The sequence below is a fragment of the Salimicrobium humidisoli genome (assembly GCF_002295105.1).
GTDB classification, from domain to species: Bacteria; Bacillota; Bacilli; order Bacillales; family Halobacillaceae; genus Salimicrobium; species Salimicrobium humidisoli.
The window spans coordinates 1-91,922 of the sequence record NZ_NSGH01000012.1; the positions used below are offsets into that span (position 1 = coordinate 1).

Here is a 91,922-nt window from a genome sequence, read left to right on the forward strand (position 1 = left end):
TTTTGTCCTATACTTGTAGACATAGGTAGGGGATCCCCTTTCATGAGTTGATTTGGTCGTTAACTATGAGGATACCCTACCTCTTTTTTTGTCTTCAAGAGCTTTACACAAACTATTGTACGTCATCCGATGATCATTAAATTATTAAATATTCAGCAATCTTTTTATCATTATTAAGGTTCATAACTTTGAAGTTTTGATACCGATACTTAACAATATTACCCCTTCAACACGCTCCAATCCTTAGTTGTAAAGTTGAAGCTTATTTATTAACTTTCTGTGTTTTCACGCTGAAAGTGTTTATCTCAAAACTTGTCACGCTGGCCCGTTTGTTGCAGACTCATAGTTCAAGGTTTAAGTTGCATATTCTGAACGCGTCTAAGGTCTTTGTTTAATTGTGTTTTCAAATCAAGCAATTAAACTATCGATATAATTAATGATTTCTGCTTTTTTGTTCGACCAAGGCATTCCAATAGTAAATTTATGACTGGTGCCATCCTTAAGATGTATAACTACACCATTAGGAGATATACCTAGTATTCTTCCTTTATTAACTGTTTTGATTTCGTTTATAGCAATCACTAGTTTCCTTTTTTGGATATTCAAAAAGTGGGGATAAAAGTACAGTTTTTCATTTGTAATCTTCAAACGCCCACCAACATATTCCAAACCTCTTTTTAAATTAGCACCTAAATCAATTGAATTTTCTCCCTCTTCAATTGGTGGCATTACGTAGACCTCCTTTAAATTGGATATCGTCTTCTTTTCCTATACATTTCAAATTTTATATAAATAAATTTCTACAAGTCTTTATAATTTGATAATAAAGTAAGTACAAGCAAGACTTCATACTTTAGTGAAATAAGCCTAAACTGAATATAACACTTAAAAGCATGATGGAACTTAGACTGATTCAAACAAACTTATTGAAGATATCATTCATTCTATTCGATTAAATATTCCGGTTGATTCGACGTAAGCTAACAGTGTTTAAATTGGACGAGAAACATACCATAGTTCTGCTGAGTCCTCCCCTTTTATTAAAAAAACTCGTCGGTTGTCGCAATTCTTCTCATACATGTTTGTTCAGTTCACCCTATCCCCCTGAATACACTAACATAAAAAGGATGCCTTCATGCTGTTCTTCTCCAGCATAAGGGCATCCATAAATGAGCTAAATAAGGGCATCCATAAATGAGCTAAATTTCAAATTCTCGCATTTTTTTATTAATCCTCTTCGAAATAATTCTTATAAAAACCGCCCATTCTTCCTGAGTCGTCGATAATGAAGTAAAATTCCTCACTCTCGTTTTTTACGTCATAGATTTTCCCCGGAGTGAGCACATTATCCACTACAAATTTCTCTGCATTGTTGTGTACGCATTTGATACGTTTAACTGTCTCATTGTTTTCCCACGTTTTATGGATCATCCGAATCTCTCCTCTTTTTCTTATATGGTACGTGATCCGTACTATTTCTGTCTATTATGTAGAAGAAAAAGCTCTGCTTTTTCTTCAGGGAATGAATACCCGTTATCTGAATAAATAAAGATAATCTCCGTATCCCTTTTCCTGCATTTCGTTTTTAGGAATGAACGTAAGTGCCGCGGAGTTGATGCAGTACCTTAGACCGCCCTGGTCCTTAGGACCGTCCTCGAATACGTGACCGAGATGGGAGTCCGCCTGAGAACTGCGCACTTCCGTACGGATCATACCGTGGGTCTGATCGACTTCTTCTTCGACCTGCTGTTTTTCCATAGGTTTGGTAAAACTGGGCCATCCGCATCCGGCATCGTATTTATCTGTGGAAGAAAACAACGGTTCTCCGGATACGACATCCACATATATTCCGTCTTCTTCGTGATCGTGATATTCATTCTGGAACGGCCGTTCCGTTGCATTTTCCTGGGTCACTTTGTACTGGATATCCGTCAGGCTGTTTTTCAGATCCTCTTTATTCTTGTCAAGTTTCCAATGATCTTTGATAAATTTCGCCCTCCCTGAACCTTTTTTGTACATTTTATAGTGGAACCTGTTTTTCTTGTAGTAGTCCTGGTGTTCCTTTTCCGCTTCGTAAAACTTACTGGCCGGCAGTACGGGAGTTACGATAGGATTGCGGAATTTCCCGGAAGCTTCGAGCTCTCTCTTACTTTCTTCAGCGAGCTGCTTCTGTTCTTCATCATGATAGTAGATGGCTGTCGTATAGGAAAATCCGCGATCGGCGAATTGACCTTTATCGTCAGTAGGATCGATCTGTGTCCAGAAAATATCAAGCAGTCGGCGATAAGGGAAAACCTCAGGGTCATAAACGATTTCTACGGCTTCCCTATGTCCTGTGTCCGTCGCCACTACCTGCATGTAGGTCGGGTTTTCCACGTCCCCTCCCGTGTAGCCTGAGGTGATGGAATGGATACCGGGCCTTTCGTCAAAAGGCTCTACCATACACCAGAAGCACCCGCCTGCGAATGTTGCTGTCTTCAGTTGCTGTGCCAAATGAACCCCTCCATACTAATTCGTTCCAATTACATTGTTTCTGAATTAACGAAAAATATCAATTTTCGTGCTTACTGCAAAGACGGCCGGCTACTTCAGGGAAGTTCCCAGTTCACGGGGGAACGGCCTTTTTCCTCGAGGAACGCATTGGCCCGGCTGAACGGTCTGCTTCCGAAGAAACCTTTGTGCGCGGCGAAGGGACTCGGATGAGAACTTTCGATGACGAAATGCTTATCCCTGTCGACTCCGTCCGCTTTCTGACGGGCGGCTCTCCCCCACAGGAAAAACACGACCGGTGTCTCTCGTTCATTCAACACCTCAATCACTTTATCCGTGAACTGCTCCCACCCTTTCCCCTGGTGGGAATGAGCTTCCCCGCGGCGGACGGTGAGAACGTTGTTCATCAGTAACACACCCTCTTCCGCCCACGGCAGAAGAGAGCCTCCGGAAGGTGCCGGTACCCCCACGTCTTCCTCGAGCTCCTTGAATATGTTCCGGAGGGACGGCGGAATGGTGACACCGGGCCTCACCGAGAAACTGTAGCCATGTGCCTGCCCCGGGCCGTGGTAGGGGTCCTGACCGAGGATGACCACTTTTGTATCTTCATACCCGGTAGTCTGAAGTGCATTGAAAATGTCATGCATCGGAGGATATATTTCCTTCGTTCCGTATTCTTCTTTCAGGAAAGACCGCAACTGCCGGTAGTACGTCTTGTCCTGTTCCGGCTGCAGGAGCGGGTTCCAGTCGTTGTTCAGATCGATCACTTTTACTTCCCCCTGTCCACTTATTAAAAATCAGGCAGATCCTTCTGTTCAGTTGACCGAATACAGGGAGACCAGCCGGTAATGACAGATTGTCCTGCCGTCTTTCAGCGTCAGCTGCTCGATGTTGGCCGTTCCGATCTGGTCTGATTTCAGATGACGTCTCACTTCCAGATGTTCATGCATCGGGAACAGCTGGTATCCGTCGAACGTCACTTCAAACAGATTATCATCCGGATCCAGTCTTTTTTCTTTTCCTTCGGTAATAAGTACCCATCCCATTGAAAAGGGAGTAGCCATATGAATTCCTCCTCAGCTGTATTTGATCGTGACACTTGACCCGCTGCCTGAAGCACTCACCTGCATCTGTACGGGTATTTCCTCTTTGAGCTGCGGGACGTGTGAAATGATTCCTAACAGACGATTCCCGTCCTGCAGTGATTTTAGACATTCGATCGCCTGCTGCAGGGAAATATCATCGAGAGTCCCGAAACCTTCGTCGATGAACAGCGTATTTAACTGGATACCTCCGGCATGGGACTGGACGACGTCCGCCATACCGAGAGCAAGACTTAAAGCGGCCTTGAACCCTTCACCTCCGGACAGTGTACGCACCGATCTTTCAAGCCCTGTGTACTGATCCATCACTTCGAGGTCCAGCCCGCTTTGAGCTCCCCGTTTCGCGATTTCTTCACTCCGCTTCAACTGATAGCGGTAGTCGGTCATCACCTGGAGCCGCTGATTCGCCTGAAGAAGGATTTCATCCAGATAGGATGCGAGTACGTATCTCTCAAGAGAAAGCCGGAGCGGGTTATCACCGTTCGTCATACGGGCGAGATCTCCGACTTCATAAAACAGCTCCTCCTTACCCCCCTGCTCTTTCAGGACGGCCTGCAGTTCCCGCAGCGATTTCTCATTATGAGTTTTCTCATATTCCTTCTGAGTGAGTCTTTCCTGAATATTGTTCATTTCTTCCGTAATTTCCTGTCTTCTGAGTGTCAGAGAATCGGTCGGGATATACGAGGCATCTTCACCGATTTTTTCCTCGAGTTCTTTCAAACGGCTTTCGATGATATTTTTACTGTTTTCATAGTCCTGAATCTCTTTCTTAACAGCTTCCACTTCACCGGATGTTATTTTACTCTCTTCGTAGTCTTCCACACTTGAAAAAGAAGTCTCTTCAAACATCTGTTTGAATTGTTCCCGAGTGTCCCGCACTGTTTTTTCCGCTTTCTCATACGTCTCTTTCTGCTGTTTCATCGTCCCCTCAAGACCGCTCAATTTTTCGGCGAGACGGGACAGCTCTTCATCGATCCGCTGCTTATCTTGCGTCATTTTCTCGTACCGGGCCCTGATATCTTCATACATACGCTCCAGCATATCAGAAGTCAGTTCCTCGACGCTGCCGAACTGCGACAGGGAACGATAGAATTCCTTCAGTTCTGCTTCCTTCTCGTAAATCTCTCTTTCTGTGGCATCATACTGCTCTTTCAGATTCTCGTATTGCTCCCTCTTCTCTTCCAGCGATTTTTGGACTTCTCTGTACGTCCGTTCCGTTTCCTCTCTTTCTTTTGTTTTCGCCTTTAGACTCTCTGTTTCTTTCTTCAGGGTGTGAAGCGTGCGCGTCACCTCTTTGATCTCTTCGTCCAGCTTTGCGGCGACTTCTTCCGCCGGGGTTTTTTCCACTTCATATCCGTTCGCTTCCAGTTCCTGTTTCTTCGCTTCTTCCTCCGCTTTCACCCGGTACACGTTCTTCTGCAGCTGATCTTCCTGTTCTTTCAACTGCTTCACCGCTTTCTCCGCCGCTTCTATCATCTCTTCATCCACCGCTTCTTCCGGACGGGCAGGCGACGGATGGTGGTCGGAGCCGCATACCGGACAAGGCTCGCCGGGGACGAGTTCAAGCATCAAAAGATAAGCCTGGTGTTCTTTCTGGGAGGAAGTCAAAGTCGTCCATTCTTTTTCTTTATGGATCCTTTCCTCTCTTTTCTCCCGGAGAAAGGCTTCCTGCTTTTCCCGTTCTTTCTGCTTCTCCGCCCATTTCGCCGCGGAGCTATATAAACGGTTCAATGTTTTTTTCTCACCCTCCTGCCGGTCGACCTTTCCATTACACTCAAAGTACTTCTGATCTATTCCCTGAAATTGTACAAGTCTGTCGGAGAGGTCTTTCTCTTTCTGTCTGCAGCGTCTCCCGCTTTCCTTTTGCTGGTGAAGTTCTTTTTTCAGCTCTTCTTTCCTCTGCTTTTTCACAGCTGCATATTTCTCTTTCTCCCTTATTTCAGGAAACCGTTCCCTGTCTTCTTCAAGGCGGTCCATTTTCCGTTTCAGCTGCAGGCGCTCTTCTTCTTTCTCATCACATTTTTTCTGTTCTTTTTGTTTTCTATCCTTTTGTTGTTCGACTTCGGCAAACGCCTTCTTCGTCGCATCTCTTTGCTGTTCCAATTCCGTAAGGGAGTTTTCGGCCTCTCTCACCTGTTTGTCGTAAACTTCGAGTTTGGCTGCTTCCTCCCCTTTGGCGACTCTGCTCTTTTTCTTTTCGATCTCCTGTTTCCGAGCCTCGATTTCAGTCCGACTCTTCGCGTAATCCTCGCGCTCCTTCACCAGTTCATTATGCTGTTCGATTTTCTTTAGCTTTTCTTCAATTTCGTTTTTCGCTTTCTCCTGTGCATTTTTCTGTTCGCCGATCCGCGTAATCAGCTCATTTTTTCCGTCGATATCCTGCTGTATACGGCTGACGGCATCGGCCGGATGTTCGGGCAGCTCTTCTTCATCTAAATAAAGGCGGGCCAGGATGTCCTTCGCCCTATCCCTCGACTTCGTGATTTCCCCCTCGAGGCCCGCTCTCTTCTGTTTGAGCCTTTCCGTGACGTCCATATACAGGCTCGTGTCGAAAATTTTACGCAGCACCTCTTCCCGTTCCCGGCTGTTTTCGGAGATGAGCTTACGGAACTCTCCCTGAGGTATCATCATCATCTTGCGGAACTGCTCGTAATTTAACCCGAGCATATCCTCGACAAGCTGATCGACCTCCCTCACTTTCGAAGCCAGAAGCTGACGCCCCCCTTCCGGATCGAAATACAGTTCGGCTCTGGCCGGCTCTTCCTTCGTCCCTTCCCCTCTCTGTTTCGCCACTATCTGTTTCGGGGCTCTTTCAAGCGCATAAGTCTTATTATTGATGCGGAATGTAAAAGAGACAAAGGTCTTCTCTTCGGGCCTGGACAGCTGACTCCGCAGGGTTTCCTGATCGCGGTCGCTGCCGCTCGCCTTGCCGTACAGAGCGAAACAGATGGCATCGAACACCGTCGTCTTTCCTGCACCTGTCGGACCTGTGATAAGAAATATAGGGTACTGTTTCAGTTTCTCAAAAGAAATGGTCTGCCTGTGTTTATAGGGACCAAAGGCCTGTATAGTCAACTCCGTGATTTCCATTCTTATTCCTTCCTTTCCGACTGTCTGATATCTTCGATTATCTGCTGCAGAATCTCTTTTTTGTCTTCGGAGAGGGCTTCGTCTCTCACCAGTTCGTAGTACTCCGCCATAACGTCAATCGGAGCTTTATCACGCTTTTCCCTCACCTTTTCGAGATCCTCTTCGCGAAAAGAACCGGTGATCCCTTTCCGCTCCAGATGAAGGACATTCGGGTAGACCGTTTTAAGCTGTCCGACGGGGTCAAGTATTTCTCCGTCATCAAGCAGTCGTATATTTAGGTAATTACGAGGGTTCGAAGCAGCCTCCCCTTTCATCAGATCGCTGAAATAGCCTTCCACTGTTTCGAGATCCCTCTCGGGTGTGAGAGGGGTCTGCCGGGTGCTCGTCTCCCCCCGGTGGAGGTCTGCTACAGTGAGCGATTTATAGTGCGTCACTTCTGAGAAGGAGTATTTGAACGGAGAACCGCTGTAACGGATGTAGGGAGAACCTACGCGCTGGGGCTGGTGGAGGTGACCGAGAGCTACGTAGGAGAAGTCGTGAAACAGTTCCGCCTCCACATACGGCGTCCCGCCCATCATCGTCAGTCTCTCTTCGGAATCGCTCTCCATTCCGCCCTGTATGAAAGCGTGGCCTATGAGCACATGACGCTCACTCATGTCGAACCTCCCCCGGATGTCTTCGACGATCGCCTCATAAGCCTCCTGGTGAGTCGTAATCTCTTTCTCCCTGAACACTGCCTGCGCTTCTGCAGGTTCTATGTACGGAATAAGATGGAAATATACCGGGCCCTCTTCATCGTGAAGTACGACCGGTTCCCGGTTTTCTTTCAGTTCCGTATGTAAGTGGACGCCTCCAAGTTCAAAGAGGGACGTCCCGAACGCAAGCCGTTCACTGCTGTCATGGTTACCGGAGATCATAAGAACCGGCACATCCAGCTTCCGCAGGTGAAGCAGCGTATCGTTCAGCACTTTCACCGCTTCTTTAGGCGGGATGGCCCGGTCGTACAGATCTCCTGCAATAATGACGGCATCCGGCTGTTCTTCCTCACATATTTTCAGAAACTGCTGAATAACTTCGTTCTGGTCTTCGGTCAGATGCTGTTTGTAAATGATTTTTCCTAAATGCCAGTCGGCCGTATGAATGATTTTCATTTGTTCTCCTACCTTTCTTCTTCCAGATAAGAATCGTACAAATGGTCGAAAGCAGCGAGCGCCCCCGGGAATGGACTGTGATACTCGAGATATGCACTAAGTTCATCGTAAGCAGCAGACTGTTTCGGAAAGCTGTGCTCATGAAACATCCAGTCAGCCAGCTTCTTTTCGGGTCCCTCTTTCAAATCACCCCGGAACCTCATCATATAATGGTAAAATGAACGTTTCATATACAATTCCTCCCTACACTATCGTATTACTGTTTTATCATGCTTTTCTCTCCGTTACAAAAAAGAACGCCGACCGGGGGTCAGCGTCTAATCTTCATCCAGGTACTCCCGCTGTCGCTTCATCCGCTTCCGGAAAACGATCCGGGAAAGGATGATACTGATTTCATACAGCAGAATCAGCGGTACGGCTACCACCAGCTGCAGGATAAAGTCAGGCGGAGACAGAATCGTGCCCATGATCACAAGTATGAGATAAGCATACTTCCTGATTTTTATGAGAAACTGGGGGTTCACTATACCGAGACTCGTCAGAAACATCAGAATGAGAGGAATCTCAAAAAATACGGCGAACGGTACAGTGACCCGGAAAAGAAACTTGAAGTACCTTTCCACTGTATAAATTTCCGTGAACATACCGTCGTTCAAATCGAGAAGAAACGGCATAATGAATTTAATGAAAATAAAATACCCGAATACCAGCCCGGCGATAAACAGAATAAAGATAAAGGGTATGTACATGAGCGATACACGTTTCTCCACTTTTGTAAGTGCCGGTCTGATGAACAGCCACAGCTGGAATGAAAACATCGGAAGCGTAGCTGCTATCGCAATGATGGACGCAATCGTGAATACGATCCATATGATTTCACCCGGGCTCGTCATATGAAGCTCGAATGATACGTCATTTAAAAAATAAGCCTGTATAGGTCGATGATAAAGAAAGCCCACGACGAAAAATGCTATAAACGTCACCAGCGTCAGGATAATTCTTTTTCGTAACTCGCCTAAATGTTCTACATAATTCATCTCCTGATCGGCCAATGTTCACCCTCCCTGTCGAAATGAAACAAAAAAGTAGATGTAAGGATATCCCTTACATCTACGCATCTCCTTACTTGTTCTCTTTATCCGAGGATTTCTTCGAATCGTCGGACATAATATCACCGGTGGCGTTCTTGAACTCTTTCAGCGTCGTTCCGAAAGCTTTACCGATCTCCGGAAGTTTCGAAGGTCCGAAAATAACCAACGCTATAACCAAAATTAAAATTAAACCTGGTACCCCTATAGATGCCACGTGGATTCACCTCTTTAATATACATATTGGTTCCAGCCGCAGGATTTTAAAACCTGACCGGAAGCCCTGATGAACATAAGTTCGTTTCGTTCATCATATCACGGAAATCGCTTTATGTCTCTACCGATTTATCATTTCCTGTCATAAATACAGAAAAAGTAGTCGTACGGATTCTTCTCATCCCGCGCTCCTTTTTCTTTGTCCGTAAGTTCCCACTGCGACCAGTCGATTTCCGGAAAATAAGTGTCGCCTTCGAAAGTGTGATCGATATGCGTGACATACATCCGGTCCACATCTCCAAGCATTGATTCGAACAGTACCGTCCCGCCGATCACAAACCATTCTTTCTCGGGATCTCCGGAAGTGATAGCCCGTATTTCGTCCACGGAATGGACTACGGTACAGTCGCCCGCTTCGTAGTTTTCATCTTTTGTGATGATGATGTGCTCCCGTTTCGGAAGAGGACCGCCGAGAGATTCGAACGTCTTCCTGCCCATGATAACGGTGGAGTGCATCGTTTTCGTCTTGAAAAACTTGAAGTCATTCGGAATATGCCAGGGAAGATCATTGTCTTTCCCTATCAATCTGTTGTTATCCATTGCAAAAATAAACGAAATCATATTCTCCCTCCTATACTGCTACAGGTGCTTTTATGCCCGGATGCGGATGGTAACCTTCAATCCCCACGTCTTCGATGGACAAATCGAATATAGATTTGTCGGGGGAGTATATATGCAGCTCAGGGAGCGGTTCAGGGTCCCTGGACAGCTGCTTCTCTATCTGCTCGAAGTGATTGTGGTAAATGTGCGCATCCCCGAGAGTATGCACGAATTCCCCTGGTTCCAATCCGCATTCATTCGCAATCAGATGCGTCAGAAGAGCGTAACTTGCAATGTTGAAAGGGACGCCGAGGAACGTGTCCCCGCTCCTCTGATACAACTGACAGGATAACTCCCCATTCTGCACGTAAAACTGGAACATCGTGTGACAGGGAGGCAGAGCCATGTTCCCCGGCACATCTTCGGGGTCCCAGGCTGTTACGATATGTCTCCTGGAATCAGGATTCGTTTTAATGGAATGGATCACTTCTTTCAGCTGGTCGATCACATTGCCGTCCGAAGTCCTCCAGGCCCTCCACTGTTTTCCATACACATTACCAAGGTTCCCGAATTCTTTAGCGAAATCATCATCTTCAAGAATCCTCCGCTTGAATCTGTCCATCTCTTTTTCGTAGTCTGCGGCAAAGCTTTCGTCTGTGAGTCTTCTTCGGCCGAAGTCGCTCATATCCGGCCCATCGTATTTACTGCTTGTGATCCAGCTTTCAAACGCCCATTCGTTCCAGATGTTATTATTATTCTCAAGAAGGAACCTTATGTTGGTGTCCCCCTTTATAAACCACAGCAGCTCGCTCCATACCAGCCGGAATGGTACTCTTTTTGTAGTCAGGAGAGGAAAGCCTTCTTTCAGATCGAACCTCATCTGATATCCGAACACCGACCTCGTCCCCGTTCCTGTTCTGTCCCCTTTGTCCTTACCATTATGTAAAATATGTCTGCAGAGATCCAGGTATGCCTGTTCATTCATCCTTCATCGCCTCCTTCATAAGTAGAGCAGTACTTTGGAATCATCATTCTCCGCCCCCGCCTCCTATAAGGATACAGCCTTTTCACTATTTGCGAAAGGTTTTAAAATCATTCTGCCAGAAGACGTCCGCCCGGGAGCGGGCTCCCCCGCCGATACTCAGAACAGACCGAGCTGACGAGGGTTCAGCCCTTCGTATGATACTCCCAAATGCTCCATCATTTCTTTAGCGTTGGCAGCGGCATCGTGCCCTGAGTTGTTATTGAAGAGCATAGTGACGGAGTTCGATTCCTTCAAAAGTTTCTCTATGGAAGGAACCCAGCTTTTCAGTTCTTCCTCATTATAGTTATACAGAAAGCGGACGGCTCTCCAATCTTTGTGTCCGTTTTTTTCCCATCCGTGCACGTTGCGCCCGTGCAGCCTTATTAAAGTCTTATCCTTATTCGTCGCCCGAACGACAGCCGGAACCGACCCTTCGCCCGCCTGAGGCTCGTCGCACACCGTATGGATAAATCCTTCTTCTTCCAGAAACGAAAGCGTCCTCTCCCGGTATGCCTCCCTGTACCAGCTCTGATTCCGGAATTCGATGGCTACGGGATAATCCCTGAGCCATTCTCTGATCTGCCTCAGTTTCTGAATGTTCTCCTTCTTCACATCGAACCAGGGTGGGAACTGGAATAATAAAACATTCAGCTTCCCTGCTTTAACGACCGGTTCAATCGATTCCTTATAAGCCTCCATCAGCTCGTGAAGTTCCTGCTTCGACCTTTTCTCCCGGTCGTGTCCGGTCAGTCCCCTGAAAGCTTTGATTACAAAAGAGAAATTCCGCGGAGTATCCTTCACCCATTTTTCGTAGTAGGTCTGTTTTTGAATAGCATAAAAAGCCGTGTCCACTTCCACCACCGGAAAATGAGACGCATACGCCTGCAGTTTTTCATGGGACCTTACAGACTCTTCATACAAAGATGGATGATCGCTCCACCCTGTGAGTCCAATATTGATGTTCATCGTTGTCACCTCCCGGAATATATTCTATTATAATATTTCTTAATAAGAATTTGAAATTTTTTCGAACACTTCCTTGACTAATACTAATAATTACGATATATTATTAAGTAAGCAAATAAGATGTTTGGAATCATAAAACAAAGGTAACTCCTAATGAGAAGTGCTTATGCTTTTGTATTCCGCACTTTTGTTAGGACATTTTGTTATGTTCCGCATCATATTTGTAATATCACGTGTTACGTGCAAGATCTAGGAGGATTTAATAATGCAAAACGGTACAGTAAAATGGTTTAACGCAGAAAAAGGTTATGGCTTCATTCAGGTAGAGGAAGGTAACGACGTATTCGTACACTTCTCCGCTATCCAAGAAGAAGGTTTCAAGTCTCTTGAAGAAGGTCAAGAAGTTACTTTCGAAATCGTAGAAGGCGACCGTGGCCCACAAGCGGCTAACGTTGTTAAACAATAAATCAAATGTCCCAAAAGCAACAGCATTGAGCTGTTGCTTTTTTATTTGGATTTATATTGTCCTTTTGAGTCTGGTAAGTCTTCCCGGTCTGGCTTCGTTTATACAAACCAGTCCGGGACGGCTTTTTATTTGATTTCAGAATGCTCCCATTTTATTCATACGTTGCAACCTTACTTTCTTCTGCGTATAATGTTACTTTGTCAGGATTTCGCGGTTCGCAAACTCCCGCGTTACCAAAACTAAGGAGGAAAAGTATTATGACGAATGAATTATTATGGATTATTTTCGCCCTGGTCAATTTCAGTATGCTTCTCGTGATTTACCGGATTTTCGGTAAATACGGCCTGTTCGTATGGATCGGTATGGCTACTGTTGTCGCAAATATTCAGGTAGTGAAGACAGTTGAATTATTCGGACTGACTGCCACCCTCGGTAATATTATTTATGGGACAGCTTTTCTCGCGACAGACATTCTGAACGAAAAATACGGAAAAGATTCTGCAAAAAAAGCAGTGTGGCTCGGATTCTCCGCACTGATCACCATGACTATCATGATGCAGTTCTCGATCAGATTCATACCGGCTGAAAGTGACATCGCCCAGTCGGGACTGGAAGCACTGTTCGGCATCGTTCCGCAGATTGCCATCGGGAGTCTTCTCGCTTATATCGTGAGCCAGTACTTCGATGTGTGGCTGTATGCCCTGTTAAAAAGAATGTTCCCGAAAGATAGCCAGCTGTGGATCCGGAACAACGGCTCGACGATGATCAGCCAGCTGCTCGACACTGCCGTATTCTGCGGTATAGCCTTTTACGGTCTGTATCCTTTTGACGTCTGGCTTGAGATTTTCTGGACCACCTATTTCATCAAGTTCCTCGTGTCACTGCTGGATACGCCTTTTCTATATGCAGCAAAATCCTTTTCATTCAAGGAGTGACGATTGTGATAGAAGTTTACACAGACGCTGCCACAAAAGGAAACCCCGGAGTCAGTTACTCCGGGGTTTATATAAAAAACAACCACGAGAAAGTGTACCGTACTTCATACCTCGGCACACTTTCTAATCATGAAGCGGAATTTGCAAGTGCCTGTTTCGCGCTCAAAATCTGCAGGGACCTTTATCCGGGAGAAATCATTTCTTTGAGAACGGATTCTAAAATAGTTGTTGAAACATTCGAGACCGGCCGATGCAAAAACAAAGATTTTCTACCCTACCATGAGCAATTGCTAAAGCTGGCCGAACAGTTCTCTTTCGTATTTATGAAGTGGATTCCGGAAAAAGAAAATAAAACGGCAGACCGACTGGCTAAAGAAGCGCTTCAAACTCATTTATATGAGTGATAACGCAGATTTAACAGATCGGTTTTTTGTTTTTATTTCGGAGTTGCTACTAAGTATTAATAAGAATCGTTAAAGGAGAAGTTTAAAAAACCCGCTTTCTGTGCATTCAGAAAGCGGGTTTTACAATTATTTTTTTCCGAAGAACTGGTAGTAATTCGTTTCTATAAAGCCGTTGAACAATTTTCTCTTCTTCGTAGCTTCCGTACCGTATACCTTTTCGAACTGAGGATGGGCGGTAAGTATATAAACACTCCACGTCGGGAAATCTTTCATCGTCCCTCCGAGCTGGCGGTACGTTTTCTCCACCTCTTTCCTGTCTCCTATCCTTTCGCCATACGGCGGGTTGGAAACGAGATAGCCGCCTTTCTCCACGGGTTTGAAGTCCCTCGCCTGCATCTGTTTAAAAGGGATCAAATCTCCGAGTCCCGCTTCCATAGCGTTGGCTTTCGATATTTCTATCATCTTCGGATCGATATCCATCCCCTGTATATTGAGAGGGTGATCATACTGCGCTTTGTCTTCAGCCTCTTCAAAAGCTGCATCCCAGTACCTGTCACTGACGAATGACCAGTTTTCCGAAGCGAATTCCCGGTTGAACCCGGGAGCAATGTTCTGCCCGATAAGCGCCGCTTCTATCGGTATCGTACCGGAGCCGCAGAAGAGATCGACGAAAGGGGCATCCCCTCTCCAGTTCGTCACCTGTATGAGCGCGGCGGCCAGCGTTTCTTTTAAAGGAGCCTCCCCCTGGCCTACTCGATACCCCCGCTTATGGAGACCGGAACCCGAGGTGTCCAGTGTGAGCCACACCTCGTCTTTATTGATATCCACTTCCACACGATAAAATGCCCCCGTCTCCTCCAGCCTGTCCGCGATACCGTACTTCTGCTTCATACGTTCTACAATCGCCTTTTTCACGATAGCCTGGCAGTCGGGGACGCTGTATAGTTTCGATTTTTTGGATTTTCCGATGACCGGAAACTCTCCGTCCTCCGAGATGAACTGTTCCCATGGAAGAGCTTTCGTATTTTCGAACAGTTCGTCGAAACTGTAGGCGTTGAACTTACCGACGAGAAGCTTCACCCGGTCGGCGAAACGGAGCCATAAGTTCACTCTCGGTATATCGGAAGGGCGGGCTTCAAAGACAGCACGGCTGTTCTCCACCCTCACGTTTTCATACCCGAGGTCCCTCAGTTCCTGCCCGACGATCCCTTCAAGTCCCATCGCGGCTGTAGCTATAAGCGTAATTTTATCCATCGATATCACATCCTTATATTCAAAATAGATAGTTCCCCATTCGACCTTCCTCCTGCGGCTGAATTGCAGTCTTAAAGAAAAAACCTCCATTACGGTAATCCTACCATAAAGGAGGTGACATATCTTATGTATGACCGGGAGATGCCTGGTAAGCCATGTTCTGTACCTTTGTACTGCCGGCGGTGGTCAAACCTCGTACTCCGGTGGTAATCATCTATCTGCCGGCGATGCCGGCCTCTTTCTCCGTTTCATTCCTTCGAAAGAGTGCCCCTACCTAAGTTTGGGTTGCTCGCTCGAGGGGTTTACCTCGTTCCACCCGAAGTATTTCTACTTCGGCTCCGTCACTGTGGCACTTTCAAGATAGTCAGACCATATCCCATCCGGGACACAGGTCTTTTCTCTGCCGTTAGTGCTTGGCACTACCCAGACTTATGATTTCGTCTGGCACGAACACTACAAGCAATCTCAGCTTGTGCGAGCATGGACTTTCCTCTGCCATCGGCAGCGATTACCTCAGCATCTCCCATGTTGCGAAAGTTCATTTTATCAGATTCCCGGACAATTGTCATGGAACAATTTATTCCTGATCATCCTGATATTCACGGGAACCGAATACTTCCTTCTCCAGGTTGGACAGACGTTTCAAAATATCGTAGTTCACCTGGTTGCCGGACTTCATCGATCTCGTTTCCCTTTTTTCGGGCTGGACCGGATCCTTCGAAATGGATCGATTCTTCTTGAGCCGGTCATTCTCTTCTTTTAAATCCTTGATCATTTGCTCATACTGTTCATAATCCTGGATAACCAGGTCGAGGTATTCATCGACTTCTTCCTGATTATAACCTCTCATCGACGTTTTGAAATCTTTTTCCAGTATTTCTTTTCCCGTCAAATGAAACCGATCTTCCGTCATTCCATTCACCTCTTATCCTGCGAGTACTTATATTCTTTCAAAACTGGGTGCGTCTGTCAATCGGGATTTCCTCCTTCAAACAGTTCAGGGCTCGTCCACTCCAGTTCTTCTACAGTATCCTGAAGATCCTCCGGGGTGATCCGCTCTATTTCATAACCTTCGGCAAAACGGGCCATTTCCAGAAAGAATTTGGGAGTTCCGGGAGTCTCTTCATCGTAAAGAACAAGCGCTCTGTCAGAATGCTCGATCAAAAAACGGTCTTTCGCTTTGAACTGAAAAGCACCCTGATAGCCGCCTTTGTAGACCGTCTTATAAAAATCCGCATCTTCTTTTATTTCCTGAAAAGCCATCTGGATATCTTCGGGCCAGCGCTCTTCCGCACCTTCAAAAGGAGGAAGAACCGCCAGAGACACGTCGTAATCTTCTTTCAACGCCAGCACGACCTGGGCTGTCCAGAATTCTACACCCGGCTGGCAGGAGACGAGGACCCATTCTCCTCCGTCCTCGAGAAAAGCGACGAGTCTTCTCCGGATGGCCTCTTTTATAAACAGCACCCGCCTGTCCTCCTCCTGGAAGATTCCCATTTCGTGAGACTTATACCCTGTTACGACCAGGCGTCTGTCCAATTCGGCTCCACCTCCCTCTTCCTTCCTTATTCAACACCTGTCAATCTGTCCGCGGTTGTTTTTCAATGAAAACCCACTAAAACTATTATAGCTTTAGTGGGCCGGAGTGAGAACTGTTCATTTGTTAAGGTCTTCCGGAGTGAAAGAAAAAGGCAGAAGTTCTTCCATCGTCATCGATTTGATCTGACCCTTCGCATTAGTCGTGTGTATCACTGTGTCGGAATCGAAGAACTCACTCATCACCTGTCTGCAGGAGCCGCACGGAGGAACCGGGCGATCTGTGTCTGCAGTGACTGCCAGCGTCTCGAAATCATAGTGGCCGTCTGCCACAGCTTTGAAAATAGCCACCCGTTCGGCACAGCAGCTCGTCGGATAAGCGGCATTTTCGATATTCACTCCTTCGTACACCTCACCGCTTTTCGTGAGCACTGCGGCTCCCACCGGAAATTCGGAATAGGGTACGTACGCTCTCTTCCGTATATCTATCGCTTTCTGGATCAACTCATCTCTCGTTACCATCGTATCCCCTCCTCTGTTAGGGATACTCATTATATAAAACAAGCGTTCTTTTGTAAAGCGTTTGCATTCGACCTTCAGAGATTATCCAGCACCATGTCCAATACGTAGTGGGAGGACTGATGAAGATCTTTGTACCTGTTCTTATCCACGTCAAGATAATAGGAATGAAGAATAAGCATTTCTATGTTTTCATGCGTCGATTTAATCTGATTCGGATGTACGGTTACGTCTCTTTCCTTTACAAACGGTTCCACTTCTTCGTACCATTTCTGGACCAGCTCGAAATAAGGTGCTGTTTCATTTTTCACTTTTTCAAAAAACTCGTGATCCGTCCGGTCCACCGGTCCGGTGTGTGAAGTGTACCGCTCGTGCAGCTCATCCAGAGACTCTTTAAGCGTACGTGTTCTTTTTTTCAGACTCATCCATACCCTCCTTTTCCCCATTAAGAGTAGCATGATTTGTGAAGCTGGTAAATCCTTCTCCCGGACAGGACCTCCTCTCTGTTCACAAAGATGTAACTTTCTCACCATCCGGCCCTTTCTTCATGTTTCCTGATGATTTGGAGAGGTTCTTTCGCACCGGTCCTCCTCTCCCTCTCCTTTTTTCGGGCTTACAGAGGTAAATGGGTATTCCTTTGAAAGAAATACTGCTGTATCCGTATTCATGGAAGAATTTATATTTGTCGTTTGGGGATGAACCACGTATAATAAAGTGAGAATTCCAGGAGGAGGATATGATGATGCGATATCCGAACGGAAGTAAAAAGAGGGTATCCCGTGCCAACACCGCTCCTGCTTCCTCAGCTGATAAATACAGCAACAGGGGCATGACGCTTGAAGAGGACTTGAACAGAGCGAATTTATACTACCTTTCCAGGAATATAGCAAGCATCCATAAAAAACCTACACCCGTGCAGATCGTTAACGTCGATTACCCGAAGAGAAGCGCCGCCGTAATCAAAGAAGCTTATTTCAAACAGGCATCGACTACGGATTACAACGGAGTGTATAAAGGATATCATGTGGATTTCGAAGCGAAAGAAACGAGAAATAAGACATCTTTCCCCTTGAGTAACATCCACGCCCATCAGATTGCTCACATGGAACAGGTGATTCACCAGCGCGGTCTGTCCTTTATCATTATCCGGTTTGCCCCACTGGAGGAGACCTACCTGATGGAAAGTGAATATATTATCGAATACTGGAATAACCAGGAACGCGGAGGGCGTAAATCGATCCCTTATCAGACGGTCAAGGAGAAAGCGTACGTGATACCTTTTCACTTTCAGGCAAGACTGGACTATTTGAAAGCTGTAGACATGGTTCTGGAGAAATTGGAGGAAAATTGAATGGCTAATAACTACAACTCACGAAAAGAACGACGCCAGCAGTTGAACAGACGAAAAGCGAAGAGTAAGAAGAGTACGTTCGCGGGTTCGTCCAAATTCAAAAAGATTATCGCTATTATATTAATTGCAGGAGTCGTCATAGGACTCGGGGTGACCGCCCTGTTCGCCTATTATGCTTCGAACGCTCCGGAACTCAAGGCATCCGAGCTGCAGGCTCCTTTCTCTTCAAAAATTATGGACATGAATGATGAGTTCGCCGTCAATGTCGGCGGTGAAGAGCGCCGGACGAGGATCAATTATGAGGACCTTCCGGAGACATACGTAAATTCCGTGCTCGCGACGGAAGACGTCCGCTTCTTCGAGCACAGCGGCATCGATCTTCGGCGTATACTTGCCGCTATATGGGCCAACATCACAGAAGGTTTCGGTTCGGAAGGTGCCAGTACTATCACCCAGCAGGTGATCAAACAGTCCCTCCTCACTTCCGATAAAACCCTGGAGAGGAAAGTTCAGGAGCAGTACCTGGCACTGAAACTCGACCGTGAATACGAAAAGGAAAGAATTTTCGAAATGTACGTCAATAAAATATATTTCGGTCAGGGTGCCTACGGTGTTGCCGAAGCCGCCAAAACTTACTTCAATAAATCGGATCTGAGTGAACTGACACTGGCAGAATCCGCTTTGCTTGCCGGTCTTCCTCAGCGTCCGAGCGGCTACGACCCGTACGAGAACCCTGATCTTGCCAAAGACAGAATGAGTACTGTCCTTCATTTAATGGTAAGTCACGGCAAGATTTCGGAAGAGGAAGCAGAAAAAGCGCGCCAGACCGATATTTCTTCGATGCTTGCCGAAAGGACGGAAAAAACGAAGAAATTTCAGGCATTCGTGGATCAGGTTCAGAAGGAAGTCGAAAGTAAAATGGAAGATGTGAACATTTTCAAAGACGGACTTAAAATTTATACTACTCTGGATCCTGAAGCCCAGCAGCTCACTCAGGAAGCTATGAACGGGGAAGGACCTGTGAGCTGGCCGACCGAGTCCCTTCAAAGTGCCGTATCCGTCGTTGACACCCAAACCGGTGCGATCCGCGCCATAGGCGGCGGAAGAAACTACGTATCCGGCAATCTGAATTTTGCCACTGACGATCCGAGACAGGCAGGTTCGACGATGAAACCGATCGCAGCGTATGGCCCGGTCATAGAACATGAAAAATGGTCGACGTATCACCAGCTGAAAGATGAGGAGACGGATTTCAACGGCTACTCCCCTTCCAACTTCGACGATGAACACCGTGGCTGGATGTCCATACGTGAAGCACTCGCCCAGTCCATCAACATCCCTGCGGTAAAAGCACTCGATGCTGTAGGACCGAGTCGTGCCAGTGACTTTGCCAATAAGCTCGGTGTTTCCTTCGGCGAAGGACCTATGGAACTTGGTGATGCTCTCGGTACCCAGGAAGTGACGCCTATTCAGATGTCCGGGGCTTATGCCGCCTTCGGTAATGAAGGAGTCTATAATGAGCCGTATGCTGTAAGGAAAGTGGAGACACCTGATAATGGTACCGTAGATCTTACACCTGAACCGGTCTCCGCCATGAAAGACTATACAGCGTACATGGTCACCTCCATGCTGAAAACTGCCGTGGAGAGCGGGACGGGTACAGCTGCTAAAGTTCCGGGCCTCCCTATGGCCGGTAAAACGGGTACTACGAACAAAGAAGTGGATGCCTGGTTCAACGGTTATACGACAGACTACTCTATTTCCGTCTGGACCGGGAACCAGGACAGGTCCTCTATAGATAATGAAAGTGGTAAGGATGTTCCGAAACAGATGTTCCGACATCTTATGAAAGAGCTGTCCGAAGACAAAGATACGGAAGACTTCAAACAACCTGACAGTGTAGTGGAAGTAGAAGTGGAAGAAGACTCCCGGCCGGCAAAACTGCCGAGCTCCTACACTCCATCTTCCGAAATCGTAACGGAACTGTTTCACGTTGATAATCAGCCCTCCGACGTATCAGCTCAATATCAGCAGATGGACCCGGTCAGCGGTCTATCTGCTTCTTATGACAAAGATTCTGACAGCATCGATGTAACGTGGTCTTATCCGGAAAGCGCCGATTTTTATGTTTCGGCGACCGGGGGCGACTCTGCCTCGACCGGGGATACAAGCTATGAAATAAGCTCCCCGGATCCTGGTAAGACCTACAACATCTCTGTGACGGTCCTCGGGGACGGTTCTTCTTCGGACAGTGATTCAAAGAACACTTCCGTACAGGTTCCGGAACAGGAAAGTGAACCTGCTGAAGAATCTACTGATGAGGAACAAAGTAACGAAGATGAAGAAAACAGCAGTGAGGAAGAAAACGAAGATTCAGACAACACCGGAAATAACGAAGACAGTAATACGGATGAAGACTCCGGGAACGAGAACGGTGCCGGAGAAGAGAACGAAGATTCCGGTTCCGGCAATGAAGAGACCGACAGTGAAGACAGCGGCTCCGAAAATGGCGGATCGGACGGTCAGAACAATGATACCGATAGTCCGAGTAATGAGTCGGACAGCGAAAATAACGACTCCGGGAACAGCGAATCGGACAGTCAAAATGATAGTTCCGGAAATCAGAATAATGAATCAGACAGCCAAAATAACGAGGCCCCGGAGGAAGACAGCAGTTCCGGGGCTCAAAATAACAATTCGGAAAGTGAAGGGAATGGTTCAGACAGCCAGAATAACAACTCTTCCGAAGAAAGCAACAATAATTCCCAGGACAACAGTGATGATTCCGAACCGTCGGAAGAAGAAAATCAGGAAACGGATACACAGTCCGGCAACGGTTCTGATGAACAGTACAACGGTTCATCCGAAGAAGGAAACAGCGATTCCGGTCAGGAAAGTAATCAAAGCTCCGGCTCTTCAGGCGAAGGCTCCGGTGCAGACGCTGGTAACGGAAGTTCAGACAGTGCTCCCGCCCCCCAGGAAGACTCAGGTAACTCGGAACAGGATCCCGCCCCTTCCTCAAGTAACAATTCCGGCGGTTCTTCAGAAGAAGAAAGCAGCGATTCCGGTCAGAGAAACGGCAGCAGTTCCAATTCTCCGGAACAGAGCAGCGAGACGGAGACACCGGCTACTGAATCAGATAATGAAGAAAGTAATTCCTACAACAGCTCATCCGAGAGAAATACCGAATCATCTCCGGGACAGAATAGCGGTTCAGACGCCCAGGAAGAAAGCTCCGACCCGTCCTCCGGCACAGGTGATTCAAATGAACGTTCCTCGAATACCGACAGTGAAACTCCGGATACTTCTCAAGAGAACTCTGAATCCCCGGATGAAAATTCCAATCCTTCAGAGTCCGACAGTAATTCGGATAATCAGACGACTACCCCTTCCGAAACAGAAGAAAGTTCAACTGAGAGAAACAGCAATCGTCGCCAAGACAATGACTCCACTGATTGAAAACCCACTGAATATACATCCCGTCACACGACGTGACAATTCCTCCATACGTTAATTTTTACACTATAAAAATTTGTTTGTATATGCTTTTCAGCAAGGTCATTTACTGAAAACAAAAATGAGTACCGGCGCTTTTCATAAGCACCGGTACTCATTTTTTCTGTTTCATTCGTTTCTGTCCTTCCCGGCACAGCGAAAGAAGCGGACACTCCTCACACCGGGGAGTTTTTGCTCTGCAATGGTACCTTCCGAAAAAAATGAGTCGATGATGTGTAGCACTCCACTCTTCTTTCGGCACCTTTTTCATCAGAGTCTTCTCCACCTGCAACACTGAATCTTTCCAGCGGCAGATACCTAATCGTTTCGACACCCGCTCCACATGAGTATCCACTGCAATCGCAGGTTCCCCAAAAGCGACCGAAGCCACCACATTTGCCGTTTTCCTGCCCACTCCTGCCAGGGATTCCAGTGACTCTTTACTTTCCGGTACTTCTCCATCGAAACGTTCCAGAAGCGTCGTGGCCATCTTCTTCAGATTTTTCGCCTTGCTTCTGTAGAGACCGATCGATTTTATATCTTTTTCCAACTCTTCTGTTTCGACAGCAGCTATATCCTCCGGACTTTTGTACTTCCTGAAAAGATCCGGTGTCACTTTGTTCACGAGATTATCTGTAGCCTGAGCCGATAAAATCACGGCCACCAGCAGTTCAAAGGCGTTCGAATGGGATAACTCGCAGTCTGCATCCGGGTACATCTCCTCCAGTATATCCAGGCAATATCGTATCTGTTTTAAAGTAAGCATCTCTTCTCCTTTATTCTTCTTCCAGCCAATTGTAGTACAGGGACGTGTCCCGTTTTGAATTTGATGAAGTAAAGTTCGGTTTCTGACCGTTTCTGAACTGTTTCCCGTGGTTCTGAGCCTGTTTTATCGTCCGGATACCCTTCCGCTCCCATTCCGACAAAATACGGTCAATGTATTTGAAATTCATTTTTCCCATCAGAACAGCTTCCCGTAACGCAGCTTTAATCAGATCTTCTTTATAGTTCTCCTCATCAAGCCAGATATTAATCGTTTCTATTTCGAACGGGGATAAAGGTCTTCCGAATTCCTTTTCAAATAACGGAAACAGCGACTCTTTCATATCTGACGAAGATTCTTTCCTGGCCTGCTGCTTCTGGAATAGTAATACGAAAAGAGGTTCAAGGGAGTAAGTTTCCTGAATGATCCCTTCAGGCCCTTTTTCATGCAGTATTTCGACTATTCCTTTTTGTATTAAGGAGCGAAGCAGATTGGAACATTCCTCTTCAGACACAGTCAAATATTCGGCTATTTCCTCCGGAGTAGGAAAATTCACTCCTTCCTGCTTGAAACGGAATAGCTGAAGTACGATTGCCAGTTCTGTTTCATTCATCCCTAAAGCTTTATACCCGGTAACCAATTGTTGCGGGAGGGTCAGCTGAGTCTGCAGTATATATTCGTAAGGTTGGTTCTTCGTCATGATGATCCCTCTCTTTAAAAATACTAAACCTCCATCTTCCGTTTCTTCTAATGCCGGAGATGACCTGCACATTCAAGTGAAATATCAGGCACCGGTAATTCCCGGTGCCTGACAGCCACTGCACAATTATGGGTATAAACGGTTCAACAGACGAGGAAACGGTATCGTTTCCCTGACGTGTTCGACTCCGGCTATCCAGGCGACCGTTCTCTCAAGCCCCAGTCCAAAACCGGAATGCGGTACGCTGCCGTACTGACGAAGCTGCAGGTACCACTGATAAGCATCCCCGGTAAGATTGTGTTCTTCATAACGCTGTTTCATCAGCTCCAGGTCGTCAATGCGCTGAGATCCGCCGATGATTTCACCGTATCCTTCCGGAGCAATAAGATCTGCACATAAGGCCACGTCCGCACGTTCCGGATCCGGTTTCATATAGAAAGCTTTGATTTCTGTCGGAAAGTGGGTAATGAAGACCGGTTTCTCATAACTGTCCGCAATCGCCGTTTCATGCGGAGCACCGAAGTCATCGCCCCAGTCGATATCCGTGAACCCTTTATCCTTCAGCAGTTGGATAGCATCGTCATAAGTAATCCGTGGAAAAGGCGCCTCGATCTTCTCGAGGGAAGTCAGGTCTCTTTCCAGAACCTCAAGCTCCATTTTACAATTCCGCAGTACGGATTGTACGATGTACGAGACATATTCCTCCTGCACCTCCAGGCTGTCCTCGTGATCCATAAATGCCATCTCGGGTTCAATCATCCAGAACTCTATCAAATGCCGGCGTGTTTTCGATTTCTCCGCACGGAATGTAGGTCCAAAACTGAACACCTTATTGAAAGCCATAGCAGCCGCTTCCAGGTAAAGCTGGCCACTCTGCGATAGATAAGCTTCCTCATCAAAATATTTCGTATGGAACAGTTCTGTCGTCCCCTCTGCAGAAGAACCCGTCAAAATCGGAGGATCGATTTTGACATAACCGTTATCATTGAAAAACTCATAAGTCGCCCGGATGATTTCATTTCTCACTTTCATCACGGCATGCTGTTTTTTGGAGCGAAGCCACAGGTGACGATGGTCCATCAGAAATTCCGTACCGTGTTCTTTCGGTGTGATGGGGTAGTCCTCCGCTTCCTGAATGATGGAGAAATCGCTTATCTGCAGTTCAAATCCAAGCGGAGACCGCTTGTCTTCCACTACCGTGCCCGTAACGTATAACGACGTTTCCTGGGACAGAGTTTTTGCTTTATTGAACTTATCTTCCCCCAGGTCATTCTTTCCTACTACTCCCTGAATGAATCCTGTGCCGTCACGGAGTTGCAGAAACGCTATTTTACCGCTTGAACGCTTATTATGGATCCAGGCCCCAATAGTAACTTCCTCATTTAAATGTCTGGATACGTTTTGAATCGTAGTTTTAGCCATAACTGAATGTCCCTTCCTTACTTATGATGTGTCTTTAGAAATTTTTCTATTCTGTCTGCCGCTTTATTCAGGTTATCCATGGATGTCGCATACGACAGTCGTACGTTATTTTCGGAACCGAAACCCGACCCCGGTACAAGAGCCACCTTCTCTTCTTCAAGGAGCGCTTCCACGAATGCATCTACGTCCCGGAAGCCGCAATTGGAAGCAGCTTCTTTGACGTTCGGGAATAAGTAAAAAGCTCCCTTCGGTTTTTCGCAACTGATGCCGGGAAGGTTTATGAGTCTTTCATAAAAAACGTCCAGACGTTCCCTGAAGGCTTCTCTCATTTTCATTACCTCGTCTTCCCCGCCGGAATAAGCTGCCAGAGCAGCATGCTGGGCTATGGATGTGGGGTTCGAGGTTGAATGTGAAGCCAGACTTGTCATAGCTTTAATGATCTCCCCGGGTCCTGCTGCGTAACCGATTCTCCACCCCGTCATGGAATGGGATTTGGATACTCCATTGATCACTACCGTACGTCCGTATAAGTCATCCGACAACTGCGCCATGGAGACGTGAGGATCCTCGGTATATACCAGTTTCTCATAAATTTCATCGGATACGACGAGAAGATCTTTTTCCCGCACCACTTCTCCGAGTTTTTCCAATTCTTCCCTTGTGTACATCATACCTGTAGGGTTGCTCGGGGAATTGATGATGACAGCTTTGGTTCTGGAAGTGATGACATCTCTGAGCTGGTCGGGGGTGATTTTAAATTCGTTCTCCTCCCCCGCTTTCACGAATACCGGTTTTCCTCCCGCAAGCTTCACCTGTTCCGGATAACTGACCCAGTACGGTGCCGGGATGACTACTTCATCTCCCGGATTAAGAAGTACCTGGAATAAAGTGAAAAGGGCGTGTTTTGCCCCCGTCGTTACAATGATCTGGTTTTCATTGTACTCGAGTCCCTGATCTTTTTTCAATTTGTCGGCTACCGCTTTTCGGAGTTCCGGGATCCCTCCGGAGGGAGTGTACTTTGTCAGTCCTTCATCCATGGCCTGTTTGGCCGCCTTGAGTATATACTCCGGGGTGTTGAAATCAGGTTCTCCCGCCCCGAGACCGATCACGTCATGTCCTTCCTGTTTCAAAGCTTTCGCTTTAGCCGTAATAGCCAGTGTGCTGGAAGGTGTCAACGTCTGTACTCTGTTTGCTAATTCCATAATCATACCCCTTTTCTACTCATTTTTTTTAAAAGCGAATCTCTGAAACTCTTCCCCTGTCTCTCCGTCGAAGTAAGCAAGACCATACCTTCCTTCCTGATCGGTAAAAGTGACCTCCCAGGAGGGGGTACCGTCTTTGTAAGCAGGCTGGATGTGAGTAAATGAACAGTTCCGGCAACTGTCCTCCCACCTGTCCACAATTTCTTCTCTCGGCACAAAATCTTTCTTATCTATCCGGTCAGCTATGGTGCCGCTTTTTTTGTTTACATAATAGATCATATCTTTATCGTTGCTCGTAGTAAAGAGTATCTCAAACGGCGCAGAGCTGTTGAAAGTATAATTCTCCACGACTTTCACATCTCCTGCCTTCTTCTGCACGGTTTTCAGTGCAGTGTCCGCCCCCTCGGTACGTCTTTCTTCAAGTATGTTATAGACACTGATATACAGTATCATCAAACCGAGGAGTATCGCTGCAAGACTTCCGGCAATCCACCACAGATGTTTACCCTTCATAAAATTTTATCACCGCTGTTCCGGACTCTTTCAGAGAAAGACCGATTATAATATTATTTTTCTTGAATTTCTTATTCAGATAATCGATAACTTTATACAGGTCCTCATTGTAAACCGTTTCGATGCTTGCTACGAGGGTCTGTTTATTCATGATGTCCTTCCCCCTCCGCCGGTTCGGTACCGGGTGCGGGAAGATAATCGTCGAACTTCTCCAGCAGCTCTCTGGATTCGACTTCATGCACCCTGGTAACAGGCAGCGCTTCTATGAAATACCGGCCGTAGTTCGCTTCGAGTATCCGCTTATCGAGAATGACCAGAAGCCCTCTGTCGTTTTCACTGCGGATGAGGCGTCCCACTCCCTGTTTGAAACGGATAACCGCTTTCGGAAGGGTCAGATCCATAAACGGATTCTCCCCTTCACGGCTCCAGAGCATCTCTTCCTTCTGCTGACCGGGATGGGCAGGAGGATCGAAAGGCAGTCTCACCATCACGAGACAGCTCAAGTCTTCTCCGGGAATGTCCACTCCTTCCCAAAAAGTGTTCGTTCCAAGGAGTATGGATGAATCAAGTGCCTGGAAATCCTTTTTAAGCCGATCCCTGCTGCCACTCGTAACCCCCTGGGCGATCAGCTGATAACGGGAGGACTCTTGGAATTCCCTCAGCAGGTAATAAACGTTTTTTAACATAGAGTAGGAAGTGAATAAAACGAGCATTCTGCCGTTCGTTTTCAAAGCCAGGGAAAAGATCATCTCACTGATGGCATAAAGGAACCCGTTCCCCTTCTTCTTAATGGAAGGTATGTCCGTGGGGACGACCACCTTCATCTGGTGCTCGTAATCGTAGGGAGAAGGAATGATTTCTTCCTTCTCCACCGACTCCATGCCAAGCTGTTTCTTCACGAATTGAAACGACCCCTGGGCCGCGAGAGTAGCACTCGTGAATATGATACTGTCCTTTTTGGTGTGCACCCGTTCCGACAAAACGCGTGTATGCATATGGCTTTCACTTTCCAGCGTCAGCGTCCCCTGGGGATGTTTAAGATCGAATTCCGCCCATACCGGATTTTCCGTGTTTTTAAGGAATATAGAATCGATTTCTTCAGTCAGTTCCTTATAGTACCCGATCTGATAATCAAGACGGGTAATAAGAATGGCAAGGTCCGGGTTCTCATTCGTCTGTAATTGCATAAGCAGTTCATTCATAAGTGCTTCTGTCCCCCGGATCAGCTGATTCAATTCTTTCAGCAGACGCTCGCACATATCAGAGATGATTCTCAAAAACTTTCCGGATCCGAGATTGTAAAAGTCGAATATCACTTTGCCGGTATCCGATGAAACCGCAGGACGGTTTTTCACGGCGTAAGAAGAAAAATACGAAGACAGCTCTGCCCACTCAGATTTGGCATTATCGATATGGAGAGTGCAATATTTTAAAAGTTCCTGCTTTTTTTCTTTGTTCATCGTCACATTCTGATAGTAGGACGGTTCGAAAATTTCTTTCCACTGGGAGAACAGCTGCTGCACGGACGGGTAGTACAGACGTGAGCCGAAGTATTTGGCTGCTACGCTGTTTAAATGATGCGCTTCATCAATAATAGCATATCGGCACGAAGGAATAAATTCCTCTTCTTTCAGGAGATCATAACAGAACAGAGCATGCGTCGTTACGATAATATCGGCGTATGCCGCTTTCTCGTAAGCTTTGTGATAATAGGAATAGTTTCCCATGGACAGCGCTATTTCTTTTCCTTTCTGATCTGCCGACACTTTGCGCCAGAATTTATAACCGTTGGAAGGCATCTGTATTTCCTCGATATCACCTGTTTCGGTTTCGAGCACCCATACGAGCAGCATCGCTTTCGTCAGTACATCGTCATAGTTATGGAGCGTCCCATATTCTAGTTCATACCGGAAGTGGGCGAGGCTTAAATAATGCTCGCTCCCTTTCAGAGTGGCAAAGGTGAAAGGGACCGGACTGATCCTTGAAAGGAACGGTAATTCTTTTTGAGCCAGCTGGGACTGGAGCGTATTTGTGTGGGTGGAAATCAGTACCGGCTCCTTTTTCTCGACAGCTGTATGTACAGCGGCTGTTACGTAGGCCATCGATTTTCCTATACCGGCACCGGCTTCTATAAAAGCGGATTCCTTCTCATGCAAAGACTGATGGATGGATTCGGCCATTTTCTTCTGTTCTTTCCGGGAGCGGTATGACTTTATAATACTGCCGAGGCCCTCCGGCTCTTCAAAAAGAAACTGTAGCCACTCTTCCCATGCGGGAGGCAGACGTTTCCCTCGATCATCCTTCTCCCGGGAGGACAGTTTCAGTACAGGAACGCCTTCCCACAGTTCATATTTATTATCGGCAGGTTTGCTCCCTTCATATCTTCTTTCAGTCAGAAGATCTTCGAGTATGAGAGTTAGATCACTTTTGAAAGCCGCTGAAAGCTTCAGCAGGTACAGTAGCGTCTTTTCCGGGAGATCCCTCAATTTAGCCTGAAGTACTTTCCACAATTCCGCGGTCACACGGGCATCCGAAATGGCGCGGTGGGGCTGATCATGCGACAATTCAAGGGACTCCGAAAGTTCCGACAGTTTATGACCGGAAGCTTTGGGCATTAATACTCTCGAAAGTTCCACCGTATCGATCACCTTCGCGGAAATCTGATCTTCTCCGAGCTGAGCCAGAGCATCGTTTATGAAAGTGAGATCGAAATCGATATTATGTGCTATTACGTAGTCCTGACGAAGAAGTCTCTTCAGATCGGGAACGATTTCCGAGAAGAGCGGGGCATCCATGACATGGTCATCCGTAATTCCGGTCAGATTACTGATAAACGGCGGAATTTCAGCTTCAGGGTATATAAAAGTCGAAAATTCCTCTGTTACCTTATCGCTCTCCATTACTACTATTCCTATTTCTATGATTTTATCTCCGCGACCCGAAGAATTGCCGGTGGTCTCCAGGTCAATGATCGCATAGGTACTCACGTTTACCACTTCTTTCCGGAAAAACTTAATAGTGTTTATTCCACAATATTTCAGCTGAATAAAGACGCTCTCTTTTTCCTGATTCATCTGTTACCGACAGCGCTCCGTCAGCTTCTATCTTATCAATTCTCGCAAGCCATGGCTCTTTCCACGTAGACACCTGCACCCACTCTCCCACTTTATAACCGATAGTCGAGAAGTCATTTTCAAAACAGGTGAAGCCTTCTTCTATAAATCGCTCATATTCCTGTTCAAATTCATGAAGCACAGCAACGGCCACTTCGCCTATCGAAGTTTTATTACCGGTTTCTCTTTGAATAGAAGTAGCTTTCTCCCTGAGATTTTCCGGAAGGTCTTCCTCCCTCTGGTTGATATTCACCCCGAGACCGAGAACGATGTATTCGACGAAATCCTGTTCAGCTCTCATTTCCGTCAGAATACCACTTACTTTTCTGTCTCCTATCATAACATCATTCGGCCATTTGATCGTAGCACTGATACCAAAATTCCGCAGCGCTTTCACCAGGGCCGAAGCAGCCACGATCGTAACCTGGGGAGCTCTCTGCGGGGAAAATGAAGGTCTCAGAAGCAGACTCATCCAGACCCCGCTTCCCTTCGGAGAATCCCATACCCTTTTACGTCTCCCTTTCCCGGCTGTCTGTTCATCCGCTAATACGACAGTGCCGTGAGGTTTCCCTTCTTTCGCTAATGTATGTATCTTTTCCTGAGTGGAGGTGACTTCTTTAAAGTGAAACAGGGGATGGCCGATTTCTTCAGTAGTAAGAGCAGATTGAACGAAGGAAGGAGGCATGTCGTCCGCTTCGTCTTTCAGCCTGTATCCCTTTTTCTTAACAGCTTCGAAAGTAAACCCCTCTTTTTCCAGTTCTTTGATATTCTTCCATATAGCTGTTCTCGAGACGTTGAGCTTCTCAGCCAGCTTCTGACCTGATAAATACCCTCCACTTTCCTTCAACAGGCTTATCAGCCTTGTCTTTGTCGATCCAGTTCTATTATCCATTTTATCAACTCATCCTTCTCGTTTACACAATTTCCTTCCACCACACTCTGCACAAGAGCATTTAAATATTCGCCGATCCATTTTCCTTTCTTTCGTTCCGGGAACAGCTGCAGCAGTTCTTCCGTATCAAGATGGAGCTCCGACCGGGAATGGATCGGAAGTGACCGGTATCGTTCGACCGGGTCCGTCTCCATTTCATATCCCAGACTTCTCATTACGTTTACCCAGCTGTACAAGTCGGCTCCCCCAAGAGTGTAAAGCAGATAATCCCCAAGGCCCCGCTCTTTATACATCTGCACCGCTCCGGAAATATTTCGGGCCTTCTTCTTCGTACTGTTTGAAAGTTTCCACTTTCTGCCCCAATCTTCCACTGGTACCCCGGGGATCTGCTGATGGTAAAAACTGAGCATCTCGCTCCAATCCCGCAATCTTACTAAGGGTAACCGCCCGGCCGCATCCGTGCAGGTGCAGAATACCGGAAGATGTGCAAACACTCCTGTCCCGGCGAGATAATTCAACCCTTTACGGTACCACGGGCCTGCAACCGTCTTTTCGAACTCCGCAGCTAATCTTTCCACGGACAGGTGCTGCAGCAAAGAGCTTTTTTCTTTTATCACTTCCAGCACGGAAGGACTGACTGTAAACCCGAGTTGGGAGGAAAATCTCAGCGCTCTCATCATCCGTAACGGATCTTCCTCAAAACGGTCCGAGGGGCTTCCCACCGTCTCTATCTTCTTTTCCCGGATCGCTTCCTCCCCGGAGAAAGGATCGATCAGCTTACCTCCGGAAGTCATAGCCATCGCATTCATAGTGAAATCCCTGCGCGACAGATCCTGTTCTATCGATGAAACGAAATACACCTGACTCGGGTGTCTGTAATCTTCGTAGTCCTCTTCCATTCTGTAAGTCGTCACCTCGAATGAAAGGGATCTTTGTCTGACGATTACAGTACCATGCTCTATTCCGACAGGGATGACTTTATCGAAAATGTTCATGATTTCTTCGGGGCGAAGGGAGGTTGCTATGTCTACATCTTTTACTTCCTGCCCCAGAAGGAAGTCTCTTACGCAGCCGCCAACCATAAAAGCTTCTCCCCCGTGATTCTCGATGGCGGAAATCACTTCTATGGCCGGACCGAACAACGCGTGCTCTTTAAAGTTCACTGTGCAACACCTGCTCATACAGCTTTTCGTACTGTTTAACGATTTTCTCTGCTGAAAACTTCTCACTTACCGCCCGGACGGCGTTTTCGGAAAACGAACGACTGAGCTGAGCATCTTTCAGTATCCGAAGCGCTTTTTCCTTCACCTGTTCTATGTCCTGAACCTCTACGATATAACCGTCCACACCATCTTCTATAACTTCGGGGATTCCCCCTGTATCCGTTCCTATGCAGGGGACTCCGCATGCCATAGCTTCAAGCAATACGAGACCGAAGCTCTCTTTCTCGCTTAACAAAAGCTTTACATCTGCAATCGACAAAAGCTCCTGTACACGTTCCTGTTTCCCTACAAACAGTACTTTCTCTTCTATGCCAAGCTGCTCCACCAGGTTATACACCTTGTTGAATTCGGGGCCGTCTCCGACCAGAACAAGTTTTGCAGTGATTTCCTGCTGTATCAGATGAAAAGAGCGGACTACGTCTTCCACCCGTTTCACCTTGCGGAAATTAGAGACGTGGATAACGACCTTTTCGTCTTCCCCAATGTTAAACTGCTGTTTCAGATTGCGCGAGTCTACGTGTTGGTATTCCCGCTCGTCCACGAAATTATGGACGACGTGCATGTCTTTTTCCGTATCCAGCATTCTTCTCGTCTGATCTACAAGACTGTTGGAAACGGCTGTTACCGCATCCGACTTCTCGATTCCGAATTTGATGAGCTGTTTCAAATTATCGTCAATGCCGAGCACGGTGATATCTGTTCCGTGAAGTGTAGTAATAACTTTAAGATCCAGTTCGCTGCACATCTGCTTAGCCAGAATAGCACATACTGCATGAGGCATCGCATAATGGACGTGCAGCAGATCGAGTTCCTCCCGTTTCGCTACTTCTGCCATTTTGTTGGCAAGAGCCAGATCGTAAGGGGGATGCTGAAAGACCGGATAGTTGTTCACTTCCACTTCATGGAAATAGATGTTCGGATATATCTTGTTTAACCGGAACGGGATCTGCGTCGTTATAAAATGGACTTCGTGTCCCTTTTCAGCAAGGAACTTCCCGAGTTCCGTAGCCAATACCCCGGACCCGCCCACGGTCGGGTAACACGTAATACCTATTTTGGACATCTACGTCACCTTCAATTTCATTTAGACTCTTTCTTTATTTGCCGGTAATCAAGGTCCCCTCTGCTTATACCATGAACGAGCATTTCGGCTCCTGCCATGTTAGTGGAAAGAGGGATCTGGTGCACATCACACAGACGCAAAAGCGCACTGATGTCCGGCTCATGGGGCTGGGCAGTCAGTGGATCCCGGAAGAAAATTACGACGTCCATCACTTCCTCTGCAATTTTTGCACCGATCTGCTGATCACCTCCGAGCGGTCCGGACTGGAATTTAACCAGATCAAGACCGGTAGCCTCTTCAATTCTTGCTCCGGTCGTCCCTGTGGCGTAAAGGGTATGGTTCTCCAGCACAGGCAGATACGCCTGCACAAAATTCACAAGGTCATCCTTCTTTTTGTCATGAGCTACAAGTGCAATGTGCATGTGGTTCCTCCCCTGTAATGATGTATTTGATGGTGAACCTTTTATTTTTCAGTTCTGTTTATTCCAGCAGATGTTCCAAACCGTAAACGAGTGTGTCCAGTTCCATCACTTTCTCACACGAAAGTTTCACGCCGGACATGAAAGATGCACGGTTCATGGAGTCGTGCTGGATGGTGAGCGTCTGTCCGTCTCCACCGAACACCACTTCCTGATGGGCTACGAGACCCGGAAGTCGCATGCTGTGAATTTTCATTCCGTCCACATCTGCGCCGCGGGCTCCTTCGATCGTCTCTTTTTCCTCCGGGTGCCCCTGGCTTTTCTTTTCTCTCACTTCTTTTATCAGCTGGGCCGTTTTGACAGCAGTGCCCGAGGGAGCGTCGAGTTTCTGATCATGATGCTTTTCAATGATTTCCACATCCGGAAAATGTTTTGCTGCCCATTTGGCAAACTGCATCATAAGTACAGCACCGGTAGCAAAGTTGGGAGCAATGACGGCGCCCAGTTTTTTCTCTTCACTCAGTTCCGTGACTTCCTGAAGCTGCTCCTCTGTGAATCCGGTCGTACCTACTACGGGACGCACTCCATGCTCAAGGGATGCTTTCGTATGCTTATACCCGAATTCGGGAGTCGTCAAATCTATGAGGACGTCTGCATCCGTTTCTTTCAGACATTGTTCGGCATCTTCATAAATTTTCGCATCAAACGGGGGAAGGCCCTCAATGTCTTTGACACGCGACTGGTCGTTTTTCCGGTCGATGCATCCGACAAGCTGTAAATTATCTTCACCTTCGATCATATCAAGGGCGGCACTGCCCATCTTTCCTCTTGGTCCGGCTACTATTACATTTATCATCAGTCTTCCTCCTTCTTTGTCCATCTGTCTTTGTCTCTCGTTTCGATTTTGCTCATAGACATATCAAAAGCTTCCGATATATCTATATCCAGGGAGTTGGCAAAGCTTGTAAGAACAAACATCACATCTCCCAGTTCTTCTTCCAGAGCCTTTTCCGCTTCCGAATCTTTCTTCGGTTTCTCTCCGTATACGTGATTGATTTCCCTGGCAAGCTCCCCTACCTCTTCGGAGAGTCTTGCAAGCATGCTCAGCGGGGAAAAATACCCTTCTTTGTATTGCGATATATAGCGGTCCACCCGTTCCTGCATTTCTTCAGTCGATATACTCAAAGCTCAGAACTCCTTTCGAAACATCTTCTTAAATGGTAGCTAAAACTCCTCTGTTTGACAAATCTTTCCCACTGTTATTGTAAGTCCTATCCTCTTTCCTTATAATTAAACAGGAAAAGAAAAATATTACAGAGGTGATTTCTTGAAAAAACTCGGATTAAAATGGAAAAATATTATATTCATCATACTGGGATCTGCCATCTTCTCTTTCGGGCTCGTACATTTTAACATTCAGAACGAACTGGGCGAGGGTGGCTTCACCGGAATTACACTGCTCTTATTATACCTGTTCGATCTTGACCCGGGAGTTATGAACATCGTCCTTAACATCCCCATTCTGCTTATTGGATGGACGTCTCTTGGGAAACAGACTTTCTATTACACTCTTCTCGGCATAGTTTCCGTTTCCGTGTTCATCTGGGTGGCACAGTCCTACATGATCGTAATCGATCTGTCCGCTGATCTTACCCTGGCCTCGCTGTTCGCCGGGGTGTTCATCGGAGTCGGTCTCGGTATCATTTTCCGTTACGGGGGAACGACAGGGGGCGTTGATATCATCGCCCGGCTCATCAACAAACATCTCGGTTGGAGTATGGGCAGGGCTATGTTCGTATTCGACACCGTCGTCATTTTCACTTCCATCGTTACATACCTGAACCCGGTTCGCGGGATGTATACATTAGTAGCCGTGTTCATCAGCGCCCGGGTGATCGACTTTATCCAGGAAGGGGCTTACGCTGCCAGAGGCGTAACAATCATTTCCAACCACAGTGAACAGATAGCCAGTAAAATACTCGTCGAAATGGACCGCGGTGTCACAACTCTTGAAGGACGGGGCACGTTCACCGGTGAAAAAAGGGATGTATTGTACTGTATTATAGGCCGATTGGAAATTGTGCGGATGAAACAGATTATAGAAACCATCGATCCTCATGCTTTCGTCGCCGTCAGCCACGTTCACGATGTAATCGGGGAAGGCTTCACACTCGATGAGAATAAGAACCCGATCGATCCATAATACAAAAAGAAAAGTAGCGGGCCTTAAAGCCTCCGCTACTTTTTTTAGTGCTTCTTTCCTTTAATCTTCGTTCATACCGATAAACATGAATATGAACCGGAGAAGTTCCGCCAGAGCGACAAGAGCACCCGCCACGTAAGTCATCGCAGCTGCATTCAGAACTTTCTTCGTACTTCTTTCTTCATCATTCTTAATGACCCCAGTGGAAATCATCTGTGTCATCGCCCGGTTCGACGCATCGAATTCCACCGGAAGCGTCACGAGCTGGAACAGCACGGCCGCTGCAAAAAAGATGATCCCGAACAGGAACAGCTGCTGCATGCCGAGCAGCAGTCCGCCCATAATAAGAAATATGGATATGTTTGAACCGAACCCGGCTACCGGCACCAGAGCACTCCTGAACTTCAGGAACGCATACTCCTGTTCATCCTGGATGGCATGTCCCACTTCGTGCGCAGCGACGGCCGCCCCTGCCTGGGAAGCATAGTGATAGTTATGGGAAGACAGACGGACCACTTTCTTCCGCGGATCATAGTGATCTGTAAGTGTACCTTTGACTTCTTCCACATCGACGTCGTACAAACCGTTATCATCGAGAATTTTTCGTGCTACCTGAGCCCCGGACATCCCTGAGGATGTAGCGACTTTAGAGTATTTTTTATACGTACTCTTCACCTTTGACTGTGCCCATAAAGGCAGAATCAAAATTATTGCAAAGTAAATAAGAAATTCCATCTTTTTTCTTTTCCCCCTGTCATAGTAACTAAAGGTCTTTCACAGATTTCCGGAGGTTGAATAGCGGAAGATATAACCTTACCTCTTGCTCTTCCGTCTATAACTTTCCACTTATAATTTTACCTTTATTCTTCAAACGTGTCTATAACTTTGCATCAGTCAAAAAATCCCGCTGTATGTCACTGTATATCTCTTAGCGGCGATGCATGATTGTTCTCCCTGGGTTTATCCCCGTTCCCGGCTTTGACGACCAGCCAGGCCACTCCTATGCACCCTATACTGAGCCAGAATGTGCCGTAACCTATTTCGTCCATATACTGATTGATAGAAGGGTATACCGGCATCTGTCCGAATACGTAATCGATCACGTCATTGTGAAGCGTCCATACAGCTGCAATAGAGAGGTGAACGTAAGTGAATTTGTATTTACCGAGATAGAGCAGTGCCTGCAGGGCCATGGCGCCGTGCGAGACGATGAGCATATAACTTGTCCAGGGGAGCGTCCCCTCGACTGTCAGTGACAGCAGATTCATAGCTACTGCCCATACCCCATACTTCACGAGTGTCACCAGAGCAAGAGCTTCGATTAATTTAAAGTGTTTACCCAAAATCCAGCCGGCAACAGCTATCGTGAAAAACAGACTGGCCGTAGGACTGTCGGGAACAAAAATAAGAAAAACCGGAGCAGTCTCGACTAATTGGGGTATGTACCAGATATATCCATACAACGTTCCGAAAAGGTTCACAAGCAGCAGCATGGTCAAAAACGCTCTTGAATGCATTATGTGTCTTATCACCCTGTAAAGCCTCCTATTCGAAGAAACTATCATCATTTCGAAATTTTCTGCGACGTTTCTTTAAAAAAACAAGCCGTGCTTATTAAGCACGACTTGTAAAGATGTCTCTGTTCCAATGGAGTTACTCGCCAGAGCCGCCTCCACTGTTGGCTTTTGCAGTTTCTTTAATGAATTCGGCCAGTTGCTGACGTTCTTCATCAGAGCCGCTGAACATATCAGCAGGCATACTGCCTATACCATTAACAGCGATGTCTTTGATTTCATCTACAGATTTCTCTGTTTTCAAGAGCGAAGGGTTATTGCCCGAACCCTGAAGCTGTTCGCCGTGACATTGCATACAGTTGGCTTCATATGCCGCATAACCTGCAGCTTCGGTATCGATTTCCACCTCTGACTCCTGAGCTTCCACGTCAACTGCGTATTTCTCACCGCGTTCCTGATAGTCAACTTCTGAGACCGACTCATATGTAAGCCAGATGGTCGAAGCTACTCCGATCAGCATCAAACCTACAGCAATCGGACGCTTATTGACAGTACGTCCCGGCGCACGATCGAGAAAAGGTGCCAGAAGTAAAGCTGTAAAAGCCAGACCGGGTATGACGATAGCACCGATTACGATGTACTCACCGCCTGCGAACTGATATTTAAGCAGCTGGTAAATAAAGAGAAAATACCAGTCAGGCAACGGGATATACCCTGCGTTTGTCGGGTCGGCCTGCTGCTCGAGAGGTGAAGGGTGGGCAGCCACCAAAATAAGAAACCCTATAAGAAACACTGAGCCCGTCAACCACTCTCTAAGCAGGAAGTTAGGCCAGAAGGCTTCCGTCCGTCCAGGATATTCCGAATAATCTTTCGGGACGTTCCTCTCCTTGTTCGCCTTGATACGGGAATCTCCCACAAATTTCATTCCTTTTCCTCTATGCACGTCTTTCCCTCCTTTGTTTCGCTAAAGATTTATAGCGGTCCTGAAATACCTTGTCTTCTTATCAGAATAAAGTGTGCTCCAAGAAGTCCGAATAGTACAGCTGGAAGGAAGAACACATGAATCGCAAAGAATCTTGTAAGTGTCTGAGCTCCTACGATAGACTGATCACCTGCGAGTAACGTTCTCAGCATATCACCTATGACAGGTGTAGCTGCTGCAATTTCAAGACCTACCTGAGTAGCAAAATAAGCTTTGTTATCCCATGGAAGAAGATATCCGGTAAAGCCCAGACCCAGAATTACGAAGAACAACAGAACTCCGACAATCCAGTTGAGTTCACGCGGTTTCTTGTAAGCCCCCTGGAAGAAAACCCTGAGTGTATGTAAAAATAACATGACCGTCACAACACTGGCTCCCCAGTGGTGCATCCCCCGGACGATTTGTCCATGAGCAACTTCCATTTGCAGATAGTAAACTGAATTCCAAGCATTTTCAATGTCAGGTACATAATACATTGTCAAAAACATACCTGATAAAATCTGAATCACGGTGACGAAAAACGTAAGACCACCGAAACAATAAACAAACGCCGAGAAGTGGTACGCCGGATTCACGTGTTCAGGTACTTCGTGATCCGCGATATCTCGCCATATCGGGTTGACGTCTACACGCTCATCGACCCAATCATATAATTTTTGCAGCATGAACTACGCCCCCTTTATCTAGCAATTTCTTCACCTAAGTACAACATGCCGTCCTCGACCTTCGTTTCAAAAACCGGTAGCGGTGCGGTCGGAGGCGTGCCCGGAACGTTAACGCCGTCTTTCGTATAGCGTCCGCCGTGACATGGGCAAAAGAACTGTTTTGGATATTCCTCGTTCGAGGCCCAGTCCACCGTACAGCCCAGGTGTGTACAGATAGGTGACAGTGCGATGATCTCGTCATCTTCTTTCCGGTACACCCATGCTGTTTTCTGAATAGTGGATTCATACCAGGCATCCACCTGTTCCACTTCCCACTCAAAACGCTGTGGTTCGTTCGTCACTTCCTTCACGTCGGCAACGGAATGGAAATCGCCGGCTGCAGCGGGCTTGAACACAGGATCAATGGCAAATCTGACCATGGGAGCCATCATTCCTGCGGCCATAAAACCGCCGAGCCCTGTTAATGTGTAGTTAAGAAATTGACGACGGGATACTTTCTTTGGTTCGCTCATTCTTTTCCCCCCTCTATGCTGACCCGATGTTTCATGGATATTAAAAATACTTTACTAAGACACTACCATGATAGCGTAAAAAGCCTGTACGGTCAATAAATTATCAACTGACCCGTAAGAATTACGTCTGCCAGCTCTCTTTAATAATCTCCACGATTTCTTTCGCCTGTTCCTTGACGAACGACTGCGTCTCCGTGGACTGTAAATCTCCGTGCCGCAGGCCGGGGAACCAGAGAAGTTCACCACGAAGGTCACTCTCCGATTTTCTCCAGTTTCTGTCAAAACTGAACAAAAAGACGTAAGAGAAAGGTTTTTCGGTGAAAGAGTCTATCCAGTTGTTCACTCGATCCACTTCGGCTTCCGCGTTTCCGGCTATATAATAATAATCCGGAGCCAGCACAATCCTTCCCCTGAACTGCTCTTCAATGATTCTTGAGAACAGATTCGTCAGTTCCGCCTGGAAACCGGAACCGGTCATCTTTTCGTCAATAGAGGTATGAATTGGTATCAATGGAATAAAAAGGGTGTCGATATATTCTTTTTCTTTTACGAATTGTTCAAGATCTTTTTTTGCCCATTTCATCATTACACCCCCCCGAATAACATTGCCATGCCCTGGCCGGACAGAAGTAAAAACAGGGGCGTGGATGAAGTCCCCTGTTTTTTTAACACTGTATTTACCAGTATACTTTCTGATTCACAGTTTGAAAAGTAATTATATTTTATTTCCGGCTTCCAGGAATTATGCTTCCAGCCTTTCGATGAATTCTTCAATTTCGGTGTTCGAAGGTTCAAGAGCCAGATACTCTTTGAATACAGACACAGCTTCTTCTTTCTGGCCGTTTTCAACAAGGAAATAGCCGTAGTCCTCAAGGAATTCCACGTCTTCTTTAAAAGATAAATAAGCATTGGCATAATAACCGGAGGATTTCTCGAAGTTTTCCTCTTCCCTGCTTGCCTGGGCGAGTTCCCAGTCATAGAGCGGGTCCACTTCTCCCGTCTTTTGAATATCTTCAAGGAGGAGTATGACGCTTTCATAGTCTTCTTCCTCTTTATACCGTTCAAGGAGGAACAGCACCGCCTCTTTATAACCCGGGTCTATGGCAACCGCTTCTCTCATCGCCCGATAAGCAGCTTCTTTGTCTCCCTGTTTGTAGGAAAGGAAACCGGTCATGTAGTATAGATCCTTATTATACTCATCTTTCGTAAGGCCTTCCCGCGCTTTCTCCAGTGCTTCGGCAGCCATCCCTTCCTCTTCATAGACTCTGGCCAGAAGCGGGTAAACGGATTGATAATATGGATCTTTTTTAAGAAGATCTTCCCATACCTGAATGGTAATGTCGTTTCTCCCTGCCTTGTTGGCTATGAACCCGTACCGGAACTGCACATCGGGGTTTTCCTCTTCCACTTCCTGAAAGTACTCAAGGGCTACTTCGAATCCGCCTGTAGCTGCATAAGCTTCCCCGAGCCGGGTCGCTACTTCGATATCTCCGATGACCCGGGAGTGTTCCATCGCGTTTTCATAATAGGGGATACTCTTATTATATTCACCGTTCGAAAAAGCGAGTTCTCCTAAAGCGAAGTCGATCACCGGTTCGTTCGGATCATAATGTTTCGCTGTCAGAAGTTTACTTTCAGCCACCTCGAACAGACCCTGAGACTGATAAAGATCAGCGACCTGCATGAGAGCCTGGAGATACATTTCATCCTCGGGTTCTATTTTATTTAAAAGGTCGACTGCTTCCATGTCTTCCTCAAGATCGATGTGGATTTCCGCCAGCATAACGATGATCTCCTGCTCCTTCGGATACTGCTGAAGAAATTCTTTCAAAATCATCTTCGCCTCTTCAAGCATCCCCCACTGTATATAAAGTTCAGCTATCGTGAATTTCTCTTCTTCATCAGCTTCCGGCAAATAATTCTGCAGTGTTTCAAGCGCATCCTGTGTTTTATTTTCCTCCATCTGATGGACTGCTTTCTGAATCTCTTCCATTAACTACACCCTTTCTGCACCGCGGGTTTCAATCTCCCTTAACAGAGCAATGATATATGAATGTCACTTTGTGTTCAAGTAAGGAAAATCCAGACTCATTAAAATATCTTCACGCGGGACCTTTCGTCCGGTGAAGATATTTTTCCTAACGATTATATAGCAAGTGCTCGAGGTCCGAAAAGAAGTCAGGATAGGAAATGTTTATAGCTTCCGGACGATGAACAGTCGTCTCCCCTTCGGCTATGAGTGAAGCTACGGCTTCCATCATACCTATGCGATGGTCCCCTTCCGAAGATACTTCCGCTCCCCGGAGAGCAGTTCCGCCTTTAATGATCATTCCATCCTCTGTCGGCGTAATATCCGCCCCCATCAAAGAAAGATTGTTGTACACAGCCTGTATGCGGTCCGTCTCCTTCACTTTCAGTTCCCCTGCGTCTTTGATGACCGTAGTTCCTGCAGCTTGAGTTGCGGCCAGGGCAAGAACAGGGACTTCATCGATAAGGTTGGCGATCAGTTCTCCTTCCACCGTAATACCTTCGAGTTCACTGCTTTTCACAGTAACGTCCGCTACTGGTTCCTCCCCGATCCGGTCGGTGATTACCACATTTATATCGGCACCCATCTTTTTAAGAGCCTGAATGATGCCGTTACGCGTTTCATTGACACCCACTCTTCGAATAGTTACATCACTCCCGGGAACGATAGCAGCAGCAACTATGAAAAAGGCGGCTGAAGAAATATCTCCCGGGACGTCTACATCCGAAGCTTTCATTTTCTGGCCGCCCCGGACGGATATAGCACCGGAGTCATTGGTAACTTCCACTCCGAATTCAGGAAGCATCGTTTCCGTATGGTTCCTCGTCTTCGCAGCTTCGATCACTGTTGTGACCCCTTCGGCAAAAAGTCCTGCAAGAAGAATGGAAGATTTAACCTGGGCACTCTTGACAGGCATTTCGTAAGTTATTCCGCTCAAACCGGTTCCGCTGAAAGCAAGAGGAAGTTTCTTACCCTGTTCTCTCCCCTCGATAACGGCACCCATCTGACGGAGCGGCTTCACGACCCGGTCCATGGGGCGCACGCTGAGAGATTCGTCCCCGTACGCTGTCGTAAATAACGGAAGCCCGGCCAACACACCGCTCATCAGTCTGGCAGTCGTTCCGGAATTTCCGAAATATAGCGGGGCTTCCGGCTCCTTCAGTCCACCCGCTCCCTTGCCATGTACAGTCAGATCTCGTCCGTCACGGTCGATCTGCACGCCCATTTCCCTGAACACCTCTACCGTCCTTAAACAATCTTCCGCGTCCAGGAAGCCGCGGATTCTGGAAGTCCCCTCCGCCAGAGATGCGAATATAACAGCACGATGTGAGATCGATTTGTCTCCGGGTACTGTAACCTCTCCCGATAAACCCGCTGATGCCGGATTTCTTTTCATATACATCTTCTCCCTTCATACCGCATTTTACTGTTCGATCACTACCTCATAATTCTTATTCCTCAGAAGGAGGGCGCTCTCCTCCTGTTCTTTTCCTGTCGGGAAGCTGATACGGAGTACTCCCGTTATGCCTTCACGTATTTCGAGTATTTCTATGTTCTTAATACTTATACCGGCTTCGGCGAGAACTTCGATCACTTTATGGATGGTTCCCGGCTGATCATAGATATCCACGAAGATGTCATAAAAACCGGGGATGGCTCCTTTCTCTTTGACAGGCAGACCATCCCTGAAAGTTTTAGCTTCCGTCAGATAACGTAACGTCTCCTCCCTGGAGTCGGTCTGCAGGTATTCTTTCAATCTGGTCATTTCCTGGATCCAGTCTTCAAGCATTGGCACGAGCTGCTGTTTATTTTGAAAAAAAATATCCTGCCACAGTGGAGGATTACTCGAAGCGATTCTTGTAATATCACGAAAGCCTCCGGCAGCAAGGTTTTTCAACTCCGGGTGTGTATGCTGCCATTTTTTTGCCTGCTGGACGAGGGAGGAGGCGATCAGGTGCGGAAAATGTGAAATTACGGCGGTCATCTCATCATGTTCCTGAGGCGAGAGAGTTACGAAACGGGCTTTCGTCGCCTCCAGCAGTCCCCGCAGCTCTTTTGTTTTCTCATCCCGGTCTTTGACGGGAGAGAGGACGTAAATAGCATTTTCGAATAAGTGAGGTTTGGCTGCTGTAAATCCGTTCTTGTGTGATCCGGACATCGGATGACCACCGATAAATGTTATCCGGTCGTTCGCGAGCAGAGAAGCTTCCTTCATCACTTCATTTTTCACTGACGAGACATCGGTAACCAGCAGATCTTTGGAAAGAGTCACGTCGTTCAAATTCCGGATTACCTGAACGGTAGTAGTGATAGGCAGCGCGAGAACCAGAACATCTGCCCGGGGCAGAGCTTCATAGAGGTTCCCCGCCTTCTCATCGATGACGCCCTGGCGATAAGCCAGTTCAAGGCTCTGGACATCTTCGTCATGTCCTAAGATGAAGTGGCCTTCCTTTTTGATATTCATGGCCAGAGAGCCGCCGATCAGACCGAGACCGGCGACCACCACAGTTTTATTCATAGCTTTTCCTCCTGCTTCACCTTCGCTTCAATGTACCCCTGGATTTTTTTCATATCCTCTTCACTTCCAATAGTGAGACGTATCGATCCCGGTATACCGAGAGCTTCTCCGGAACGTACGATGAAGCCTTTCGTCAGCAGGTGTTCAAACATTTCATCTCCACTGATCGGTAAATGAATCAGTACAAAGTTAGCTTCCGAGTCATCGTAGCGAAGATCGATGGAGTCACAGAAATCCATAAACGCTTTCTTATTTTCCCTGGTCTGCGCCACCGTATCTTCTAAAAACTCCTGATCTTCAAGCGCCAGCACAGCCGCTTTCTGGGCTACGACCGAAGTATTGAACGGCTCACGCGCAGGTTCCATCGCGGAAATCGTTTCCGGATCGCCTACGCCGTACCCTATCCGCAGGCCGGCCAGCCCGTAAGCTTTGGAAAACGTCCGCAGTACCATTACGTTCTTGTGATTATTGACGAGTTCCAGGGAGGATGCCCGTTTTTCTTTATCGGCGTATTCATAATAAGCTTCATCTATAACGATCAATACGTGGGAGGGGGTACGATCTATAATCTCTTTCAGTTTTTCCTCCCCGAGCAGTACCCCTGTCGGGTTGTTGGGGGAACAGAGCCAGAGTATCCTGGTATGATCATCCACTTTATTCAGCATAGTCTCGGTGTCATGATGCCCGTCTTCTGTAAGAGCCACTTCGCGCACCTCCGCTCCTTCAAGAAGAGCATTGTGCTTGTATTGGGGGAACGTAGGTACAGCCATCACCGTATTCGTCAACGGTTCCAGAAAAGCACGACAAAGAATCTGAACTATTTCATCCGATCCGTTCCCGAAAATAAGCTGGTCTTCCCCGATTTGATAAAAATCCGAGACCGCTCCTCTGATTTCCCGGGCATGGCCGTCCGGATAGTATTCTAAACTTTCGAGCATCCGCGGAAGTTCTTCCTTTACCTTTCCGGAAAACCCGAACGGATTTTCGTTAGAAGCCAGTTTCACTATCTTGTCAAGTCCGTACTCCTTCTTCACTTCATCAATCTGTTTCCCCGGTTTATACGGAGTCATTTCATTTAATATCGGTTTCGTCTTCATTTGGCACCGCCTTCCTCTTTTAAATCAGGACGAAGCTTTATCGCCTCGTGATGATAAATGTGATTAATTTCTTTCTGTTCCGCAGTCGTATTGACCGTTACCATCACCCTTATACACCTGCTTAAACCTTCAGGGACATCGATCTCACGCATGCACATGACCGGCACGTACTTCCAGCCGTCCAGGTACCGTAACGATTTTGCGGGGAATGCAGCGTTCAGATCGGCCGTGGCGCTGAAAAGTACCTGGGTCACGTCCTCTGCCGAAATCCGGTTTTCCTCTACGATCTCTTTCATTAATTCATACGACCTGCTCACGATTTCAGTGGCGTCGTCCGTTTCAACTGTAGTCGCTCCACGGATTCCACGAATCATTCGATCACCTCATTTTTGAACTGCTTCAACGCATGCAGAAGCTCATCTTCTTCTATATGCGAGACGTAAGGGCTGCCGACTGCCTGTAAAAGCACATAATTGATTTTCCCTCTCTCGGCTTTTTTATCGCGCTTCATGTGTTCCAGTAGTTTCCTTTCATCCAGTTCACCGACTACTTCAAGCGGGTAGCCGTTATTATCGGCCCAGACAAGAAGACGATTGCGTTCTTCTTCCATACCGCTTAGGAAAAGAGCAAATACAGTTCCGATAACTACCGCTTCCCCGTGTGTAACGGATCCATAATCCAGTTCCGTCTCGATGGCGTGAGCCAGTGTATGGCCGAGATTCAGATACTTTCTCATACCGGCCTCTTTTTCATCCTGCTCGACGATGGAGGCTTTCAGCCGGATTCCACGAATAAGGTCGCGGGCTGCCTTATGATTTTCAAGTTCTGTCAATTCCCTATCCATAAGTTCATCGAACCAGCCTTTATCACTGAGCAGTGCATGCTTCACTACTTCGCCATATCCCGAGCGTTTCTCTTTCAAAGGTAAAGAATCGATCATTTCCGTATCGTAAAGAACTTTATCCGGATGATGGAAGGCACCGATCAGATTTTTCCCCGCTTTATGATTGATTGCCACTTTCCCGCCGACGCTGCTGTCGTGGGCGAGAATACTTGTAGGCATTTGTATATAGGAAATACCACGAAGGTAAGTGGAAGCAACGAAACCGGCCAGATCTCCGGTCATTCCTCCGCCGAGGGCTATGATCAGCGATTTTCTATCCATATTGCACGAGATACAATAGTCAAGAAGACGACCGTACCATTCCATGCTTTTCGTACCTTCACCCGGCGGGATAATTTTACAAAAAATATTCCCTCGTGTCTTCAGAGCAGTTTTTATATCATCCATATATAAATCCGCCACATGCCTGTCCGCAATGATAAGAATGCTGCTGTAGCTGTCAGCGATATATTCATTCAGTTCGCGTCGCAGACCGTCTGCTATCATCACCTCATACGCTGTGGAGCCGGGGATGTTCACCTGTAACCGTTCCATGTCAGAAATTCCTCACTTCCTCACGATAGTTATCCAGAGCCTCTTTCAGACGTGGGAAATAATCGGAAGGGAATTCTTCCGTAATCGCTTTTGCCACCTCGAAAGCCACTACGTGCTCCATCACTACAGATGCAGCCGGTACCGCACAGGAATCAGAACGTTCAATACTTGCTGAGAAAGGTTCTTTCGATTCGATATCCACACTTTGGAGCGGCTTGTAGAGCGTAGGGATCGGCTTCATCACTCCTTTAACGACAATCGGCATTCCGGTCGTCATACCGCCTTCGAATCCCCCGAGCCTGTTCGTCTTTCTGAAATAGCCCCGGTCCTCTTCCCAGCCTATTTCATCGTGAACCTCACTTCCGTTTTTCCGTGCAGCTTCAAAACCGATTCCGAATTCGACACCTTTGAAAGCGTTGATGCTCATTACACTGAAACCTATCTTCGCGTCCAGCTTCTTATCATACTGGACGTAAGAACCAAGTCCGGCAGGTACACCTTCCACGTAAACTTCAGCTACGCCGCCGATCGAATCACCTTCTTTTTTCGCATCGTCGATCGCCTTTTTCATTTCTTCGGTTGCACCGTCATCAAGGGTATTGACAGGGGACTCCTCAGCTTTCTTTATTCTTTCATCGATCGGCATAGTCTCATCAAAAGGACTGACGATCCCTGCAATCTCCCTCACGTAGCCGGCTACCTTGATTCCGAGCTCTTCAAGAAGCACTTTAGCGACGGCACCTGCAGCAACCCTGGCAGCGGTTTCTCTGGCTGAAGACCTTTCCAGCACGTTTCTGAGATCTCTGTGGCCATATTTCATCCCGCCGTTAAGGTCGGCATGTCCCGGCCTCGGTCTCGTTACTGTACGTCTTATCTTCTCACCTTCAGGAAAAGGGTCCTCCCCCATAATATCCGTCCAATGCTTGAAGTCGTCGTTATGTATGACCAGAGAAATCGGTGAACCAAGCGTGTATCCATGACGGACACCGGAAGTGATATCAGCTGTATCTTTTTCAATCTGCATACGTTTTCCGCGTCCGTGACCTCCCTGCCTTCTTCTCAAAGAACCATTGATCTGTTCCTGAGTAATGGGAAGATGGGAAGGAATCCCTTCAATAATTGTTGTCAGTTGTTTTCCATGAGATTCTCCAGCAGTCAAATAGCGCATATTCACCCCGACCTTTCTTGAATTTTACGTACTACTATACCACATACTTTCCGGGTTGTGTGATTTAAAATTCTAAATTGTAATACTATTAAAGATAATCCTCGGATTTAGTAATAGTAACGGACATGCTGATCCCCGGCTGTAGAAAAAGTACCTTCTCCACTCATAATAGATAAATATTTTTCTACTGTAAAGCGTAGAAGCATAAAAGTAAAAATAAACCGCTTTCAGTATGAAAGCGGTGAAGGTCTTCAGTAGATCCATTTGTCTTCATCTTTTTCGTAGTCCACGAACGGCTTTCCACCTGCGAATAGAGCGATTTCTCTTTCCGCACTTTCCTGGCTGTCGGACCCGTGGATCACGTTTTTCCCGACTGTCAGACCGTAATCGCCTCTGATAGTGCCGGGCTCCGAGTCTTTCGGATTTGTCGCACCCATCATTTTACGACCGATCGCAATCGCATTTTCACCTTCCCACACCATGGCAAAAGAAGGATTGGATGTAATGAAACCTACGAGATCTTTAAAAAACGGCTTATCTTTATGTTCTGCGTAATGCTCTGATGCAAGTTCTTCCGTAACCTGCGTCATTTCCGCATATACGAGTTTAAGACCTTTCTTTTCAAACCGGGAAACGATTTCTCCCACAAGGTTACGCTGTACTCCGTCGGGTTTAACCATAATGAACGTTCTTTCCATTGTGAACCACCTCACTGTAAAATATGTAAGCGCTTGTACGCCTTTTACATTGTAACAAGTTTGATCCACATAAGCAATTTCAGGAATTCCTTTTACCGATATATTTGGCGATGGCTTTTAATGCCTGCTTGGGTCTCCCAGTCGGCAGCTGCTGAAGGGACTGGAACGCTTCCTTCAGATAACGTTCACTGAGCTCTAACGACCTGTCGATGTAATCCCCTTCTTTCACTTTTCTGATGAACGGTTCCGCTTCCTCTTTTGTAAGAGTTGAAGTATGGGAGAAAGCTTTCCTCAGGTCTTCCCTGAATTCTTCATCTTCCTGTATGGCGTAAAGGACAGGCAGCGTTATATTCCCCTGCATCAGATCACTCCCCGCCGGTTTTCCCAGTTCTTCCTCGGATGAAGTGAAATCGAGTATGTCATCTATAATCTGATAACTCATACCTACATTATATCCGTACTTGTACAGGGCCCTTTCTTTTTTCAGGGAAGCCTCTCCTGCTATGGCTCCAAGACGACAGCTTTCCGCAATTAAAATAGCCGTTTTTCTCTTGATTCTGCGCAAATAAGTACGGAGGTTCTGATCCACTTCCCCTTTATCTTTGATCTGCTCAATTTCCCCTACACAAAGTTCCATCATCGTTTTTGACAGAACCTGGTGAGCTCTCATGTTTTCTATGCTGCCCATGGCTTCGAGCGCAAGCGCAAACATATAATCACCCGTATACATGGCCACGTGATTGTCGTACTGTTCTTTTACAGTAAGGTCACCGCGTCGCAGCTTGGCATCGTCGATCACATCATCGTGGACGAGAGAGCCGGTATGAATAAGTTCAAGGGCCTTGGCACAATTCTTCATCTTATCAAAATCATACTTCCCGAATTTCCCTGCAAGCAGCACAAAAACAGGACGGATACGTTTCCCTCCTGCTTCAAGAAGCTGATTGGAAGCTTTCTGAAGCACTTTTTCCTCGGTGGAAACCGAATGCAACACTTCCATTTCAACTGCATCAAGGTCTTTATTTAAAAATGAATAAAGTTTAGTTAATTTCATATACTTTCATCCTTGGTGTATAAATTACTTTCTTCCCATGTGCATGGCCGCTACACCTGCTGAATAGGATTTCATCTCAACGTCGGAAAAGCCGGCATCTTCGAAAAGACGCTTAAGCTCGATTTTTCCGGGAAAACTTTTGGCAGATTCGTTCAGCCACTGATATTCTTTGAAACTTTCGGCAAACCACTTTCCGAGAAGGGGCATCACCTTCTCAAAATAAGCATAATACACCTTCTTGAAAACCGGATTTTCAGGCTGGCTCGTCTCCAGACAGACGACCGTTCCGCCAGGCTTCAGTACCCGGTACATCTCGGACAGGGCCTGAAAATAATCAGGAACATTACGAAGACCGAATCCTACCGTAACATAATCAAACGTATTATCTTCAAAAGGCAGAGCCATCGCGTTCCCGTGCTGATATTCTATATTCATAAAGTGCGGCTGCTCGATTTTCTTCTTCACTGCTTCGGCTAACATGTTGTAGCTGAAGTCCACGCCGATGACGTGACCGCTGTTCCCTACCGCATTGCCCATCGCCATCGTCCAGTCACCCGTGCCACAGCAGACGTCCAGTGCAAGTGACCCTTTTACGACGTCCATCCGTTTCATTACATCCCGTCTCCACAGCTTGTGCTGCTGAAAAGATATAATTGAATTCATTTTATCGTAACGGGTGGATATGTTTTCGAACACGCGGTGTACCCGTTCTTCTTTTCTTTCTTCCATTAGAATCTCATCCCTCAGTTAAATTCTTGTTCTAAATCTTCGTCGAGTTTCCTATACAATTCTTCCGGAACACTGCTTCCAGGGCCCAGATTTTTAAATGAATCATAGGCTTCTTTCTTATACTTCTCTATGTTATCAGCAATTTCATACGCATAGTTCTTCGACTGCTCAGGTTTGGAAAAAGCCTGGTTCTTTCCGGAGCCCCAGTTATTGAGACCTTTCACGAACATACTTTCCACTACAGCGCCACAGTCTCCGGGAGGCATGAAATGACACCATACATTGTAGGAAAGCAGAGTTTCCACTTTTTTATACGTTTGAACATACGAAGTCAGAGAATCGTGCCTTCCGTAGTATAAACGGACTTTCTGCTCGTTCACTTCCCTTATCGTTTTGGCAAGAACCTGAATGAAATCAAGGTCATTTATAAGTGAGAGCAGATGATAATATAAACCGCTGTAAAAATCACCGGCAAGTACGGTTAATTGCCTTTTGCGTACTTCATCCACTTCTTTGTTACTGTTATCTACCGTAACGAAATCGTGAGTATCCAGCGCCATCTGTACGAACATTACAGATAACAGATAATTATCGTCCATATTTTTCCGCTCAGGTAAATGATCAAACAAGTGTATGTAAGTTTTCATTTTTCTTTCATCTATAGCAGGTTCACCAATATGCTTACTGAGGTAAGGATGGTAAGCGTAGGATGAAATCTGCTCTTTATAGTAGGTGATGCGACTGTTCAAGTCATTCATTTCCATCAGAAATCCCTTTCTTTCTGTACGTGCAGCCATCAGTACCATTCCCCGCCCGGTAAGTTATAAACTCATTTCGCTTTCATTTGTTATTTCCCCGTGGCTCGTCTGAATCACGGCTTTTCCACGCACCTTAACTGCTGACGTATGGTCGGTGAACTGGGCGATCATGACTTCTCCTTTATCCAGCTTCTCTGAATGATGGAATCTCGTATCACTGCCTCTCGTGAGCCCGATCACGTTGACACCGTCTTCCAATGCCTTTATTACAAAAAACTCATTTGAATCTTTCATCATCTGTCCTCCTCACCTTTCTTTATTTAACTATCGCTTATATAAACTACCATGTCAAAAAAAATATTTTTAATAGAAAAAGGGTGCTCTTATGGCACCCTTCTTCACGCCCTATGTAGCTTATTTTACAGCATCTTTAAGGGCTTTACCTGGTTTGAACGCAGGAACTTTACTTGCTGGAATTTCAATTTCTTCTCCAGTTTGCGGGTTACGTCCTTTACGGGCGGAACGTTCGCGTACTTCAAAGTTCCCGAATCCAATCAGTTGAACTTTTTCACCATCTTTAAGTGAATCCATGATAGATTCGAATACAGAGTCTACTGCTTTTGTAGCGTCTTTCTTGGAAAGATCCGCCTGCTCAGAAACTGCATTGATTAGATCTGTTTTGTTCATGATATTCACCTCCTCTCAAAGAAGGTTAACTCCTTCATCAGCCCCCGCGAATACGGGGTGACATGCTCAATACTAAACGACTTCTTTCCGTTTTTCAATAGCTAAACGTACGATAAACGTTGATATTGCAGGGTTTTTTTAATAATAAGGGTTATTTTCGTGTGTTGAATTACATATTTTTACTTTTAAATACAATTTATTGAAAATACTGCACTTAATTTTCGCTGATTCAAATTCAGGCAGCAGGTTCATCAGTCATCAAAAAAAGCCTGCGGACAAGCTGAGTCAGCTTTCCGCAAGCTTTTCTTCTGTTCAAGGGGCCTGCTGCATAAATACCGGCTCCCCGTTCTCGATCGTATAAGGAGGGCTATAAACCGGAGCTACAGCCGAATGCTGCGTTAACAGGTATCTTATATCCTCGCCTGTGTCATAGGAATGGTCGTATTCCTTAAGAAAGCTGTTCAGATCCTTCCGGTAATCGATCAATACATCGCCGCTTCCGTTCACATACAGCGGCAACAGTTCACCGGAGTATGGACTTTTTACAGTCGGAGGTCCGTCCAGATTCAACTTTTCGTGATCCAGGCTGTAGACGCCCGGTGCAATTCTTTCTTTGTAGGGTGTAAACTGGTTTTTTTCTTCATAAAAATGAAGTTTCGTTTCTATCTCCCGGATCTTTTCGGTTATTCTGAGATCTACGACTTTCACTTCAGCCTCTGTCTCCGGTTTAATAATGATGTACTGATAATAACCGCCGTTTTCAAAAGCCGTTCCGGGTATCTCCATCAGTAAACCGGCTTCTTTCAGACGGGTGAAGTCTATCTGGTATTTCTGAAAAACAGGAGTTTCCTCCGGTTTCGTTTTAATCGGCAGGCGTCCACTCTGCTGCTGTTTGAACTTATCGACAGCATTCTGTACCTGGGCCAGCTGGGCATCGTTCGGAAGACTGTTAGCTGCTTTCTCGGATTGAGGGAACATACAACCACTTAACAATACCAATACCAGAAGCATAATCGGGTATTTAACTGTGTTCATCTGTTTCTCTCCTTTACGGGGTAGGCCCGCTCAGTACTATGTACATAATGATAATTCCTCCTACAATCATACACAAATAAGCTATAACAGCTGTTATTACGGAGAAAACACCTTTCAACTTATGTCTGCTCAGTAAAATCAGCCCTACAGCCAAAAACATCAATATTATACCTGCAAAAGAAATCCACATTTTTATCAATGATAGTGACATATTGTCCAACTCCTACCTAGCTTTTCAGAAAAATCTTAGCATAAGCTTCCAAAAGGGTCAAAGCAAAAAACCGGTCCGCCTGACAATGCGGGAATCCGGTTTTTCTGTTCAGGGTAAACGTCGTTCGAACGAAAGGACGTCTCTTACTTCTTCATCTTCTGATCAAGCACATCAACAAGATCTTCCATTTCATGACGTCTGACCCTGGTCATGAGCTGTTCCACTACTTCCCTCGGATCCGCATCCTTGAAAAGAATATAGTAGATACCGGAAGTGATGGGCATATTGATGTTCTGCTCTTCAGCCATCTGGAAGGCGGCTTCGGTGGTCCGCACGCCTTCAACTACCATACCCATGTCATCCAGAACGGTTTGAAGATTCTCTCCCTTACCGAGCTTGAAACCGGCTCTCCAGTTTCTGCTGTGAGAACTCGTGCAGGTGACAATCAAGTCACCGATCCCGGCAAGTCCGGAGAAGGTAAGAGGATTGGCTCCCATGGAAGTCCCGAGTCTCGCCACTTCGGCAAGTCCTCTTGTTATAAGAGCCGCCTTCGCATTATCCCCATACCCGAGACCATCGGAAATACCTGCACCAAGCGCAATAATATTTTTCAAAGAACCGCCGAGTTCCACTCCTATCAAATCAGGAGAGGTGTATACGCGAAATTGGCTGTTGATAAAAAGACTTTGCACTTCTTCCGCGATTTCAAGATTTTCAGAAGAGACGGTAACGGTCGTCGGCTGCCTTAACGCTACCTCTTCCGCATGCGAGGGACCGGATAACACGATAACAGCCCGGCGTTTCTCTTCCGGAATTTCTTCAGTAATGACTTCCGAGACGCGCTTGTATGTTTTCGGTTCGATTCCTTTGGAAGCGTGAATAACGGTTGCCGGTGAATCGAGAGCCGTTATGAGAGAACGACAAACCTCTCTCACCGCTTTGGTCGGTACAGCCAGAAGAATATAATCAGAATCTTCCACGCTTTCTGTAAGGTCATCGAATACCTGAATGTTATCAGGCAGGGAAGCATTTTCCAGATATCTCTTATTCTCTCTCGTTTTCTTCATTTCTTCCGCATGCTCGACTCTGTGGGCCCACAGACGGACCTGATGATCATTGTCGGCTAAAACGAGGGCAAGAGCTGTCCCCCAGCTCCCGGCACCAAGCACTGAAATGTTGGCCATTTATATCCCTCCCGTAAGTTTTTATGTTCTCTTTCTAGCAATGATGTGTATCGGTGTCCCTACAAATCCGAATGCTTCTCTTATCCTGTTTTCCAAAAAACGTTCATACGTAAAATGCATCAGGTTCGGATCATTTACGAAGACTACGAATGTCGGAGGTTTTACTGCTACCTGAGTGGAATAGAAAATCTTCAACGTCTGTCCCTTGATCGATGGAGAAGGGTTCATTGCAAGCGCGTCCACGATAACTTCATTCAGCAGATTGGTCGACACTCTCTTGGCATGGTTCTCACTGGCCTGCACGACGGCAGGTAACAGCGTATGAATTCTCTTTTTAGTTTTTGCAGATAAGAAAACTATCGGAGCATAATCAAGATATCTGAAAGCCGAACGGACCTCATCTTCGAATTCCTTGATCGAAGTCTCGTCCTTATCTATAGTATCCCACTTATTCACCACAATCACTACTGATTTACCTGCCTCATGCGCATACCCGGCTATTTTTTTGTCCTGCTCCTGAATACCCGTATCTGCGTCAATCAGAGCCAGAACTACATCCGATCTTTCAATTGCTTTAAGGGCTCGCATAACACTGTATTTTTCCGTGGATTCGTACACTTTCCCGCGTTTTCTCATGCCGGCGGTATCGATGATAACGAAATCCTGGTCATCCCTCGTAAAAGATGTGTCCACTGCATCTCTCGTAGTGCCGGCGATGTCACTCACTATGACCCTTTCCTGACCGAGAAGGCTGTTAATAAGAGAAGACTTACCCACGTTGGGCCGTCCGATTACACTGAAACGTATAGTCTCGTCATCTTCCACCTCTTCCGGCAAGTCGGGGAAGTGAGTAATTGTTTCATCCAGAAGATCCCCGAGGCCAAGGCCATGGGAACCCGAAATCGGATAAGGATCACCGAAACCGAGAGAATAAAATTCGTAGATGCTTTCCCTCATCTCGGGGTTATCCACTTTATTCACGGCAAGTACTACGGGTTTATTCGACTTGAACAGAAGCTTACTCACTTCTTCATCCGCTGCAGTAATCCCGTCCCGGCCGTTGACCATGAATATGATTACGTCCGATTCTTCTATCGCAATTTCGGCCTGTGCTCTCATCTGAACCAGAAGCGGTTCGTCCCCGAGTTCTATACCACCCGTATCTATGACATGAAACGTATGGTTCAGCCACTCTGCATCGGCGTATATTCTATCTCTTGTAACTCCGGGGGTATCTTCTACAATAGAGATCCGTTCCCCGACCAGTCTGTTAAATATGGTAGATTTTCCTACGTTTGGTCTTCCTACTATAGCTACTGTTGATTTCCTCATGAAAGGTACATCCTTTCTTTCTTCCTCTATGAATTACTTTACTACATCTTAACCTTATCATTTTAGCAGAAGGGCGGGAATATGACAATCTGTATTAATAACGTCGCATCATAAACATACCGGACAATATAGTGCGGCGCAGCCGGGCTGGTTTAAACACATTACAGACATTTCCCTATGTATATTTCCCACAAAAAAAAGCCTGTATTCAGACTCCTTTTTGGCTGATCCAATTTTTTGTTTCCCCATGCAGGATGTAAGGCTTTCCTTTCAGTTGCTCCACTTTTTCGCATCCGAGAATCATCATCACCGATTTCAGCTCGTGGTGGATCAGGTCTATCTTCCCACGCAGTGCCGATTCGCCATCTTCCATCAATGTTTTCAAAATAGGACCCGCCATACCGAACGCCTTTGCTCCCAGTACCAGAGCTTTCGCTCCGTCCACGCCGGAACGTATACCTCCGGAAGCGATGATATGTTCCGCCTCCAGACTGTGCAATATGGAAACAGGTGTCGGGATACCCCAGGAATGGAAGCTGTCCATGCTATTATCCCTTCGTTCATTCTCCACTTTAGAGAAATTGGTGCCTCCCTTGCCTCCTACATCGACGTAGCGGCATCCGAGTGCCTGCAGTTCTTTCACCGTTTCTCCGGACATCCCGAAGCCTACTTCTTTCACTATGACCGGGACAGGAGACTCCGAGATCACTCTTCTGATATTTTCTATTCGGAATGAGAAATCCCTGTCCCCTTCCGGCATGACGACTTCCTGCACAGTATTCAGATGAATCTGGAGGGCATCTGCGCGTAACATCTCTATGGCGACTTCCGCGTCTTCCCACGTAGCTTCGCTTCCTACGTTTGCAAAGATGACGCCATCAGGGTTCACTTCGCGAACCACTTCATATGTTTTACGTTCATCCCTGTCTTTAATAGCGGCCATCTGAGAACCGACTGCCATGGCAATATTTTTTTCACCGGCAATTTCAGCCAGCTTTCTGTTTATTTCTTTCGTCTTTTCACCACCGCCACCTGTCATCGCATTCACAAAAAGAGGGGAACTTACATTAAGCTCCCCCAGTTGAACAGAAATATCCAGTTGCTCCCAATCCAGTTTGGCCAGGCTCCGGTGTACAATATCCACTTCATCGAAATAATGTACCGGCCCTTCGGAATGGTTAAGAGCATGGCGGATGTGATCCAACTTGCGCTCTGATCTCATCCTTCCACCTCCGGCTGCATACAAAGGAAAAAGGCAGGAAAAACAGTGCGTTAATAGACGCACGTTTCTCTTTCCTGCTTTTTTTCCGCTGATTATTTTTTATATTTATCCAGTTGATCACCAATCATATCGCTTAATGAGAACCCACCGGAATCTTCTTCTTTTTGATAGGATTCAACTTCTTTTCTCTGGTTGTCTTCATCAAGTTCTTTGATACTCAAGGAAAGGCGCTTCTGATTCTCGTCCACGTCAAGAACTTTAACGTTCACCGTTTCCCCTTCTTCCAGAACTTCCTGAGGGTTGGCGATGTGACGGGTCGAAATTTGGGAAATGTGCACAAGTCCCTCTACGCCCGGCAGGACTTCCACGAAAGCTCCAAAGTTGACGAGACGCTGTACTGTACCTTCCAGTACGTCACCCTGACTCACTTTGTCGCCGATATTTTCCCATGGTCCCGGCTGTGTTTCTTTCAGCGAGAGGGAAATCCTTTCGTTATCGCGATCCACCGAAAGAACTTTGACATTGATCTTCTGCCCTTCTTCGACCACGTCAGACGCTTTGTTTACGTGTTCGTGGGAAAGCTGGGAGATGTGTACGAGTCCGTCGATGCCACCCAGATTTACGAAAGCTCCAAAATCGGTAAGACGCTGTACTGTACCTTCTACGACCTGTCCGGCTTCAAGAGACTGGAGAACATTCTGTTTCTGTTCTTTCTCTTCACCCTCGACTACCGCACGGTGGGAAAGGATGACTCTGTTCTGTTCACGATCCAGCTCCACTACTTTCAGGCTGAGTTCTTTACCTTTGTAGTCTTCGAAATCTTCCACGTAGTATGTTTCTACGAGTGAAGCAGGGATAAACCCTCGCAGGCCGATATCAACGACAAGGCCGCCTTTTACTACGTCCTGGACTTCCGCGTTGAAGATTTCTTCATTTTCATATTTGGTCTCTAGATCTTCCCACGCTTTATCTGCATCTACTGCACGCTTGGAGAGGACGATTTCGTCATCTTCCACTTTTTTGACTTTCAGAGTGATGTCATCGCCTTCTTTTACAGCATCTGAAGCTGTTTCAATGTGCAGGCTGGACAGTTCACTGATAGGAACGATCCCTTCAACTTTATATCCTACGTCTACGAGGACCTGTTTGTCCTCTACTTTGACGACTTTCCCCGTTACGAGATCACCTTCGTTAAATTCTTTCATTCCAGAAATTTCTTGATTCATTTCATCCATACTGAGACTACCTCCTTCAAATTCCGACACAACTTTGTCATTATTAAAAATATCCTTTTGTTTAACTTCTAATATTTGCACGATTTTGTCAAGCGATAGACGCTTATTGTTGATGAAATTTATACAAATGTCTGATTCTTTCCATGATATAATCCGTCACTTCTTTTGCGCTTGACTTGTTTTCCCTAAAAGACGTCAGATCAATCGGTTCCCCGTAGGCTACTTTAAGTCTTCTCCCCGGTTTGTAGGGACCTATGATAGCGCAGGGGACCACTACCGCTTCCGAACGCAGTGCAAAAAAACCGAGACCGGTCAGACCCTCTCCGATTTCGCCTGTCCGCTGTCTTGATCCTTCAGGAAACAGACCGAGAACCTCTCCCTGACTTAAAATGTTAAGACCGTTTCTTAGAGCGTTTCTGTCTCTCATTCCTCTTTTTATAGGAAAAGCGTGAATGTTATTCAATAGAGAACCGAGCACCTTCTTTTCGAACAATTCCTCCTTAGCCATGAAATGGATAGTACGGGGAGAAGTGATTCCCACTACCGGAGGATCGAAGTTGGAAATGTGATTGGAACATATAATTACCGGTCCCTCTTTCGGAATGTTCCCTTTTCCCACGACTTTAATCCTGTATAAGGGGTAAAGAATGACTGAGACCAGACTTCTGGCCAGTTTGTAAAGCTTCATCGGGTCTTCACCCTTTCGTTGACAAGATCCAATATTCGCTCGACCACATTATCAATGGACAATGATGTAGTATCCACTTCCACAGCGTCTTTCGCTTTGACGAGGGGAGATGCGGTCCTGGTGGAATCGATGTCGTCTCTCCGTTTGATCTCCTCCATCAGCACCTCAAGATCACTCTCGTATCCGGAACGCTTGTTTTCTTCATATCTTCGTCTTGCTCTTTCTTCCACCGAGGCGATCATAAAAATTTTCAGGTCCGCCTCAGGGATAACCTTCGTTCCTATATCCCTTCCGTCCATCACTACATTCTGTCCGGCTATCATCTTCTGCTGTCTGTTGACCATTTCGATCCTCACTTCCGGATAACTGGAAACGGCCGAGACGTGTCTTGTAACCTCATCCGTACGTATTTCTTTCGTAATTTCTTCTCCGTTTACGAAGACAAGCTGACCTTCATCCGTCTGCTCAAATTGAATGTCACATTTCATCAGCACTTCCAGCACTTCTTTCTCAGAAGAAAGATCCGCCCCCTCCTTTATCGTTTTAAGCGTCAGCGCTCTGTACATCGCGCCGGTATCGACGTATATGTAGGTAAGAGCGTGAGCCACTTTCCTGGCCACTGTACTTTTTCCGGCGGCTGCCGGACCATCAATAGCTATTGAAACTGTATCACACATAAGTCCTTCCTCCGTTCACTTTTATAGTACTGTGTCAGAATAACACAGAACTATCACCTATTCACTTGTACTCCATGTTTTTCATGTATCTTTGCTGTTCAAACCCATATTTTATAATTGTCTGTCTGTCTTTTTCGGCAAGTCCTTCAAACTTGACTGAAATAATCCCCGGTGTCGACCCTCTCGGTTCCGCCTGACGAATAATGACAGCTTCCGTCTCTACATAGTTGTACCCGCCCGAATTCATAGGTAAAACCATCGTGACATATATGTGCTGCCCTTTGTTGAATTGAGCGTCGGCAGGCTGTACGAAAGCTGCACCTCCTCCACTGAGATCAGCGGTTACCGTATGGTAGTTATGGTCTTTCGTATTGATGGCAACGTCGACGGAAGTTTTCGTCCTTACGTATCTTCTCCGCTGAATCCTTTTGAGGAACTCCTGTCCCGGGAAGGTAATCTCCAGAACGGGGATAGTCAGCTTCTTCCTGGACACCACCTGTGTCTCGAACTGATAGACTGCGGCGTCTTTACCTACATAGCTTCCTTTAAATTCGGTCCCCTCCAGAAAAAAAGAGATTTTTCTTGTTTCGCTGTGGACAGGGTAATCGACATAGAGCTTTTCTTTCTCCACTTCCTGCACTTTACAGTAAAACTCTTCATTTTCTTCTGCAGTCAAAACCAGTTCTGTTCCAACTTCAATCATTGACCTCCACCCTTTCTGAGCCCTTAGTACTAATATTATCGCAAATAAGTAGCGTAAATAGAAGTTAAAAATGATAAAAAATTACTTTTCTAGTACAAAAAGGCTACTATCCCTGAAGATGATGAGTATTTGCAAGCTTGATCAGCTGGAAACCCACTACCCACAGAATCACCATGAAAGGGAGGAGGCTGTACAGCCATGCGGGTAAACTCACCATGTACCCGTAGGATCCGTGGAGAAGAGCCGGGATCACGAGAGCGAAAGCTATACACCATTTCTTTCTGTCTGTACGGAATTTCGCTTTCCCCATGTAATAACCCATGATCAAACCGAACAGGGCGTGGGAGGACACCGGGAATACCGCACGCAGAAATGCTATTTCTATACCGTTCGAAAAGATATAAATTATATTTTCCACAGTGGCGAACCCGAGACTCAAAGATACTCCGTAAATGATTCCATCGTAGTGGTGATCGAAGTTTTCGTGTTTGAAAACGATAAATAAAAAAAAGAACCATTTAAAGAATTCTTCAAGAAAGCCTGCCGACAAAAACGGTTTCCATACCGTTCCCGTTAAATACTGTTCCTGTTCGATCCCGTACTGAACAAACATGATTGGGAAAACTAACAGACACCCGACGATGAACACCCGGATAATAAGAGAGAGCGGCTCCAGTTCCATTTTTTTATTTAAATATATATATGTCATAAGCGCTATTATCGGCGCGACTGCAGTAATCAGTAATGCCAAATTCAATGCCCCGCTTTCCATTCCTTCCATTTCATATTATCATGAGATGACAGGAAAAGGTAGAGACTATGGGAGATGGAGGTACACAGATGAAAAACATACTGATTATCCATACAGGCGGCACGATTTCGATGGAGGAAAACACCAGTACCGGTGAAGTGAATACTACTTCGGAACACCCGTTATCCGAAGCGACGAAACACTTGAAACACATAGCCAACATCACCGATGAAGCTGCGTTTCACGTTCCTTCCCCTCACATGCAGCCCCGCCACATGCTTCAGCTTGGACAGCTGATCCATGAACGGTTCACCGAGAAGAAGTTCGATGGAATAGTCGTTACTCACGGAACAGATACACTTGAAGAGACTGCATATTTCCTTGACCTGTTTCTGCAGACGAGAAAGCCCGTCATCGTTACGGGAGCTATGCGAAGCGCTAATGAGATTGGGGCGGACGGCCTGTACAACCTGATCACTGCCGTCCGGGTAGCAAGCAGCGATGAGGCGCACGAAAAAGGAACGCTCGTAGTTATGAATGACGAGATACATACTGCTAAAAGTGTAACCAAAACTTCCACAAGTAACGTTGCTACGTTTCAGAGCCCCCAGTACGGCCCGATAGGTATTACGACTAAACAGGAAGTTTTCTTTCACCATAAAATCACTTACAGAGAAGCTTACCCTGTACAACAACTGTCTAAAAACGTCGTTCTGCTGAAAGTATACGCCGGTATGGACGGCTCCATTATCGATTCCCTGCTGGACTCCCGGGTGGATGGTCTCGTAATTGAAGCTTTAGGACAGGGGAATGTTCCGCCTTCCATGATCGGTTCGCTTACGGCAGCAGTAGAAGCAGGGGTGCCCGTGCTTGTTGTATCCCGTTGTTACCAGGGATTCGTCCAGCCCACTTACGCTTACGAAGGCGGCGGGAAGCACCTTGAAGATATCGGTTTGATTTTCGCAAATGGATTAAACGGACCTAAAGCAAGACTAAAATTAATGTTGGCCCTTGAAATGACGAATAACCGGGCAGAAATCATTTCCATGTTCCAGTAAATATAGAAGCACTGAAAATCCCCCCTCGGAAACCGGACTCTCCGCTTTCCGAGGGGGGTATTTATGACGGAAGAAGAATATAATTCTCCACCTCGTTCTATTATGTGACCTGTTCCGGTTTTTCCTGACAGATCAGGTGAGAGGCTCTTTTTCCGTACATATATCTGCAGCGATCTTTCCTCCGTGCCATCTTCCATTCTCGATAAAGATCTCGTTATTGTTATAACCTGCGGCTATGACCCCGGCTACATACACACCGGATACGTTCGTTTCCATAGTCTCTTCGTTAAATACCGGCCGACCCGTCTCTTCATTGATTTCCACACCTATACTTTTGATAAAAGGGTGATCAGGTTTATAACCGGTCATGGCGAAAGTAAAGTCGTTGGCCCTCGACTTTCTTTCCCCGTTCACCTCATAAACTATTTCGTCATCCGTTATTTCTACAATCTCCGCACCAAATTCCATATTCACGATCCCTTTATCCACAAGGGCAGAGAACTGCGGAAGAATCCATGGTTTAATACTTGGAGAATAGTCACCTCCGCGATAAAGCACCGTTACCCTGGCTCCTGCCTTGACCAGTTCCAAAGCTGCATCCGCTGCCGAGTTTTTCCCTCCGACGACGGCCACTTCTTTATCGAAAAATGGGTGGGCTTCTTTAAAATAATGACTGACCTTATCTTTATCCTCACCCGGTACTTTCATATAATTAGGCTGGTCATAATACCCGGTAGCCACCACAAGGTAATCAGCCTGATATTTTCTCTTTTGATCCGTCATCTCTCTGTGAGTTTCCAGGACGAAACCATCTTCCGTTTTCTCTACGTGTACTACCTTCTCAAACGTGTTTATTCTGAGATTTTTTCTCTTCGACACGCCCCGATAATAAGTCAGCGCTTCGTTTCTGACAGGTTTCTGTCTTTCGGATATGAAGGGTACATCCCCGATCTCCAGTTTTTCACTCGAACTGAAAAACGTCTGGTGAGTCGGGTAATGGTAAATGGAATGCACTATGTTCCCTTTTTCTAAAATGAGAGGCTCGATCCCTTTTTTCTGCATCTCTATTGCAGTGCTCATGCCGCAAGGGCCTCCTCCAATAATTATCACTCGTTCCCGTTGCAAAATCGTCACTCCCTGTCTGTTATAACTTAGCGGGTTGCACCCGGTACCTATCTGCAAAAATGAATAAGCTCCGGATTATAAAATCACCTAAAAAATCTCCTATCAAAATAATGATAGGAGATTTCCGTTCCAATATCAACTTAAACCCATCCACGGAACCGGGCGGCTTCCGCCATCTTACGTACCCCGACCATGTAGGCAGCCAGGCGCATGTCCACTCTTCTGGTTTCTGCCGTATTATAGATGTTATCAAAACCTTTGACGATGACCTGGTGTAATTTCTCTTCCACTTCATCTTCTGTCCAGTAGTATCCCTGATTGTTCTGTACCCATTCAAAATACGATACAGTCACACCACCTGCTGAAGCCAGCACGTCAGGGACCAGCAGAATCCCTCTGTCCGAGAGGATTTTCGTACCACCAAGAGTAGTCGGTCCGTTAGCTGCTTCTACCACTATGCTCGCCTTAACGTTATGCGCATTTTCTTCGGTGATCTGGTTTTGCACAGCTGCAGGTACCAGTACATCACAGTCGAGCTCAAGAAGCTCTTTATTAGTGATAGTGTCATCGAACAGGTTCGTTACCGTACCGAAACTGTCCCTGCGGTCAAGAAGATAATCGATATCAAGTCCTTCCGGGTCATAAAGACCACCGAGGGCATCAGAAATACCTACAATTTTCGCACCTTTGTCATACATGAATTTGGCCAGAAAACTGCCGGCGTTCCCGAAACCCTGAACTACGACGCGTGCTCCTTCGATATCTATCCCTTTTTTCTTCGCAGCTTCGTCGATGCAGATCGTTACACCCTTGGCCGTAGCCGTCTCCCTGCCGTGTGATCCGCCCAGTACAATCGGCTTACCCGTAATGAAACCGGGATTGTTGAATTCATCAATCCGGCTGTACTCATCCATCATCCAGGCCATAATCTGGGAGTTTGTAAATACGTCAGGAGCCGGTATATCTTTTGTCGGACCTACGATTTGACTTATGGCACGGACATATCCACGGCTTACCCCTTCAAGTTCACGGAAGGACATCTCTCTCGGATCGCAAATAATACCGCCTTTACCTCCGCCATAGGGAAGATCAACGATACCTGCTTTAAGACTCATCCAGATAGAGAGGGCTTTGACCTCCGTTTCATTGACATCCGGATGAAAGCGCACTCCACCCTTTGTAGGACCGATGGCATCGTTGTGCTGCGATCGGTACCCCGTGAATATCTTTATCGAACCGTCATCCATCCGGACAGGTATGCGTACTGTCATCATGCGAACAGGTTCTTTCAGTAACTCATACACTTCTTCCGGATACCCGAGTTTATCAAGGGCATTCTGAATTATAGTTCTCGTGGAAGTTAACACATTCATATTTTTATCTTCCGGTTTATCGGCTACCATCACTAAACCCCCTATATGAAAATCATCACGTCATCAGTGAATAGTATACACTCATTCAGCGGGATTGAAAAGGAACCTTTTCTTCCCCGTCGAAAGAACTCCCGTGTCGGGTAAGCGTTTTCATAATTCGGGAAAAATTCTGCACTCAGAAGAATGCAGAAAATTTATCCACAGCGGTACCGTCCGTAATCTTCACTCCGTATTCTTCCAGCCAGACAGACGTCATTGCAGTGGCGCTGCCGAATTCAGAGAGTACCGCTACAAGATCTTCCTTGTTTACGTTCTCCACTTCGTGTTCTTCCAGCAGCAGGTAATAGCCATCCCTTTCCTTAAACAGGGTACCTCCCGTTAACCCCATACGACGTAACGGTTCAGTTGCCTGTATAACATCTTCCACATCTTCAAAGTAATATAAAAGTTCCTTATACTCATCCAGTGTAACCTTCATTTCGAGAAAATCATCGTCTCCCGGAGCATCCTCTGATTTGGTGACGATCACCAGTAAGCCCTGGGCCTGGAGCATATATATCTGAACCGTCAACACTCCAATAAGTTCCTCTTCCAGTTCTTCCTGGGCATCGAGAATCATATCGCTGAAAATCTGATGGACCTTCGGCAGGTCTTTCCAGATTTCTTTCGTCTCAAGACCTCTTTCCGTAAGATCATCTGTCGTCAGGAACATTTTGAATTTATGGGTTGATAAACGCTCAATTCGCATAAATCTCCTCCTCCCCCTGTATATATAGTAAATCATACCAATTTTTAATCCAGTTTCTGCAATTCAAATATGTGGTATTCGGAATTGGTTTCCAGCCGCAGCGGCAGTAAAGAAGTTCCGTATCCTTCGCTTACAAAGACCCTGGTATTCTCGAAGAGCTTCCAGCCGCCCCGTTCGTAAGGACCATACCCCATGAATCTGATCTGCCCTCCATGTGTATGCCCCGAGAGTATTAAATCGAAATCTTCGGCGAAAGAAGCCATCTGCTGCATTTGAAAAGGGTCATGCATAACAAGTATGGAAGGCCGGACGTCCGATTTCGCAGGTTTTTTAACCTCCTCTACAGAGTAAGGGTCGATCCCTGTAATGCTGTAGTCGTTTTCTTCGAGCGTTTCGTTTGAGAGCACCCGCACGTTAAATTTCTGAAGCAGCTGAAAAGTAGTTTCTTTTTCTCTATCGTTGTTACCGGGAATAAAATAGATGGGTTTTCCGATTTTCGTCAGTATGTTGAGATTATATTCCATAGATTTGTCAGAGACGCGTCTGTCAACAAAATCACCGCCAATCACAATTAAATCCACGTTTTCCTCAGCTATACGCTCGGCAATACGATTGTTGTGTACGTCCGATATAAATAACAGCCGCACCATCCCTTCCATATCGCTGACAGTCAACATGTGCACTTTTCTCACCGGTTTCATAGCTTTTCTCCCCATATATCGGATAATTGCTACTACTAACAGGAAGACGGTCCAGATTTTGTTCAATTAACTCACCTCTACTTCCAATGACTCTTCTCATCTTGAATACTAGTTCATCATATCAGAAAAAAATAGAAAGCAAAATTGAATCCACTTGCCGCTTTGTTGCCGGACCGCTCCTGTAAACGTGTATGCTGCAGATAACTGACGAACAAACCGCCACAGTAAAATCTGAATCATTCACTGCTTTTACTTTTCAATATAAGTGCCAGAGTAAAATCCACGAAAAAGTGAGCTGAAACGACATACGTTAAGGCTTGAGTCTGTTCATAAATAAAACCGAACAGGAAGCTTATTATTAGCACACCCGTAAAAAGCAGCGGCCTGCTCAAATACCGGAAATGGACGAAAGCAAAAAGGAGACTTGCCGGAACGAAACCGGTCAGCGGCTGGAGGACTCCCCGAAACAGCATTTCTTCACTGAACGCAATAACGGCAGTCAGGAGGAGTATCGCCGGTACCGGAAGCCCTTCGAATAATTTCCTGTTGATCCCGCCGTCATCATAGTGATCCTCCGGCAAGGTCTTCATTATTATCCCGTCGAACCCTACTATTAAAGTAGCCGGGATAACCGCATATATTATCCAGTCCTTAATGTCGAATCCCCACTGAACGGTCCAGTGTTCCCGGAAATCCAGAAAAACAGAACTGACCGCCAGGGCGATGACCATCAGCAATCCTTGAGTAATGAGCACATGTTTCATCAATTCTTTTGAAGACATCTGTTTGATTATTTCTTTATTGTCCATATGAACTCCTGGCGTGGAATATGTTGTAGAGACGTTCTTCCCAAAGAGGAAGACCCTGGCGTTCTGCTACACCTTCGTAGGTCGCCTGAAAGATGTCAGGGTGACAGTGATCACAACATTTTTGGTGCGGAGTCTGAAAGCTTGCCTGAAAGTGCCTGTACAGTTTTTCCCTTCTGCAGCCGGTCGTCTTTATAACCTCCATCATATGAATGAGGTGATTCTGTTTCTGTTCGGTCCTGAGAAGCTGGCGTTCCTTAAGCTTATCTGCTGCTTCCTTTATATTCGCCCGTAGAGAAAAATCTTTTCTGCCGACATTCGCAATAAGGAAATTGTACTGGGACTCGGATAATTCAAGATGCATGCAATCCTCATAGGAAGGCGTCTTTTCATTTGCGTAACAAAACCGGAGAAAAGCGTCTATCTGTTCATGGGAAGGAAGCTCGGACTGTATAAACATTTGCGGCAGTCTCTCATCCCCCGGTGCATACAGCAGCAAACTTGTACATTCTTCCCCGTCTCTCCCTGCCCTTCCGATTTCCTGTATAAACGATTCTATTCTTGGGGGTAAATGGTAATGGATGACGATACGGATGTCAGGTTTGTCGATCCCCATTCCGAAAGCGCTCGTGCAACAGACGATGTCCAGTTCATTATTCATGAACTGCTGCTGGACGAGCTGCCTGTCCACAGGATCCATCCCACCATGATAAAAGGCGATGCGTCCGAGACTGTTAGCTTTCAATTCCAGCGAAACTTTTTCGGCCATCTGCCTGCTTGAAAAATAAATCATCGAAGGCGCTTTTTGACGACTCAAAAAATCGATGAGAAAACTCCTTTTTTCCTGTTCATTTTCAATTTCCGCTACACCCAGCTGGATATTCGGCTTATCCATCGGGTATATGAGTTTACAGGCTTCCGACCGGCCAAGCTGAAACAGAATGTCCTCCTGCACTTCAGGTGTCGCCGTTGCGCTCAAAGCCAGCACGGGAGGTTCCCCCAGATCACTGATCACCTGATGAAGTTTCAAGTAATCCGTCCGGAATTCATGTCCCCATTGAGAGATGCAGTGAGCTTCATCCACCACGAACAGGGAAATGGTCTCACGCTTCAGAAGTGATTTCATTTTCGGCATCTGCAGCATCTCCGGAGAAATGTAAAGAAGATCCAGTTTCCGTAAATTACCGCTTATCTTTCTCTTCTGTTGGGGGGAAAGGAAACTGTGCAGGGCAGCCACCCGCTTCATCCCTTTCGCCTTCACCTGTTTAACCTGATCGATCATGAGCGATATCAGCGGGGAAACGACGATCGTCAGTCCCGGAAGGATAAGGGATGGTAGCTGATAGCACAAAGATTTTCCACTGCCGGTTGGTAAAATGGCCAGGGTGTCCATACCGTGCAGTGCATTCTCTATAACATTTTCCTGGCCCGGTCGAAACTCACTGAATTTAAATTGGTCTTCCAGCACTTTTTTAACGTTGATCGGTTCCATTATCCCTGTCCTTTCTGGAGCTTAGCAAGTACTATTCTTATCTGGAAATATGAATAGTCCCCGTTCAGTTGCTCCCGGATTACCTTCAGACGTTTTGTATTCGTCTTTCGGACTGCGGCCGCAATATCCCGGGCTCCTTCCCGGCTTATAAAAGCGTCGGTGTTACGGGCCGGATCAACAAGCACGGCTTCAACGAGGTGGTCCTCGATTGTACTCGGTTGCAATTGCCTTATTTTCGCGACTTTTTCGATCGATCCGAATTTGTTGTACAACTCAATGGATTTTCCCGAGGAGGAAGTGAACGCCTCTTTTTTCATGAGATCTTCTGTCAATTTATACAGGTAGCAGGAAGAATCCGAAGAAACTTCAGAAAACATGTAATAATACATATTCGTTAAGTAGAGAGGGATGTCCCATACAGGTTCGCCATTTTCCTCCGCTAGCTGGCTATATGTCCAACCGGTTCTGTCCCCGCCTGTAAGTCGTCTTACGAACATCTCTTTCTCCATATCGGAAAATGGGGTGAGCAGCGTACGCAATTCCTTGTATAGAATAGGCGCATCCTCGTCCAGCACCGCTTTTCGTTCACTGTAAAATTTTCTTGCCCAGTTCTGTACCGGGCCTTTATCTACAATGGGCAAGTACCCGGTGTGTCTGTACACAGCATTACTGATAATCTGAATCCATAGCAGCAGCCTGTTCCTGAACTCTTCGACCGCTTCGGAATACTCCAGCCCCGAAAAGTAAAGAGGTATACGTGTTTCTTCGATAGATCCTTCACCGTAAGCAGTGACGCTCATCCTCCCATGGTCATGCCAGACTGTTTTGCCTTCTTTGTACAACTCGTGGAGTGCATAATCCAGCGTCTCTCTTTGCAGACCGGGATAGACTCCGTAATATCCTTCTATACCATATACTTTTGCGTCCTGAAATGTCTGGGAAGACTTCTTCCCCCGCAACAGATGGTAGACGCCCGAGACGGTGCGTTCAGCATTCATCTTACTAAGACAATCTAACAGTATATATGTAAACATAAGGAATTCCTTTCGAATGATATAGTTGAATTCGATACAGATAGAACGTAGACTTGAAGGAGAGATACTATAGAAAGAAGGTATTACTTATGAAGCTTTATTCGATCGTGGATAAAGATACATGTATCGCCTGCGGTGCGTGCGGAATGGCTGCCCCGGAACTATACAACTATGACGATGAAGGGCTTGCCTATTTCCTGCCGGACGATAATCAGGGAAACACACCTATCGCGGAGGAATTGGAACTTGACGCCGAAGATGCTTACGAGGGGTGCCCGACCGGGTCCATCAAACTTGCAAACTCCAATTTTAATGGAAGTATACCAGAGGAAGACTGATAAACAAAAGAAGGTGCTCCCGGCACCTTCTTTTATTATACCATTTATTATTTTCAGCTGGCGAGCTGTGCACGCCGCTCATATTTGATGAATAACTTTTCGAATACAGAATAGAAAACCAGAATAAACACGAAATTCGACGCAGCATGCATCAGGTCAAAAGGAATTCCGGCAAGGTAGTATCCCCAGAATGTCTGGGAGATCGCCCGCATTGTAAATGCCATCACCACTCCAAAAAACAGCCCTGACAATAAGCCGTAAACGCTTAATCCTAATACAGGGAGTCTCGGTAAGAATTTCCCGAGCAGCCCGGCCCCTATACCTATAAGTCCCCAGGCTGTCACCTGCCACACTGTCCATATCCCCATACCAAGTACCATATTTGTCAGAAAGGTGGTCAGAAAAGCGGTGATCACCGCCGCCAGCGGTCCGAGCCAGAAGCCGCTCAGAATGATTATAGCGGTTACCGGCTGGGCATTCGGAATAGCGGCAAAAGCAATCCTTCCCACTACGGCCACTGCGGCAAGCATGGTTATCAAAGTTAATTTATACGTATTCCACTGCATTTATGATCATTCCCAGGACTGGAAATCAAAATGTATTTCGTCCCCGTCCTCGATTTCATACTCGGCAGCTCCGACTGTTGCTTCTTCACCGTTCACGTCATAAACCCAGGCCTTTTTCTCCCCTTCTTCAGCGGAGATGCCTTCAATGCCATTAATGAATCCATCTTTTTCTTCCACTTCGAAATTTTCTTCCATGGCATCCATCAGTACTGTGCCTTCTTCCACTGTTATATCTTTTTCTTCCACCTGTTCTTCACCCTGGTTTTTCGTCAGCTCCACGGTAGCTTCAATTTCCTGGGAAGACTGGCTGCCCTCCTCTTGACTTTCCGATGTTTCACTTTCCGCCTGACACCCCGTAAGCAATACAAGTGTCAAAGCTACTACTCCTGCATAATTCCTCAATTTTTCCATGCGACTTCACCCTTTCTTCAAATTTTAGAAGAAAAAGCATTGGAACAACCTGCCATAAAAAAGCCCGTCCATAAAGGACGGGCTTGAGATATCGACATACATTGATAGTCCAGGTCATCTCAAACGCTCAATCCTCGAAGCAATGAATCCTTCACAGACAGGTTTACTGGCTTATGTCATCCTACTCCGATACCTTCCCGTGGCGAACTTTCACCACAGTGGATTTTATCGTTTCGTTACATTTACAGTTGCGAGGACAGCTCCGGATTCGCACCGGATTCCCTAAAACCTGTGAAAATTATTCAATTAATTATAACATTACATGAATCGTTCTATTTTGGCAAGTTCTCTACGGGCAGATATATATAGAACGTAGTTCCTTCCCCTTCTTTACTCTGAACGGAGATTTTCCCTTTATGGGCCTCTACGATATTCTTCGCAATAGCAAGACCCAGTCCCGTTCCCTGCTTCTCTTCGGAAGGAGCCCGTTTCCTGGACTTATCTCCTTTATAGAAGCGTTCAAAGATGAATGGAAGATCTTCCTCCGGAATACCTGCACCTGTATCTTCCACTTTTATTTCAAAATGGTCCTCCCCTCCGTGAAGGTGAACATGTACAGAACCGTCCTCCGGTGTATGACGGATAGCGTTATCCAGAAGGTTCGTTACCACCTGTTCTATACGGTCGGAATCGATGGAGACAGTACCTGCCGGAAGGCCGGATCTTTCATGAAGGAGTTGTACACCGGTTTCCTCTGCCACTCCCTGGAATTTATTCACTATACGATCGAGAAAAAGATTCACGTCCACAGGCTCTTTATGCAACTGAATGTTCCCCGATTCCATTCTGGCAAGATCAAGCAGTTCGTTTACAAGACGACCCATCCGTTCGGATTCTTCCAGAATGATTTGAGCCAGCTCATTTTTCTCTTCTTTCGTAGTTGCTACTTCATCGACGATCGCTTCGCTGTATCCACGCATCATGGATATAGGAGTGCGGAGTTCATGAGAAACGTTTGCAAGGAAATCCTTACGAAGTTTATCGAGCCTTCGTTCTTCCGTCATATCCCTTAGTACAGCCACTACTCCTCTGATGGTAGTGTTGCTGTAAAGGGGGGTCATGATGATCACCCAGTTCCTCCCCTGGACAGTGACTTCCGTCATGGCTTCCCTCTCTTCCGTGATGACAGATTCGAACAGTTCATGCAGGGACGAAGGCAGTTCTTCCTCCTCCAGCTCCTCCTCATATCTCCACGACTGTAACAGCTGTTTCGCAGGAGGATTGGTCACCAGTATTTTCCTTTTATGATTTAAGGTGATTACTCCGTCGGCCATGGATTTCAAAACGCCCGAGAGCTGTTCTTTCTCCTGATTCAGCGCATCGATATTCTGCTTAAGCTGACGGCCCATCCGGTTGAATGCAATGGCCAGTTCTCCTATTTCGTCATGAGTAATAATGGGTATCTTTGTATGGAACTCGCCTTCCGACAGCTCAAACGCTCCTTTACGCATTTTCATAAGAGGTGCTGTAATCCGTGTCGATAAGAAAAAAGCGAAAATCGTAGTCAATACTATAGCTATACCGGCACCGAGAAAGACAGTTTTAGTCGTCTGCTGGGTCGTTTCTTCCACAGAATCCAGGGGTTTGTAGACGAAAACAGCTCCCCTGTCTCCCGAGAGGGGGGAACCCACAGCCAAAAACTTCCTCCCGTCAGCCGAAGCCACTTTTTTCACTTCCGTTCCCCCGGATATTACCCGTGCCAGCTCTTCATCCTGTTCAAACCACTGTTTCTGTAGTTCTTTGAAGTCACCGCTATCGCTTTCCGCTTTCCAGGATTGCCCGTTTCCACGAACGACAAGCACGTGGCTCGAAGCTGATTTCACGGTGTCTGTAGTACTTCGGATAATATCCTGTCGTTGTTCACTGTCTATAAGCGTCGACACTACCGTAGCGGTACGGAGCATTTCTTCTTCAGCTTTATTCACATGAAAGTTCTCGAAAAATTGAAGCAGCAGTACTGTCAGAATTATAAGAACGAAACAGACAAGGAGCAAAATGGTAAACCACAGTTTTACTACTACACTGCGCCAGAACATCAATCGTTATTTACCACGAACTTGTATCCTACACCCCACACGGTAGCAATCATACCGGCCGATTCTGCCGATACTTTACTCAGTTTTTCCCTGAGTCTTTTGACGTGGGTGTCTACAGTTCTCAGATCCCCGAAAAATTCGTACTTCCACACTTCCTTCAACAACTGTTCCCGGTCGAAAACTTTATTAGGACGTTCAGCCATATACAGCAGCAGCTCATATTCTTTAGGCGTAAGCGGAACTTCTTTTCCTTGAGCCGTCACTTTATGAGCATCATTGTCAATGGTGAGATGAGGGAAAACGATAATATTTCTCGCCTCGGTATCCGTGTTCAGAAACTTCGTACTTGATGCTCTGCGCAGCAGAGCTTTAACTCTCAACACGACTTCACGCGGGCTGAAGGGTTTTACTATGTAGTCATCCGCTCCCGTTTCAAATCCTTCCACGCGATTCGCTTCCTCTCCTTTGGCCGTAAGCATGATAACCGGTGTCGCTTTTTTCTCACGCAGGGCTTTACAGACCTCGATACCGTCCATACCCGGAAGCATCAGATCCAGTAAAATCACGTCGTAATTATTCTGCAGAGCCTTTTGAAGAGCGCGCTCTCCGTCCTCGGCTTCTTCAATGGTATAATCTTCCCTTTCAAGGTACATTTTCACAAGTCTTCTGATACGTTCTTCATCATCCACCACTAAAATTCTGGCTCCCTGATCCATCGGAATCCCTCCTCAAATTGAATTAGAATCGCTGCAGGGCACCCGGGCTTCCGCCGGATGAATGCAGTATTTCTTTGAAAATCCGCATACTCGCTCCCATGTCCAATCATAATAAAAAGAATGTTAAAAGAAAAGACAGGAGTTTGTCCCCTGTCTAAACGTTATGCGTAAGAATGTAGGCCGGAAATGATCAGGTTGACCGCCAGCAGGTTGAACATAATGATGGCGAAACCTATAACGGCAAGCCAGGCAGAACGTTCTCCTTCCCAGCCCCGCGTAAGCCTCAAATGCAGAAATGCTGCATAGAAAAGCCAGGTTATCAGGGCCCACACTTCTTTCGGGTCCCATCCCCAGAATCTGTCCCAGGCTTCCTGAGCCCAAATAGAAGCGAATATGATTGCTCCCAGGGTAAATACAGGAAAGCCTATAGCAACGGAACGGTAAGAAACTTCATCCACCAGTCTTGGACTCGCACTTTTCAGTAAAGGCTGAATGGATTTAGCGATCCTTTTTCTCAGTATTAACCTTAAGAGACCGTAAATCACAAGTCCTGCCAAAAACGACCATATAATCGTGTTGAATTTAACCGGAGCATTCACTCCCTGCATCCAGCCCGGAGTCTCGAACAACGGTCCGAAAGCACCTTCTGTAACCAGCTCTCCACCGTTCGGCCCGGCTATCGCAGGCATTTCGTAAGTAATTTCCGTCATCTGTTCATTGACAGGTGCTTCGAATACCGTTTTATAGTCTGCAGCACCAAAACCGGAGGCCACCACTATGTACCCGAGTGCACTCATAAGTGCGAACAGGACGAACTCCAGCCACCTTGTCCGTTTCGTAGCTTTTTCCTGATTTACCTGGCGAATGAGATAAATCAGGCCGGCAGCAAAACTGATGGCAAGGATTGCCTGTCCGAGAGCTGCAGTCGTCACGTGGATATATAGCCAGTGAGACTTGAGCGAAGGCACGAGAGGACTGATTTCAGTCGGGAACATGCTGGCATATGCAATGACCAGAAGAGCCACCGGCAAAGCGAAAAGACCGAGCAGCGTAATTCTGTAAATAAGAAACAGAACTATGAAGCCGAACACAAGCATCATGCCGAAGAACGTCATGAATTCGAAAAGGTTACTGACCGGCGCATGACCGGCTGCGATCCAGCGGGTTATGAAATAACCTATCTGGGTAAGAAATCCAACGACCGTCAGTCCGATCCCCACGTTCCCGAGTTTTCTGTTCGTTTTCTCATTCGTCATTTTCACTGTAGCACCGAATATGAAAGTGGCTATCAAATAAATGAAGAATGAGGCATAAAGTAAATTACTGCTAATCGCTGATAATTCCATCATCCTTCCTCCTTTCTTCCGCATCTTTCTCTTCCTGTTGATCTACCGGGAAAGCTATCCCCGTTCCTTCAAGGGTCCTGTCGATATCTTTTTTAAGAGCGAACCAGTTTTTATTGGTGTGACCGGCCACCCAGACTCCGGCACCTTTTGGCTGAATCCAGATCCGACGATGGTTCCAGTACATCCCCTGGATGACGCCTATCATGAATATAGCCGCTCCGACGGCAATGATCGGCAGCGTATAGTCTTTTTTGACCGTAAGTCCCGTCACGTCCCTCGTTTCGAAGTTTGTGAGTCCGAGTTTGTAATCATTGTTTCCGGAAGCATCTATGTTCACACCGATACCGGCAAAGCTTACTTCCGTTTCCTCTCCAGGAGCATCCACTTCAAAGATGAACGCCGGATTTCTCGGGAATTTCGAAACCTGCTTCGGTTCCCCGTCGTCGAGTTCAAATTCCGGGAAGTATCTTTCAAGTCTGACGACAGTACCGTTATCAAGCTTGTACTCATCTTTAGGTTCGATCAGGTCTACCGTAAACTCTCCGTAGTTTGAATCCTCATCACCTTTATCATGAAGTTTGAAGGTCATGGAAGAGAATTCGTTCAGCTGATAACTGGCCTGGTAAAGAGAAATACCGTTTTCGAGCGGAATCGGATGGTTCACTCTCGCTTCCGCTTCTTTCACCTTTTTAAGTTCGGGTTCTTTACCCGGAACGACGGGAAGATCCGTCCGTTTATATATTACTGCGTTCGTCTGATAGTTTTCAGGAACCGGAGCGCTCTGCTTCTGCAGTGACTCCCGGAACTGGGAATTCCCCTCATCTTCCATATCGTAAGTTTCCAAAATGAAATCTTTGTTTTTCATATAGTAGATTCCATCGGTACCTACAATCTGTTTCGTTTCTCCTTCGCGCACCCAGAGAAACTCGTCCATATACATAGCGGGAACGAATCTCAGCATAGCACCAAGAAGAACGATAATCAGACCTATGTGGTTAACATACGGGCCCCATCTGGAGAAACGATTCTTTTCAGCCAGTATGTTTCCGTCTTCTTCATACAAATTATATCTTTTGGATTTCAGATTGGCTTTCAATTTTTTGTAATCTATGTTGCCCGAGTCGGTCTCACCGAAGATACGCTGCTTTTTCATGAAGTTGGGATGACGTTTCGGTTTCTGTTTCTTCAGTGTTTTATACAGGGGTACGAAACGGTCGATACTTGCAATTACGATGGAAATCCCGAGCATAGCAAGGAGAAGCAGGTACCACCATGAGCTGTATAGATTATGAAACCCGAGCTGATAATATATCTGTCCGAGTATACCGTACTGATCTTTATAGTGGGTAGAGGGGTCCGACCCTGGAGGCAGGTACATCTCCTGCGGGAAGATTGTTCCCAACGCGGAAGCTACCACGATTACTATAATAATGGATACTCCTATTTTTACAGAAGAAAAGAAGTTCCACGTTTTATCTATAAATGTCCTCTGATACGTTTGTGACCTTCTCGCACTGCCATCGTATCTCATGTTCAGCAACTGCTCAGGTTTATTGTTATTCAGGTGCTGGTTTGCTTCGAACGGTTTCCCGCAGGCTTCACAAAGCACCGTTCCTTCCGGGTTCACATGCCCGCATTCGCATGTAATTTTACTCATATAAATACCCCACATTTTTATCCATATTTAAGAAGAAGGAGTTATATCCTGAAGGTGACCTTCCAGTTTACTCAAGGTCAGCGGCCCGATGACCGTTTCCTCGATCTTTCCATCAGGACCGATGAATAGTGTCGAGGGGATTGGACCGATGTTATACAGATTCATCACCTGTCCATCCTTATCCTGTAGTATAGGAAACGTTAACTGGTACTCTCTCATAAACTGCTCGACTACTATATCGGTAGTATCCAAATTGATCGCGAGAATCTCCACGCCTTTTTTCTTGTATTTCGGATACAGTTCCTCCATGTATGGCATTTCGTCTTTACACGGTTCGCAATATGTAGCCCAGAAGTTAATCATAACGCCTTTCCCGCGGTAATCTTCGAGTTCTACCGTCTCGTCGGTCCCGAATTTCTTAAGGGCGAAATTCGGAGCTTTTTCGCCTTCCTCTACAGAGACGCCGTCTTCCTGAAATGCAGACGCTACGGCGAAGACCACGAGACTCAGCATAATTACAAGCAGAGTTGAACGGAAAATAAGTCGCTTTTTCTTTTTCTTTACTGTTTTTTCACTCATACCACTCACCCCCCGACATTATAACATGAGTGTTTTTTAAATTTATTGAACATTATTTAACATTTTCATCCGCAAGCTGGCGTAACTGCTTGACTTCGTGAGGTTTCAGCGGGCGAAAGTCCCCGGCATTCAGTCCGTGAAGATTCAGGAATCCGTACTGTTCTCTTTTCAGTTTATCGACAGGTACTCCGAGTGCGTCGAACATTTTCCTTACCTGTCTGTTTTTTCCCTGATGAAGAGTCATCTGAATGATAGCAGTGTTCTTTTTCCCATCGGTCGAAGTAATTCTTACATCTTCCGCTTTAAAAAATTCACCTTCGATCTCCATCCCCTGCTTCAGCTGTTTCATCTGTTCGCGGGTCGGTATGCCACGGGACTTGATGATATATACTTTGTCTATTTTATGTTTCGGGTGCATCAGTTTATTGGCGAATTCCCCGTCATTTGTAAGAAGGATAAGCCCTGACGTATCGTAGTCCAGCCGTCCCACCGGAAATAGACGTTGGTCGATCTCCGGAATGTAGTCGGTTACGACTTGCCGGCCCCGGTCGTCTTTGGAACTCGAGATGACGCCTCTCGGTTTATATAACAGAAAATAAACGGGGGCTTCCCTTTGAAGAGGTACTCCGTCAACTTCCACTTCATCCTGAGAGGACACTTTGGTTCCCAGTTCCTTAATTGTTTCATTATTGACCTTCACCCGTCCTGCTTTGATGAGTTCTTCGGATTTTCTTCGCGATGCGACGCCGGCCTGGGCCATTACTTTCTGCAATCTTTCCATTTTTACCTACTCCCTCTTTTCTCCACTTAAGAGACCACGCTGCGAAGACAACGCGGTCATTTATCGAAAACATTCGTTTTATATTCATTGATACTGCATCCGTAGCCATTATACCAACAATCTTCAAGTGCAGTCCAACATTGAGAATTTTTCTTTATCTATTGTGACTAATCAGTGAAAACCTTTTCGTTGTAAGTTATGTATATGTCGGATCTGTGGCTGTTTCTGTACATGATAACCTCTATGAACCGGCACACCCCGGTTCTTCACCCTTCTTCCAAAGAATCGAAAAAATTCTCAGCCGCCGAATAATCTTCCTGAAATGCTTCTTTCAATTCAGGAAGGTCTTCCAGTGACTGTAAACCGAAGTAAGTAAGAAAGTGTTCGGTCGTCCTATAAAGAATGGGTCTGCCTACCGTTTCCTTTCTACCTGCTTCTTCCACCAGCTGCCTTTCAGCGAGTGTCTGCAGCGCCTGATCACTCTTCACTCCGCGGATGTAATCCACTTCGACCCGGGTAATCGGCTGCCTGTAGGCGATAATAGCCAGCGATTCCAGCGAAGCCTGAGATAGACGCGTATGATTTTTCTTGTATCCCCATCTCTTATAGACTGCCGCATATTCCGGTTTCGTCGTCAGACTGTACGTTCCTCTCGACTCCATCAGACGGATCCCTCTCCCGGGATTCTGCAGCTCTTCCTTCCAGTCTTCAAGTAGTTCCTCCACTTCATTTTCCCGGATTTCCAGTATTTCTGAAAGTTGTTTCTTATGCATCCCTTCTTCTCCGGCAGCAAACAGCAGCCCCTCGAGAATCGCAAGCTTACTCTCTCCCATGATTATCCCCCTGTTTAAATATATATAAATCTTCAAAATGTTCGTCCTGCCTGCATAAAACCTGTTTATCTTTCACCAGTTCCAGCAGGGCGAGAAATGTATTCACCATTTCAGTTCTTGTGCGGGCGGAGAAAAGTTTCTCAAACGTTATACCGGATGGGGATTGCTGTATCTTTTGAAGAATATGGTCCATCGTCCGTTTAATGGGCATCTCATCTCTTTTCACCCCTGTCTCCACTTCCGGAGACGGAGATCCAGTTTTATTAAACATGCGCTGCAAAGCTTCGATCATATCAAAGACGGTAGCCTGCTGATCATCCCCGGCTCCCTCCTCTATACTCACCGGAGGTCTGGAGTAGACTTCGTTATCTTCTGCTTCCCTGTCTTTCAGCTGCCCTGCCGCATACTTAAACTTCCTGTATTCCTTAAGTCTTTCCATAAGTTCTTCTCTCGGATCCTCCTCGCTTTCCAGCTCTTCCGGATCGACCGGTTCTTCCGGAAGCAGTGTGCTGCTTTTCATTGCAAGAAGCGTAGCAGCCATCACGAGATACTCACTTGCTATATCAAGTTCCAGCTCATTCATAGTGTGAATGTACTCCATGTACTGATCAGTAATCTCAGCTACAGGAATATCGTGGATGTCTATTTCAAGTCTCTGTATAAGATGAAGGAGCAGATCCATCGGTCCTTCAAAACCTTCTACTTTTATATGATACTCGCTTTTCACGGACATCAGCCTTTTCTCTATAAAGTTCTAATTCATTATAACACGAGGCTGCAAACTCTTCCGTAAGGACAACAACCCATTTTTCCACCCACAAAAAAGAGCGCGGAGTCCGCGCTCTTTCATTTTGCTTTATTGCATTTTTCTATAAACGCTTCTGTCTCTTCAGTGGCACAGACAGAGTAGGAACCCTGGTATTTATCTCTTACTTTTTCAACCATTTTTCGCCCGATGCCACTATTGCGATGTGACGGGTTGACGGAGACATGCTGAATAATCGCTTCGCGCTCGTTCACGCGAACGCCTGCGGCACCTATAATGTCTTCGCCCTCTTTCCACAAATATAAATGCCAGTCCTGATTATTCTCATATTCCTTGATAATGTCCTGCAGTTTCTTAACATCTTTTGCTTCCGGCATAAAGGACAGCAGCCCCATAGCAATTTTCTCAAAAGATTTTTTAAACCTGATTAACATAGTGACCCCTCAATCATCTTAGAAATTGATGTAAAGCCGGTCTACTGAACAACTACTCCAAACCAGTAGTACAGTCCGAAAACCAGACAAAATATCAATAATATTATTAGTAACCTTATGTTACGTTTACGCATTGAATTCCTCCCGGAATGACCCAGATAATAGCATACTCCATTCTCAAAAATTATTCAAGCGGTTATAGCTTTCCCGGCAGTCATTCGGACACTCTGACCTCTTTCATTACGTCACCCTTATTAATACGATCGACGATTTCCACTCCTTCAACTACCTGACCGAAAACCGTGTGTTTTCCGTCGAGATGAGGCTGAGGGCTGTGACAGACGAAAAACTGACTGCCCCCTGTATCTTTCCCTGCGTGAGCCATGGATAGCGTGCCTCTCTGGTGCCGGTGAGGATTGTCATCTGTTTCACATTTGATAGTATAACCAGGTCCGCCAGTTCCGTCACCTCTCGGGCACCCTCCCTGTACTACGAAGTCAGGAATGACCCTGTGGAAAGTCAGGCCATCGTAGAACTTACTGTTTGCAAGGCTTTTGAAGTTCTCCACCGTACCGGGAGCATCTTCTTCATAAAGTTCCAGAACCATGCGTTCGCCATTTTCAAATTCAATATAACCGTTTTTCATCAGTATCTCCTCCTGTTTTAAAATTCAGATCAAATCTCGTTATCTCATCGAAGGATTCCCGTCTGATCACCAGCTGATGAGAGCCGTTCTCTACGAATACGACAGCCGCTTTAGGGAATCGGTTGTAGTTATTCGACATGGAATAACCGTAAGCCCCGGTACTGAATACTGCCAGCGTGTCGCCGGGAGTAATATCAGGAAGCGTCGCATCCCATATCAGCATATCCCCGGACTCACAGCATTTACCCGCTATGGCATACGTACGCCTCTCTTCCTCGTGCATCCTTTCTGCCGCTTTAATGTCATACCTGGCATCATAAAGAGCGGGGCGTATATTATCGGTCATACCACCATCCACCGACAGATAGGTACGCACCCCTTCGATTTCCTTTACTGAACCTGCTTCATAAAGCGTTACTCCGGCATCCCCCACTATCGCTCTCCCGGGTTCTATCCAGATCTCGGGCATAGGATAATTCTGCGTTTCCGATTGGAACTTCACTTCGCTCATAAGAGCCCGGGCGTACTCATTGAGGCTTAGCGGATCATCATCCTCCGTATAGCGGATTCCGAATCCTCCCCCCAGATTGAGTACTTTCGCTTCATAGCCATGTTCTTCTTTCCACTTCTTCATTATATCAAACAGTTTCCTTGTGGCCATCAAAAACCCGCTCGTTTCAAAAATTTGGGAACCGATATGGCAATGCAGGCCGATGACATTCATTCCGGTTGATTCCAGGAGAGAAGTGAAGGCCCGGTCCGCCTGACCACTCGTTAAATCAAAACCGAACTTGGAATCTTCCTGTCCCGTTAAAATGTAGTCATGCGTGTGCGCCTCTATACCAGGTGTCACTCTGAGAAGTACGTCCATCGTTGTATTCTGTTCTTCAAGAATTTCTTCAAGCAAAGCTATCTCATAGAAGTTATCTACTACGATGCACCCAATCTTAGCGTCCACGGCCATTTTTAATTCTGATCTGCTTTTATTATTCCCGTGCATGTGTATTTTTTTCACCGGAAAACCTGCTTCGAGAGCAGTATAAAGCTCTCCCTCGGAAACTACATCCAGGCTCAGCTTTTCTTCATCCGCCACCTGAATCATGGCGATGGATGAGAATGCCTTGCTGGCATAAGCTACCTGGGCCGGTATACCTTCCTGTTCAAACGTTTCTACAAAAGCTCTTGCATTCTGTCTTATCCTTCCTACATCATAAACGTAAAGAGGGGTTCCGTATTCTTTTTTCAACGTGGAAACATCCACCCCTCCTATTTCAAGTATTCCTGCCGTATTTGTGGAATGTTCCAATTACACCCGTCCTTCCGTTAAGTACACCTGCAGTTTCTTTGACAGAGCTGCACCTTCAAAAAATTCAAGGAATGCTGCAGCCGAATTTATTTGAATACAAATAATATTTATAAATTTATCATAATCGTCTTACACCTACAACATATTAAGTCCGGTACCGGAGAACGGGAGCTTACAAAATCTGATAAAAAGCGGGTAATGATAAGGAAAGGCTGCCGAAATAAATTTCGACAGCCATCCCGGGCAGCATTCGCCCATATAACGGTACTACTTGATGATATTATGAAGTAGTATCGGGGCCTCTTTTTTCTCGGAAGTAATGGTGTAAGCTTTCTTCACTTTCTCCACTGAATCTTCCGGTTCTTTCATATTACTGTGAAGAACAACGAGAGGCTCTCCCTCTTCCACTTTATCGCCGATTTTCTTCTTGAGGGTGATACCGACACTGTGATCGATCTTATCGTCTTTCGTCTGACGACCTGCGCCGAGATACATCGCGGCTACTCCGATGGATTCCGCATCAATCTCATTTACATACCCGCCGGTTTCAGCCGGCACCTCCACATGGTATTCAGCCTGTGGTAGCTTACTCAGATCATCAATCATTTCCCCGGCTCCGTGCTGGGCTTCAATGAATTCTTTCAGTTTTGCGTGGGCTTTTCCGTTGGATATGTTCTCTTCAAGCGCCTCTCTGGCAGCTTCCGGTTTATCGAAAGCCCCTGCCAGAACACTCATCTGGGAAGCAATCTCAAGCGAAAGTTCACGAAGGTCCTTCACATCACTTCCCTTAAGAATTTCAGCCGCTTCTTTTATCTCATTTGCGTTTCCGACCTCAAAACCAAGCGGCTGGTTCATGTCACTGATAACAGCTACTGTATTTTTACCGAGTTCATTACCGATGGTAACCATTTCTCTGGCAAGCGCTTCAGAGTCTTCTACTGTTTTCATAAATGCACCGGAACCCGTTTTCACATCAAGTACAATACTGTCCGCGCCTGAGGCCAGTTTTTTACTCATGATGGAACTTGCAATCAGGGAAAGAGCGTTCACCGTACCGGTCACATCTCTCAGGGCATACAATTTCTTGTCCGCAGGAGCCAGGTTCCCCGTCTGGCCGGCTACCGCCAGCTTATGGGTGTTTACATTTCTGACAAATTCCTCTTTGGTTATTTCAGTAGTGAATCCCTCTATCGCTTCTAACTTGTCAATCGTTCCTCCGGTATGACCGAGACCACGACCGGACATTTTTGCTACGGGAACTCCGAGGGAAGCAACCAGCGGGCCGATGATAAAAGTGACTTTATCCCCTACCCCGCCTGTGGAGTGTTTATCGACAATGTGGCCTTCAATGTCGCTCAGGTCTATTTTTTCGCCTGAGTCTACCATTGCCTGGGTTAGCGCAGCCGTTTCTTTTCCATTCATTCCTTGAAAATAAATCGCCATAGCTAGAGCGGAAGCCTGGTAATCAGGGATTTCTCCGTTCGTGTATCCGTTAATAAAAAATCTGATTTCCTCTTCACTCAGTATATTACCTTCTCTTTTTTTTACGATAATGTCATACATTCTCATGTAGAGTCACCTTCCTGTGGTTCACTTCTCCGCACGTGTAGCCGAGAAATTATATTTTCACCATTTGCTTCCGAAAGGGAATTGTTATACAGCTTTCACGACCGCCTTAACGAAACTGAGAAAGTCTTCCCTCACCCTTGCAGTCGTCTCTATCACTTCATCGTGAGTCAGGGGCTGATCAAGGATGCCTGCAGCCATGTTTGATATACACGAAATACCGAGAACTCTGAGACCTGCATGATTCGCCGCTATAACTTCCGGCACAGTCGACATGCCGACCGCATCCCCGCCGAGCGTTCTGAGCATACGGATTTCGGCAGCCGTTTCATACACGGGACCGGTATTGCCGACATATACCCCCTGCTCCACTTTAAGCCCGAGGTCGTCCGCCTTATTTTGTGCCGTCTCAATAAGGGTTCTGTCATAAGCTTCCGACATGTCCGGGAACCTGACCCCCATCGAATCGTCGTTCGGACCTATAAGCGGGTTGTCTCCCATCTGATTGATGTGATCTTTTATGATCATGAGCTGCCCGGGTTCGTAACTTTCGTTGATACCGCCGGCGGCGTTCGTAACGAACAGATCCGAAATACCAAGTGATTTCATGACCCTTACCGGAAACGTCACTTCTTTCATCGTATAACCTTCATAATAGTGGAAACGTCCCTGCATGGCGATCACCTGTTTACCTTCAAGTTCACCGATAACCAATTGACCTTTATGACCGGAGACGGTCGATTCCGGGAAATGTGGCACATCTTTATAAGGAATAGTAACAGGGTTCGTTATTTCATCGGCAAGTACTCCGAGACCGGAACCGAGAATCAGACCGATCGCCGGTGTCTTATCCAGCTTCCCTTCAATAAAAGCTGATGCTTCCTTAACTGCTTCAGTATTCATTTAATTACCTCCATATTTCAAAGAATGTTTTTCAGGAAACTTTTTCCGTATTCCGGCATTTTCACAGAGAAGTTCTCAGCTACCGTTGCTCCGATATCAGCAAAAGTCTGGCGCTGATCCATCTCCTGGCCGTGTTTCACATTATTGTGATAAACGATGAGAGGAACCAGTTCTCTCGTGTGGTCAGTACCGTGATGGACAGGGTCATTTCCGTGATCCGCTGTAATTATAAGAAGATCGTCGTCGTTCATTTTTTCAAGTACTGTCGGCAGGCGCTCATCGAACGCTTCAAGCGCTTTGCCGTAACCGACAGGATCTCTGCGGTGACCGAATTTTGCATCGAAATCCACGAGGTTCAGGAAATTGAGACCTTCAAAGTCTTCATCCATAGATTTTATGAACTTATCCATTCCATCGTCATTATCGTCGGTCCGGATCGCTTCCGTGACACCTTCTCCGTCGTAGATATCCGAAATTTTACCGAGAGCCACGACGTCATAATCCTCATCCTTCAAGTGGTTCATCACTGTGCGCCCGAAAGGTTTCAATGCGTAATCGTGACGATTCGACGTCCTTTCAAATTCGCCGGGTTTCCCTACGAACGGACGGGCAATCACTCTTCCCACCATATACTTTTCATCACGCGTGATTTCCCTTGTGAATTCACAGATTTCATAAAGTTCTTCCGGAGGAATGACATCTTCATGGGCGGCTATCTGGATAACGGAATCTGCAGACGTGTACACGATCAAATCACCGGTTTCCATATGGTGCTCTCCCAGTTCTTTAATTATTTCCGTTCCGGAAGCAGGTTTATTCCCTACAATTCCACGACCCGTTTTCTCTTTGATCTGATCCAGAAGTTCATCCGGGAAGCCCTCAGGGAAAGTACGGAAAGGTTTGTCAATATACAGCCCCATTATCTCCCAGTGACCTGTCATAGTATCTTTTCCGTTGGAAGCTTCCATCATTGTCGTATAATGAGCTTTCGGCTGCTCAACTTTATCTATACCCGGTATTTCCCTGATGTTACTTAATCCGAGCTGCCCGATATTAGGCATTTTCAGACCGTTCATTTTTTCGGCTATGTGACCGAGCGTATCTGCGCCTTCATCGTTGAACTGAGCCGCATCCGGCGCCTCTCCGATCCCCACTGAATCCATTACTATTAAAAACACTCTTTTAAATTTATCCATAATTGATACCTCCTGCTGATTTTATTTCCCGTCTTTTCCGGAGTATAAGCATAAATATGTCGTAAGATGTCAGACAACATAACCTGTAAGTCAATTGTACCAGTTAAGCCCTGGGGTGGAAAGTACGGTACACGTCCTGCAGTCTCGTTTTCGTAACGTGAGTATAGATTTGCGTCGTGGAAATGTCCGCATGCCCAAGCATCTCCTGAACCGCACGAAGATCCGCACCATTCTCCAGCAGATGAGTAGCGAAAGAATGCCGTAATGTGTGAGGAGTAATCTCATTATTTACTCCTACATCCCTGGCAACCGCTTTCAATATTTTCCAGAAGCCCTGCCGGGAAAGCGCATTTCCGTGGTGGTTAACGAACAATTCTTCCGTTTTCTTCTTTTTAACGAGTGCCTGACGTGCTCCCTGCAAGTATTTTTCCACAGCTTCCCGGGCCATATCCCCAAGCGGGACAATTCTCTCCTTTTCCCCTTTCCCGAGACAGCGAACGAATCCCATGGTCAGATGAAGATCGGAGACTTTCAGGGAAACAAGTTCCGAGACCCGCAACCCGGTGGCATAAAGCATTTCGAGCATAGCTTTATTTCTGGCATCGAGGGAGTTCGTCACCGTCAGGTTCAATAATTTTTCCACATCTTGACTGGAAAGTATTTTGGGAAGTTTCCTTTCTTTCTTCGGTGTTTCTATATGTAAACTTGGATCTTTATCCACTTTCTTTTCACGCACAAGAAACTGATGGTACAGACGTATGGAAGAGAGAAGTCTGGCAATGGTGGAGGGACTTCTCCCTTTATCATTCAGTGTATAAAGGTACTGCATAATATGATGCCTCGTAACCTGATCGAAATCAGTGACCGCCTCTCTTTCCTTCAAATAGGAGAAGTACTGTTTCAAATCTCTCTTGTAGGACTGCACTGTGTTATCAGACAGCCCCCTTTCAACTGTTAAGTAATGGAGAAAATCGTTGAAATCGTCCCACATAGCTGAAACTCCTCTTCCGATTTATAGTGCAATGCCCTCAATTGGACACGCTGTTAGTAACAGTGATTTCCTGACAAACTTTACATATACCATGAAAAGTGAGGCGATGATCCTTCACCTGGAACTTCCAGTCACTTTCCACGACTTTCTCGACTTCTTCAAGTAGGTCCTCTTCGATTTCCTCGACAGAACCGCACTCCGTACAGACGAGATGGTGGTGGAAGTGTTCTGCTCCTTCTTTTCTTAAATCATATCGGGAAACTCCATCACCAAAGTTGATTTTATCAACCACTTTCAACTCCGAAAGTAATTCCAGAGTCCGGTATACGGTGGCCAGCCCTATTTCGGGGGCTTTCTCTTTCACGAGCAGATAAACATCCTCTGCACTCAGATGATCAGCTTCGTTCTCCAGCAGAACGCGGACGGTAGCTTCCCGTTGAGGCGTCAATTTGTAACTTTGGGAGTGTAATTGTTTTTTGATTCTTTCTAATCGATGTTCCATACAACCGCCCCTCTTTCCTATTTCAATTTAATTATAGCAAAGTCGTTCTCAGTGTCAAATTAAAATAATTATTATCTGTTATTGATAATCATTATAATATAATAAATACTTATCATCACTCATTCTCACTGAGTACGTAAGGCCGGGCATAAAAGATTACAGAGGACGTGGACAAATCAGACGACCTATCTTCATCTTTACTACGGAGATTCAGTCTCCTCCAGGAAACAGAAAGAGCCTGGCATAGAGTAAAGCATAAGAGGTTTTGGCGTCGTGGATGATTTCCTTTTCTTCCTGCCGGAATGCCTCCTCAAGAGTCAACTCCTCCACGGTTACGAATTCATCGTCGTCTCCGGCTACATTATCGGACAGTTTCCAGGGATCCTCGGCCAGATAAAGATAAACCAGTTCATCAGCGAAACCCGGGGATGTATAGAAAGAATTGATCAATTTCAGACTCCCGCTGGAATACCCCGTTTCCTCCTCCAGTTCACGGATTGCCGTGCGTTCAGGATCTTCCCCTTTTTCAAGTTTGCCCGCCGGAATTTCAAGCAGGGATTTCTCAAGCGGTTTCCTGTACTGTTTCACCATGACTATTTTATCCTCTCCGGTAACTGCCAGGACTGCCACCGCCCCCGGATGATTGACAATCTCACGTTTTGATTGGTTACCGTCGGGTAATTGTACCGTGTCCACCTTTACATCAATTATTTTTCCTTTGTATATTTCTTCTGTGGAGATTGTGTTCTCTTTGAAATCTTCCTTCATCATTTATCACCTCTAAGTTTTCAGCTATTATAAGTTTAGGGGAAATCTACTATACAGGAAAGGATGAAAATCATGCAGAAAAGACAAATCGGTTCGTCCGATCTTCATATTTCGGAATTGGGACTTGGATGTATGTCCATCGGCACCGAAGAGAATAAAGCGAAAGACATTATTACTGCAGCTCTTGATAACGGAGTGAATTATCTCGACACGGCAGACCTGTACTCTTTCGGGGAAAATGAAAAGATAGTCGGTAAGGCCGTTCAGGGTAAAAGAGATCAGGTTGTAATCGGCTCGAAAGTCGGCAACAATTTCGACAAGGAAAAAGAAACGTGGGAGTGGGACCCTTCTCCACAGCACATCAAAGAAGGGCTGAAAGACAGTCTTCACCGTATGGACCTCGACTACATCGATTTGTATCAGCTCCATGGCGGCACAATCGACGATTCCGCAGATGAAATCATCGATACATTCGAAGATTTAAAACAGGAGGGCCTTATCCGTGAATACGGTATATCCTCCATCCGTCCGAATGTGATCAAGCAGTATCTGGAGCATTCCTCCATCGTGTCCGTTATGATGCAGTACAGTCTTCTGGACCGCAGACCCGAAGAATTATTTCCACTATTAGATGAGTATAACGTCTCTGTGCTGGCGCGTGGCCCTCTGGCAAAAGGGATGCTTTCTGGCAGCGCCGGAGAAGTTGTGCAGAGTAAAGGGAAAGAAGGCTTTCTCGAGTACAGTTACGAAGAGTTGAAACTCTTCACAGAACAATGGAGTCAACTGGCCGGTACCGAGGAAAACGCTAAAAGCTTCCAGTATATACTGAATAACAGAACGGTAGCCAGCTGTATCTTCGGGGCGAGCACCCCTGCTCAGGTGGAAGAAAATATACAGGCTTATGAAAAGGCAAAGCCGCTGCAGGAACATCTGTACCAACAGATGCAGTCGATCAGTAAACCGCTCCAGTATAAAAATCACAGATACTAAAAAGAGCTGCCGCACTGCGGCAGCTTTCTTATTCTCACATTCCGGCCGCAAGCCGGCTCTGATACCCCGAAGCTGATTTATTAGAAAGCTTCCGCTTTTTCTTTCACCTGTTTTACAGAAATGACAGGGTTCAGTATTCCTTCATCACTTTTAAGACGAAATGCTCCTTTGAATACTTCCACAGCCATATTCTTGCGGAAGAACAAAGACTGCTCTCCGTTCATGACGACAGTGTATCTGTCGCTCTCAACGTGCATATCCGTAGAGTCAGTTTTATCATCCAGTCTCATCAGTGGTACTCCATTCACCCCGCACCCGCAGTCGTCCGTATCATACTCGAGTCTGAGGACTGATCTTCCCGAGTCTGCCATTAATCCATCAAGAAGCTTACTTGCTTCATCCGTGAATTGAATATGCATAACATCCTCCCCTTTCCCTTTAATTATAGTATGATGCCCGCGTTTTGTAATGTTTTTCAACTTCAGATATGCACTGACCCGGGGCAGACTATAATCATCACTTTTTATGGAACTGGGCGGAGAACACTTTTTCTATAGTCGAGGGCATAAGCTGGTAAAGTTTACTTGCACCTTCCATCCATACCGGAGCGTTGATCTCTCTCCTGTAAGAGATGAAGGTGTGTACCATTTTAGCAGCGATTATGTTAGGGTTGAGCATAATTTTCCCGACAGAAATGCGGTAACCTCCGGTCGGGTCGGCCCGGTCGAAAAAGCTGGTGTCCACCGGTCCCGGATTCACTCCGGTTACACTAACGCCATCGACTTCCATACGCAGAGAATTAGTGAAACCCACAACAGCGTGCTTCGTCGCTGTATAAACTGCGGCTTTCGGCGTAGCTATCTTTCCGGACTGCGAAGCGACATTAACAATGTGGCCATCATTGCTTTTGAGTAAAGGTAGAAGTTCTTTAGTTATATGAATCAGAGCAGTCACATTCAGCCGGATCATCATATCGCTTTTCGACCAGGGCTCGGACTGAAGCTGTTCAAAACTTCCAAAACCCGCGTTATTTATGAGACCGGATAAATCTTTGTGGTTTTCCTTAACATACTCGATGAGTTTCTTTCTGTCAGCTTCCCGGCCCAGGTCCCCCGTGTGAATGTAGGGTTTTATCCCATACGACTCTTCTATGAACCGGGAGATCAATTCGAGTCTCCGGCCGTCCCTGGCCGCAAGAACGGGAACCGCCCCCTCCCCGGCAAGGTGCAGTGCAGTAAACATGCCGATTCCTCTGGAAGCTCCGGTTACTAATACTTTTCTATTATTAAGACTCTTCACTGATGAAATAAAAATCCACTCCTTTTGAACGTTCCCTGTAGATTTTCCCACGTTCTTCGAGAAAATCCAACTGTCCGACAGTTTCCGACATAGTAAGCGGGTACTGTTTTTTATATTGTCGCGGAAACAGCTTACGGCTTATATCAAAAGAATGCGAAGGCTGGTCCTCTATAATGGAGTAGACTTTGTCTGCGCGTTCTTCCTGCTGGGAAAGTCTTTTCCTGATAATTTCTTCAGCATTGTTAAAACGGGGGCCGTGGCCTGGCATTACTTCCTTTACATTGTAACGAAATAATTTCTTAAGAGAGTCCCGGTACTGAATCAGAGGTCTGGTCCTTTCGTTCCCGTGGAAAGGAGGCTCAATAATAGGGTTCGGCGAAATGTGGTACAGGAGATGGTCTCCCCCTATCATTACCCCGTCCTCCTTACTGAATAAAGAAATGTGACTCTGGGCGTGGCCCGGGGTCTCTATCACTTCCCAGTCGGAATGACCGGGGATCGTCTCGCCTTCTTTCAAAGTACCGGTAAGGGTGAACACCGGAAACTCCTTCAGCTTTTCAGGAGCTTCCCCGAGCTTATCAATCAATGCTTCCGGTACTCCGTTCTTCCGATAAAACTCTTCGAAAAAAGAAACGTACCGGGAAGAGAACCGGTCGTCCCTGTCTATCCAGGGGGATGCAGCCCGATGTGCAAGACATTGTTTTACGTTAGGTAGATACTCCACGAGCCCGACATGATCGGGATGATGGTGAGTGAGGACCACCTGGCTGATATCTTCAGGTCGCAGATCATAGCCGGCAAGCTGACTTCTGAAAGCTTCCCACGCTTCATCGGAACGGACACCGGCATCGATCAGTGTAATGCGCTCCCCTTTCAGGACGTATAAATGAACGTCCCCTACAGCGTAGGGGGTAGGTACGGTAATCGTATATAGACTGTCTTTTATAGTTTTCAATATGTAACCTCCGATACGTAATGAATGGTTATTCATTATTATAGCACGTCTTACAAATCATTTTTCAATTTTCTTTGTTTTGATAATAATCTTCCTAGTTAGACTTTTAGCAAAAGACTTTCTTTCAGACAACTCGTTTACTATACTTTCTCAAGTATATACAGCATTACACTAAAGAAAGGAAGTCAGCTATGGAAAGAACTTCTAAAAAAGGGTTTTTGATGAAAACTCTTGACTGGATTGAAAAAATAGGGAACAAATTGCCGCACCCCATTACATTGTTTGCAATATTCGCCTTGCTTGTAGTGGTGCTTTCAGCAATATTATCTGCTATAAACGTACAGGTGCAGGATCCGGCCACCGGAGAAAATCTGGAAGTGGTCAACCTTCTCTCCGCTTCGGGTATCCAGTACATGTTCGAATCAATGGTAGAAAACTTCGTCGGCTTCGCTCCGCTCGGAACCGTTCTGGTAACAATGCTAGGTATCGGTGTGGCGGAACGATCCGGACTTATAAGTGCTATGCTGCGGGGTCTCGTAACTTCGGTTCCACAGTCCCTTCTTACGGCAGCTCTCGTTTTCGCCGGAATTATGTCCAGTATGGCCTCCGACGCCGGTTACGTTGTTTTGACGCCACTCGGAGCCGTTCTATTCGCAGGGCTTGGCAGACATCCGTTGGCCGGTCTCGCTGCTGCATTCGCAGGTGTGTCTGCCGGTTACAGCGCCAACCTGTTTCTGACTTCCCTCGATCCGTTACTCGCCGACCTGACGATCCAGGCGTCCCAGACGATCGATCCGGCTTATGCAGAATCCATTTTATATACGATGAACTACTACTTTATGATCGCTTCTGTATTTGTGCTTACCATAGTAGGTACTCTCATTACCGATAAGCTGGTCGAGCCGCGCCTCGGATCTTTCACCGGGTCTTCGGATGATGAAATAAACTACTTGACGAACAATGAGAAAAAAGGATTGTGGGGAGCACTCGCTGCTCTTATTGTTACGGTCGGGCTTTTATCCCTGCTCATTCTCCCGAGCTGGGGACCGCTGCGTAACCCTGATGAATTTCTCGCTTCTCCATTTTTCCAAAGTCTCGTTCCTGTCATTCTCATCCTGTTTTTCATTCCGGGATTTGTTTACGGGAAAATTACGGGCGCAATTAAAGACGATAAAGATGTGGCCAATCAGCTTTCGGAAACGATGGCTACGATGGGGATGTACATCGTCCTTGCATTTACGGCAGGACAGTTCGTGGCTTACTTTAACCATACGAACATGGGTAAAGTGCTCGCTGTAACAGGAGCTGACTTCCTTGATTCCATCGGATTCACAGGTTTAGGGCTGATCGTCGCCTTCATCATCGTTGCGGCTGTCATCAACCTGTTCATCGGGAGCTCTTCCGCCAAATGGGCGATTATGGCACCGGTATTCGTCCCGCTGATGATGCAGCTCGGTTATTCACCGGAATTGACTACTCTTGCCTATCGTATAGCGGATTCGACAACTAATATTATTTCACCATTGATGCCGTATTTTGCCATTGTTATCGCTTTTGCCCAAAAATACGACAAAAACGTAGGAATCGGTACGTTGATCGCCACTATGCTTCCTTATTCCATCGGTTTCTTCATCATCTGGATTATCATGCTTTTCGTATGGATGGCCTTCGGATGGCCGATCGGTCCGGGAGCCGGTTTCTTTTATCAATAGTACTGCAGATAGGGTCTGGGACATAACTAACTCGGACTCGTAGTAAAAAAACTCCGATCATCGTAAAAAGATGATCGGAGCTTTTTCGATATCGGTCTTTCCAGTCTCCAGAGGCAGAATTTGCGATGGTGGCGTTGTAT

Annotated in this window: 99 protein-coding genes, 1 other RNA gene and 1 riboswitch; of the genes, 10 read left to right on the plus strand and 90 right to left on the minus strand. The window is 46.3% G+C overall.

Features of this window, described 5'->3' with window-relative positions:
• Positions 1–408: 408 nt before the first annotated feature.
• From CKW00_RS08465 to CKW00_RS08525, 13 genes are all read right to left on the minus strand, one after another.
• Entirely contained in the window at positions 409–729 is a 321-nt protein-coding gene (locus CKW00_RS08465; protein WP_008587607.1) for a GRAM domain-containing protein, read from the minus strand.
• A gap of 498 nt (positions 730–1,227) precedes the next feature.
• Positions 1,228–1,431: a DUF6501 family protein gene (locus CKW00_RS08470; protein ID WP_008587605.1), complete on the minus strand. Its 204-nt coding sequence runs from the start codon at positions 1,429–1,431 to the stop codon at positions 1,228–1,230.
• A gap of 102 nt (positions 1,432–1,533) precedes the next feature.
• Positions 1,534–2,493 carry a peptide-methionine (R)-S-oxide reductase MsrB gene (gene msrB / locus CKW00_RS08475; RefSeq protein ID WP_095822230.1) on the minus strand — a complete coding sequence of 320 codons (960 nt, stop codon included), beginning with the start codon at positions 2,491–2,493 and terminating at the stop codon, positions 1,534–1,536.
• Between the two features lie 95 nt (positions 2,494–2,588).
• Positions 2,589–3,257 carry a uracil-DNA glycosylase gene (locus CKW00_RS08480; protein WP_008587601.1) on the minus strand — a complete coding sequence of 223 codons (669 nt, stop codon included), beginning with the start codon at positions 3,255–3,257 and terminating at the stop codon, positions 2,589–2,591.
• Positions 3,258–3,305: 48 nt separating this feature from the next.
• Positions 3,306–3,554 carry a DUF2584 domain-containing protein gene (locus CKW00_RS08485; protein ID WP_008587599.1) on the minus strand — a complete coding sequence of 83 codons (249 nt, stop codon included), beginning with the start codon at positions 3,552–3,554 and terminating at the stop codon, positions 3,306–3,308.
• A gap of 12 nt (positions 3,555–3,566) precedes the next feature.
• Complete coding sequence (locus tag CKW00_RS08490) at positions 3,567–6,683, minus strand: AAA family ATPase (RefSeq protein WP_095822231.1); 3,117 nt, start codon at positions 6,681–6,683, stop codon at positions 3,567–3,569.
• A 2-nt stretch (positions 6,684–6,685) separates the two neighbouring features.
• A complete protein-coding gene (locus tag CKW00_RS08495) occupies positions 6,686–7,834 on the minus strand; it encodes an exonuclease SbcCD subunit D (protein ID WP_095822232.1) in 1,149 nt (382 codons plus the stop codon).
• 8 nt (positions 7,835–7,842) lie between these two features.
• Positions 7,843–8,064 (minus strand): YozE family protein, encoded by a 222-nt coding sequence (locus tag CKW00_RS08500; RefSeq protein ID WP_008587593.1) that lies wholly within the window; start codon positions 8,062–8,064, stop codon positions 7,843–7,845.
• A gap of 87 nt (positions 8,065–8,151) precedes the next feature.
• Positions 8,152–8,871: a twin-arginine translocase subunit TatC gene (tatC, locus tag CKW00_RS08505; protein WP_040609097.1), complete on the minus strand. Its 720-nt coding sequence runs from the start codon at positions 8,869–8,871 to the stop codon at positions 8,152–8,154.
• 85 nt (positions 8,872–8,956) lie between these two features.
• A complete protein-coding gene (locus CKW00_RS08510) occupies positions 8,957–9,139 on the minus strand; it encodes a twin-arginine translocase TatA/TatE family subunit (protein WP_008587590.1) in 183 nt (60 codons plus the stop codon).
• Between the two features lie 131 nt (positions 9,140–9,270).
• Entirely contained in the window at positions 9,271–9,759 is a 489-nt protein-coding gene (locus CKW00_RS08515; RefSeq protein ID WP_095822233.1) for a dihydrofolate reductase, read from the minus strand.
• A gap of 10 nt (positions 9,760–9,769) precedes the next feature.
• Positions 9,770–10,723 (minus strand): thymidylate synthase, encoded by a 954-nt coding sequence (locus CKW00_RS08520; protein ID WP_095822234.1) that lies wholly within the window; start codon positions 10,721–10,723, stop codon positions 9,770–9,772.
• A gap of 156 nt (positions 10,724–10,879) precedes the next feature.
• Positions 10,880–11,728 (minus strand): DUF72 domain-containing protein, encoded by an 849-nt coding sequence (locus CKW00_RS08525; RefSeq protein ID WP_095822235.1) that lies wholly within the window; start codon positions 11,726–11,728, stop codon positions 10,880–10,882.
• Positions 11,729–11,993: 265 nt separating this feature from the next.
• On the opposite strand from CKW00_RS08525, the gene CKW00_RS08530 reads away from it, so the two are divergent.
• The 3 genes from CKW00_RS08530 to CKW00_RS08540 all read left to right on the plus strand — a co-directional run bounded on the left by CKW00_RS08530 (position 11,994) and on the right by CKW00_RS08540 (position 13,533).
• On the plus strand, positions 11,994–12,194 hold the full coding sequence (locus CKW00_RS08530) for a cold-shock protein (protein WP_008587582.1): 201 nt from the start codon (positions 11,994–11,996) through the stop codon (positions 12,192–12,194).
• Between the two features lie 257 nt (positions 12,195–12,451).
• Complete coding sequence (locus CKW00_RS08535; protein ID WP_008587581.1) at positions 12,452–13,129, plus strand: queuosine precursor transporter; 678 nt, start codon at positions 12,452–12,454, stop codon at positions 13,127–13,129.
• Positions 13,130–13,134: 5 nt separating this feature from the next.
• Positions 13,135–13,533, plus strand: a complete 399-nt coding sequence (locus CKW00_RS08540; RefSeq protein WP_008587579.1) for a ribonuclease HI family protein — start codon at positions 13,135–13,137, stop codon at positions 13,531–13,533.
• A 126-nt stretch (positions 13,534–13,659) separates the two neighbouring features.
• Here CKW00_RS08540 and CKW00_RS08545 read toward each other — a convergent pair whose 3' ends face one another.
• The 6 genes from CKW00_RS08545 to CKW00_RS08570 all read right to left on the minus strand — a co-directional run bounded on the left by CKW00_RS08545 (position 13,660) and on the right by CKW00_RS08570 (position 17,267).
• The gene (locus CKW00_RS08545; RefSeq protein ID WP_095822236.1) at positions 13,660–14,787 is read right to left on the minus strand and encodes a THUMP domain-containing class I SAM-dependent RNA methyltransferase; all 1,128 of its coding nucleotides are present in this window, start codon (positions 14,785–14,787) and stop codon (positions 13,660–13,662) included.
• Between the two features lie 145 nt (positions 14,788–14,932).
• Positions 14,933–15,307: RNase P RNA component class B (gene rnpB / locus CKW00_RS08550), an RNA gene on the minus strand.
• A gap of 57 nt (positions 15,308–15,364) precedes the next feature.
• Positions 15,365–15,700, minus strand: coding sequence for a cell division regulator GpsB (gpsB, locus tag CKW00_RS08555; protein WP_095822237.1), 336 nt, complete (start codon positions 15,698–15,700; stop codon positions 15,365–15,367).
• A 56-nt stretch (positions 15,701–15,756) separates the two neighbouring features.
• Positions 15,757–16,326, minus strand: coding sequence for an SLOG family protein (locus CKW00_RS08560; protein WP_095822238.1), 570 nt, complete (start codon positions 16,324–16,326; stop codon positions 15,757–15,759).
• 117 nt (positions 16,327–16,443) lie between these two features.
• Positions 16,444–16,845 (minus strand): cytidine deaminase, encoded by a 402-nt coding sequence (cdd, locus tag CKW00_RS08565; protein ID WP_095822239.1) that lies wholly within the window; start codon positions 16,843–16,845, stop codon positions 16,444–16,446.
• Positions 16,846–16,919: 74 nt separating this feature from the next.
• On the minus strand, positions 16,920–17,267 hold the full coding sequence (locus CKW00_RS08570) for a DUF1798 family protein (protein ID WP_095822240.1): 348 nt from the start codon (positions 17,265–17,267) through the stop codon (positions 16,920–16,922).
• A 317-nt stretch (positions 17,268–17,584) separates the two neighbouring features.
• Between CKW00_RS08570 and recU the strand changes: the two genes are divergently transcribed.
• Complete coding sequence (recU, locus tag CKW00_RS08575; RefSeq protein ID WP_095822305.1) at positions 17,585–18,193, plus strand: Holliday junction resolvase RecU; 609 nt, start codon at positions 17,585–17,587, stop codon at positions 18,191–18,193.
• Positions 18,194–21,652: a PBP1A family penicillin-binding protein gene (locus tag CKW00_RS08580; protein WP_095822241.1), complete on the plus strand. Its 3,459-nt coding sequence runs from the start codon at positions 18,194–18,196 to the stop codon at positions 21,650–21,652. It abuts the gene before it with no gap.
• 151 nt (positions 21,653–21,803) lie between these two features.
• On the opposite strand, the gene nth is transcribed toward CKW00_RS08580, so the two are convergent.
• From nth to CKW00_RS08645, 13 genes are all read right to left on the minus strand, one after another.
• Positions 21,804–22,454: an endonuclease III gene (nth, locus tag CKW00_RS08585; protein WP_095822242.1), complete on the minus strand. Its 651-nt coding sequence runs from the start codon at positions 22,452–22,454 to the stop codon at positions 21,804–21,806.
• Between the two features lie 10 nt (positions 22,455–22,464).
• Positions 22,465–23,151: a DnaD domain-containing protein gene (locus CKW00_RS08590; RefSeq protein ID WP_095822243.1), complete on the minus strand. Its 687-nt coding sequence runs from the start codon at positions 23,149–23,151 to the stop codon at positions 22,465–22,467.
• A gap of 126 nt (positions 23,152–23,277) precedes the next feature.
• On the minus strand, positions 23,278–24,573 hold the full coding sequence (asnS, locus tag CKW00_RS08595) for an asparagine--tRNA ligase (RefSeq protein WP_095822244.1): 1,296 nt from the start codon (positions 24,571–24,573) through the stop codon (positions 23,278–23,280).
• 17 nt (positions 24,574–24,590) lie between these two features.
• Positions 24,591–25,775 (minus strand): pyridoxal phosphate-dependent aminotransferase, encoded by a 1,185-nt coding sequence (locus CKW00_RS08600; protein ID WP_095822245.1) that lies wholly within the window; start codon positions 25,773–25,775, stop codon positions 24,591–24,593.
• Between the two features lie 15 nt (positions 25,776–25,790).
• Positions 25,791–26,288 (minus strand): hypothetical protein, encoded by a 498-nt coding sequence (locus CKW00_RS08605; RefSeq protein ID WP_095822246.1) that lies wholly within the window; start codon positions 26,286–26,288, stop codon positions 25,791–25,793.
• Positions 26,278–26,439, minus strand: coding sequence for a DUF4264 family protein (locus CKW00_RS08610; RefSeq protein WP_095822247.1), 162 nt, complete (start codon positions 26,437–26,439; stop codon positions 26,278–26,280). Before CKW00_RS08610 ends, CKW00_RS08605 begins: the two co-directional genes overlap by 11 nt.
• Positions 26,432–29,275 (minus strand): ATP-dependent DNA helicase DinG, encoded by a 2,844-nt coding sequence (dinG, locus tag CKW00_RS08615; RefSeq protein ID WP_158221301.1) that lies wholly within the window; start codon positions 29,273–29,275, stop codon positions 26,432–26,434. Before dinG ends, CKW00_RS08610 begins: the two co-directional genes overlap by 8 nt.
• Positions 29,276–29,300: 25 nt before the next feature.
• The gene (locus CKW00_RS08620) at positions 29,301–30,293 is read right to left on the minus strand and encodes a biotin--[acetyl-CoA-carboxylase] ligase (RefSeq protein WP_095822249.1); all 993 of its coding nucleotides are present in this window, start codon (positions 30,291–30,293) and stop codon (positions 29,301–29,303) included.
• Entirely contained in the window at positions 30,257–31,456 is a 1,200-nt protein-coding gene (locus tag CKW00_RS08625) for a CCA tRNA nucleotidyltransferase (RefSeq protein WP_158221302.1), read from the minus strand. The genes CKW00_RS08620 and CKW00_RS08625 overlap by 37 nt, the downstream gene beginning before the upstream one ends.
• Positions 31,446–32,579 carry an N-acetyl-alpha-D-glucosaminyl L-malate synthase BshA gene (bshA, locus tag CKW00_RS08630; protein ID WP_095822251.1) on the minus strand — a complete coding sequence of 378 codons (1,134 nt, stop codon included), beginning with the start codon at positions 32,577–32,579 and terminating at the stop codon, positions 31,446–31,448. The genes CKW00_RS08625 and bshA overlap by 11 nt, the downstream gene beginning before the upstream one ends.
• A gap of 17 nt (positions 32,580–32,596) precedes the next feature.
• Positions 32,597–33,001 carry a methylglyoxal synthase gene (gene mgsA, locus CKW00_RS08635; protein WP_095822252.1) on the minus strand — a complete coding sequence of 135 codons (405 nt, stop codon included), beginning with the start codon at positions 32,999–33,001 and terminating at the stop codon, positions 32,597–32,599.
• A gap of 58 nt (positions 33,002–33,059) precedes the next feature.
• Positions 33,060–33,854: a 4-hydroxy-tetrahydrodipicolinate reductase gene (gene dapB / locus CKW00_RS08640; RefSeq protein ID WP_095822253.1), complete on the minus strand. Its 795-nt coding sequence runs from the start codon at positions 33,852–33,854 to the stop codon at positions 33,060–33,062.
• Complete coding sequence (locus CKW00_RS08645) at positions 33,854–34,162, minus strand: nucleotide pyrophosphohydrolase (protein WP_095822306.1); 309 nt, start codon at positions 34,160–34,162, stop codon at positions 33,854–33,856. The genes dapB and CKW00_RS08645 overlap by 1 nt, the downstream gene beginning before the upstream one ends.
• Before the next feature lie 163 nt (positions 34,163–34,325).
• Here CKW00_RS08645 and CKW00_RS08650 point away from each other — a divergent pair, with 163 nt between their 5' ends.
• The gene (locus CKW00_RS08650; protein ID WP_095822254.1) at positions 34,326–35,201 is read left to right on the plus strand and encodes a YitT family protein; all 876 of its coding nucleotides are present in this window, start codon (positions 34,326–34,328) and stop codon (positions 35,199–35,201) included.
• Positions 35,202–35,261: 60 nt separating this feature from the next.
• Here CKW00_RS08650 and CKW00_RS08655 read toward each other — a convergent pair whose 3' ends face one another.
• The 29 genes from CKW00_RS08655 to prsW form a co-directional block, all read right to left on the minus strand.
• Positions 35,262–35,936: a zinc metallopeptidase gene (locus CKW00_RS08655; protein WP_095822255.1), complete on the minus strand. Its 675-nt coding sequence runs from the start codon at positions 35,934–35,936 to the stop codon at positions 35,262–35,264.
• A 179-nt stretch (positions 35,937–36,115) separates the two neighbouring features.
• Positions 36,116–36,766 (minus strand): lipoprotein heptaprenylglyceryl N-acetyltransferase LhaT, encoded by a 651-nt coding sequence (gene lhaT / locus CKW00_RS08660; RefSeq protein WP_180962652.1) that lies wholly within the window; start codon positions 36,764–36,766, stop codon positions 36,116–36,118.
• Positions 36,767–36,854: 88 nt separating this feature from the next.
• On the minus strand, positions 36,855–37,658 hold the full coding sequence (locus CKW00_RS08665) for a menaquinol-cytochrome c reductase cytochrome b/c subunit (protein WP_095822257.1): 804 nt from the start codon (positions 37,656–37,658) through the stop codon (positions 36,855–36,857).
• Between the two features lie 29 nt (positions 37,659–37,687).
• Positions 37,688–38,362 carry a menaquinol-cytochrome c reductase cytochrome b subunit gene (gene qcrB, locus CKW00_RS08670; protein WP_008587523.1) on the minus strand — a complete coding sequence of 225 codons (675 nt, stop codon included), beginning with the start codon at positions 38,360–38,362 and terminating at the stop codon, positions 37,688–37,690.
• A gap of 14 nt (positions 38,363–38,376) precedes the next feature.
• Positions 38,377–38,874, minus strand: coding sequence for a QcrA and Rieske domain-containing protein (locus CKW00_RS08675; RefSeq protein ID WP_095822258.1), 498 nt, complete (start codon positions 38,872–38,874; stop codon positions 38,377–38,379).
• A gap of 121 nt (positions 38,875–38,995) precedes the next feature.
• Entirely contained in the window at positions 38,996–39,457 is a 462-nt protein-coding gene (locus CKW00_RS08680) for a DUF2487 family protein (protein ID WP_095822259.1), read from the minus strand.
• Between the two features lie 159 nt (positions 39,458–39,616).
• Positions 39,617–40,867 carry a tetratricopeptide repeat protein gene (locus tag CKW00_RS08685; protein WP_095822260.1) on the minus strand — a complete coding sequence of 417 codons (1,251 nt, stop codon included), beginning with the start codon at positions 40,865–40,867 and terminating at the stop codon, positions 39,617–39,619.
• A gap of 145 nt (positions 40,868–41,012) precedes the next feature.
• Complete coding sequence (gene aroA, locus CKW00_RS08690; protein WP_095822261.1) at positions 41,013–42,299, minus strand: 3-phosphoshikimate 1-carboxyvinyltransferase; 1,287 nt, start codon at positions 42,297–42,299, stop codon at positions 41,013–41,015.
• A 27-nt stretch (positions 42,300–42,326) separates the two neighbouring features.
• Positions 42,327–43,421: a prephenate dehydrogenase gene (locus CKW00_RS08695; protein WP_095822262.1), complete on the minus strand. Its 1,095-nt coding sequence runs from the start codon at positions 43,419–43,421 to the stop codon at positions 42,327–42,329.
• On the minus strand, positions 43,418–44,518 hold the full coding sequence (gene hisC / locus CKW00_RS08700) for a histidinol-phosphate transaminase (RefSeq protein WP_095822263.1): 1,101 nt from the start codon (positions 44,516–44,518) through the stop codon (positions 43,418–43,420). Before hisC ends, CKW00_RS08695 begins: the two co-directional genes overlap by 4 nt.
• The gene (gene aroH, locus CKW00_RS08705) at positions 44,515–44,892 is read right to left on the minus strand and encodes a chorismate mutase (RefSeq protein ID WP_095822264.1); all 378 of its coding nucleotides are present in this window, start codon (positions 44,890–44,892) and stop codon (positions 44,515–44,517) included. The genes hisC and aroH overlap by 4 nt, the downstream gene beginning before the upstream one ends.
• Positions 44,889–45,956 carry a 3-dehydroquinate synthase gene (aroB, locus tag CKW00_RS08710; protein ID WP_095822265.1) on the minus strand — a complete coding sequence of 356 codons (1,068 nt, stop codon included), beginning with the start codon at positions 45,954–45,956 and terminating at the stop codon, positions 44,889–44,891. Before aroB ends, aroH begins: the two co-directional genes overlap by 4 nt.
• Before the next feature lies 1 nt (position 45,957).
• Positions 45,958–47,124 (minus strand): chorismate synthase, encoded by a 1,167-nt coding sequence (aroC, locus tag CKW00_RS08715; RefSeq protein ID WP_095822307.1) that lies wholly within the window; start codon positions 47,122–47,124, stop codon positions 45,958–45,960.
• Between the two features lie 251 nt (positions 47,125–47,375).
• The gene (gene ndk / locus CKW00_RS08720; RefSeq protein WP_095822266.1) at positions 47,376–47,822 is read right to left on the minus strand and encodes a nucleoside-diphosphate kinase; all 447 of its coding nucleotides are present in this window, start codon (positions 47,820–47,822) and stop codon (positions 47,376–47,378) included.
• Between the two features lie 79 nt (positions 47,823–47,901).
• Positions 47,902–48,876: a heptaprenyl diphosphate synthase component II gene (gene hepT, locus CKW00_RS08725; protein WP_095822267.1), complete on the minus strand. Its 975-nt coding sequence runs from the start codon at positions 48,874–48,876 to the stop codon at positions 47,902–47,904.
• Between the two features lie 24 nt (positions 48,877–48,900).
• Complete coding sequence (locus CKW00_RS08730; protein WP_095822268.1) at positions 48,901–49,605, minus strand: demethylmenaquinone methyltransferase; 705 nt, start codon at positions 49,603–49,605, stop codon at positions 48,901–48,903.
• Between the two features lie 14 nt (positions 49,606–49,619).
• A complete protein-coding gene (locus CKW00_RS08735) occupies positions 49,620–50,411 on the minus strand; it encodes a heptaprenyl diphosphate synthase component 1 (RefSeq protein WP_095822269.1) in 792 nt (263 codons plus the stop codon).
• Positions 50,412–50,426: 15 nt separating this feature from the next.
• The gene (mtrB, locus tag CKW00_RS08740; protein ID WP_008587489.1) at positions 50,427–50,657 is read right to left on the minus strand and encodes a trp RNA-binding attenuation protein MtrB; all 231 of its coding nucleotides are present in this window, start codon (positions 50,655–50,657) and stop codon (positions 50,427–50,429) included.
• A gap of 120 nt (positions 50,658–50,777) precedes the next feature.
• A complete protein-coding gene (locus tag CKW00_RS08745; RefSeq protein ID WP_008587486.1) occupies positions 50,778–51,050 on the minus strand; it encodes an HU family DNA-binding protein in 273 nt (90 codons plus the stop codon).
• A 312-nt stretch (positions 51,051–51,362) separates the two neighbouring features.
• Positions 51,363–52,085, minus strand: a complete 723-nt coding sequence (locus CKW00_RS08750) for a hypothetical protein (protein WP_095822270.1) — start codon at positions 52,083–52,085, stop codon at positions 51,363–51,365.
• Between the two features lie 13 nt (positions 52,086–52,098).
• Positions 52,099–52,296, minus strand: coding sequence for a DUF2768 domain-containing protein (locus CKW00_RS08755; protein WP_008587482.1), 198 nt, complete (start codon positions 52,294–52,296; stop codon positions 52,099–52,101).
• Positions 52,297–52,439: 143 nt separating this feature from the next.
• Positions 52,440–53,480: an NAD(P)H-dependent glycerol-3-phosphate dehydrogenase gene (locus CKW00_RS08760; protein WP_095822271.1), complete on the minus strand. Its 1,041-nt coding sequence runs from the start codon at positions 53,478–53,480 to the stop codon at positions 52,440–52,442.
• A gap of 21 nt (positions 53,481–53,501) precedes the next feature.
• Positions 53,502–54,812, minus strand: a complete 1,311-nt coding sequence (gene der, locus CKW00_RS08765; RefSeq protein WP_008587477.1) for a ribosome biogenesis GTPase Der — start codon at positions 54,810–54,812, stop codon at positions 53,502–53,504.
• A 208-nt stretch (positions 54,813–55,020) separates the two neighbouring features.
• Positions 55,021–56,034 carry a type 2 isopentenyl-diphosphate Delta-isomerase gene (gene fni / locus CKW00_RS08770; RefSeq protein WP_095822272.1) on the minus strand — a complete coding sequence of 338 codons (1,014 nt, stop codon included), beginning with the start codon at positions 56,032–56,034 and terminating at the stop codon, positions 55,021–55,023.
• A 92-nt stretch (positions 56,035–56,126) separates the two neighbouring features.
• A complete protein-coding gene (rpsA, locus tag CKW00_RS08775; protein WP_095822273.1) occupies positions 56,127–57,269 on the minus strand; it encodes a 30S ribosomal protein S1 in 1,143 nt (380 codons plus the stop codon).
• A gap of 103 nt (positions 57,270–57,372) precedes the next feature.
• Positions 57,373–57,957, minus strand: a complete 585-nt coding sequence (locus tag CKW00_RS08780; protein WP_095822274.1) for a lysophospholipid acyltransferase family protein — start codon at positions 57,955–57,957, stop codon at positions 57,373–57,375.
• Positions 57,954–58,634, minus strand: coding sequence for a (d)CMP kinase (gene cmk / locus CKW00_RS08785; protein ID WP_095822275.1), 681 nt, complete (start codon positions 58,632–58,634; stop codon positions 57,954–57,956). The genes CKW00_RS08780 and cmk overlap by 4 nt, the downstream gene beginning before the upstream one ends.
• 61 nt (positions 58,635–58,695) lie before the next feature.
• Positions 58,696–59,337 carry a flagellar brake protein gene (locus tag CKW00_RS08790; RefSeq protein ID WP_095822276.1) on the minus strand — a complete coding sequence of 214 codons (642 nt, stop codon included), beginning with the start codon at positions 59,335–59,337 and terminating at the stop codon, positions 58,696–58,698.
• 106 nt (positions 59,338–59,443) lie between these two features.
• Positions 59,444–60,088, minus strand: coding sequence for a glutamic-type intramembrane protease PrsW (gene prsW / locus CKW00_RS08795; protein ID WP_233129757.1), 645 nt, complete (start codon positions 60,086–60,088; stop codon positions 59,444–59,446).
• An 89-nt stretch (positions 60,089–60,177) separates the two neighbouring features.
• Between prsW and CKW00_RS08800 the strand changes: the two genes are divergently transcribed.
• Positions 60,178–61,146, plus strand: coding sequence for an asparaginase (locus tag CKW00_RS08800; RefSeq protein ID WP_143544241.1), 969 nt, complete (start codon positions 60,178–60,180; stop codon positions 61,144–61,146).
• Between the two features lie 132 nt (positions 61,147–61,278).
• On the opposite strand, the gene CKW00_RS08805 is transcribed toward CKW00_RS08800, so the two are convergent.
• The 7 genes from CKW00_RS08805 to CKW00_RS08835 all read right to left on the minus strand — a co-directional run bounded on the left by CKW00_RS08805 (position 61,279) and on the right by CKW00_RS08835 (position 68,389).
• Positions 61,279–62,271: a YpdA family putative bacillithiol disulfide reductase gene (locus tag CKW00_RS08805; RefSeq protein ID WP_095822278.1), complete on the minus strand. Its 993-nt coding sequence runs from the start codon at positions 62,269–62,271 to the stop codon at positions 61,279–61,281.
• A gap of 140 nt (positions 62,272–62,411) precedes the next feature.
• Entirely contained in the window at positions 62,412–63,674 is a 1,263-nt protein-coding gene (locus CKW00_RS08810; RefSeq protein WP_095822279.1) for a Glu/Leu/Phe/Val family dehydrogenase, read from the minus strand.
• A gap of 145 nt (positions 63,675–63,819) precedes the next feature.
• Positions 63,820–64,392 (minus strand): adaptor protein MecA, encoded by a 573-nt coding sequence (locus tag CKW00_RS08815; protein WP_095822280.1) that lies wholly within the window; start codon positions 64,390–64,392, stop codon positions 63,820–63,822.
• A 44-nt stretch (positions 64,393–64,436) separates the two neighbouring features.
• Positions 64,437–65,159 carry a metallophosphoesterase gene (locus CKW00_RS08820; RefSeq protein ID WP_095822281.1) on the minus strand — a complete coding sequence of 241 codons (723 nt, stop codon included), beginning with the start codon at positions 65,157–65,159 and terminating at the stop codon, positions 64,437–64,439.
• Positions 65,160–65,329: 170 nt separating this feature from the next.
• Complete coding sequence (locus CKW00_RS08825) at positions 65,330–65,902, minus strand: CPBP family intramembrane glutamic endopeptidase (RefSeq protein WP_095822282.1); 573 nt, start codon at positions 65,900–65,902, stop codon at positions 65,330–65,332.
• On the minus strand, positions 65,892–67,391 hold the full coding sequence (locus CKW00_RS08830) for a RecQ family ATP-dependent DNA helicase (protein WP_095822283.1): 1,500 nt from the start codon (positions 67,389–67,391) through the stop codon (positions 65,892–65,894). The genes CKW00_RS08825 and CKW00_RS08830 overlap by 11 nt, the downstream gene beginning before the upstream one ends.
• A complete protein-coding gene (locus tag CKW00_RS08835) occupies positions 67,391–68,389 on the minus strand; it encodes a helix-turn-helix domain-containing protein (RefSeq protein ID WP_008587449.1) in 999 nt (332 codons plus the stop codon). Before CKW00_RS08835 ends, CKW00_RS08830 begins: the two co-directional genes overlap by 1 nt.
• A 125-nt stretch (positions 68,390–68,514) precedes the next feature.
• On the opposite strand from CKW00_RS08835, the gene CKW00_RS08840 reads away from it, so the two are divergent.
• Positions 68,515–68,763 carry a ferredoxin gene (locus CKW00_RS08840; RefSeq protein ID WP_008587447.1) on the plus strand — a complete coding sequence of 83 codons (249 nt, stop codon included), beginning with the start codon at positions 68,515–68,517 and terminating at the stop codon, positions 68,761–68,763.
• A gap of 53 nt (positions 68,764–68,816) precedes the next feature.
• Here CKW00_RS08840 and CKW00_RS08845 read toward each other — a convergent pair whose 3' ends face one another.
• The 19 genes from CKW00_RS08845 to CKW00_RS08935 all read right to left on the minus strand — a co-directional run bounded on the left by CKW00_RS08845 (position 68,817) and on the right by CKW00_RS08935 (position 86,826).
• The gene (locus CKW00_RS08845; RefSeq protein ID WP_095822284.1) at positions 68,817–69,329 is read right to left on the minus strand and encodes an ECF transporter S component; all 513 of its coding nucleotides are present in this window, start codon (positions 69,327–69,329) and stop codon (positions 68,817–68,819) included.
• A gap of 6 nt (positions 69,330–69,335) precedes the next feature.
• Positions 69,336–69,740 (minus strand): DUF4430 domain-containing protein, encoded by a 405-nt coding sequence (locus CKW00_RS08850; protein ID WP_095822285.1) that lies wholly within the window; start codon positions 69,738–69,740, stop codon positions 69,336–69,338.
• 139 nt (positions 69,741–69,879) lie between these two features.
• A riboswitch (cobalamin riboswitch) is annotated at positions 69,880–70,048 on the minus strand.
• A gap of 24 nt (positions 70,049–70,072) precedes the next feature.
• Complete coding sequence (locus tag CKW00_RS08855) at positions 70,073–71,836, minus strand: ATP-binding protein (protein ID WP_095822286.1); 1,764 nt, start codon at positions 71,834–71,836, stop codon at positions 70,073–70,075.
• A complete protein-coding gene (locus CKW00_RS08860; protein WP_008587443.1) occupies positions 71,836–72,552 on the minus strand; it encodes a response regulator transcription factor in 717 nt (238 codons plus the stop codon). The genes CKW00_RS08855 and CKW00_RS08860 overlap by 1 nt, the downstream gene beginning before the upstream one ends.
• A 161-nt stretch (positions 72,553–72,713) precedes the next feature.
• Positions 72,714–73,898: a c-type cytochrome biogenesis protein CcsB gene (ccsB, locus tag CKW00_RS08865; protein ID WP_095822287.1), complete on the minus strand. Its 1,185-nt coding sequence runs from the start codon at positions 73,896–73,898 to the stop codon at positions 72,714–72,716.
• Positions 73,879–75,555, minus strand: a complete 1,677-nt coding sequence (resB, locus tag CKW00_RS08870) for a cytochrome c biogenesis protein ResB (protein WP_095822288.1) — start codon at positions 75,553–75,555, stop codon at positions 73,879–73,881. Before resB ends, ccsB begins: the two co-directional genes overlap by 20 nt.
• A gap of 27 nt (positions 75,556–75,582) precedes the next feature.
• Positions 75,583–76,134, minus strand: coding sequence for a thiol-disulfide oxidoreductase ResA (gene resA / locus CKW00_RS08875; RefSeq protein WP_008587434.1), 552 nt, complete (start codon positions 76,132–76,134; stop codon positions 75,583–75,585).
• Positions 76,135–76,186: 52 nt separating this feature from the next.
• Positions 76,187–76,915: a pseudouridine synthase gene (locus tag CKW00_RS08880; protein ID WP_095822289.1), complete on the minus strand. Its 729-nt coding sequence runs from the start codon at positions 76,913–76,915 to the stop codon at positions 76,187–76,189.
• A 266-nt stretch (positions 76,916–77,181) separates the two neighbouring features.
• Positions 77,182–77,748, minus strand: a complete 567-nt coding sequence (gene scpB / locus CKW00_RS08885; RefSeq protein WP_095822290.1) for an SMC-Scp complex subunit ScpB — start codon at positions 77,746–77,748, stop codon at positions 77,182–77,184.
• Positions 77,735–78,481, minus strand: a complete 747-nt coding sequence (locus CKW00_RS08890) for a segregation/condensation protein A (RefSeq protein ID WP_095822291.1) — start codon at positions 78,479–78,481, stop codon at positions 77,735–77,737. The genes scpB and CKW00_RS08890 overlap by 14 nt, the downstream gene beginning before the upstream one ends.
• A 113-nt stretch (positions 78,482–78,594) precedes the next feature.
• Positions 78,595–78,948 (minus strand): GNAT family N-acetyltransferase, encoded by a 354-nt coding sequence (locus CKW00_RS08895; protein WP_095822292.1) that lies wholly within the window; start codon positions 78,946–78,948, stop codon positions 78,595–78,597.
• Between the two features lie 214 nt (positions 78,949–79,162).
• On the minus strand, positions 79,163–79,594 hold the full coding sequence (locus CKW00_RS08900; RefSeq protein ID WP_095822293.1) for a peptidylprolyl isomerase: 432 nt from the start codon (positions 79,592–79,594) through the stop codon (positions 79,163–79,165).
• Positions 79,575–80,900: a diaminopimelate decarboxylase gene (gene lysA / locus CKW00_RS08905; RefSeq protein WP_095822294.1), complete on the minus strand. Its 1,326-nt coding sequence runs from the start codon at positions 80,898–80,900 to the stop codon at positions 79,575–79,577. The genes CKW00_RS08900 and lysA overlap by 20 nt, the downstream gene beginning before the upstream one ends.
• Positions 80,901–81,167: 267 nt before the next feature.
• Positions 81,168–82,469 (minus strand): pyrimidine-nucleoside phosphorylase, encoded by a 1,302-nt coding sequence (locus tag CKW00_RS08910; protein WP_095822295.1) that lies wholly within the window; start codon positions 82,467–82,469, stop codon positions 81,168–81,170.
• Positions 82,470–82,553: 84 nt separating this feature from the next.
• Positions 82,554–83,369: a purine-nucleoside phosphorylase gene (locus tag CKW00_RS08915; RefSeq protein ID WP_095822296.1), complete on the minus strand. Its 816-nt coding sequence runs from the start codon at positions 83,367–83,369 to the stop codon at positions 82,554–82,556.
• A 17-nt stretch (positions 83,370–83,386) separates the two neighbouring features.
• The gene (deoB, locus tag CKW00_RS08920; RefSeq protein WP_095822297.1) at positions 83,387–84,565 is read right to left on the minus strand and encodes a phosphopentomutase; all 1,179 of its coding nucleotides are present in this window, start codon (positions 84,563–84,565) and stop codon (positions 83,387–83,389) included.
• A 103-nt stretch (positions 84,566–84,668) separates the two neighbouring features.
• Positions 84,669–85,556 carry a site-specific tyrosine recombinase XerD gene (gene xerD / locus CKW00_RS08925; protein ID WP_095822298.1) on the minus strand — a complete coding sequence of 296 codons (888 nt, stop codon included), beginning with the start codon at positions 85,554–85,556 and terminating at the stop codon, positions 84,669–84,671.
• A gap of 37 nt (positions 85,557–85,593) precedes the next feature.
• Positions 85,594–86,058, minus strand: coding sequence for a ferric iron uptake transcriptional regulator (gene fur, locus CKW00_RS08930; protein ID WP_008591296.1), 465 nt, complete (start codon positions 86,056–86,058; stop codon positions 85,594–85,596).
• A gap of 210 nt (positions 86,059–86,268) precedes the next feature.
• Positions 86,269–86,826 carry an NUDIX hydrolase gene (locus tag CKW00_RS08935; protein WP_095822299.1) on the minus strand — a complete coding sequence of 186 codons (558 nt, stop codon included), beginning with the start codon at positions 86,824–86,826 and terminating at the stop codon, positions 86,269–86,271.
• Positions 86,827–86,898: 72 nt separating this feature from the next.
• Between CKW00_RS08935 and CKW00_RS08940 the strand changes: the two genes are divergently transcribed.
• Complete coding sequence (locus CKW00_RS08940; RefSeq protein WP_095822300.1) at positions 86,899–87,816, plus strand: aldo/keto reductase; 918 nt, start codon at positions 86,899–86,901, stop codon at positions 87,814–87,816.
• 80 nt (positions 87,817–87,896) lie between these two features.
• On the opposite strand, the gene CKW00_RS08945 is transcribed toward CKW00_RS08940, so the two are convergent.
• From CKW00_RS08945 to CKW00_RS08955, 3 genes are all read right to left on the minus strand, one after another.
• A complete protein-coding gene (locus tag CKW00_RS08945; protein ID WP_095822301.1) occupies positions 87,897–88,235 on the minus strand; it encodes an iron-sulfur cluster biosynthesis family protein in 339 nt (112 codons plus the stop codon).
• 97 nt (positions 88,236–88,332) lie between these two features.
• Positions 88,333–89,115: an SDR family NAD(P)-dependent oxidoreductase gene (locus CKW00_RS08950; RefSeq protein WP_095822302.1), complete on the minus strand. Its 783-nt coding sequence runs from the start codon at positions 89,113–89,115 to the stop codon at positions 88,333–88,335.
• On the minus strand, positions 89,102–90,070 hold the full coding sequence (locus CKW00_RS08955) for an MBL fold metallo-hydrolase (RefSeq protein ID WP_095822303.1): 969 nt from the start codon (positions 90,068–90,070) through the stop codon (positions 89,102–89,104). The genes CKW00_RS08950 and CKW00_RS08955 overlap by 14 nt, the downstream gene beginning before the upstream one ends.
• Positions 90,071–90,261: 191 nt before the next feature.
• On the opposite strand from CKW00_RS08955, the gene CKW00_RS08960 reads away from it, so the two are divergent.
• Complete coding sequence (locus CKW00_RS08960) at positions 90,262–91,782, plus strand: AbgT family transporter (protein WP_095822304.1); 1,521 nt, start codon at positions 90,262–90,264, stop codon at positions 91,780–91,782.
• The last annotated feature ends 140 nt before the right edge of the window (positions 91,783–91,922 follow it).

What these genes read in the sequence shown, in the direction of transcription:
- CKW00_RS08750 (WP_095822270.1), bottom strand. Translation starts at nt 52,085, where the DNA reads ATGAACACAGTTAAATACCCGATTATGCTTCTGGTATTGGTATTGTTA.
- CKW00_RS08580 (WP_095822241.1), top strand. Translation starts at nt 18,194, where the DNA reads ATGGCTAATAACTACAACTCACGAAAAGAACGACGCCAGCAGTTGAAC.
- CKW00_RS08760 (WP_095822271.1), bottom strand. Translation starts at nt 53,480, where the DNA reads ATGGCCAACATTTCAGTGCTTGGTGCCGGGAGCTGGGGGACAGCTCTT.
- tatC (WP_040609097.1), bottom strand. Translation starts at nt 8,871, where the DNA reads ATGAATTATGTAGAACATTTAGGCGAGTTACGAAAAAGAATTATCCTG.
- CKW00_RS08745 (WP_008587486.1), bottom strand. Translation starts at nt 51,050, where the DNA reads ATGAACAAAACAGATCTAATCAATGCAGTTTCTGAGCAGGCGGATCTT.
- CKW00_RS08685 (WP_095822260.1), bottom strand. Translation starts at nt 40,867, where the DNA reads ATGGAAGAGATTCAGAAAGCAGTCCATCAGATGGAGGAAAATAAAACA.
- CKW00_RS08755 (WP_008587482.1), bottom strand. Translation starts at nt 52,296, where the DNA reads ATGTCACTATCATTGATAAAAATGTGGATTTCTTTTGCAGGTATAATA.
- CKW00_RS08835 (WP_008587449.1), bottom strand. Translation starts at nt 68,389, where the DNA reads ATGAATGCTGAACGCACCGTCTCGGGCGTCTACCATCTGTTGCGGGGG.
- CKW00_RS08840 (WP_008587447.1), top strand. Translation starts at nt 68,515, where the DNA reads ATGAAGCTTTATTCGATCGTGGATAAAGATACATGTATCGCCTGCGGT.
- lhaT (WP_180962652.1), bottom strand. Translation starts at nt 36,766, where the DNA reads ATGATAGTTTCTTCGAATAGGAGGCTTTACAGGGTGATAAGACACATA.
- CKW00_RS08655 (WP_095822255.1), bottom strand. Translation starts at nt 35,936, where the DNA reads ATGGAATTTCTTATTTACTTTGCAATAATTTTGATTCTGCCTTTATGG.
- CKW00_RS08945 (WP_095822301.1), bottom strand. Translation starts at nt 88,235, where the DNA reads ATGCATATTCAATTCACGGATGAAGCAAGTAAGCTTCTTGATGGATTA.
- ccsB (WP_095822287.1), bottom strand. Translation starts at nt 73,898, where the DNA reads ATGGAATTATCAGCGATTAGCAGTAATTTACTTTATGCCTCATTCTTC.
- CKW00_RS08680 (WP_095822259.1), bottom strand. Translation starts at nt 39,457, where the DNA reads ATGAAATGGGCAAAAAAAGATCTTGAACAATTCGTAAAAGAAAAAGAA.
- CKW00_RS08695 (WP_095822262.1), bottom strand. Translation starts at nt 43,421, where the DNA reads ATGAATAAAACTGTGGTGGTCGCCGGTCTCGGTCTGATCGGCGGCTCT.
- resA (WP_008587434.1), bottom strand. Translation starts at nt 76,134, where the DNA reads ATGAGTGAAAAAACAGTAAAGAAAAAGAAAAAGCGACTTATTTTCCGT.
- CKW00_RS08935 (WP_095822299.1), bottom strand. Translation starts at nt 86,826, where the DNA reads ATGAAGGAAGATTTCAAAGAGAACACAATCTCCACAGAAGAAATATAC.
- CKW00_RS08960 (WP_095822304.1), top strand. Translation starts at nt 90,262, where the DNA reads ATGGAAAGAACTTCTAAAAAAGGGTTTTTGATGAAAACTCTTGACTGG.
- CKW00_RS08860 (WP_008587443.1), bottom strand. Translation starts at nt 72,552, where the DNA reads ATGGATCAGGGAGCCAGAATTTTAGTGGTGGATGATGAAGAACGTATC.
- hepT (WP_095822267.1), bottom strand. Translation starts at nt 48,876, where the DNA reads ATGAAATTAACTAAACTTTATTCATTTTTAAATAAAGACCTTGATGCA.
- CKW00_RS08535 (WP_008587581.1), top strand. Translation starts at nt 12,452, where the DNA reads ATGACGAATGAATTATTATGGATTATTTTCGCCCTGGTCAATTTCAGT.
- CKW00_RS08915 (WP_095822296.1), bottom strand. Translation starts at nt 83,369, where the DNA reads ATGAATACTGAAGCAGTTAAGGAAGCATCAGCTTTTATTGAAGGGAAG.
- CKW00_RS08570 (WP_095822240.1), bottom strand. Translation starts at nt 17,267, where the DNA reads ATGAGTCTGAAAAAAAGAACACGTACGCTTAAAGAGTCTCTGGATGAG.
- xerD (WP_095822298.1), bottom strand. Translation starts at nt 85,556, where the DNA reads ATGTGGGACGATTTCAACGATTTTCTCCATTACTTAACAGTTGAAAGG.
- CKW00_RS08645 (WP_095822306.1), bottom strand. Translation starts at nt 34,162, where the DNA reads ATGCAGGAACGGGTGGACCGCTATATATCGCAATACAAAGAAGGGTAT.
- CKW00_RS08825 (WP_095822282.1), bottom strand. Translation starts at nt 65,902, where the DNA reads ATGGACAATAAAGAAATAATCAAACAGATGTCTTCAAAAGAATTGATG.
- CKW00_RS08910 (WP_095822295.1), bottom strand. Translation starts at nt 82,469, where the DNA reads ATGAGAATGTATGACATTATCGTAAAAAAAAGAGAAGGTAATATACTG.
- mgsA (WP_095822252.1), bottom strand. Translation starts at nt 33,001, where the DNA reads ATGCACATTGCACTTGTAGCTCATGACAAAAAGAAGGATGACCTTGTG.
- aroB (WP_095822265.1), bottom strand. Translation starts at nt 45,956, where the DNA reads ATGGAACGGTTACAGGTGAACATCCCCGGCTCCACAGCGTATGAGGTG.
- CKW00_RS08815 (WP_095822280.1), bottom strand. Translation starts at nt 64,392, where the DNA reads ATGCGAATTGAGCGTTTATCAACCCATAAATTCAAAATGTTCCTGACG.
- mtrB (WP_008587489.1), bottom strand. Translation starts at nt 50,657, where the DNA reads ATGAAAGATTCAAATGAGTTTTTTGTAATAAAGGCATTGGAAGACGGT.
- nth (WP_095822242.1), bottom strand. Translation starts at nt 22,454, where the DNA reads ATGCTTACTTTAAAACAGATACGATATTGCCTGGATATACTGGAGGAG.
- CKW00_RS08465 (WP_008587607.1), bottom strand. Translation starts at nt 729, where the DNA reads ATGCCACCAATTGAAGAGGGAGAAAATTCAATTGATTTAGGTGCTAAT.
- dapB (WP_095822253.1), bottom strand. Translation starts at nt 33,854, where the DNA reads ATGATAAATGTAATAGTAGCCGGACCAAGAGGAAAGATGGGCAGTGCC.
- CKW00_RS08855 (WP_095822286.1), bottom strand. Translation starts at nt 71,836, where the DNA reads ATGTTCTGGCGCAGTGTAGTAGTAAAACTGTGGTTTACCATTTTGCTC.
- CKW00_RS08495 (WP_095822232.1), bottom strand. Translation starts at nt 7,834, where the DNA reads ATGAAAATCATTCATACGGCCGACTGGCATTTAGGAAAAATCATTTAC.
- CKW00_RS08890 (WP_095822291.1), bottom strand. Translation starts at nt 78,481, where the DNA reads ATGTCCGTGAAAAGCGAGTATCATATAAAAGTAGAAGGTTTTGAAGGA.
- fni (WP_095822272.1), bottom strand. Translation starts at nt 56,034, where the DNA reads ATGAGATCAGAGCGCAAGTTGGATCACATCCGCCATGCTCTTAACCAT.
- CKW00_RS08620 (WP_095822249.1), bottom strand. Translation starts at nt 30,293, where the DNA reads ATGGATAATAGAACTGGATCGACAAAGACAAGGCTGATAAGCCTGTTG.
- CKW00_RS08880 (WP_095822289.1), bottom strand. Translation starts at nt 76,915, where the DNA reads ATGGAAAGATTGCAGAAAGTAATGGCCCAGGCCGGCGTCGCATCGCGA.
- CKW00_RS08500 (WP_008587593.1), bottom strand. Translation starts at nt 8,064, where the DNA reads ATGAAACGTTCATTTTACCATTATATGATGAGGTTCCGGGGTGATTTG.
- scpB (WP_095822290.1), bottom strand. Translation starts at nt 77,748, where the DNA reads ATGGGAGAGAGTAAGCTTGCGATTCTCGAGGGGCTGCTGTTTGCTGCC.
- bshA (WP_095822251.1), bottom strand. Translation starts at nt 32,579, where the DNA reads ATGTCCAAAATAGGTATTACGTGTTACCCGACCGTGGGCGGGTCCGGG.
- CKW00_RS08490 (WP_095822231.1), bottom strand. Translation starts at nt 6,683, where the DNA reads ATGGAAATCACGGAGTTGACTATACAGGCCTTTGGTCCCTATAAACAC.
- rpsA (WP_095822273.1), bottom strand. Translation starts at nt 57,269, where the DNA reads ATGGATGAAATGAATCAAGAAATTTCTGGAATGAAAGAATTTAACGAA.
- resB (WP_095822288.1), bottom strand. Translation starts at nt 75,555, where the DNA reads ATGAGTAAAATTACATGCGAATGCGGGCATGTGAACCCGGAAGGAACG.
- cmk (WP_095822275.1), bottom strand. Translation starts at nt 58,634, where the DNA reads ATGTGTGATACAGTTTCAATAGCTATTGATGGTCCGGCAGCCGCCGGA.
- CKW00_RS08610 (WP_095822247.1), bottom strand. Translation starts at nt 26,439, where the DNA reads ATGAATAAACAGACCCTCGTAGCAAGCATCGAAACGGTTTACAATGAG.
- aroC (WP_095822307.1), bottom strand. Translation starts at nt 47,124, where the DNA reads ATGCGCTATTTGACTGCTGGAGAATCTCATGGAAAACAACTGACAACA.
- aroH (WP_095822264.1), bottom strand. Translation starts at nt 44,892, where the DNA reads ATGATTCGTGGAATCCGTGGAGCGACTACAGTTGAAACGGACGACGCC.
- qcrB (WP_008587523.1), bottom strand. Translation starts at nt 38,362, where the DNA reads ATGCTGCAAAAATTATATGATTGGGTCGATGAGCGTGTAGACGTCAAC.
- der (WP_008587477.1), bottom strand. Translation starts at nt 54,812, where the DNA reads ATGAGGAAATCAACAGTAGCTATAGTAGGAAGACCAAACGTAGGAAAA.
- CKW00_RS08810 (WP_095822279.1), bottom strand. Translation starts at nt 63,674, where the DNA reads ATGGTAGCCGATAAACCGGAAGATAAAAATATGAATGTGTTAACTTCC.
- aroA (WP_095822261.1), bottom strand. Translation starts at nt 42,299, where the DNA reads ATGAAAAGAAATCCGGCATCAGCGGGTTTATCGGGAGAGGTTACAGTA.
- CKW00_RS08485 (WP_008587599.1), bottom strand. Translation starts at nt 3,554, where the DNA reads ATGGCTACTCCCTTTTCAATGGGATGGGTACTTATTACCGAAGGAAAA.
- CKW00_RS08850 (WP_095822285.1), bottom strand. Translation starts at nt 69,740, where the DNA reads ATGGAAAAATTGAGGAATTATGCAGGAGTAGTAGCTTTGACACTTGTA.
- CKW00_RS08940 (WP_095822300.1), top strand. Translation starts at nt 86,899, where the DNA reads ATGCAGAAAAGACAAATCGGTTCGTCCGATCTTCATATTTCGGAATTG.
- CKW00_RS08515 (WP_095822233.1), bottom strand. Translation starts at nt 9,759, where the DNA reads ATGATTTCGTTTATTTTTGCAATGGATAACAACAGATTGATAGGGAAA.
- CKW00_RS08470 (WP_008587605.1), bottom strand. Translation starts at nt 1,431, where the DNA reads ATGATCCATAAAACGTGGGAAAACAATGAGACAGTTAAACGTATCAAA.
- CKW00_RS08675 (WP_095822258.1), bottom strand. Translation starts at nt 38,874, where the DNA reads ATGAGCGAACCAAAGAAAGTATCCCGTCGTCAATTTCTTAACTACACA.
- ndk (WP_095822266.1), bottom strand. Translation starts at nt 47,822, where the DNA reads ATGGAAAGAACGTTCATTATGGTTAAACCCGACGGAGTACAGCGTAAC.
- CKW00_RS08900 (WP_095822293.1), bottom strand. Translation starts at nt 79,594, where the DNA reads ATGAAAAACGGTTATATTGAATTTGAAAATGGCGAACGCATGGTTCTG.
- recU (WP_095822305.1), top strand. Translation starts at nt 17,585, where the DNA reads ATGCGATATCCGAACGGAAGTAAAAAGAGGGTATCCCGTGCCAACACC.
- CKW00_RS08530 (WP_008587582.1), top strand. Translation starts at nt 11,994, where the DNA reads ATGCAAAACGGTACAGTAAAATGGTTTAACGCAGAAAAAGGTTATGGC.
- CKW00_RS08790 (WP_095822276.1), bottom strand. Translation starts at nt 59,337, where the DNA reads ATGATTGAAGTTGGAACAGAACTGGTTTTGACTGCAGAAGAAAATGAA.
- fur (WP_008591296.1), bottom strand. Translation starts at nt 86,058, where the DNA reads ATGGAACATCGATTAGAAAGAATCAAAAAACAATTACACTCCCAAAGT.
- CKW00_RS08800 (WP_143544241.1), top strand. Translation starts at nt 60,178, where the DNA reads ATGAAAAACATACTGATTATCCATACAGGCGGCACGATTTCGATGGAG.
- CKW00_RS08895 (WP_095822292.1), bottom strand. Translation starts at nt 78,948, where the DNA reads ATGTTAATCAGGTTTAAAAAATCTTTTGAGAAAATTGCTATGGGGCTG.
- cdd (WP_095822239.1), bottom strand. Translation starts at nt 16,845, where the DNA reads ATGGTAACGAGAGATGAGTTGATCCAGAAAGCGATAGATATACGGAAG.
- CKW00_RS08780 (WP_095822274.1), bottom strand. Translation starts at nt 57,957, where the DNA reads ATGAAGCTTTACAAACTGGCCAGAAGTCTGGTCTCAGTCATTCTTTAC.
- asnS (WP_095822244.1), bottom strand. Translation starts at nt 24,573, where the DNA reads ATGGCTAAAACTACGATTCAAAACGTATCCAGACATTTAAATGAGGAA.
- CKW00_RS08600 (WP_095822245.1), bottom strand. Translation starts at nt 25,775, where the DNA reads ATGGAATTAGCAAACAGAGTACAGACGTTGACACCTTCCAGCACACTG.
- CKW00_RS08735 (WP_095822269.1), bottom strand. Translation starts at nt 50,411, where the DNA reads ATGGTACTGATGGCTGCACGTACAGAAAGAAAGGGATTTCTGATGGAA.
- CKW00_RS08545 (WP_095822236.1), bottom strand. Translation starts at nt 14,787, where the DNA reads ATGGATAAAATTACGCTTATAGCTACAGCCGCGATGGGACTTGAAGGG.
- gpsB (WP_095822237.1), bottom strand. Translation starts at nt 15,700, where the DNA reads ATGACGGAAGATCGGTTTCATTTGACGGGAAAAGAAATACTGGAAAAA.
- CKW00_RS08830 (WP_095822283.1), bottom strand. Translation starts at nt 67,391, where the DNA reads ATGGAACCGATCAACGTTAAAAAAGTGCTGGAAGACCAATTTAAATTC.
- CKW00_RS08590 (WP_095822243.1), bottom strand. Translation starts at nt 23,151, where the DNA reads ATGACGAAGAACCAACCTTACGAATATATACTGCAGACTCAGCTGACC.
- CKW00_RS08525 (WP_095822235.1), bottom strand. Translation starts at nt 11,728, where the DNA reads ATGAACATCAATATTGGACTCACAGGGTGGAGCGATCATCCATCTTTG.
- hisC (WP_095822263.1), bottom strand. Translation starts at nt 44,518, where the DNA reads ATGAAGACGAAACCGATATTAAATGAAATGACTCCGTATAAACCGGGG.
- CKW00_RS08730 (WP_095822268.1), bottom strand. Translation starts at nt 49,605, where the DNA reads ATGGAAGAAAGAAAAGAAGAACGGGTACACCGCGTGTTCGAAAACATA.
- CKW00_RS08605 (WP_095822246.1), bottom strand. Translation starts at nt 26,288, where the DNA reads ATGAAGGGTAAACATCTGTGGTGGATTGCCGGAAGTCTTGCAGCGATA.
- deoB (WP_095822297.1), bottom strand. Translation starts at nt 84,565, where the DNA reads ATGGATAAATTTAAAAGAGTGTTTTTAATAGTAATGGATTCAGTGGGG.
- CKW00_RS08845 (WP_095822284.1), bottom strand. Translation starts at nt 69,329, where the DNA reads ATGCAGTGGAATACGTATAAATTAACTTTGATAACCATGCTTGCCGCA.
- CKW00_RS08520 (WP_095822234.1), bottom strand. Translation starts at nt 10,723, where the DNA reads ATGAATGAACAGGCATACCTGGATCTCTGCAGACATATTTTACATAAT.